Source organism: Acinetobacter sp. CIP 101934, assembly GCF_000369585.1.
GTDB classification, from domain to species: Bacteria; Pseudomonadota; Gammaproteobacteria; order Pseudomonadales; family Moraxellaceae; genus Acinetobacter; species Acinetobacter schindleri.
This window is the reverse complement of the sequence record NZ_KB850094.1, coordinates 57,672-141,249: the sequence shown is the minus strand read 5'-3', so window position 1 is coordinate 141,249 and position 83,578 is coordinate 57,672. Positions and strand designations below refer to the sequence as shown.

Below are 83,578 nucleotides of genomic sequence, written 5' to 3'. Positions count from 1 at the left end.
GGTGATAGGACTTGCTCCTTGAGCTGTTGGCAGCCTCAGAAACCAGGCCCCTGCAACTGTTTATTAAAAACATAGCACTCTGCAAACACGAAAGTGGACGTATAGGGTGTGATGCCTGCCCGGTGCTGGAAGGTTAATTGATGTGGTTAGCGCAAGCGAAGCTATTGATCGAAGCCCCAGTAAACGGCGGCCGTAACTATAACGGTCCTAAGGTAGCGAAATTCCTTGTCGGGTAAGTTCCGACCTGCACGAATGGCATAATGATGGGGGCGCTGTCTCCAGCAGAGGCTCAGTGAAATCGAAATCGCCGTGAAGATGCGGTGTACCCGCGGCTAGACGGAAAGACCCCGTGAACCTTTACTGCAGCTTGACATTGAACTTTGATCTTACTTGTGTAGGATAGGTGGGAGGCTTTGAAGTGGCGACGCTAGTTGCCATGGAGCCGTCCTTGAAATACCACCCTGGTAATATTGAGGTTCTAACTCTGTCCCGTTATCCGGGACGAGGACCATGTCTGGTGGGTAGTTTGACTGGGGCGGTCTCCTCCTAAAGAGTAACGGAGGAGTACGAAGGTGCGCTCAGCGTGGTCGGAAATCACGCGTAGAGTATAAAGGCAAAAGCGCGCTTAACTGCGAGACCCACAAGTCGAGCAGGTACGAAAGTAGGTCTTAGTGATCCGGTGGTTCTGTATGGAAGGGCCATCGCTCAACGGATAAAAGGTACTCTGGGGATAACAGGCTGATACCGCCCAAGAGTTCATATCGACGGCGGTGTTTGGCACCTCGATGTCGGCTCATCTCATCCTGGGGCTGAAGCAGGTCCCAAGGGTATGGCTGTTCGCCATTTAAAGAGGTACGCGAGCTGGGTTTAGAACGTCGTGAGACAGTTCGGTCCCTATCTACCGTGGGCGCTGGAAATTTGAGAGGATCTGCTCCTAGTACGAGAGGACCAGAGTGGACGAACCTCTGGTGTACCGGTTGTGACGCCAGTCGCATCGCCGGGTAGCTATGTTCGGAAGGGATAACCGCTGAAAGCATCTAAGCGGGAAGCCTACCTCAAGATAAGATTTCCCTGTGACTTTATGTCACCTAAAGAGCCGTTGAAGACTACGACGTTGATAGGTTGGATGTGGAAGCATAGCGATATGTGAAGCTGACCAATACTAATTGCTCGTGAGGCTTGACTATACAACACCCAAACAGTTGTTGTATAACGCTCAATTGATTTCATATTGATCTAATGATCAAACAAAAACTTGATTTAGTGAACGCTAATGATCAAAATACTGCAACTCAGATATTTCTGTTAATAACTCATTTGACCAAGCATTGGCATCTAAATAAGACCAAACGCAAAGTCATACCAGTTGTGCTGGCGACCATAGCAAGAGTGAACCACCTGATCCCTTCCCGAACTCAGAAGTGAAACCTCTTAGCGCTGATGGTAGTGTGGGATTACCCATGTGAGAGTAAGTCATCGCCAGCTCATTATTCTAAACACCCCCTTCAATAGAAGGGGGTGTTTTTTTATCCCTGAGATTTAAGAAAGTCTCCAAATATTAAATTTTATCTAAACCCATAGCAGAAAATCTGCAGGGCAGGCGTATACTGGAACAGGTTTCTGGAGCTTATATGTCCACAAATTCATCTTCCAGCCATATTAAATATGGATTTTTTATCCGTTGGAGCGTAAAACCTCGGGGTTCAGCCCATAGGTACCTAAAGATATGTAGATACCTATGGGTTCAGCCCGAGGATATAAGCGACTGGCGTAAGCCATTAATGCGGTGTTTGCTGTTGCTGAATATAGTGTTTAATAATTCCAATTGGCGCACCTCCGCATGACGCAGCGAAGTAACTTGGAGACCACAGGGCATTGCCCCATAATTTGCTCTTAATTTCAGGATGCTTAGTGCGTAAAATGCGACTAGACGCACCTTTTAAGCTATTCACTAAACTAGAAATGGCGACTTTAGGTGGATAATTGACCAGCAAATGCACATGATCATGCTCACCGTCAAATTCTATCAATTCAGCTTCAAAGTCTAAGCAGACACGTTCAAATACTTCACGCATCGTTTCAAGCATGGCATTGGTGAAAACATCTCTACGATATTTAGCCACAAATACCAAGTGAACGTGCATATTAAAAACACAGTGACGACCTGTTCTAATTTCTTGACTATTATTCATAGACTAAATATATTCTAATGATGAAAACACTTAAATTACGTATAAGAGACAAACATTGCAAGGTGCTAGACCAATTAGCATTTGAGGTGAATTTTGTTTGGAATTATGTGAATGATTTAGGATTTAAACATCTCAAGCGTAAGGGTGAATTTCTATCGGCATACGATATTGCAGAATACACCAAAGGTACTTCTAAGGAATGCAACCTGCATAGTCAAACTGTTCAAGCCATTACAGAAGAACTTATTACCCGAAGAAAGCAATTTAAAAAAGCAAAGCTGAAATGGCGTGTAAGCAACAAAAAATCAGCAAAACGATCTTTGGGTTGGATACCATTTAAAAAATCAGGATTCAAGTATGCCGATGGCTGGGTTGAGTACAGGAAAACTAAATTCAACTTATGGGACAGTTATGGTATAGGCAAATACAAGGTTAAAACTGGCTCATTTGTTGAAGATAGTCGTGGGCGCTGGTATGTGTGCCTCGTGGTTGAATCACCTAAACAAGAAAAACCAGTAGCAACCAAAGCCATAGGCATTGATTTAGGTTTAAAAGATATTGCCACCTGCTCTGATGGCACAGTGATCACAAACCCTAAATTCTATCGGAAGTACGAGCAGAAATTAGGGATTGCTCAACGATCAAGGAATAAAAAGCGTGTTCGTACCTTACACGCTAAGATTGCAAATTGTCGTAAAGATCATTTGCACAAAGCAAGCACCATGCTTGTAAAAAACAATGCACTAATTGTTGTGGGTGACTTAAGTGCCAGGAAACTAGTCAAAACTAAAATGGCAAAGTCTGTTTTAGATACAGGGTTTTCGGCACTAAAAACATTGCTCAAGTATAAATGCGAGAACGCAGGGGTATTGTTTGAGGAAGTCAATGAAGCCTATACCACCCAAATCTGTTCGTGCTGTGGTGAGATCACCTCAAGTAGTCCGAAAGGTAGGACGGGTCTTGGAATAAGAGAATGGGAGTGCGTGAGTTGCGGTACAGCTCACGATAGAGATAAGAACTCAGCTCTAAACATTCTTGCGCTCGGGCATGAGCGTCTAGCAGTAGGAATCACCCTCCTTTAGGTGGGTGAGGATGTCAAAGCTATGTGGCGCAATACTATCCATTAACTGTTCGTTCAACCGCTATTGGTTGGGCTTCAGCGGTAGAGCGTAGTGGGGCAATTGTCGGTCCAATCCTGATCGGAATGCTGCTGGGTATGGAATTACCACATCAGCTGAACTTCATGGCTGTTGGCCTACTAGTAGTGATTGTAGCCATTGCCGTATCACTGATTGTGCGTAAAGACCGCTTTGTAAATGCAGATCCAGTGGCAGAGCCGAAGCTTAAAACTGTCAAGGCTTAATGACCCACTGGTTCTTATATTCATTTTTAACCTTTAAATTCATAATTTTTAATAGAAATCAAAATATATTTCTTGCTTAGAAAAATTACTAAAAGACTCACTTAAAAATATATTTTAAATATATAAAACAAGCATTTAAATATTAATAATAACGTGAATAATCACATAAATGTATATCTCTAAAGCTTTAATTTACCTTAACTATGGTCTTATTGTAACGCGAAATCCACTTCAGTATATTCGCTCGAACTGACTGTTTTGTCGTAATAGTCAGCAGGATTTATGGACAAGTACTCATGGGAGATGAGAACGATGACAACGGAAAAAATAGACGTTAATTCTGTAGTCGATAATGCGAAATTTACGCCTTTTCACTTCAATGTAGTTGCTTGGTGTTTACTCATTATCTTATTTGATGGCTACGATTTAGCAATTAATGGTGTGACGCTGCCACTCTTAATGCAAGATTGGGGCTTAAGCGCAGTACAAGCAGGTATGCTGGCCAGTACAGCACTTGCAGGCATGATGTTTGGTGCCATGATTTTTGGTTCGCTGGCAGACAAGATTGGCCGTAAAAAAGTTATCATGATCTGTATCGTGCTGTTTAGTGGTTTAACTTTCGCGGGCGGCTTTGCGTCTAACCCGACTGAATTTGGTATTTTACGTTTCCTTGCTGGTTTAGGCATTGGTGGTGTAATGCCAAACCTGGTAGCACTGACTTCTGAATATGCGCCACAAAAGATGCGTAGTACCTTAGTAACCACAATGTTCAGTGGCTATGCCGTAGGGGGTGTCATGGCTGCTCTGCTTGGCTCATGGTTTACTCCAGATTTTGGTTGGCAGATCATGTTCTTTATCGCGGGAATTCCACTGTTTTTATTACCAATTATTTGGAAATTTTTACCTGAATCTATCTCATTTATGGTGAAACAAAACCGCCAAGCGGAAGCACGAGAGATTGTGCGTCGTATGGCACCAGATTTAAAAGTAACTGAAAATACAGTATTCACTTTACCTCAGGAAAATGTACCTGAAGCTGCGAACGTGGTTAGCCTGTTCCGCCGCGGTCGTGCAGTCAATACATTATTGTTCTGGGTAGCATTCTTCACTTGCTTGCTGACGATGTATGCACTTAGCAGCTGGTTGCCAAAATTGATGATGGCGGCGGGCTACTCAATGGATAACAGCCTGATGTTCATGATGGTCATGAACGTGGGTGCAGTAGTTGGTATTGTTGGCGGTGGTATTCTGGCTGACCGTTTCCACCTGAAACCGGTACTGATGTTCCTGGGTATTATGGGTGCGATTGTGATGAGCTCAATGGGCTTTGCGTCTAACCAGTTCTTACTTTATATCCTGGTGTTCCTGGCTGGTGCAGCGTCAATCGGTTCACAAATGTTGCTATACAGCTATGTAGCGCAGTATTACCCACTGGCAGTACGTTCTACAGGTATTGGCTGGTCTTCTGCGATTGGTCGTATGGGTGCGATTGTAGGCCCAATCCTGATTGGTGGCTTACTGGGTATGAACCTGCCTGCACACTTCAACTTTATGGCAGTCGGTTTACCGGTACTGATTACAGCAATTGCAGTTGCGCTGATCATGCATGAAAATGAAGCTAACAAGATTGGTTCAGCAGAGACAGTTGCTGCAAAAGCTTAAAACCAAGTTTGAAATAAGAAGCCTCCGAAATGGGGGCTTTTTTTATTTACTGATAATCTAAAGCAATTTAGATTAAAAAATCATGAGTTTAAGAGTTATAAAAAATGGATTATCGAGAACAATAGGAAAGCTTTTTAAACCCTGAAGTATTTAAAGATCGACTAATTAATATTTCGATGTATATAACTATCTATGAAATGTTGAAAGATTCGATTATCAATCGACTCAAAGATTTTTATATTATGACCTTAATTGGAGCTAGGGATTTAGAAGGAGAAGAAGAATATAGATTAAAAGTTTTATCAAGACGTAAAAATCATCTATACGCGTCAATTTCTTGGTTAATAGAACATGAAGTCATTAATGAAGTAGATAAAGAAAATATAGAGGCTTTAAAAAATTATAGAAATTATTTAGCACATGAAATGAGTGATATCGTTTTTAATGGTGAAATAAAAGACCTGATGAAAAACTTTCTATGTGCTTACCAATTAGTTCATAAAATTGAAAACTGGTGGATCATTAACTTTGAAATGGCAATCAATCCAGATTTCACTGATGCTAATTTGGAAGATATAGATATCGATAACATACAATCAGGGAAAAAATTAATGATTGATATGGCTTTGTCAGTATTATCAGGAAGTAAAGAACTATTAAAAAAATTCAAAAGCAATTAACCAAAGATTTATATATGATGAACTTTCTGATGTTGACTGGATAAAATCAACCATTTCATAATTAAAAAAATTTTAGGTAACACAATTATGACTATTAATTCATTCTCCCCAATCCCTGAAGATGATGAAGAACTGCATCTTCCTGAACTGGTGTACTGGGCATCCCTAGGTGATGTTGAACAGGTTGAGCAGGGCTTACAAGAAGGTCTAAACGTTAACTCCGCCGATGAAGAAGGCTATAGCGCATTACAAGCTGCTGCTGAAAATGATCATCTTGAAGTGGTGAAGTTACTGGTGAGTAAAGGCGCAGATGTCGATCATCGCAGTACCTATACTGCTTTAGAGCTGGCTGAAATGGCAGGCAATAAAGATGTCGTGGAATATTTAAAAAGCCTGAAAGGCAGTATTCCTAAATAAGAAAGAATAAAAAAGAAACCCCACAAGCTGGGGTTTCTTTTTGAGAACAGTTTAGGATTACGGAATAATATCCATGTCCGCTTCCAGTTCTTCCACAATTGCAGTATTAAAAGCCGGTAAATCATCCGGATTACGTGAAGTAATCAGTACCCAGCCATTGGTATTGCAACGGTGTACTTCTTCATCGACCCATTTTGCACCGGCATTCTCTAGATCCAGCTTGATACTCTTATAAGAAGTCAGGTTTTTATCTTTGACGCGACCCGCATCAATCAGTGCCCATGGACCATGACAGACTGCCGCAATCGGTTTCTGGTTATCAGCAAAGTACTGGATGATGCGTTGGGCATCTTCATTAATGCGTAATTTATCCGCATTCACTGTTCCACCAGGAATCACCAGCAGATCATAATCTTCTACACTGACTTCATGCATGGTTGTATCAGGTGTGTATTGTGCACTTGGCTTGCTGTCAGCTTCCATGGTGTGGACATCTTCATTTTTTTCTGCAGCATGAATCACCACAAAACCATGTGACTGCAAGAAATCCAGGGGCTGGACTAATTCATCGTGTTCAATGCCTTCGTTCGAGGTGATAATCAGAACTTTCTTGACCATGATTGTAAATCTCAATATCTGCAGGGGTCTTTAGCTTAGCAATAAGGCATTTTTAGAAATGTTGCTTTTTTAGCCGAGGACTGTAAGCGTTTATAGAAGAAAGACCTGAGAGAACAACAGAAAAAAACAATAGATGGAAAAAGCCCCGATATCCTATCGGGGCTTTTTCCGTATTTCGTGATTTAGGTATAACTCCTGTCGTACCTCACGTCCTGGTGCATCTGCTTATTTTTGTTTTTATGTTTCGGAGCATCCTGCTCTCTATGGGTTTAAGATACTGCAGCTTAATATAGCTTAAAAGACGCAGATAACAGCTTATGTTGTACGCCTGGGCTTACAAGATCTAAGTAGTATTCTGTAAGTCATTCTTTTCATTAAAAGTGCATGTCCAGACCGATATAAGGACCTTTAAATTCTAGTTGAAGATCTGGCACATTATTTTGCTCGGCATCAATTTTCATGATGCGATAACCCAGTTTGGCACCGAGGTCTACAGCCAGATTATCAATAAAGTCGTATTGAAGTTCAGCTTGTACATCGGTCTTTTTAGTGTCGCTGCCATGGCTGTAAACAGCTTCAGCTTTGGCGCTCATCCCGGTGAATGGCAGTTTGACACCTGCTGTTGCGTAGAGCAGAGGACTGTATTCGTCTAGATCGTACTGGGTTAGAGCACCGGCATTCAGGTTTTTCACCGTACCATCCAGATTGCTTAAGCCGATACCAACATCCGCATGCACAACTGTATCCAGCAATTCGTAATACAGAATATAGTCAATATTGTTCAGCTCGATATCTGAAGCATTAAGTACAGTGCTTTGCTCGCTGTTACTGTTGAGATTTACATATTTGATTTTCGCATTTGGCAACCACGGTACCGGATGTTCCAAAGCTACAGACAGCTGTGCCGTACCTTGACGGTCCAGATCATGTTTACTGGCATTGTCAGACTGGCTATATCCGTCAAAATTCCAGTAGCTGGCATCTGCTTTCAGACCAATGATATCGGCATGGCTGACGCTACTCAGTGCCAGTCCACATAATAAGGTATTGATGATTCTTGCATGCATAGGTTGAATTTCCTTGTGCTTGACTCAAATTGAGCAGTTTTATGACCTAAATCTATATTTTTAGTATTTCTGGCTAGCTGCATCATATAGGTAATTTTCAAAATGTATATGGCAGCAAGTAGGGAACCATCTAGCCAGATTAAGCTTAATTTTTCAGTTTTATTTTGCTAGATCTAGAACAATTGCAGAGCAGGCTTTTCAGCCATTTCAATCAAGGTCTACATTTTAAAAACGCATGTCACTGGATCTTGAGCATATAATCAAATATATCGAAATATTGCGTGAACCTGAAAGGACATAACATGACTAAACCCCGAGCAGTAATCGACTATCCGCTTTATGTTGCAGGTAAGCCAGTGGAAACCTCAGAGTGGCTGGAGGTTCAGGATAAATATACGCATAAGGTTTGCGCACGTGTGTCATTGGCAGATGCCAAAATTCTGGAAAAAGCCATTAAAGCAGCAGTCAAAGCCGAAGCGGAAATGGCGGCTCTGGAGCCTTATCAAAAACAGAAAATCCTGTTGCACTGTGTGAAGCGCTTTAATGAGATTCGCGGTCAGTTGACCGAGATTCTGATTGCTGAGGGGGGTAAGCCACGTAAAGCTGCAGCAGCTGAAGTGGAACGTCTGATCAATACTTTCCAGATTGCCGCCGATGCCGTGACTCAGGTTGATTCAGGCCGTATGATGCCATTGGCAGTTACAGCGGCTGCATCGGGCTATCAGGGTTTTGTGAAACAGGTTCCGATTGGCGCCGTCTCCCTGATCAGTCCTTTTAATTTTCCGCTGAATCTGACCGCTCACAAGATTGCGCCTGCAATTGCAGCGGGTTGTCCCTTTGTCTTAAAACCTGCCAGCCTGACACCGGTGTCAGCCTTAAAGATTGCTGAGATTCTGGCAGAGACTGATTTACCACCAAATGCGTTCTCGATACTGCCCTGTCCACGTGAACTGGCGGATGTACTGGTGACGGATGACCGTTTCAAAATGCTCAGCTTTACCGGTTCTGATGTGGTCGGTTGGGATATGAAAGCGCGGGCAGGGCGCAAGAAAGTCACGTTGGAACTGGGTGGTAATGCCGCGGTAATGATCGAGCCTGATACTGAAATCACGGATAGCTTTATTGATCGCCTGATCGGTGGTGCTTTTGGTCATGCCGGACAGGTCTGCATTAGCGTGCAGCGTATTTTGGTGCATCAAGATATCTACGCTGAGGTGAAGAAAAAACTGGTAACCAAACTGAAAAAGCTTAAACCAGCGGATCCAGATTTGGACACCACCCTGGTCGGCCCAATGATTAAGGAGGCTGAAGCCCAGCGTTTGAAAAAATGGCTGGATAAAGCCGTGAAGAAAGGCGCTAAAGTGCTCAGTGGCGGCAAGCTGGATGGCGTGATGTTTGAGCCAACCCTACTGGAAGATGTTGATCATGAACTAGAAGTGTATAAGGATGAAGTGTTTGGTCCGATGGCAATCTTGGAAAAATACAGCAATTTTGAGGCCGGGATTGAATGCATCAACAGCAGTCGTTTTGGTTTGCAGGCGGGTGTCTATACCCAGAACCTGAACAAGATGCTGTATGCCTGGAATCAGTTGCATGTCGGTGGCGTGATCATCAACGACATTCCATCCTTCCGTGTTGATAATATGCCGTATGGCGGTGTAAAGGATTCGGGATTAGGGCGTGAAGGCATCCAGTCTGCTATTCGTGACATGCAGGAAGAACGTATGCTGGTGATTAAAGCCTGAATAATGATTTAAATTTTAAGTGTTCAGATCATGCGCACATTTGCTCATGATCTGAGTTTTTAAAGTTCAGCTATTCAATAAGAAGAGAACAGGAATAATTTTTATCCACTGGAGCGTAAAATCTCGTGGTTCAGCACGAGGATATAAGCGACTGGAGTAAACCACATGAAAGACACGAAATGTCGTTTTAAATACTTGTACTATAGTCACTATTAAGAAAAATACTGTTAAAATAATTGGATGAAGACACTCAAATTACGCATAAAAGACAAACATTGCAAGGTGCTAAATCAGTTAGCATCCGAAGTAAATTTAGTTTGGAATTATGTCAATGATTTGTGTTTTAAACATCTTCAAAAAAAACAACAATTCTTTTCAGCATACGATATTGCAAAATACACGAAAGGCACATCGAAAGAATGCAACTTGCACAGTCAAACTATTCAGGCAGTGACAGAAGAATTGGTCACAAGACGCAAGCAGTTCAAAAAAGCAAAACTAAAATGGCGTGTCAGTAATAAAAAATCAGCTAGACGCTCACTGGGTTGGATACCGTTTAAAAAGGTTGCAATCAAATATGCTGATGGCTGTGTTCAATATGGTAAACACCAATTCAAGTTATGGGATAATTACGGTTTAAGTCAATACAGGGTTAAAACAGGCTCATTCGTTGAAGATAGCCGAGGCCGTTGGTATGTATGTCTTGTAGTTGACAATGCTAAAACAGAGAAAACCGCCGCTATAACCTCAATTGGCATAGATTTAGGTTTAAAAGATTTAGCCACTTGTTCAGATGGCGTAAAACTTAAAGCCCCTCAAATCTATCGGAAATATGAACAAAAACTTGGTATTGCTCAACGTGCAAAAAATAAAAAACGAGTGAAAGCAATTCACGCCAAGATTAAAAATGTAAGACAAAACATGCTGCATCAATTCAGCCATAAACTGGTAAAAGAACATGCAGCAATCTTCGTTGGCAATGTGAATGCCAAAGCATTAGCGCAAACTAAACTAGCCAAGTCTGTGTTAGATGCCAGTTGGACAACACTAAGAACCATGCTCAAGTATAAATGCGAGAACGCAGGGGTATGGTATGAAGAAGTCAATGAAGCCTATACCACCCAAACTTGTTCGTGCTGTGGCTCACGCTCCAGTAGTCCGAAAGGTAGAGCAGGTTTAGGAATAAGAGAGTGGCAGTGTGGTGAGTGTGGTAGCTCATGGGATCGGGATGTAAATTCCGCACTGAATATTCTTGCGCTCGGGCATGAGCGTCTAGCAGTAGGAATCCCCTTGCTTTAGCTGGGGGAGGATGTCAAAACTCATCAAGATATACTTAAAAAACAATATATTCCTAAAAGTTAATTCACTTATAACTTAATAAATCAAGCTAACCCTGGAGAAATACTGAACGGTTGAACAAGATATATTATAAAAAATTAATATTAGGAGCAGAATTTACACAAATCATACTTAAAACTCAGTATTGTTAAATCCATATACACGGACAGTGTGGGCAAGATGCTTTATCCAGGATTTGACATGCTAGACCGTTGGCTGATTTAGAAGCTGAAGCTCACAAAGCAATGCTCCAATTGAAGCACCCAGAATTATTTTTATTGGTACTTTTTTTGCTCGCGCGATAACCACAATAAGCAGCATCTAAAGAGACCTAAGGTTTAGGTGTTCTATGACAGATACTCGAGAGAATTGGTCGGCACGATCAGGATTTATTATTGCAGCGATTGGCTCTGCAGTAGGGTTAGGGAATATTTGGCGCTTTCCATACGTTGCCTATGAAAATGGCGGAGGCGCATTCCTGATTCCTTATCTGATTGCGATTTTCGCAGCAGGTTTGCCATTATTGTTTTTAGATTATGCAGTTGGACACAAGTTCCGCAAAGCACCACCGATGGCCTATAAAAAACTCATGAATGCAGAATCTCTGGGTTGGTGGCAGGTGATGGTGACCCTGATCATCGGGATTTATTATGCCAGCGTATTGTCCTGGGCTGGCAGTTATATGTTCTATTCCTTCGGACAACAGTGGGGAACCGATACTCAAGGCTTTTTCTTCAATACCTATCTGCAAAATGGTGAAGGCCTGACCTTCGGTTTTGTTCCGGTACTGTTTTTTGGTCTGGTAGTCGTTTGGGCAGCGGTGATGCTGATCCTTTACGGTGGAGTACGCCGTGGGGTGGAACTGGCGAATAAAATCTTTATGCCATTACTGGTGATTTTATTCACGATCCTGGTGATTCAGGCGGTACGTTTACCTGGTGCAGTCGATGGCTTAAATGCCTTCTTTACTCCAAACTGGGAAGCCATGACTAATTATAAAGTCTGGCTGGCAGCTTTTGGTCACATCTTCTTCTCACTTTCGGTGGGTTTCGGGATTATGTTGACTTATGCATCTTACTTGAAACGTAAAACCAACCTGACCGGTTCAGGTATCGTGGTGGCATTGGCGAACTCGTCTTTTGAAATTCTAGCGGGTATTGGTGTCTTTGCAGCACTTGGTTTCATGGCATTCAGCTCAGGTGCGAAAGTTGAAGATGTAGTATCTGGTGGTATCGGTCTGGCCTTTATTGCCTTCCCGAAAATCATTTCCAGTTTAGGTGCAGGTGGAGATCTGTTCGGCTTCCTATTCTTTGCGTCATTAACAGTGGCGGGTATTACCTCCATGGTCAGTATCCTGCAGGTGCCAATTGCGGCATTCCAGGACAAGCTGGGCTGGTCAAAGAACAAGTCCGTGACGATTATTGCCGGTGGTTCAGCAGTGGTATCGACTTTGATCTTCTCGACCCATAGTGCCATTACATTTGTCGACATTATTGACTACTTTGCCAATAACATCGGTATTGTCGGTGGTGGCCTGTTATCGATTATTTTATTGTCCTGGTTCCGCCGCCCAGTGATGAAACAGCTGGAAATGCATGTCAATGAATTTGCCAGTGTGAAACTTGGTGCCAGCTGGAAGTTCATGCTGACAGTGATCACGCCTTTGTCATTATTGCTGGCATTGGGTTTAACCCTGAAATCAATCATGGCTGAAGGCTATGGTGGTTATCCTGCAAGTACGTTATGGACGATTGGTGGGGGCACCCTTGCATTCTTTATTCTGGGCGCCATTCTGCTCAGTCTAGTTAAAGACCGTCATAGTTAGGAGAACCAATATGAATACATCTGCATTAATCATGATGATTTTCTCCATCGTTTTATTATGGGGGGGGCTAGTATTCTCTGTGATTCATCTGGCAAAAAATCCGGAAGAACCAGAAGACTAACAATCTTCACATAAACTGATTGTTGCTGTAAATGAAAGTCATTATCATCTTTGTTGATAATGACTTTTTTTAATGGCTGACTTATGGGTATTGCTTCCGTTACTGATGCACAAGTCTATACAGCCTTTGCCGTAACTCTATTTGCCGGCTTGGCCACCGTGGTGGGTGGGGGACTGGTGTTATTTTTAAAAAAACCCAACCTGCGTGTCATGTCCTTCGGTCTGGCCTTTGCTGCTGGAGCGATGATTTATGTATCTCTTACTGAGATTCTGACCAAATCTATTGATTCTTTTAGCGTGGCGTATGGCGCGAAAATAGGGTATGCCTGGGGAACCTTGACTTTATTACTGGGTGCAGTCTTGGTGCTGTTACTGGATCATTTGGTCCCCAATCCGCATGAGACCCTGGAAAAAAATAATACCCAGGACCTAGGGCAGGAACAGTTACTACGTACCGGCTTGCTCACTTTATTTGCCATCACTGCACATAATTTGCCGGAAGGCATGGCGACCTTTTTTGCAACCCTGGAAAGCCCGATGCTGGGTGCGCCGTTGGCGGTAGCGATTGCGATTCACAATATCCCGGAAGGTGTAGCGATTGCTTTACCGGTATATATGGCGACACATCGGCAATCCTATGCATTGCTCGCCAGTTTGGTTTCTGGTCTGGCGGAACCTTTGGGAGCCGCATTGGGCTACTTCATTCTGGCACCGTATCTGAATACCACCATCTATGGCATCATTTTCGGTCTGATCGGTGGCGTGATGGTCTATCTGGCCCTGGATGAAATGTTGCCAACCGCCAAGCGTTATTCCAAAGGTCACGAAACGGTTTATGGCCTGATTAGTGGGATGGCGGCCCTTGCCAGCAGTCTGGTAATTTTCAAATTTCTCCAATAAATTTAGAATAAAAAAAGGCAGCCGAAGCTACCTTTTTCTTCAAACAACTATTTAAGTTGTTTTTTCGATTCGGCAATAGAAGAAACCATCGCCTTGACCCGCTTTCGGTAACAGCTGACGACCATGAATCTGCTCAATACCCCAATTCGCTTCGATCTTGATTTCTTTGGCATCCGCATGGGTAGTAAAGAACTCGACCATCTGCTGTTCATTTTCTGCTTTTAGAATCGAACAGGTGATATAAAGCAAAGTACCGCCAACTTTCAGCTGCTGCCACATATTTTCCAGAATCAGTTTTTGCAGTTCCACCGTCTGGGCAATATCAGTGGATTGACGCAGCAGGCGAATATCTGGATGACGACGCATCACACCAATCGCTGAGCAGGGTGCATCCAGTACGATACAGTCCGGCTGCTCAGCTGCCTGCCAGCTGATCGCATCAGCAGTAACGATTTCTACATGCTCACCTTCAAGTAGCAGACGTTCCAGGTTTTCCTGGACGCGCAATAGACGTTTGGCATCCTGATCCAGTGCAATCAGCTTTTTAGGACTGTATTTTTCTAGTATATGTGCAGTCTTGCCGCCCGGTGCTGCGCAGGCATCGACGACATATTTATTATTCAGGTTGGGCAGTAAAGTGGCACAGAGTTGGGCATGCTCATCCTGTACCGAGAAACCACCGACATCGAAGCCGGGCAGGTGCGGTATATGGACACTCTCATCCAGCACGATACCCACTTCAGAAATACTGCAGGCATGCGCAGTAATATCATGCTCTTCCAGAATTTCTAAGTACTCATCACGGCTTACCTGACGTTCATTGACGCGTAAGGTCAGTGGGGCCACCTGCTTCAGTTCAGTGCTAAGTTCCAGTAGCTGTTCAGGCCAGTCTTTCTTTAAGCGTTTATATAACCAGCTTGGCGAACCATGCGCCTGTTTTAATACTGCCTGGAATTCAGGTGTTTCACGTGAAACACGACGCAAGATGGCATTCACTACACCACTTAAAGCCTGATAACCGAGCTGTTTAACCGCCGTTACGGTCTCAGAAATTGCGGCATGCGGCGCAATCCGGGTTTCCAGTAGCTGGTACAGACCAACATAGAGACAGGTTTCGACCGTATTATTGTTAATCGGTTTCACCAGTAATGGTAGGGTCACGCTTTTCAGCGCATACCACTGACGCAGTGTCCCAAGAACCAGTTCATGGAATAGAGCACGGTCACGCTCTGCCACTTTGCCAAGATGTTGTGGCAAAACACTGGCAAGCGATTGCCCTTGCTGTACCGCGAGCAGGGTGCGAATCACCTGGGCACGTAAGTTCAGGTGCGATGTGCCAGCTTCGTAATGACTCATGCCAGTATTTGTCCTACATGTAATTTTTGGGTTTGATTAATTTGAACCGGATTCAGCGCTTTACCGCCCGGCCACTGCAGTGAGGTCAGGCAAATAGCTTTTTGATCACCACAAGCCACATGTACGCCATTTTTATCTAGCGCGAGGATAGTTCCAGGTGCCTTGCCTTCCGCATTTTCATGAGATAACAAAGAACCCCAAACGCGCAGGTTATTTGTTTCATCAATAGGCGTAAATGCCACAGGCCATGGATTAAATGCACGGATATTGCGGTCAATCGTGACCGCATCCTGAGTCCAATCAATTTTAGCTTCTGCCTTGGACAATTTATGTGCATAAACCGTAAGCGCTTCATCCTGCACTTCGCGGTGATCAAGATAGTGCTGTAGAGATTCTTCTGATTCCAGCACTTTGACTGTTGCTTCAGCACCTTGCTGAGCCAGCTTGTCATGCAAAGAAGCAGAGGTGTCTTGTGGCTCAATCGGGCAGATGGTTTTATACATCATGTCGCCAGTATCCAGACCAGGCGCCATTTTCATAATGGTCACACCAGTCTCGGCATCACCCGTAGCGATGGCACGCTGGATCGGTGCGGCACCACGCCATCGCGGCAGTAATGAACCGTGAATATTCAGACAGCCATATTTCGGTGTATCTAATACCACTTGCGGCAGGATCAGACCATAAGCTGCCACTACCATGACATCCGCATTTAAGGCTTTTAACTCAGCTTGAGCTGCCAGACCTTCATCTGTTGAAGATTTAAAGTGTAGCGGTTGATAGACCGGAATATTGTGTTCCAGTGCCAGCTGTTTAACCGCAGATGCAGTGAGTTTTTGGCCACGACCCGCTTTACGGTCCGGCTGGGTATACACCGCCACAATCTCATGGTCGGTTTTTAGCAGCGCAGCCAATGCAGTGGCTGCAAATTCTGGTGTGCCTGCAAAAATGATTTTCACGGATGAAATTCCAAATAAACTTAAAGGCATTATAAGGCATAAGGCAATTCGCAGCCTAATTCAGTAAAAGCTTAAAGCTCAGCACTGCCCATTACCGTGATAAATCACTCAAATTTCATATAAAAAAAACTCATGCAAATTGTAAAAAATATTCATGAAAGTTTTGTATTTAAACTGGAACGATAGCGGTATAGTAGTTTTTAATAAAAGATTTTAATCGTGTACGTACTGAAACTGCTCTGAGCATATCCCATCCTGTCACATCGATAAGCGCCTGATCCGCCGTGTAACTTGGTGTATGATATGTTCAATTTTCGACTGATTTCATGCTCTCGATCAGACAGATTTCGCCAGAGTGAATGAACTCATTCATCTCAAGCACAACCTTTGTTGGAATAACACAATGCCTGACTATCGTTCAAAAACATCGACACACGGAAGAAACATGGCGGGTGCGCGTGGCTTATGGCGCGCCACTGGTATGAAGGATGAAGACTTCGGCAAGCCAATTATTGCAGTGGTCAACTCATTTACCCAGTTCGTTCCGGGCCACGTACATCTTAAAGACCTCGGTCAATTGGTGGCGCGTCAGATTGAACAAGCAGGCGGCGTAGCAAAAGAATTTAATACCATTGCTGTGGATGATGGTATCGCGATGGGTCATGATGGCATGTTGTATTCACTGCCTTCACGTGACCTGATCGCGGACTCGGTTGAGTACATGGTGAATGCACACTGTGCTGACGCGATGGTCTGTATCTCGAACTGTGACAAAATCACACCGGGGATGCTGATGGCGGCAATGCGCCTGAACATTCCAGTCGTATTCGTGTCAGGCGGCCCAATGGAAGCCGGTAAAGTGAAAATCCGTGGTAATGAACACGCGATTGACCTTGTTGATGCCATGGTGGTTGCAGCAGATGATAGCTTCACTGATGAAGAAGTTGCAGCATATGAACGTTCTGCATGTCCAACTTGTGGTTCATGTTCTGGTATGTTCACAGCGAACTCAATGAACTGCTTAACTGAAGCATTGGGTCTGTCTTTACCAGGTAATGGTTCAACACTTGCTACACATGCAAACCGTAAAAAGTTATTCGAAAAAGCAGGTCAACTCATCGTAGAGATCACCAAACGTCACTACGAGCAAAATGATTACAGCTTGCTGCCACGCAATATCGCAACCAAAGCATCGTATGAAAATGCTATGACTTTAGATATCGCGATGGGCGGTTCAACCAATACGGTACTTCACTTATTGGCAGCTGCTCATGAAGCTGGTGTTGATTTCACCATGAATGACATTGACCGTCTGTCTCGTAAAGTGCCAGTCCTGTGTAAAGTTGCACCTGCAAAGCAGGACGTACATATGGAAGATGTACACCGCGCTGGTGGCATCATGTCGATCTTGGGTGAACTGGATCGCGCAGGCTTGTTGGATACCTCTGTACCCACCGTCCATGAAGCAACTTTAAAAGATGCCTTGGATAAATGGGACATTATCCGTACTGAAGATGAAGAAGTGTATACCTTCTTTAAATCAGCACCGGGCGGTGTACCAACACAAACCGCATTCTCACAAGACCGCTACTACTCACGTTTAGATGGTGACCGTGAAAATGGTGTGATCCGCAATGCCGAACATGCCTTCTCTAAAGACGGCGGTCTGGCAGTACTTTATGGCAACATCGCACTGGATGGCTGTATTGTAAAAACGGCTGGTGTAGATGAGTCGATCTTGAAGTTCAACGGTACAGCACGTGTATTTGAAAGCCAGGATTCAGCAGTTGAAGCGATCTTGGGCGGTAAAATCACGGCCGGCGATGTGGTTGTAATTCGTTACGAAGGCCCACGTGGTGGCCCAGGTATGCAAGAAATGTTGTATCCAACCAGCTACCTGAAATCAAAAGGTTTAGGGAAAGACTGTGCACTTGTAACAGATGGTCGTTTCTCGGGTGGTTCATCAGGTCTTTCAATTGGTCACGTGTCACCAGAAGCTGCGGAAGGTGGTGCGATTGGTCTGGTTGAAGATGGCGACCGTATCGAAATCGATATTCCGAATCGTACGATTCATTTGGCTGTTGAGGATGCTGTAATGGCAGAACGTCGTGCAGCGCAAGAAGCCAAAGGTTGGAAGCCTGCGGAAGAGCGTCCACGCAAGATTTCTAAAGCCTTGAAAGCCTATGCAATGCACACCACGAGTGCTGCGAAAGGTGCAGTACGTGATATCTAAGCTGTAAATTTTTATAGCACAAAAAAGCATTCCAGATGGAGTGCTTTTTTTTATTTCTTAGATATTTAAGGTTGGGTAAATCACGTGAACTTTCATAAAATCAATCATGGCAGTACTTTAGATATTTAAAACCAATAAAGTCTTAATAAAAGTAGGTGTATAGTAAAAATACAGTATCAATGCAAAAGTGATTACACGCATGTCAATGAAATTTATTAGCCGCTTTGTCGTAATTTTAGTGCTCATTATGATTTTAGCCGCACTTAGTATTCAATTTTTCTTTGATCCACATTACACCGTCGTATTCTGGATTTTAGCTGTTCCTGTAATTTTGGGAGCTCCGATTCTTGGATCTGTGATCTTGGCATCCAATGAAGAACTTGATCTTCATCAGTTGAATTAAGCACATATATTAAAAATGCGCCAGGCAATGATTTGAATGACTATGTGAATGAATCTATCTCAGTTCTCTAACATTTGAACCATCGTCCAAGAAAAAGACTCAGCTTTAAAAGTCCGAGTCAGGTCATATTGCAACCCCCTGATATTGCACTGCAAATGCTAGTCTGATTGTTTGATAATTCACTGCCTCAAATCACTTTTAGGGTTCTAATAATTTTTGCATAGGCAGACTTTTACTTTTGATAGCGCAAAAGTAAAAAAATGCTTTTATTGCGCTGACTCTATTGCCTGAACAAGTTTAAAGCATTGCTTTAAGATGAGTGCAAAGCAGCGACATTGATATCGCTTTTATTCATTCGCCTATAGCAAGAGAAAAACAGACTTAGGTGATACACAGAGTCTTACTTTAATGTCGACACCGCTTTCTATACAATCGGATAAAACCTAGACAGCTTTCAGGCTTCACAAGAATTACATCCAGGACAAAATAAGATGAGTAAAGACAATATCCGAGAACATTCCGCGCCCGTTTATGAAGGTATTGAAAATGCACCCGCCCGTTCCATGATGCGTGCCACGGGTTTTCAGGATGAAGACTTTACTCGTCCTTTTATTGGCATTGCTTCGACCTGGGCCAATGTCACCCCGTGTAATATGCATATTGACGGTCTGGCCAGAACGGTAGAACAGGGCGTGAGCGCTGCGGGTGGCAAGGGCATCATCTTCAATACCATTACCATTTCCGACGGGATTTCTAATGGTACCGAAGGTATGAAATATTCCTTGCTGTCCCGTGAAATCATTGCGGATTCGATTGAAGCAGTGGTCGGCTGTCAGGCCTATGATGGCGTAATTGCCATTGGTGGCTGTGATAAAAATATGCCGGGCTGCATCATGGGATTGGCACGTCTAAACCGACCAGGTCTGTTTATTTATGGCGGTACCATCAAACCGGGTGAAGGTCATACCGACATGATTTCCGTATTTGAAGCAGTCGGACAGCATGCCAAAGGTGAAATCAATGCGATTCAGGTCAAGCATATTGAAGAAGTTGCTTTGCCGGGTCCGGGTTCTTGTGGCGGAATGTATACCGCGAATTCTATGGCTTCTGCGATTGAAGCACTCGGTATGAGCCTGCCGGGTTCTTCTGCACAGGAAGCCGTCTCTGAAGACAAGCAGATCGACTGTGCCCGTGCTGGTGAAGCCGTGATGAATCTGTTACGTCTGGATATCAAGCCATGTGACATTATGACCAAAGCGGCTTTTGAAAATTCAATTAAAGTGCTGATTGCTTTGGGTGGTTCGACCAATGGTGTACTCCATTTGCTGGCTATGGCGCATACCGCAGGTGTAGAGCTCAGTCTGGATGACTTTGTCCGGATTGGTAAAGACATTCCTGTAGTCGCTGATGTACGTCCATCGGGTAAATATCTGATGTCGGAGCTGATTGCGATTGGCGGGATTCAACCATTGATGAAACGTATGCTGGATGCCGGCATGCTGGATGGTTCCTGCCTGACTGTGACTGGTAAAACTCTGGCAGAAAACCTGGCGAATGTAAAAGATTATCCTGAAGGTCAGCAGATTATCCTGCCATTTGACCAGCCGGTGAAAAAAGATTCACATCTGATCATTATGAAAGGTAACCTTTCACCAAAAGGTGCCGTGGCCAAAATTACCGGTAAGGAAGGTCTTTACTTCAAAGGACCAGCACGGGTCTTTGAGGGTGAACAGGGCGCCATGCGCGGGATTCTGGATGGTGAAGTTCAGCCGGGTGAAGTGGTAGTAATTCGCGGTGTTGGTCCTAAAGGTGGACCAGGCATGCCAGAAATGCTGAAACCGACCTCAGCGATTATTGGTAAAGGCTTAGGGGATTCCGTAGCACTGATTACCGATGGTCGATTCTCCGGTGGTAGTCATGGGTTTGTGATTGGTCATGTCACCCCTGAAGCCTATGAAGGTGGACCGATCGGTCTGGTACAAAATGGTGATGAGATTTCGATAAATGCCGAAACCCGTGAAATGACCTGGCATGTCTCGGATGAGGAAATCGCTGCACGTCAGGCCGCCTGGATTAAACCAAAACCGAATTACACGCATGGAGCATTAGCCAAGTTTGCCAAACTGACCTCTGGTGCAGAAACTGGGGCAGTGACTGACCTAAATCTTGAGATCTAAAGGCTCTGCAAACATTGATCATTTTGTCTTGAATTGATATAAGTTTTTTCACATACAGCAGATCCAGGTGATCTGCTATTCTGGTGAAAAAGATAGTATCCTGTAGCAGTTAGACGCTGTCATCTGCTGCGTTGTTCTCTACTGAGGCTGATCTCATGTCCCTGTTACGCCGTTGGTTCGATCCAATCCGATCGAGTTGGTTTTATCAAAAGCCAACCCGCCAGGCGGTGCTATCTGCTGAAGATGGCCTAACGATTTATCTGCGGCTGGATGATGTGTATAGCTATCTGGCGGTGCAGCTGTTACCACAACTGGAAGAGATCCTGAGTCCGGAATTAAAACCGTTGAAGGTGGTAATTTCGAATCAACGTGGCGAAATACCGAATCAGATGTCTTTTGAAGAATGGCAAAATTACTGTATTAATGATGCCAAAATTCTCTCCAGACAGCATCGTTTCAGCTTTCATGAAATGCCAGAATTACCTACTGCAGAAGCTTTAAAACAGGCCGAAACTATTCTGCGCCGAACACCATTGCGTGGCCAGGATTTTCTTTATCTGCTGGAAGATATCTTTCATATGCTGTGGCAAAAGCAGTATGGCAAACTGCGTACCTTGCATACCATGGCCAGTCGCCATCATCAGCTACAGGATTTTTCTGAACGGGTCTTTGACACAACCCCGGTTTTGGCCAGCTATTTTGATTTCGGTGGCCGTCAGTATCATGCGGTAGATGATCTGCTGCGTTTAACCCGCCGTCTGAAACAGCAAAAATTACTGACGGGTAATCCAATCTTCCTGATCAATCATATTGAATGGCGTGAGCACCTGATCAGTGATGCTGAAGAACTGAATGAAATTCAGGGCTTAGATCCAGAACTGGATCTGTATATTGCCCTGGAAGATCCAATTTCCTGGCTGTTGCTGGCCTATATTAAGGAAGAACTGGCTGATTTTTATAATATCCATCTGAATGTCTATCCGCTGTCTTATCGTGGCCGTGATGGCTTTGACTGGGGACTGGCAACGCGTCTGTCAAAACGGACTGAAGTCGAATTTACCCCATTTTGCCGACCGACGGTACAAAGCATTTTGCCGATGGCACAGCTGTATTACAGCTGCCCGGAAGAAGGGCGGGTGGATGCGATGTACCGGATTTTGCACGCGGTCTGGACGCGTGGACGTGACTTGAGTTATACCCCACATTTCAATGCCTTACAGCAGGAACTGGGAGTTGGGCAACTGACCGAAGAAGATATTCAGGCTAAGCTTAGAGACAATGATATGCTCTGTGAAATGAAGTCTCAGCCCAACTTGCCGGTGCTGGAACTTCGGATTGATAATCAAAGTTTTGTATTTAATAGCTTATATCGTGTCTGGATGATTGAAAGTATTTTCAGTAATGTGTTAGAAGAAAAGTATAAGAGTGATAATCAAACTGAAAGTGAACTGAATAAACATGAACAAAGTAAAAGCTGAATCATTACAACATGCACGTGAGCAGATTGACGCGATTGATACAGCTTTGGTTGAGCTGATTGCTGCGCGCCAGTTTTATGTAGATCAAACCACCCGTTTCAAGAAAACTGAAACTGATCTGCAATCTCCGGAACGGATGGAGCAGGTTGTTGAAAATGTCAAAGCCCAAGCTCAAAAGCAGGGCATTGATCCAGTGTTTATCGAGCACCTGTATCGGGAAATGTTCCAGCATTTTATTCAGCGCGAACTGAAAGAATTTCGTCCTTAAGCGCTCTTTATTTAAAATCTGTGCTGGTCAATCGGATGCTTTCCAGCAAAGTACATCTTGAGCCTCAAGATTTGCTTGAGGCTGTATCCTTAAAACCCTGATTTTTCTTTGGTAGTAATTTTTATAGCATGGTCCTAAATAAATTTGGGATCATCAGATGATTGCTTTCGTTATTGCCATTTTTACCTTGGCAGGTCTAATTAAAGGTACGATTGGTTTAGGTTTACCCGCGGTTTCTATGGGTTTACTGACCATTTTCATGAGTCCTTTTCAAGCGGCAACTTTACTGATCATTCCCTCCATGCTGACCAATTTCTGGCAACTCTTTGCTGAAGGTCATGTGTTACAGCTGATACGCCGTTTTTGGCTGTTGTTGTTAGGCATCATCGTCGGTTCAGTGTGGAGTGTTTTCCCGACCCTGGGACATTCTGAATTTCACAGCGAAGCTCTGTTAGGCGGGATGTTGGCCTTATACGGGCTGTATGGCTTATGTGCGAAAAAGATGCCGGATTTAAGCCGGTATGAGTGCTGGCTGTCTCCAATTATGGGTTATCTCGGTGGTGCTTTAACCGTTGCCACAGGGGTCGTGGTGATTCCGGTTGTCCCTTATCTACAAACCTTACATTTAAAACGTGATGATCTGGTACAGGCTTTAGGCTTAGTCTTTACCACCTCGACTTTGTGTCTGGCGATCTTCCTGCATCAAAATCCTGTGGAAGACATTCCGATCGATTATGCGATGTCGGCAATTGCTTTAGTTCCTGCGCTCATCGGCATGTGGTTGGGTAAGAAAATTCGCTATCGCATTCCTGAGCAGAAATTCCGTACTGTATTTTTTATCGGTCTGATTGCTCTGGGCAGTTATATGATGCTACACCAGTTCGGCTGGATTTAATCCAAGACTTTCTGAATCTCGGCAGAAAGTAAAAACTGGCTAAAATGTTGATAGGCAGCACTCAGTTCATCAAAATTTTTCGCAGCTAATAGTAACTTGCGGTTAGCCCAATCTCCAGTCAACTGGATTTGCTTAAATGCATAGAGCTTGGCCAAACGTTGCGCAGCACGTTGCGGCATGATAGCAATGCCCACACCATTCGCAACCACCTGAGCAATGGCGGCAAAATTCGGTAAGCGTAAGCGGTATTGGATTTCGCAGTGGAGTAATCTTGCCTGAGCTTCAATAGACTGTTGTAAGGAGTGATATTGCATTAAACCCACAAAGGGATAATTCAGACAGTCCCCTAATTTCAATGCCTTGCCGGTACTTAGATCATGCTGTTCCGGACAGATTAGCACCAAAGGATCATCTGAAAATTCCAGGGTTTGCAACTGTGGAGCAGCAAAGAAGCTGGAAATTAAACCGAGTTTGGCAGTGCCATTGGTCAATGCTGCAATGATGTCATTGCTCTCTGCTTCTTTTAGATCAATCTGGATATTGGGGTTATTAACCAGATACTTGGGTAGCAACAGGGGAAGATATTCACTTTGTGCCGATGAGTTACACCACAAGCTGATATTAGAATGCTGTCCTTCACTAAAAACTGCCATAGCTCGTGACAGCTGTTGTCCCTGTTGCAGGATGGCTTGAGCATGTTCAGCGAAGACCTGTCCGGCAAAAGTGAGTTTTACTCCGCCAGAATGACGGATGAACAGGTTGACCTGATAGTGCTGTTCCAGTTTTTTAATCCTTTCACTGGCAGCTTGCAAGGAAATTGACGAGTATTCGGCACCCCTGGTCAGGCTGCCAGTTTCAACAATATTTAAAAACAGCTGTAAATCAAATAAATCCAGACGCATCTACAGGATGCTCATTGCAAAGAATCCACCTATCTTAAACAATTCTTCTGACATAAAAAAAGCAGCCTTGGCAGCTGCTATTAAATTAATTACTTGGAATCTATTTTTTATCGACCAGGCTGAAGAACCAGTTCAGGAATAAGGCTGCAAATGTTGCAGTACCAATTCCACCCAGGTTGAAATCACCAAAGGTCAGGGCAAAGTCACCCGTACCTAAAATAATGGTCACAGCCGCAACCATCAGGTTTTTGTTTTGTGAGAAGTCGACTTTATTTTCAATCCAGATTTTTGCACCGGCAATGGTGATCAAACCAAAGACTACAATCGAAGCACCAGTCAGAATTGCCGTTGGAATGGTATGAATAATTGCACCAAACTTCGGTGATAGGCCAAGGAAGACTGCAAATACACCGGCTACGGCAAAGATAATAGTTGAGTAGACACGGGTGACTGCCATCACACCGATATTTTCACCATACGTGGTCATCCCCGGAGCACCAACACCACCTGCTAACGTAGTCGCAACCCCATCCGCAACAAAGGCTTTACCGATATGCGGGTCCAGGTTCTCTCCAGTCATCGCGCCGACTGCTTTAATATGCCCAAGGTTTTCAGCGACCAGAATCAAGGCAATTGGTGCAATAATCAGCATGGCATTCAATTCGAAAGTCGGCGCATGGAAGGTCGGTAAGCCAAACCAGGCAGCCTGCTGAATTGGCAGGAAATTAATTGCAGTGCCATAACCCATGACATTGCTGAGCACGAAATAGATCAGATAAGCCAATAACAGGCCGACCAATAAAAGTAGACGCTGTAATAGACCACGGGTGAATACGGCAATTGAACCCATACACAATACTGTGACCAAAGACATCCACATATTAAAGGTATTGCCCATCACGCTTTTTACAGTTACAGGAGCCAGGTTCAAGCCAATGATCATGACCACCGCACCAGTGACGACTGGTGGCATCAGTTTCTCAATCCAGCGGGTTCCTGTTGCCATGACCAGAAAACCCATCAAGGCATAGAAGATACCACAGGCAATAATCCCGCCTGCTGCAACGCCAATATTCGGATTGAGGCCACCACCACCGGCATAACCAGTTGCCGCAATCACTACACCAATGAAGGCAAAGCTTGAACCTAAATAACTTGGAACTCGACCACCTGTCATTATAAAGAACAGAATGGTACAGATCCCTGACATTAAAATTGCCAGGTTTGGATCAAAGCCCATTAAAAACGGTGCCAGTACAGTGGCACCAAACATTGCAAAAGCGTGTTGTACACCCAGAATTACAGTTTGTGCGGGTGGTAAATACTCTGCGGTACCTACTGGTCGTGCATCGATACTGCCCTCATAAGGGCGCCATTTGGGAAACCAACTGGACATAAAATGAGCACTCAAAAGATAAATTGAGCACATCATACTCTTGTTCTTTCGAAGATTTAATTACCAAAACAAAATTTTTGTTCAAATTAATTCTATGACTTTATTTAATATTTTACCGTGTGGTAAAAGTAAAATGGTTTAAAAATAAAGTGAAATCAGTAGATTAATTCATCAGCTACTTCTTGGGATGATCTATAAATAAATCTAATGTGATATATAAAAGAAAGCTTTTTTTGGCTATTGACTGATCAATAAAAAAGCACATCATGGAGATGTGCTTCTTCATGATTAAAAATTACTTAGCCCGTATTACGTAAACCAGCGGCAATTCCGGCAATACTAACCATTAAGGCATGATCTACCGGGGTATGTTCAGCATTTTGCTCTGCCAGATACAGACGACGGCGTTTCATCAGTTCGGCCTGTAACAAGTGCAGCGGCAGTAAATAGGGCTTACGCACACGCATTGATTGATCCAGCACATCGTTACTGGTCAGCAGTTTGGATTCACCTTTTAAGGTCAGCAGCGTTTGTACCGCATCTTTCAGGCGTTGACGCAGTTCCTCACCCAATACTTTCAGGTCGGGATCATGAGTCAAGTGTGACTCATAATACAATGCCACATCACCATCTGCTTTGGATAGGACCATTTCCAGCATATCAATCAGGGTCTGGAAATATGGCCACTGCGCTAGCATTTCATCGAGTGTGGCACGTTGACCCTGATCCAGTACCTCATTTAATGCAGCACCGGTACCGAGCCAGGCAGGTAGCATCAAACGGATCTGGGTCCAGGCAAACACCCATGGAATTGCACGTAAAGATTCAATCCCGCCACTGACTTTACGTTTCGCTGGACGTGAACCTAAGGGCAGCATTTGCAGTTCCAGTTCTGGGGTGACGGTACGCAGGTATTTTACAAAGTGAGGATTTTCACGGACTGTCTGACGATAGACCTGTACCGATAAATCGGTCATCTGATGCATCAGGTCACGCCATTCTGTTTTCGGCACAGGGGGCGGCAATAGCGTTGCTTCCAGTGTTGCCGCGGTATAGATCTCCAGGTTTTGTAGCGCGATGCCTTCCAGACCGAACTTGAAGCGGATCATCTCACCCTGTTCAGTGACACGAATCGCCCCCGAGATCGAGCCGGGCGGTTGTGAGAACAGAGCCTGTTGTGTTGGAGCACCCCCCCGGCTGATTGAACCGCCACGGCCATGGAACAGCGTCAGCTGGATATCATGCTGTTTGGCAACAACCGTCAGTTCCTCTTGGGCACGGTATTGCGCCCAGTTGGCAGACATAAAACCGGCATCCTTGGCTGAATCTGAATAGCCAATCATGACTTCATGCTTGCCCTGAATATGCTGTTTATACCAGTGCATATTGAACAGGGTCGACATGGTACTGGCTGCGCCATCGAGATCTTTCAAAGTTTCAAAGAGAGGCACTACACGTAAAGCCTGCTTGATACCTGCTTCTTTTTGCAGCAATAAAACCGCCAGTACATCACTTGGATATTCCGCCATCGAAATGATATAGGCACCGAGTGATTCACTTGGCTGTTCTGCCAGCGTACGCATGGTCGCGAAGACTTCCTGCACATCCGGATGCTCAATCAGGCTGCCGGCCGGTTCATTGAGGTATTTTGGTAATAACGGACGCTTGCTTTGTAGTTCCTGTAATAAAAAATTTTGACGTGCCTGTTCAGTCCAGGTTTCAAAATTACCTAAGCCAAGATACTCCGTAATCGCAGAGATCGCTTGACGGTGACGGCCAGATTCCTGACGGATATCCAGTTTCAGCAATTCAATGCCGAAACTGTTCACACGGTAAATAAAGTCCAGCAGTTTGCCATTGGCAATTTCTGGCAGATTGCACGCTAGCAGCGAGCGATAGCACAGCAATAAAGGCTGTAATAACTCATCTTTGGTTTTAATTACCTGGCTGTCATCGGCATCATTGCCATGCAGTTTTTCTGCCAGCCAGTGACGTGTTGCTTTCAGGCGTTCACGGGTGTCACGGAGATATTCACGATAAGGTTCCGGATGTGAGCTGCCCAGCGCCTGTTGCAGTTCTTCACTGCATTGCTGGATCGACAGTTCCCAGCGCAGATCTTCAATATCACGTAAATACAGATCAGCAGCTTTCCAGCGTGACAGCCACAGTACTTCCTGAGTAATGTGATGAGTTACATTCGGGTTACCGTCACGGTCACCCCCCATCCAGGAGGCAAAACGTACTGGCGCCACACTGAGCGGTAATGACTGACCGCACTGTTCCTGTACCATGCCATCCAGTTCTCGGATGAATTTTGGTACTGCATTCCATAAGGTCTGTTCAATGGTAGTAAAGCCCCATTTGGCTTCATCGACTGGTGTCGGACGATGCTGACGGATTTCATCAGTCTGCCAGGCAGACGTGATTAGCTGTTTCAGTTCGGCCAAAACGGCTTGGCGTTCACGAGGGGTAAGTTTCTGCTGGTCGCATTTGGACAGACAGTCATTGATACCATCATATTTTTGAATCAGGGTACGGCGGCTGACTTCAGTCGGATGCGCAGTCAGTACCAGTTCAATTTTCAGTTCGCAGATCTGCTGATATAGGCTTTCAGCGGAAATTTCCTGCTGTTTAAATTTTTCAAATAGGGGAACCAGGGGATTTGGCGATTCGGCAGTTTCATCAAATTCGCTTTGACGGCGACGACGCACCACATGATATTGCTCGGCAATATTGGCAAAGTTCAGGAAGTGGGTAAAGGCACGGGTAAGCGGAAGAATTTCATCATCTTCCAGACTGAGAAATAGCTGTTCGAGTTGTTTTTCTGCTTCTAGCTGGCCGTCGCGAGCACCTTTGGAAAGCGCCCGAATCTGTTCCACCTGATTAAACAAATCCTGCCCCGCATGTAGCTTTAAGGTTTCACCGAGCAGATTGCCCAGTAAACGTACGTCTTCGCGTAGTGGTGCATCAATTTGTTGAGCCATTTTTATATTCCCTCTGTTGCATTTCCTGACTATACCGCACCTGGAAAGCATTCCAAGCCCGTTACAGACAAAAGTCGGACACGACCTGCCTATAAAATAGCAAGGTGAATGCCAATTTGTATGAATCTAATTACAAATTGGCAGTTTAGGCGGCATAGCGCAATAAGAAAATATGAATAGCGTCCTGAATAATTATTTGCTGTTGTTCTAAGGCAGGTACGGGAAACACGCCCAGCAGAACTTTCTGATGCCGGTTACCAAATAGCAGTGAGAGCATCAGTTCAGTTTGACGCAATGGATCATCTTGCTGAATAAAATGATAGCTCTGGGCCAGATGAAAGAACTCTTGCCAGAGCTGGCTTAATCGCAGATGCGAGGCATTAAAGAATTGTTGGGTTAAAGGACTTTGCTCGGAAGCCAGTTCCATTAGCAGTAAATCCAGTTTAATCGCTTCCGGCAGATTGACCATATTCATCGACAATATACAGGCTTCATGCAACGCATCACGAAAATTGCTCTCGGCATGCAGCAGTGTCGTTGGACTGGCTGGAATTAGGTGCTCACAGGTATCTTCAATTGCGCAGGTAAACAGTGTGGCTTTGTCCTGAAAATGGTTATACACCGTCAGCTTGGTCACGCCCGCAGTCTGCGCAATCTGGTTCATACTGGAACCATGATAGCCATGCTGCAAAAACAGGTGTTTGGCCGCATCCAGAATCCGCCGGCGCTTTTCGAGATCTTTAGGACGTCCTACGGGAATTTGCACATTTTTTTCCAAAAAAATAAAAATGGTCATTGTTTTATGGGGGTAATTCTAATTAGTGTACCGCATGGTATATTAATTAAAAAATAACCAGTTCACTATAGCGCAGTCTATCGACCAGAAAAATCATTATTTGATAAGAGCAGACAACATGAGCACGATTCAGTACGTCCTGACCGGCATGATTATAGCTTGCAGTGTGACCTTAGGGGGATGCAGCAAAAACAATGCGGCAACAGAACAGGAAGTTCCCTTTGTCATGGTAACTCAGCCGAATACCTCCTATTTAGAACAGAAAAGCTATGCCGGGGATGTACAGGCACGTCAGCAAACGCCACTGGCGTTTCGGGTCGCTGGTCAGATCACCCAGCGTTATGTCGATGTCGGGGATCAGGTTCGGGTAGGGCAAGTACTGGCAAGCTTAGATGTCAAGGATGCAGAACTGCAGTTAAACGCAGCACGTGCCCAACTGGAAAGTGCCCAGTCTGCAGCCAAAATTGCGGAAGATGAACTGAACCGTTTTAAACAGTTACTGCCGGCCAATGCGGTCAGCCGCTCGCAATATGATGCAGTCGAGAATCAATATAAGGCCGCTCTATCTAATCTGAAACAGGCCCAGTCCAATTATGATGTCAGCCGTAACCAGACGGGGTATAACCGCTTAATTGCCAATAAAAATGGCGTGGTTACTGCACGTCATATTGAAGTCGGTCAGGTCGTGGCAGCAGGACAGGCAGCCTTTGAAATTGCACTCTCTGGAGATCGTGAAGTGGTGATTGGGGTACCGGAACAGGCGGTGAGCGAAATTAAAGTGGGTCAGCCCGCTTGGGTTACCCTCTGGTCGAAAAAAGATGAAAAATTCAGTGCTTATGTGCGTGAGATTTCTCCGGCTGCAGATCAGTCCCGGACTTTTACGGTTCGGGTGGCATTACGTGAAGGCCAGAAGTCAATTCATCTCGGACAAAGTGCCCGTGTATTCTTTATCAAAACTCAGGACAATGCTCTGAGCGTACCCTTATCCAGTGTCTCTGCGACGGATGGTCAGGCCTATGTGATGGTCGTTAAGCCGGACGCTACCGTGCGTAAGATCCCGGTACAGATTGGTGCTTATGGCCGTGACTCTGTGCCTGTGCTGAGTGGCCTCAAAGCAGATGATTATGTAGTGATTGGAGGCATTCACCTGCTCCGGGATCAGCAAAAGATCCGTCCGATTGACCGTCAGAACCGTAGTGTAACTATACGGGCTGGAGGTTAAACATGAATTTTAACCTTTCCGAATGGGCCCTGAAAAATAAGGGTCTGGTGCTGTATTTCATGATTCTGCTCGGTCTGGTCGGCATCATGTCCTATTCCAAACTGTCACAGAGTGAAGATCCGCCTTTTACCTTTAAGGTGATGGTGGTACAGACCTACTGGCCGGGGGCCAGTGCACAGGAAGTTTCCTTGCAGGTCACGGACCGGATTGAAAAGGAACTGATGACCACGGGACAATATGACCGCATCATGGCTTATTCCCGTCCAGGTGAATCGCTGGTGACCTTTGTGGCCAAGGATTCGCTGCGATCCAGAGAAGTTCCTGATGTCTGGTATAACGTCCGTAAGAAAATTAATGATATCCGGCATGAACTGCCACAAGGCGTGCAAGGTCCGTTCTTTAACGATGAATTCGGCGATACTTTCGGCAATATCTATGTGCTGAAAGGCAAAGATTTCGACTATGCCACACTAAAAGAATATGCCGACCGTTTGCAACTGCAATTACAGCGTGTCAAAGATGTTGCCAAAGTTGAGCTGATTGGCCTGCAAGATCAGAAAATCTGGATTGAGATTTCTAATACCAAAGCTGCACAGCTGGGGATTCCAGTCACTGCCATTCAGCAATCGCTACAACAGCAAAATGCCATGAGCAATGCCGGTTTCTTTGAAACTGACACAGACCGGATTCAGGTTCGGGTCAGCGGTGCATTGCAGACTGTAGAAGAGCTACAGCAGATGCCACTCTATGTGAATGGTAAAACCATCCAGCTCGGCGATGTCGCAGAGGTCTATCGCGGCTTTACCGATCCCGCCCAGCCACGCATGCGTTTTATGGGGGAAAACGGCATTGGTATTGCGGTATCGATGCGTAAGGGTGGGGACATCATTGCCTTGGGTAAACATCTGGAACAGGAATTCGCCCGCTTGCAGAAGTCCCTGCCCCTCGGTATGGACCTGCAAAAAGTATCAGATCAGCCGGTTGCAGTGAAACGCAGTATCAACGAGTTTATGAAGGTGCTGGCGGAAGCGGTAATTATCGTGCTTCTGGTCAGTTTCTTCTCTCTCGGTTTCCGTCCTGGTCTGGTGGTGGCTTTTTCAATTCCTTTGGTACTGGCGATGACCTTTGCCGGGATGCAGCTATTTGATGTCGGTCTGCATAAGATTTCCTTAGGTGCCTTGATTCTGGCACTTGGCCTGCTGGTTGATGATGCCATTATTGCCATTGAGATGATGGCGATCAAAATGGAACAGGGCTATAGCCGGCTGGAAGCTGCCGGGCATGCCTGGCGTACCACGGCATTTCCGATGTTGACCGGAACCCTGATTACGGCAGCTGGCTTCCTGCCGATAGCCACTGCTGCATCTAGTACCGGGGAATATACCCGTTCCATCTTTCAGGTGGTGACCCTTGCCTTGCTGGTGTCCTGGATCGCTGCAGTGTTGTTCGTTCCTTATCTAGGGGATAAACTCCTGCCGGATTTTAATAGAGATCTGATCCAGAAAGCCCCCTGGTATCAGCGTTTATGGGCACGTCTGCGCAAGCAGCCTGAACCAGAGCCGATTGTGCATCATGCGGGGGAGCATCATGATCCTTATCAAACCCGGTTCTATCAGGGTTTTAGACGCTGGGTAAATACCTGTGTCACTTATCGCAAGACCGTGATTGCGTTGACTGTAGGAATTTTTGTCCTGTCGATCATCATGTTTAAATTCGTACCGCAACAGTTCTTTCCACCCTCCAATCGGGCGGAGATCCTGGTCGATCTGAAACTAGAAGAGGGTGCTTCACTGAAAGCCACCGAAGCTGCCGTGAAAAAAGTCGAAGCTTTCCTGTCTAAACAGGAGGGGATTGATAATTACGTAGTGTATGTTGGCACAGGCTCACCACGTTTTTACTTACCACTCGATCAGCAATTGCCTCAAACCAGCTTTGCCCAATTTGTGGTGCTGGCCTCTTCCCTAGAAGATCGCAATGAAATCCGTGAATCTTTAAGCAAGCAGATTCGTCTGCTGTTACCTGAAGTACGTACCCGTGTATCCTTGCTGGAAAATGGTCCACCGGTCGGCTATCCACTTCAATTCCGGGTGTCGGGTGAAGACTTGGCACTGGTACGCAGCTGGGCACAAAAAGTCGCTGCCAAGGTAGCCGAAAACCAGAACACCACCAATGTGCATCTGGACTGGGGCGAGCCAAGTAAAGTGATCAAATTAGACATTGATCAGGACCGTGCCCGTCAGATGGGCGTGAGCAGTAGTGATCTGGCCAATTTCCTGAACAGCTCCATTGCAGGCGCGGGACTGGATCAGTTCCGGGAAAAACGTGAGCTGATTGAAATCCGTCTGCGTGGTGAGCAGGCTGAACGTGTCGATGTGGCATCTTTAAGCAGTCTGGCGGTACCCACTGCACGTGGTAACTTTGTGCCCTTGGCGCAGATTGCCAATATTGAATACAGCTTTGAAGAGGGACTAATCTGGCATCGTAACCGTTTGCCGACGATTACCGTACGTGCGGATATCCGTAGTAATTTACAACCAGCCACCGTGGTCAATCAGCTTGCTCCTGTCTTGGAGAGCATTAAAGCTCAATTACCAAGTGGCTACTTGATTGAGGTAGGCGGAACCGTAGAGGAATCAGCACGTGGTCAGACATCTGTGAATGCTGGTATGCCATTGTTCCTGGCAGTGGTTCTGACCCTGCTGATGATCCAGCTAAGAAGTATGTCACGGACCTTTATTGTGTTCCTGACCGCGCCACTGGGCATCATTGGCGTGGTACTCTTTCTGTTATTGTTTAATAAACCGTTTGGTTTCGTCGCCATGCTGGGTACGATTGCACTCTCAGGCATGATCATGCGTAATTCCCTGATTCTGATTGATCAGATCGAACAGGATATTCAGGCTGGGGAATCACCATGGGATGCCATCATCAATGCCACGGTACGCCGTTGCCGTCCAATTGTATTGACTGCCCTGGCTGCTGTACTGGCCATGATTCCACTTTCACGTAGTATTTTCTTCGGCCCAATGGCAGTTGCCATCATGGGCGGACTGATTGTGGCGACACTGTTAACCCTGTTTTTCCTGCCGGCCTTGTATGCGCAATGGTTTAAGGTAAAGAAAACTTCGCAATCGGTCTAAAACTGTCTTAAAATCAGGTGCGAAATATTAAATTTTTTAATATAGTAGTGCCTGATAATTTTACAATTTTAAAAAATGCGAAGTTGCCGTTTTTCCAGTGTTGCAGAAACGGACAACGAGGTTGAAAGAGACATGAATCAAAAAAGTTTAACTCAAATGCGGCGCTCTGTAGCCATTGCATATGTGTTCATGTTTTTAGCCTCTTTTACCGTGATTTTTGGAATTTTTTCTTATTGGTTAGCACGCAAAGTCGCTCAGGTTGACTATGCAGAAGTCTGGCTACAGGCACAGGCGCTATGGATTATGCGTAATGTGGTGATTTATACCATGCTCGCTGTTTTTGCAGCCCTCTGGTTCATTCCACTCTTTTTCTATGCTTGGGACAGCATGTTATGGGTGAAAGCCTGCACTGTCGCTGGCGTCGTATTCAGCTTTATTGCGTTTATTTTCATGATTAATGCCTGGTTCAAGGGCGTGTCCAAATTCTATCAAAGCAAAGCTGTTTTCTAAGCTTTCGATTTTTTTTTCATATTCCCCCTTGTAAAAACTGGTTTGCCCCCCAATTTCAGACCACAGTTAAGTATTAAATAAAATTCCGTGAGGAGCATCGCCAGACATGGCTAAACGTGATTATTATGAGGTTTTGGGTGTTGCTAAAACCGCTAGTGATGATGAGATTAAAAAAGCCTACCGTAAGTTGGCGATGAAATATCATCCAGACCGCAACCCTGACAATCCAGAAGCTGAAGAAAAGTTCAAGGAAGCTTCAGAAGCTTATGAAGTACTGTCTGACAGCGAAAAGCGCAGCATGTACGACCGCATGGGCCATCAGGCCTTTGAAGGTGGTATGGGCGGCGGTGGCGGCTTCGGCGGTGGTTTTAGCGCAGAAGATATTTTCAGCCAGTTCGGTGACATCTTTGGTGGGGCATTTGGTGGCAGTCGTCAGCAACAACGTGCGCGCCGTGGTTCTGACTTACGTTATGTCATGGAACTGAGCCTGGAAGAAGCAGTCAAAGGCGTCAAGAAAACCATTACCTTCACTGCGCCTGCACCATGTGATGCCTGTGATGGTAAAGGTTCCAAAAATCCGAATGATGTGGAAACTTGTCCGACCTGTCATGGTGCAGGCCAGGTACGTATGCAGCAGGGCTTCTTCTCTGTACAGCAAACCTGTAGCACCTGTCGTGGTCAAGGCAAGATCATCAAGAATCCATGTAATAAATGTCATGGTTCGGGCGTATCTGATCGAAAGCAAACCCTGGAAGTTACCATTCCCGCTGGTGTGGACAATGGCGACCGCGTACGTTTAACTGGTAAGGGTGAAGCGATCCGTGATGGTCAATCAGGCGATCTATACGTAGAAGTGGTAGTGCGTGAGCACGAGATCTTCCAGCGTGATGGTGCTGACCTGTATATGGATGTGCCTGTTTCAATTGCTGATGCTGCATTGGGTAAAGAGATTGAAATCCCAACCCTGGATGGCCGTGTCAGCCTGAAAATCCCGGAAGGTACGCAAACCGGTAAATTATTCCGTTTACGTGGTAAGGGGGTAAAACCTGTTCGTACCAGCATGACTGGTGACCTGTTATGCCGTATTGTGGTTGAAACACCAGTAAACCTGACTTCACGTCAGCGCGAATTGCTGAAAGAGCTGCAAGCATCAATGGATGGGGAAGGTAGCCAATCTTCACCGAAGAAAAAATCATTCTTTGATCGTCTGTTTGACTAATTGAATGAAAATAAAAAAGGACGCTCAGGCGTCCTTTTTTTAGACCTCAGCTTTACAGTTCACCGATTTTTAAAGAGAAAAAAATTGGTATCTTCTTAAGGTTTGTGTATAAGTTTACTGCTTAGTAAAACCTCTGTCTTACTTTATATTCCTGTGGCTTGAACTTACTCTGTTATTTCAACAAAGCTAACATAAATGATACTGATCTCATCTTTTGCAATTTGCTGAAGTAGCTAAACTGATTATAAGAATAAAGAAGTTGATCACGCATAATTTTTTTAAAATTTAAGGTAACCGAGATGATAAAAGTAAATATTGGTATTTCAGCCGAAGACAGAGCGGAAATTGTAGAAGGTCTATCCAGACTACTTGCCGATAGCTACACCTTATATTTAATGACCCATAACTTTCACTGGAATGTCACCGGCCCGCAATTTAATACTTTACATAACATGTTCATGCAGCAGTATACCGAACAGTGGAATGCTTTAGACATTATTGCAGAACGGATCCGTTCTTTGGGCTTTCCGACACCAGGAACCTATCAGCAGTTTGCAAAGCTGACTTCTATTGAGGAAATTGAAGGTGTTCCTAAAGCGGAGGAAATGATTCGCTTACTGGTCAATGCCCATGAGACGGTTGCCCGTACCGCAAGAAGCATGTTTGACATTGTAGACAAGGCAAATGACCAGCCAACTGCAGATATCCTGACTCAACGTCTGAATGTACACGAGAAAACAGCCTGGATGTTAAGAAGTCTGTTAGAAGAGTAAATCTTTCAGATATTCAAAGCTGAATTTTTAGTTTTCTATTTTCAAGGTATTGCTCTCATACAACTGGCCCATGGTTATCCTATGGGCTTTTTATATTTTTAATCCTGAGCTCATCGTGTATACAGGAAAAACAGCTTGCCCAATATTCTATAGAAAGCCGACTCTTTAGAATTTAATTAAACATTTCCTGCATATCAAAAACGCTCATGACCTTCTTTAATTCTTTTCATTGATTTTTATGCGATCAATCTTAGTGTTAGGAGCGAGTTTTGCTATAGTAAGAACAATTTCGAATCAATATCAGGACTATGTTATGTCAGCGACACCACGCATTGGAATTTTAGGTGCAGGCGGCCGTATGGGGCGCATCCTTATTCAGGCGGTGAAAGAAGCCGGCTATCAATTGGGCGCAGCAGTTGAACGCCCAGAAAGTACTTTAATTGGTACAGATGCAGGTGAAATGGCAGGTATTGGTGCAGTTGGCGTAAAAGTTGTGGGTAGCCTTGAAGAAGTGGTGAAAGACTGTGATGTTGTCATTGACTTTACTGCACCTGCAGCCACTATACATCACCTTAAAGTGTGCCGTGAAAATGGCGTGGCCATCGTGATTGGTACCACGGGTCTCAACGACGAACAAAAAGCTTACCTCGATGAGTCTGCAACTGAAACCCCTGTGGTCTACGCTGCCAACTATTCAGTGGGTGTAAACGTGTCAATTAAACTACTAGAGCTCGCATCTAAAGTATTTGGTGATACCGTTGATATTGAAGTGATTGAAGCGCACCATCGTCATAAAGTGGATGCACCATCAGGTACAGCACTGATGTGGGGTGAGGCAATTGCCGGTGCACTTGGCCGTGATCTGAAAAAAGATGCAGTCTATCATCGTGAAGGCCATACAGGTCCACGTGAGCGCCAAAGTATCGGCTTCCAAACGATTCGTGGTGGTGATATTGTGGGTGAGCATACAGCGATGTTTATTGCCGATGGCGAACGCGTTGAAATTACCCATAAAGCCACTAACCGCATGAACTTCGCTTCAGGTGCAGTACGTGCCGCGGCTTGGGTAGTTGGTCGCGAAGCGCGCAAATATGACATGAAAGATGTACTTGGTTTTAACGATATTCAAGTTTAAATTTTCGTCAAAATCATTTATAAGTATAAGAATAACTAAAACTAAAATAAGACGACAATGGAATGAAAAAAGTCATACTCATGATCTGTGCTGTGGCATTTGCCGCCGCAGCACAGCCTAAATCTGTACCAAATGCCAAACTCAGTATTAATAAAAATAATATCAAGGTCTGGACCTATCAAGACAAGAACAATCCGGTTTTTCTGTATAAAGCTGAAACGACCTATGATGTACCGATCGAACAGGCGGTGCACCTGATTATTGATGTCGATAATGCAGTAAAATGGGTGCCTTATATGGGCAATGTGAAGGTACTCTCCCGGGATGACAAAAAGGGCGATTTCACCTTGTATATGGTGCTGGATTTCCCATTTCCGCTGAAAGACCGGGACTTAGTGGTACAAGGGAAAATGATCCGTGAAGCCAATGGCCAGATCACGATTAAGAACAAAGCTATTCAAAAGGGCTATCCACTGAATCCGGATTATGTACGCTTGACCCATTATGAAGGTGACTGGACTTTTAACCGTTTAGGCGAGAAAAAGGTCAAGGTCTCTACCTATGGTTATGCCAATCCTGAAGGCTCTATCCCGCTGACCTTTGTAAACATGTTTGTACAGCAGCAGCCTTATCAGATGTTGCAAAAAATGAAGCTGGAACTGAATAAATCCTCGACAGTTCCGGTATTGCCAGAAGCATTGCGTTAGCTGGATGGCGAATCTTTAATCGTGTGGCGCACAAGATTAAAGCTCTCAATAGAGAGACCATCCGTCAACTGGCTTTACAGGGGATCGGCATTACCTGTCTATCAAGTTTTCTGGTTAAAGACGATTAACAGCCAGGTGGTTTACAGGCCCTGTTTGAAGACCAGATTGAGCTGCATTATCAAAAAATTATGCGATCTATCACCGGCAGGAACATTTGCCTAAACGCGTACATCTGTTTATTGAATTTCTGGCCCAGAAACTGGCCAAATATTTATAAATATACCTATAAGAAAATCTACCCTATTCCTAGGAGAGGGTAGATTTATATTCAATCAGGAATAAAATCAAAAGTCTGCTTTCAGTACAATCCGGTAACGGGCCTGACCAGAATGCAGACGTTCAATTGCTGTATTGATTTCTGACATTGGAAATAATTCGATTTGGGGTGTAATATTTTTACGCGCAGCAAATTTCAGTAACTGACGTAAAGCTACTGGAGAACCTGTCGGTGAACCAGTCACGGATTTGGCTCCGCCAATTAATGAGCCAGCCGAAATCTGCATCGGCTCTAAAGGTAAGCCCAGCATATGCACGGTACCATTCGGTGCCAGTGTCGCCAGATAAGCCTGCCAGTCCAACGTAACATTCACGGTACTGAGCAGCAGATCGAATTTACCACGCAGTTTTTTAATTGCTGCCGGATCACGGCTGTTCACCACATGATCCGCGCCCATCGCTTTCAGCTCATCGGTTTTATCCAGGTTGGAGGTAAAAGCAGTAATCTCACAGCCCCAAGCTTTGAGCAATTTAATGGCGATATGCCCTAAACCGCCAATGCCAATAACCCCGACATGGTGAATGGCCTGAATCTGATGTTTCAGAATCGGATCAAATACGGTAATACCACCACAGAGCAGGGGACCGGCACTGGTCGGATCCAGATCTTCCGGTAGAGGAATTGCCCATTGCCAGCCAGCACGGACTTTATCGGCGAAACCACCGGCATGACCCACAATTGTGGCCACTTGACCCCCAGTACACATGACCTGTTGACCTGAAATACATGAGTCACAATGCTGGCAACTTTCTGCTGTCCAGCCAATGCCGACACGCTGACCGACCTTTAAACCTTTGGCTTCCGCACCCAGTTGTGTGATTGTGCCAATAATTTCATGGCCGGCTACAACAGGATAGACTGAAGATCCCCAGTCATTATTGAGTACTGAAATATCGGAATGGCATAGGCCACAATATTCAACTTTGACTTCGACCTGATGTGGCTGAAGTTCACCTGCATCAAATTGATAAGGCTCTAGTGCTGCACCTGCAGACATTGCGGCATAGGCTTGAATAGTATTATTAGACATGGGCTCAGCTCTTATTTGAATGAGAGGATCTTGTTTTAAAGTGACAGTGATTTTCATGGTCATCGACCATGCCCACTGCCTGCATAAAGGCATAACAAATCGTTGGACCAACAAATCTGAAACCGGCTTTTTTCAAGGCTTTGGACATGTGCTGACTTTCATTAGTCTGTGCCGGAGCCTGACGATAATTTACCACATCATTATTTAAACGCGGCTGCCGGGCAAAAGACCACAACCATTCGACCACATCATGATCTTGAGATTTCAGCTGTTGCCAGGCTCGGGCATTATCCCGAATTGCGGTCAGTTTACCGATATGCCGGATCAGACTAGCATCTTGCAGTTTTGCTGTGAGTTGCTCATCTGTAAAAGCAGCAATGGTTGCAATAGAATATTGAAAGAAATGTTCACGGTATGCTTCACGCTTTTTCAGGACTGTGATCCAGGCCAATCCTGCTTGCTGTCCTTCCAGACACAGCATTTCAAACAGACGCGGTTCATCCAGAACAACCTGACCCCATTCCTGGTCGTGATATTGAATATAAAGAGAATTATCGGAGCACCAGCCACAGCGTTGAATGGTCATGTGATGCTCCTTATGTTTAGAGTTTAAACATGGTCCATTGATCTTGCTGGTTATCCCAGTAAGACAGCTCTGCCTGCTCCAGATCACTAAACTGGATCCAGGCATCTTTACCGTTTTTATCGGCATAACCGGTACTGATCAGAAGTGCATCTTCGGTGATTTCCATAATCCAGCCCTGATAAGTCTGGTCATTGAACACGATTTTTTGTTGATTGCCTGATTCAGCAAATTCTACCAGACGGTTGATCAACGCTTCTGACATGTACATTTCCTAAAATTAACGTAAATATGGATAGGGATTTACTGCACCACGGCCTTTACCCTGCAGATAAAGCCCATAATGCAGGTGAGGCGCAGTATGCCGTGCATTACCGCTATTGCCAACATAGCCAATTACCTGACCTTTTTTGACATAGTCCCCGACACTCAAGCCGCGCTTATGCCCGTCGAGATGCGCATAATAATGCCAGGTTCCACCCGGGCCGAGTATCCAGATCACTTTACCACCCAAATTGTTATTGCGTAAGTCTGCAATCAGGCCCTCCGTCGCACTCAGGACTTTGGTTCCACGTGGAGCCATAATGTCGATACCTTCATGCAGGCGGCCACTGCTGCGGGAAGCGCCCCAGGTATCCTTGAGCTGGCGTGTCTTGATGTTATCTACCGGGATCGGTAGCCGGGAGGGCATTGTTGTATTCCTCAGTTGCTGCACCAGAATCGGATTTAGTACTGCAGAACCCGACTGTTTAGGAGTAGAGCTACATGCTGCCAATAGCAGCATTAAAACAGAAATAATGGCAAAACAAATATTGTGCTGCAAAGCATCCTTCCTTGTGCGCCCGTATCAAGTTCAAAATTATTAAGTTAAAAATCTCGTATTTCTAAATATGTCACAGTTGAGTTGCAGAGATCAATTTTTTCATTGCTGTGGGGATGCCGGCCTGAACTGCCGCGGTTGGCTCCAGCCAGATGCCATTCAGTTCAATGGCTAAATGTTCTTGCAGATCAGCATCAATGGCAAATACCAGACCTTCCAGCTGCCAGGTAAAATGGGTAAAACTGTGCGAAATTTCGGCTTTTTGTATGAACTGTTTTAAGCCTAGACTCTGTTTTAATACATCCATTTCATGTACTTCTTCGATAATCGGCAAGCACCACAGGCCACCCCAAAGTCCAGTATTGGGACGTTGCTGCCACAGCCATTGATCACCACATTGTAAGATCAGTACCTGGGCAGATTTCACCGGTACTGGTTTTTTAGCTTTCTTAAAAGGCAGCTCGTTTTCTAAGCCTTGTTGATGTGCCTGGCAATGCTGTTGCATCGGACAATACAGACACAGCGGTTTCTTGGGCGTACAAACTGTGGCTCCCAGATCCATAATTGCCTGGGTATAGTCATGATTACGCTCGTAAGGACACAGCTCTTCAGCCAGTTGCCATATGGCACGTTCATGAATGGGCTTAGACAGATCATCTTCAATGGCAAAGAAACGTGACAAAACCCGTTTGACATTACCATCCATAATCACGCCGTATTTACGTAACCCTAAAGACATCAATGCACCAGCCGTCGAGCGGCCAATACCTGGCAAAGAGATCCATTCTTCCAAAGTTTTTGGAAAATGACCTTGTGCTGCTACGATTCCGGCTGCTTTATGCAGATTACGCGCCCGGGCATAATAGCCGAGTCCAGCCCAGTAGGGTGCAACCTCATCCCAAGCTGCTGCCCCTAAATCCTGAACCGTAGGAAATCGCGTAATAAAACGGTCAAAGTATTGTAATACTGTTTTGACCTGAGTCTGTTGCAGCATGATTTCAGATACCCAGACTTTGTAGGGATCATCTGCCACTTGCCACGGCAAATCATGCCGGCCATGAACATCAAACCATTCTAAAAGCGCATCTGAAAATACAAACATGAATACTGGATAGTAAAGGGAAACAGGAAGGCATTATAGCTGATTCAGCTGAAAGGATTTGTGAAAAGTGTATCAAGGGAAATGATAGTAACAGACAATAAAAAAGTGAATGAACCGTAGCTCATTCACTTTATAAAACTTAAATTAAGAGTCTACTTTAGTCTTCAATTCCCCAACGAGTATCGAGTTTCAGCACTTTTCCTTCATAACGTGGAATGAGGTGAATATGCAGATGTTCAGACTTTTCTTCAAAAACCTCACCATCATTAAAACCTACATGAAAACCAGCCGGTTGATAACGTAAATTCAGTTCATTACGTGCCTGTTCCAGTAAAGACATCAGACTTTTACGTTCTTTATCCGTGATATCAAAAAAGGAAGCCACATGACGGAGTGGAACGATCACGCTATGTCCTTTGGACAATGAATTCGGTTCAGGCAACACCACACCAAAGTCATTTTTGGCAATGACATCATATTCGTCATAGTTGCAGTATGGACAGTTATTCTCAGCCATTTCATTTTCCTTATTTCTTCTTTAATAATCTTTTTGTACTATTCCACTTACCCTCAAATGGAAATAGCCAAATATCTTTACGCTAAGCGACGTGCCAGCAGGGCATACATTGCTTCAAGGCTTTGTTTTTCTGCCTCAGCATTGTAACCAAGATCTACACCATTGGCTTTGGCCCGTTCATCAGCAAGCGGGTTGCTAAAGCCATGTTTGGCATCTTTGAAGATGATCACGTCGTGTTTCACATTTGCGGCCTGCATTTCCTTCCGGAAACTTTCGACATCATCCAGTGAAACCATACTGTCTTGTTCACCATGCAGGACTAAAATTTCAGCTTGAACCTGACCTTCTTGAGCAGGTGCTTTGGGTGACAGATTGGCATGGAAAGTAGCTACAGCTTGCAATGGGGCATTTGAACGTGCCAGATCGAGTGCCACTTTACCACCATAACAGAAACCGATTGCTGCCAGTTTATTTGCTTCCACTTCATCTTGTGCAGCTAAAGTATTCAGGGCTGCAGTGGCACGGTTTACGATCGTATCGGGATCTTCAAAGGTCTGCATCATCCATTCATAGGCCTGATTCGATGCAGTCGTTACCTTTTTATCGCCGTACATATCAATTGCCAGGGCAGCATAGCCATGTTCTGCAAGTTCACGGGCACGCTGTTCAGTATAATCATTACGACCCCACCATTCAGGTGCCACAATCACGCCTGGAACTGGGGTATCAGATTCAGGTGCTGCAAAATAACCGATCAGCTGGCTGCCATCCTGCGCCGTATATTGAATCTCACGTGTCTTTATTGCTGCCATGGGAGTTCCTCTATTGTTGTTCACTATTTTGATGAAAGTATAAACATAGCAAAAGCCAAACAAATGTCACAGGATTACAGCAGATTAATTTGTTCTTTTTAGTCAAAAAAAGAGATATACGCTGATATCTCCTTTTTAATTATTTCATCACTTCAATCAGTTCAATATCGAAGATTAAGGTGCTATTCGGTTCAATCACATCACCTGAACCAATTTGCCCATAAGCAAGTTCTGCAGGTATAAAGAAACGATATTTGGCACCAGGTTTCATCAGTTGCAGACCTTCGGTCCAGCCCATAATCACCTGACTGGTCTTGAATACGACCGGCTGATTACGTGCAATTGAACTGTCAAATACAGTACCATCAATCAGACGACCTTCATAATGTACTTTGACATTGCTGTTCGCATTTGGCGATTTTCCTTTGCCATCTTGCAGGATCTGATATTGAAGTCCTGATTTAGTTGTTTTAATCCCTGGTTTTTTAGCATTTTCAGCCAGGAATTCACGGCCAATTTTAGCATTTTCTTCAGCTGTTTTCTTGAGTTCAATTAACTCGCGAGCATCTGCCTGACGCTTGTATTGCATCAGTACCTTGGCCATTTCTTCTTCAGTCAAGCTGGCTTTTTGCCCTGCTGCTGCGGCTTTCAGTCCAGCACTAAATGCATCCAGATTGATGCCTTTTAATGAATCGGCATTATTGCGACCCATAAGATAGCCAAAGCTGTAACCCACCTGTTCTGCTTCTGTACTTTTGGTGGTGATATCCTTGGCGTATAGGCTACCGGAACATAACAGCAGGGCAGCAAGGCTAATTTGTATTTTCATTCTAATTTCTCAAAAACAAGGGAGAGCATATTGCTCTCCCTAAACCGTATTATTTTACTTCGATGAGTTCAACATCAAAAATCAAGGTGCTGTTCGGCGGGATGGTACCTGGAACACCTTGCTGACCATAACCGAGTTGAGAAGGGATATATAAGGTAGCTTTGCCGCCTTCTTTCATTAGCTGTAAACCTTCAGTCCAGCCTGGAATAACCTGATTCAGTGGGAATTCGATCGGTTCACCACGTTCTACTGAACTGTCAAATACTGTACCGTCAACCAGCTTGCCAGTATAGTGAACTTTGACCATAGAATCTGCAGCAGGTGATTTTCCTGTGCCCTCTTTGGTTACCAGGTATTGCAGGCCTGAAGCGGTGGTCTTGACGCCAGGTTTTTTCCCATTTTCAGTCAGGAAAGAATCACTTGAAGCTTGGGCCTTTTTAGCATCATCAAGCTGCTTTTGCTGCATATCCTTCTGGAACTGCTCATAAGCTGCCTGTAGCTCTTCTTCATTATAGGCTGCCTCATTACGGGCATGGCCATCACGAACACCAGTAATGAAGCTATTGATATCCAGCTCTGGTGGAGTTTGATGTGCGACTTCATAACCGAGAGCATAGCTGATTTTAGAAACTGCAGATGCATCTTTAGATGCCTTAGAAGTTTGATTTACCGGATGTTGAGTTGCATAGTAAACAGGAACGAGCGCAGCACCGCCTAGAAGAACAGCGACAGCAATCGGTAAGGCCTTACTCATGTATTATTCCAATATGATGTTATCGTTAATGTTCGTTCCATCTTAGCAGAAATTTTTAAGAAATCTTGCAGAATGGGTGGTTTTTTAGCAAGCAAACATCGCCGTTTGGTAGAGTTTTATAAAATAAAAAACCAGCTATTGCTGGTTTTTTATTTTAGCTTTTAATCATTGTTCGAGAATGTCTAGCAACAATGATTGTCACAACTAAAAGTATCTTTTGCAAAGAACTTAGTAGGAAAATAAGCCTTTTTCTAAAGGAAATTCAATTCCAATCGATGCACCGCCATCATTACCATATAGGTCTGAATTACTGATCCAGCCATTTAATTTTAGTGGAATATCGGGACGTAGATAATGGGTCCAGCTCACATCAACAGCTTTTAAATTATCTTGCGCTGGAAAAGCTAAATTAGTAGTTCGGGTGGATTCATTCAACTTGGCAAACAGTACTCGTGCATTAACACGATTCAGGCGATCGAAACGAATATCACCACCCACAGAAATCATTTGCCCATCACCACCCATCGCATGCGCTAATGGATAACCATGCTGGTAAAAACCATCGGTATATACACTGTGATTATAAGAAATACCTTGGGCCTTGCCATTGGTGCGGGTGTCTGCCCATTCGGTATATAGCTGAAAAGGCATATTATTATAGCTAGAGGAATAATCGACTCCAGCCAAATACATTTTTTTGGCCGGTAAGCCGCCGGCTTCATCTTCACCAACATATTGTGCATACATTCCCATTGGGACTTGTAGCAATGGTCGTAGATTTAAGCGTGCATCAAAACCCGCAATTTGATTTGATGGATCAGGTTCACCTGTGCCGCCATTGTCTTTATTCCCGACAAAAGCATCCCAAAGTGAGCTCAGGCTTTCAGGTCTTCCTTCTCCCCCCCATTGAATAGCTCGCGAAGCACCCAGCTCCAGATAAGGTAAAGGTTGCGCGGTGACACGTAAACCAATCAACTTAGCATCAGGTACAGCATCGTAGTTATCTAGTTGTCCGGCAAAGGCTTGATATTGCCAAGGTCCGATCCAGGATAGCCATTTATTTGCAAAAGCATGCTGTTCGGCACGCTGCATGGTCACACCATACACAGGACGGCTGGCATCACCCCGAATTAAGCTGCCATCATGGCCGGGTCCCCAGTAGGTTGGGATTTGCCCAGCAATTAGCCATTGATTCCATAGTTTACCTGCGAGGTAAGACCCTTCAACATTCACATCTTGATCATGATCAATCTGGGGATCTTTTTCTGCATTCACACGAAGTCTGGCATCCCAATTCTGATTACCTGTATTCAACTCTATACCTGCTTGATATTGAGCTTTTTGCTGGTCACCAAAGGCTTGAGGAATATTTTTTTGATCTGTCTCTGCAAACAAGGATGCTTTGAGTAACTGGTTATTGGTATTTAAATGAGCCATGACAGAATCAATGACTTTTTGTTGATTACTATTGCTAACTTTTGCCTGAGAAAGGGCACGTTGAATTTCATCACCACTCATTGGCCAGGTCGAAGTACTGATTTGAATCACACCTTGCTGATTTAACCAGTTTAAATCGGTACGCAGGTTTTGCTCATTTAAAACGATGCCTTGAGCAAAGGTTAGTGAGGAGCTTAATGCCAAGCTGGCGAGCAGTGTTTTCGATTTAAACATTCTTGTAGATTCTCAGGAGTTTTAAACTGTAACCACGATAGGTTTTTTAGTTGATTTTTTCAACAATGATCATTTGGGATAAATGTAATAGAGGGTGATTTCACACCCTGCTTAAGGCAGGATGTGAAATCAAAGCTTACAATGAATTAGTCATTGTCTTTATTTGCAGTATATGCATAAGCATAATTATAACCATAGCTACCTGCCGCCCCTTTTTGTACATCATTCAGAATCACGCCATTCACTTTGACTTTCGCCTGCTCAAAACGGTTGATAGTCAATTCAAGTTCTTTCATCTGAGTTTTGGCATGACGTACTACCAGCAGGTTCACACCAGCAGACTGTGCAATGATCACACCATCTGTAACTGCCAGGGCAGGTGGCGTATCAATCAGAATATGATCAAACTGGGCACATAACTCACTTAAAAGTGCCTGGAACTTTTGTGAACCTAACAGCTCTGCAGGATTCGACGGGTTTTTACCCCGTGAAATAAAGTACAGGCCTTCATAGCTGTCTGCCTTGATGACCTGCTCCAAAGTGTGTGTACCCAGCAGTAGCTCAGACAGTCCCGGGGCCGTATCCTGATTAAAGTATTTGTGTAAATAGCCGCGGCGCATATCACCATCCATCACCAGGACTTTTTTACCGCCCTGCGCCAGAATGGCACCCAGATTTGCGGCAATAAAAGATTTACCTACTTCTGGGGCCAGGCCAGAGATGGCAATAATATTATTTTTCGCTTCCGTCAGCGAGAAATGAATAGTCGTCCGGATACTGCGAATGCTTTCTACCGCAATATCGTCGCTATCTTTAACTGCAAGAATAGGAATTGTTTTTTTCTTTTTCAGCAGTTTTACCCGGCTTTCTTGAACTGCTGAGCGCGGTACTGTGGCATAAACAGGAATATCCAGTTCATTCTCAATCTGTGCTGCATCTTTAATACCACTGCGCATCATATTACGTAACAGTGCGATTAAGGTACCGAGGAAACCACCGAGGAAAATTGACAGAATCAGAATCTGCAGTTTTTTTGGTGCAATTGGCTGAAGTGGTTCAACAGCGGTATCGACAATACGCACATTTCCAATTTCACCAGCTTTGGCAATTCTTAACTGCTGATAAGAATTGAGCAGGGCTGTATACAGCTGCTGTTTCACTTCAACTTCGCGATACAGCTGTAAGTAACGGCGCTGTAAATCTGGTAGCTGTTTTAAGGTTCCATTCAACTCGGCAATTCTGCTATTGATCGCAGCCAGTTGGGCTTCCATCTGCTGCATGACCGGATGTTCGCTGGTGTACTTCGCTGACGCCTCAGCAACCGACTGTTCCAGCTGGGCTTTTTGGGTTTCCAGCGCAATACTTTGAGTTAAATACAACTCGGATTCTTTGGTTACATCCACAGTATTAGACTGCTGACGGAACTGGTTAAATTCACGTTCTGCCACATCCAGCTGCTGACGTAGTTCAGGTAGCTGATCTTCTAAAAACTTGAGCGTTTGAGCCGTTTCTGCTGAACGACGTTCCACGTTCTGCTGACTGTATGCTTGCAGAATGGCATTCAGTACCTGGGTAATATGTGCTTTATCTTGGCCTTCATAATTTAAGCCCAGAATCCCGGTCATTTTACCTTTTTCTGCGACAGAGTAATTGGCCAGTAAACGATTTGCAGCAGCAGGCAGAGACTGTTTACTGATGAGATAACGGTCCTGGAACTGGTCCTGGCTAAAAATCGCCACCTTCCAGGTCCCATTCGCATGAGTCGCCTGATTATTGCGGTTTAACAGGCCAGAAAAAACCACTTGGCCTGTTCTTGGATCGATCAGACTAAACTGTTGTTTTTTAAATTGTAGTTCTAAAGTCTTGTCATAATAGGCCTGTGGAATATCGAACTGACGGATATCAAATGCTTGATCACCATCTCTGAATAAAACCGATCGGGTTGAATATTCAGTCCGGTAATCATGTGGATTCAGCAGGCGGTCAAACAGGGAGTTTTCTGTTCCTGCAACTTGAATGTCTAGATTTAAGCGATCAATCACGTCACCCAAGACCAGACGTGATTTCAGAATTTCGATTTCCGCCTGTGCTGGCTGTTTTTGCTCGATCATATTCGACAGATCGCCAAGCAAAGCAGCAGACGTCCCTTTACTTTCTTCGACCTGAACCAGTGCATCCACACGATAGGTGTCTGGTGTAACACGTAAATACAGTAAAGCCGCCACAATACTTAAAATGACGCAAAGGGCAATGAGTTTCCATTGAGCAATCAATGAGAAAAAGAGTTCTTTTAAGTCAATGGTATCTTCAGTGTTGGTGGTTTGGCTCATAGTTTATTGTCATTCAATTATTTAAAGATGGGATGTCCAGTCATTTACACACTGTTGAATCTGCTCAAAGGTGTGGTCAAAAAAGAGTTGATCCTGCTGGTAGGGGTCAGCAATATTTTTTGATTGCCAGTGCCCCAGGCGAAAAGTTTTTCCTTTGGCAAAAGGCCAGTGCTGCTCCAGATGCTGTTGCTGATTTTTACTCATGACCAGCACCAGATCGGCTTGTTTAATCATGTTCCCAGTCAGTTTTTTGGCACGATGAGCCTGCATATTCAGTCCGATACTTTGCATACAGCGTTGGGCTTTCTCATCTGCCGGATAACCGACCATGGCTGCAATACCGGCCGAATGGATCTGCCGTTCAGGTAGAGCCTGCTTGAGTAAGTATTCAGCCATGGGACTGCGGCAGATATTGCCGACACAGACCACCAGAATATGCTTAAACTGCATTATTGTCCCAGCCGATCCAGATTATACAAGGTGTTCGAGAATGGAATTATCTGGTTCAACACACGTTGCCAGCGTGCCAGACCCGAAGCATCGACATAGACAATATCATTACTGCGCATTTTAAACTGATTGGCCAGGCCAAAGTCAGCAATACTGGTGAGGTCCATCTGGTAAACCTCAGTATGGACAGTATTTACCTGACTGCGTACAACATAAATCTTGCTGCGACTGGCAGAGAGTGGATTTAGCCCCAAACTTTCACCTAATACATCACTTAAACTCATGCCCTGGTCCCGCAACGGCAAGGACTGATTTTTGCCAGATTCACCCATGACATAAATTTTTTGATTTTCGCGATTGTTCACATATAAAGTGTCATTGGGCTGGATCAATAAATTATGCAAAGAAAGTCCAGCTTTTTCTAATTCTACGGTATTTAGCTGGTATGTACGTCCCTGACGGACTAAAGTCATAGAAGTATTGTCCCCCTGTTGTGCATTGACACCACCCGCCATACCCAAGGCGGTATATACACTGACAGGCTGATCACTTAAGTAAAATTGTCCGCCTTTCATGACATTGCCCTGAACCGAATAGCGCTGGCCCTGATAGGACAGAACCCGCACAATGACATCCGGGGTTTTTAAATAACGTGACAATTGGCTGCGTAATTCACGGTTGACCTGAGTCAGGGACTTACCTGAAGCCTTGTAACGGCCAATAATCGGAAACTGGATATAGCCCTGCGAGTCAATTTGATAACCGTTAGCCTGAGCAGACTGTTCACTGCTAATGGTTGTGCTCGGTGGGGTCATTTCCGGATAGGCCCATAAATAGATGGACAGGATATCACCCGGACTCAGACTGTAGCTACGATGGGGGGTGCTAAACAAATGTGCATAATCTTGTTGAATGTTCTGTACAGCAGGCTGAACAGCCAGTATAGAGTCCTGGGTGAGTTTAATCACGTTGACTGAAGTACCAAGTTCGGTTTGATAAACACCTTCTGCTGGTAGATCATAGGTTTGCAGACCAGAGGTAACGGCGCAACCGGTCAAAGTCAGACCGCAAGTCAGTAAAAAAGCCAGTTGAATTTGTCGCACATGAAATCCCGTTTTTAATATTTAATTCGTTAAATTTGCGATATTCTACCTGAGAAGTCTGTACTTTCTATAACAAAATGTATCTCATTATAATTGAATAGTGAGTGAAAAGGAGACGGGCTTAGCTTAGCCTTATGACATTTTTAGGAAAAATATTTTGAAATAAAATGAGTAAAATATTTAACAGATATTGGCTTTTTGGTACTAAATCATAACTTAAATTTCATGTTTTTCTGCTAGTATTCCTGCCGAAAGATTTAAGCTTCGTAAGTTCAGTATGAGTATAAGGATAGAAATAAGGTGTTAATTCAAAAGCTATTGTCTATTATTATAGAATAACTTATTCATGTTCTATTTTTTGCGTAATCATATAAAGACCTTTAGACAAAGTAAATTTGTAAGAAATGTGTTTGCAGTCGCAACAGGGATTGCAGCTGCACAAGCGATTTCAATGGCATTCATGCCATTTCTAACACGATTATATAGTCCTGAGGCCTTTGGTGCATTGGCAGCATTTACCGCTATTCTTAACATCATTACGCCATTAGCGACATTAGGCTATGCTAATGCTATCGTCATGCCAAAAACAGAGGAAGAAGCGAATGTTGTAGCACGTTTGTCTTTAGTTTCTGCCGCAATAGTTTCGCCTATAGCTTTAATTATTGTTTATGTTTTCCAATCGCAGCTAGCCACTCTTGTTGGTTTAGAATCTGAGCCTAATTTACTTTATTTAATCCCAATTTCTTTAGTATTTGTTGCCTTATTATCTGTTGCTAACCAAGTGGCTATACGTGACGGTTTATTTAAGGTGAAATCGGGCTCGTATGTCCTCAGTAATTTTATAATAAATCTAGGGAAGCTAGGAGCAGGATATATTTCTGCTAGTGGGATTACGTTAATTATATTATCAATTTTTGCTAACCTGATTAATTACATTATATTGATGGCCCGAGTTCCAAAAGTTGGTTCATTTGATTTTCGTCAGTGGTTTGGTATAACTGGTATACGAAAAGCAGCTTTTGAGCATAAAGATTTTGCAATTTACCGTTTACCTCAGAGTATGCTTAATGCTGCTGCTGTTGGGCTACCGGTTATTTTACTAACAAATTATTATGGCTCTAGTGCTGCGGGATACTATTCACTTACTACTCTTATATTAGGTGCCCCTGTTCTACTATTAGGACAATCTGTGGGTGAAGTATTTTATCCTAAAATTACTAATGCAATTCGACAACAGGCTTCTAACTCACTGCAATTAGTCATTAAGGCAACATTAGCATTAGGCGGAGTTGCAATGATTCCTTTTGGTACAGTAATACTGTTTGGACCGGATTTATTCGCATTTGCTTTTGGTGAGCAATGGAAAACAGCTGGTGAATATGCTCAATGGATCGCCCCATGGCTTGCTTGCGTCTTAGCAACACGAGGTATATTGGCGGCTTTTCCTATATTAAACTTACAGTCCTATTTATTGGTTCAGGAAGTTTTTTCGATTATTTTGCGTTCTTTGGCACTTATTGTTGGGCTTAAATATTATCAGTCTGATCTTATAGCAATTGCTCTATTTTCAGTAGTGGGAATTATACTAATGTTAGGCTTAGCAATAGTAGGGGTGAAAAAGCTTATAAAAGAATCTCGGCTTTGGTAAAAAATCAAAATTTAAATTTAGTCACTGGTATAAAGATGATAAATGTTCAAAAACCCTATATAGAAACTCAAGATAACCACACTAGAATCTGTTGTGATTTTCGACTAAACGATGGGGTAGAAACGCTCTGGTATGAAATAGATAAAGATTATACTGAATATTTATCACTAGATAGCTGTGACGCTTTTTTTACTATTTTAACACTATTAGCATCTCTTAAAGGACATGATATCTCTTTTGAAGCACCTGTATCTAAAAGATTATATTATGGTTTTTTAGATATTTTATTGCCAGCATTAAGAATAGTTAATCCAGATTTAATGTATATAAAAGTAAATGCTCATACAAAAGAGTTTGACTTTAAACCTAAGGCAGTAGGCACAGCTTTGTCCTTGGGGGTTGATTCTTTTCATGCATTAGTAAGTAGTATGAATACCGATTATCCAGTCACACATTTAGCTTTATTTAATAGTGGGGCGTTTGGGCACGAAGAGCATACAGTAGCAAGAGAATTATTTAAAAAAACGATTCAACGTGTGGCTTTAGCGGCACAAGAAATGGATTTACCGTTGATAGCTGTTGATTCAAATATGAGTGAAATATTAGATATCTCCTTTGTCCAAACACATTCCATTCGTAATCTTTCTTTTACCCTTTTATTCCCAAAATTATTTAAAAAATTCTTTTATGCTTCTGGTTATCCTGTTAATAAATTTAAAATCAATCCTGAAGTTGTTGAGGCGACACATTACGATTTATTGGTAGCAAAGGCTTTATGTACAGAAAATCTAGAAATTATGATTGCAGGCTTGTATGACAATAGAATTGATAAAATATTGACTATTTCTTCTTTTATTCCTTCAACTCATCATCTGAATGTTTGTATTCTTGCTGATTCAAATCAATTTCTAGATAGCTCAGAATCACTCGTTAAAAATTGCTCCCGATGTTTTAAATGTGTAAAAACTATGACTGCACTCGATGCACTTGGTACGCTCGATGCATATTCAGAAGTATTTGATCTTAAGCTTTATAAGTCAAAAAAACACCAATATTTAGGGCAGATCATTTATGATGCGAAGAAACTTAAAAGTACTCATGCTGTTGAAATACTTCAAGCAGGAAAAAATAAAGATCATTTTCTATCATGGCAGTCATACTACTATGCAATATATCAAGGTCTAAGTAACTTAAAGAAAAAAATATATAAAAATACAAAAAAAAATAACCTTTATGTATCTAATAATTTAAAAGCTTTAAATGAGGGTAAACATAAGTGATTTATTTAGTTTTACTTCTAATAATATTTTTTCAAATATTATTAATTGGATACCCTTTAATAAAAAGGAAATTTGGCAAACGTATACAAATGTTAAAAGTACAGGAAGTTAATGTAATTAATGAAAAAGTACTGCAGCAGGCTTATCAAATGCTTGTTTCAAAAAATATAAATATGTCTTTTAATGATGATGAAGATCTTTATACATTATTAGCAACTTGGAAAAATCGTTTTTTAGGTAACAAATCACATCATATTTATACATATTTTAATTTTCCTTTGGCATTTCTTCTTTTAGGCCTGCTTGATCAATATGAAAGTGCAAATAAAAAAGATGCTCTAGCAAAAGTAGAAAGAAAAGTAATTGATTTAGTAACGAATGAAGGGCAGCTTAAATTTAAAGTAGATAAAGTTGATCAAGCAATGTTTGGTCTGGTGTTTTTGCGACTTTATCAAATAACAAATAAAGAGCACTACTTTGAAGCTGCAAAAAATATATATAAATATATCAGTTTATTTAGAAAGGATGATGGAATTTACCTATACAGGAAAGAACATAATATTTTCTTTATTGATACGGTTGGATTACTTTGTCCTTTCCTAATGCTCTATGCAGAGATTACCTCGGATAAAAGTATAAAAGCAGATGCAGAGCGGCAAGTTCAGTTTGCGCTTCAATATTGTGTAGGACTGAACCAAGGTTTGGCTATCCATGCGTATGATTTAACTCATAATCATCCATTGGGGTCAGTAAATTGGGCTAGAGGTATGGGGTGGTTATTGCTTGGCTTATCTTCGGTCGCAACAAAAAGTTATAATGAGCAATTCAGAAATGTTACAGAGCATTATTTAAAACTTTTAAATAACCTAAAAGAAGATTATGGGTTTTGGGCTCAATTCCTTGGACATACAAATGATAAAACAATAGATTCATCAGGTAGCTTAATGTTTTTATATTCATTTATGAAATGCGATTTAATTAATATTGATGAGTCTCTGATAAAATCCCTGGCTGCTCTTTGTGTTGATGTTAAGGGTAAGGTACAAATGGTTTCAGGTGATACAATTTATATTAACAAGTATTCTAGGGTAAAGAGTGTATCTGAGTTAGGTCAAGGTATATTACTTTCAATTCTTGCGGAGAGTAAAAAGTGAAGGTTGGTGTTTTAACATTGCCATTATGGAATAATTATGGTGGTATTTTACAAGCATATGCATTAACTCTTATCATAAAACGTTTAGGCCATCAGGTAATATTTCTTGATGTGAAAAGAGATGAATTATCAAAGTCACAACAATTTATTCAAAATTTAAAACGTTGGATAAAAAATAAGGTGTTAAACAAAGCTAGGCCTTATTATGCAAATCAAACAGAATTAAAATTTATTTGTAATAAAACAAGAAATTTTGTTGAAAAGAGGATACAGCCTTCAAGTGGTTGGATACAATTGTCAAAATTACCAGAATTTTCTCATAATCTAGATGCAATTATTGTGGGAAGTGACCAGGTTTGGCGACCAGAATATTGCCCTAATATTAACTTCTATTTTCTAGGTTTTTCTTCAGATAATGTTCGAAAAATAAGTTATGCAGCATCGTTAGGTACTGATGATTGGCGGTTCAATGAACAAAGTACATTAAGTGCTAAAAAACTATTACAGAAGTTTGACTTTGTATCAGTAAGAGAAAAGAGTGCGGTTGATTTAATTCATGACAATATGCAGGTTAATTCAGTGCAATGTTGTGATCCAACTTTATTACTCAATGCTAATGATTATTTAAAAGTGGCAGATATTTCGCATCTGCCATCTGGTGGAAAGGGGATTTTTTGTTATGTTCTTGATCCAGAAGAACCACGAATGCAAGGATTAGAAAAAATTGGTTCTGCTTTGGGTTATTCATTATTTTATAATATGCCAAAAATTTTTGATAAGTATTTCGTTAATGATCCGGACTCTTATATATTTCCAGCTGTAGAGTCTTGGATAGAATGTTTTCAAAAGAGTGATTTTGTGATTACTGATTCTTTTCATGGTTGTGTATTCTCTATTATATTTAATAAGCCATTTGTCGCGATTGCTAATGTTGATAGAGGTTATACACGATTTCAGTCACTATTAGAGATATTTAATTTAGAAAATCGTCTATTTGAAAATGTATCTGATGTTAAGCTCGATATATTTGAACAAAAAATTGATTGGGATTCTATTAATGAAATTAAAGCTCAGCAAAAAAAATATGGAATTGATTTTCTGAAAAAAGCTCTGACAGAGGCTTGATAATGAATTTAAATTCAAAAATATCAGTTATTATTCCTGTATATAATGCACAAGACACTATAGAACAGACGGTTCATAGTGTTACTTCACAGTCATATCAAAATTTAGAAGTTATATTAGTAAATGATGGATCTACTGATAGGTCATATGAAATTTGCAAAAAGCTACAACTGGAAGATAGTCGGATAAAGATTTTTGATAAAGGAAATGGTGGGGTTGCATCTGCTAGGAATATTGGTATTGCTCATGCTACAGGCCAATATATAATCCATGCAGATTCTGATGATATTGTACTCCCTAATGCTTATTTGAATTTAATTAATGAAGCAAATAGAAGCAATGCTGCTATTGTAGTGGGAGGGTATTATTCTGGTTTTGAAAATAATTATGTAGAAAATATTCCTGGCATAGAAATTAAAGATCCAGTGGTATTTTCAAAAAAAATACTACAGGATGAAATCCATGCTGGCTTGTGGAATAAATTAGTTGAAAATAAGTTATATAAAAATTTCAAGTTTATAGATGGTTTAGATTATAAGGAAGACCTAATTTTTTTTGTAACTCAACTTATGGGAACTAAACCTAAAATTTCAATTATTCAAGATCCTGTATATTTTTATTATACAAGAAATAGCTCAATTACCAACCAGAATTTTGACAAAAATGTTGAAAAAAACTTTACTGTAATTAAGAATATTGAGAAATTAAAATATAAAGAATTGGAGTATTCTATACGTGTTCAAAAAGCTTATGCAAATATTGGCTATATATTAAATAAAAAAAATAGTAAATATATTTATAGTGATTTTTTTCCTCACCTTAAGTTTTTAGATTTAAATATTCCTATTAAATACAAAATATTATTATTTTTTGAGAAATATTCTATAAATTTATTTAGCAATATTTATTTGAAAATTAAGGATTTGAGAAAGTGATTAGAGTATTACACATAATTGGAAAAATGGATCGAGCAGGTGCTGAAACTATGCTCATGAATCTTTATCATAATATTGATCGTTCAAAGGTGCAGTTTGACTTTGTCACTTTTACCAATGATAAAGGTGATTATGATGATGAAATACTGGCATTAGGTGGCAAAATCATTCCGATTATTGCGAGTAACTCATTAGGTAGAATGATCAAGTTATATCATTTTTTGAAATCCCACCCAGAGTACCAAACGATCCATAGCCATGTACTTCTGAACAATGCATTTCATTTAACGGCAGCATCCTTGGCAGGTGTGAATACAAGAATTTCACATTCACACAATACTAGCAATGGTGGCTCAAACACTTTTACGAGAACCTATGAAATTTTAGCTAAATTAGCTATTAACAAATTAGCTACCCATAAGATTGCTTGTGGTGATGAGGCTGGAAAATATCTATATAAAGATGATCAAAATATATTGATATTACCCAATGCTGTTGATGTTAGAGAAATCCACCATATCGTGGAGGAAAGCCATAAATCACCTAATGAGCAATTTGATAAGGATAAGTTAAATATTATCCATGTGGCTCGATTCATGCCGGTAAAAAATCATGCATTTATCTTAGATATTGCGGAAGAACTTATTAAGGAGCAAGTAAAATTTGTCATTCATCTAGTAGGTGATGGCCCACTGCGTGCACATATTGAACAACAAATTCAAGCGAGAAACCTTAGTGAATATATCAAGTTATTAGGTTTACGTTCTAATGTAGTTGAGCTAATGGCAAATGCAGATGTCATGATTTTACCATCACTCCATGAGGGATTTCCCGTTGTCTTAGTAGAAAGTCAGGCAGTAGGATTACCAACCTTAGTAGCAGACACTGTTGCTGAAGAAGTAGATTTGGGTCTTGATCTTGTTAATTTTATACCATTAGATAATGCTCGCGATTGGGCTTTAAAGTTACTCAGTCGTGATAAGAAAATAGTATCTAATGAAAAAATTTTGGAAAAGTTATCTAATTTGGGGTTTGATGTATCCCAGAACGCTCGATTACTTGAAAAAATTTATATTGCGTAAATAAGAGAAAATTTACTATGAGCCTAATTTCTAATAACCAAAAAAATCTTATTTTTGGTAATGCCGTAGCTAGAAAATGTAAGCTTCCTAATATTTTTATAGATAATCAATTATTTGCAAATATTTTATACAGTGTATATCAAGCCTATAGATACTCTAAATATCACTTACATAATATAACATATACCAAAAATAATAATAAGATTAAGCCTGTTAATTTTAAACCTTACGATTTTAAACCGTCACAATTTTTAGGATTTGATTATGAGTCAAGTGTTAAATTAAGTATTATTGTGCCTGCATATAATGTTGAAAACTATATCACTCAATGCTTAGATTCGATTGTCAATGCCCTTACGGGCTTTAATGATTATGAAATTATTGTTGTAGAAGATTGTTCAACGGATAATACATTAGCATTATTAAAGGAAATTAGTTCGAATTATAAGAATCTAAAATTATTAATAAATCAAAAAAATCTTGGTTTGTCCGGGGCTCGTAATAAGGCATTGAAGTATAGCTCGGGTCATTATATTACTTTTGTTGATTCTGATGATATGCTTTCGTACGGAATATTAACTGCAGTTGCTAAAAAAATTGATGAACATAATAATATTGATATTTTTGAATTTGATTTTCAGCATTATGCTTCGGAAGCAGATGTTTGTATTTTATTAAAAAATAGAATTCCTTTAATTAAAAAAATAACTTTATTAAGCAATATTAATGATGTTTATAAATTTGCTAAAGGTTTTGCTTGTGGGAAAATATACAAACGAGATCTGTTTGAGCTGGTTAGATTTCCAGAAGGTTTGTATTGGGAAGATGCTATTATTAGTAATGTCATCCTACGCAAGGCTAAAACTTACATGCATTTAGATACTATTGGTTATTTATACCGTATAAATCCCAATGGTATCTCTAATTCAGTAAAAGCTAGGAATTTAGGGTATGACCAGTTTTATGTTACCAAATACTGTTTGAATGCTGCTAAACAATCTAATCTAATTATTGATGGTGATTTTTATAAAAGATTGTTTGTAGAAGCATCAATTTTTTTGAACAATCGTACTTTTTATCTTGATGATGCGGATATTTTGTATATGTTTAATGAACTAGATACTATATTTAATGATGTCAATTTAGAAACTAATTTAAATGCTAGACAAAAACTTATGCTTAAAGCCATGCGCGATAAGAATGTTGCCGCATGGCGTTCAATTGCTTTCTAAGAATAGAGTATTAGAAAGTTTAATTTTAATATCACTATATAGAATTAAGTAACTATATGTTTGACTGGGTTCCACTTAAAAATTATGAGCATGCGTATTATCTAGTACTGGCATATTTTCTAATTGCACTACTAACTTTTAGTATCAAGTATGCTGTTCTACCGAATAAAACGGTTTATCATTACTCAGCAAAAGTGATAAGTAATATATTACTTATATTTTCTATATTTTATATAGGACTTCGTCCAATAAGTGGTCAATTTATTGATATGACTACTTATGTAGGCTTTTTCGATTATCTGAGATTTTCATCAAGTTTTCCAAGTGATCTTACTAGTGATCGTCTATTTTGGTACTATATGTATAGTATTTCACGAGTATTCGAAGCCAAAACATTTTTCTTTATTACTGCTTTCCTTTATATTTTACCGATGTATTGGGTCTCAAAATATAATTTTAAAAAGCTCTGGTTTTTTAGTTTTTTTTCTTTTATTACGGCATTTTCTTTCTTTACTTATGGTACTAATGGTATTCGTAATGGTTTAGCTACCTCTATATTTCTATTGGCATTTTCAACTAATAAAAAATTATTTCAAGGTATATGGTTACTAATAGCTTATTTTATTCATGGGTCAATGCTTATTCCTATCGCTGCATTTTTATTATCAAATTACTATCGTAATACAAATCGGTTAGTTGCTTTTTGGTTAATATGTATTCCTATATCTTTGGTATTTGGTAGTAGTATTCAGACGCTTTTTGCATCATTTATTACTGATGACAGAGCAAGTTATCTTGCATCTAATAATAATGATGAAAATGCTTATATTTCTGGCTTTCGATGGGATTTCATTGCCTATAGTGCTAGCGCTATTATAATAGGTTGGTATAGCAAAAAACGCTTAAATCTTATTGATAGACGTTATGATTTAATCTTTGGGACCTATTTGATTAGTAATGCTATTTGGATTTTAGTCATTAATGCTAGTTTTTCTAACAGATTTGCATACTTATCATGGTTTTTAATGCCGTTAGTAGTGATATACCCAGCGCTTAAACAATATCAGACCACACTTAATGATAAAATGGTAATTTATATTACACTATTTTATTTTTCATTTACTTTATTGATGTCGTTAATCTATTCATTATAGGCGAGTTATGGAAACCCTCTTATCAATCATAGTACCAATGTACAATGTTGAGAATTATCTCATTGACTGTATTAGTAATATAAAAATCGAAGATATAGATTATGAAATTGTTATGGTCAATGATGGCTCGCCAGATAATTCATTTGAAGTAGCTAAGTCTTTAGCACTAACTAACTCTAGAATTAAAGTTATTAGTCAAGAAAATAAAGGCCTAGGAGGAGCGCGAAACTTAGGTATTAATGCTGCGATTGGAAAATATATTTTATTTTTAGATGCTGATGACGTTTTAATTAAACAAAATTTTATATTCTTGAAAGATACTAAAGATGATATAATTGAGTTTTCCTGTAAGAATATAAAAAGCATGGAAGAAACTTTATCAACTTTTAAGGCTGTGAATATTTCTAATAGAAGAGGTGTGGATTACTGTTTGAATTTTCCTACTATGTTTTCTGCTTGTAATAAATTATATAAAAGAAAATATTTAATAGATAATGATTTATTATTTAGAGAGAACATATATATAGAAGATTTTGAATTTAATACTAGAGCATTCTTTCTAGCTAATAGTGTAAGCTCAAAGGATGAATACATACAATATTTTTTTCAATCACCTAACTCTATTACTCGTAATAATAATTTTTTCAAGAAAAAAAAACTTGTCTCTGATATGGTGATAATAGTAGAACATATATATAATTTTAAACAACAATATGAACTATCTTTAGAAACAAATAGGTATTTTAATGTGAGATTAACGTATTTGTGTACAGATATTATTTACCATACTATAAAGAACAAATTACCTTCTGAATTTTTAAAAGAGAATATTAATTTTTTACACAGTAAAAACTTCTTTTACTTGCAAGAACACTTAAGTAACCGCAGGAAGGAGTTTTTTAGAAAGTTAATAAAGCATCCTGTAATATTGTCTTCTTTAGTTCAACTCTATAATTTTTTTTATTGAAATTGACATATATGAAAAATAATAAGTTTTTTTTAATTACGACCGTACCTATGTCTTTAAATTTTTTTAAGGGGCAGATAGGAGAGCTGAGCAAAGACTTTGATATTACATTAATTAGTTCACCTGATAAGGAACTTGAACAAATAGCATGCTCAGAAAACGTAAAATATAGTGCTATTCAAATGAAACGAGATATTGCTATTAAAAATGATATTATCAGCTTATTAAAATTTTTATGGCTATTCATTAAGCAAAGACCTGATATTATCCACTGCAATACACCTAAAGGCTCTTTACTTGGGCTTATTGCAGGATATATTACTAGAGTACCAATACGTATTTACTATGTGCATGGATTAAGGTATGAGGGTGCGACTGGAAAAAAAAGACAATTATTGATGGTCTTAGAAAAACTAAATTGCTTCTGTGCAACTCATATTATCGCAGTAAGCCAAGGTGTCAAACAAAAAGTACAGGATAAATTAACTAGAAAGAAAGTTTCTGTTATTCATCATGGTAGTGCCAATGGTATGCCAGTAGAGGAATTTTTAACAGAAAATTATGATGGCGCTGCTATTCGAGAATCCTATGGTATTACCAAACAGGATTTTGTCTTTGGTTTTGTAGGTAGGTTAGTAGCTGATAAGGGTATTAATGAGTTAGTTCATGCTTTTAATATGCTCGAACAGAAAAATATCAAATTAATATTAGTTGGTATGTATGAGCAGGAGTTAGATCCGCTTAGTCAAGAAACACAAAATATTATTAAGACAAATCCAAATATCATTGAGGTAGGTTTCCAAAAAGATGTTAAAAAGTTTTTAACTATAATGGATTTATTCGTATCACCTTCCTATCGCGAAGGATTTGGTTTATCGGTACTTGAAGCTAATTTAATGAAAGTACCTGTACTTGTAACATCTATCACTGGGTACTCGGAAATTGTTCAAGAGGGGAAAAATGGCTTTTTTGTCGATCCTAAAGACACCTTGGCATTATTTAATAAAATGAAAAAAATTTCGCAGTCTCGAGACTCTTTATTGGCAATGAAACCACAATGTTATGATGAAGTTGCTAGCAAATATAATCATAAAGAAGTTCTTGAAAAGGCGTTAGAGTATTATGCACAATTTAAATAACTTATGATCCCCAAATTCCATAGCACTTTTATTTTTTAAGTGTTGAGATAGTTATGCTAAAACGCTTCCTCGATATTATCATCGCCTCTATTGCCCTGATCCTGCTTTCACCACTTTATGCATTTGTTGCTTACAAAGTGAAAAAAAATCTGGGCTCACCGGTCTTGTTTCGCCAGGTTCGTCCGGGTTTACATGGCAAGCCCTTTGAAATGATCAAATTCCGCACCATGAAAGATGCTGTGGACAGGCAGGGGAACCCATTGCCAGACAGTGAACGTTTAACGCCTTTTGGTCAAATGCTACGTTCTACCAGTCTGGATGAAATGCCGGAACTGTGGAACGTGATTAAAGGCGATATGAGTATTGTCGGCCCACGTCCACTGTTGATGGAATACCTGCCACTTTACAGCCCTGAACAGGCCAAACGCCATGATGTAAGACCGGGCATGACGGGTCACGCGCAGGTCAATGGCCGCAATGCCATTGGCTGGGAAGAAAAATTCAAGCTGGATACCTGGTACGTCGAAAATCAGTCGATTTGGCTCGACTTCAAAATCATGTTTAAAACGGTACATAAAGTTTTAGCAAAAGATGATATCAGTGCCGAGGGTGAAGCCACCATGACCAAATTTACCGGTACAAAAACGGACAATCTCCATGACTGAAATCTATGCCGTCTATGGCGCTTCCGGTTGTGGCCGAAGCTTGATGCCTGTGGCTCGCCAGCAATTACAGCGTCAGAATATAAATGCCGAAATCTATTTTATAGATGACAGTCTAATCGAAGAAACGACGGTTAATGGACATAGTGCGTTAAATTATGCAGCATTTAAAAATCTAAAGGCTGATAGAAAGTCAGTTGTCATTGCGATTGCCAATAGTCAGATCCGTGAAAAAATTGCGATAAAACTTGAACAAGAAGCAATTGAGCTATGGACGGTTCAGGCGGATAATGTCGTGCGCATGGATGCAATAGAAATTGCCCCAGGTGCTGCTTTAAGCCCGTTTGTGACCCTGACTTCCAATATCAAGATTGGCAAATGTTTTCATGCCAATTTATATAGTTATGTTGAGCATGATTGTATCATTGGCGATTACGTCACCTTTGCTCCCGGGGTGAAATGCAATGGCAATATTCATATCGAAGATCACGCCTATATTGGTACAGGTGCCGTGATTAAACAGGGTACACCTGACCAACCTTTAGTGATTGGCAAGGGGGCTGTGGTCGGTATGGGCGCTGTGGTCACCAAAAGCGTTCCACCGGGTGTAACAGTTGTGGGTAATCCGGCACGGATTCTAGAGAAAAAATAAGTTTTTAAATTTTAAAAATTCAGGAAACATCATGTTAAACACTGCATTTGAACCATGGCCAAGTTTTACCCAGGAAGAAGCGGATGCGGTTTCCCGGGTTTTATTGTCGAATAAAGTCAACTACTGGACTGGACAAGAATGCCGTGAATTTGAAAAAGAATTTGCCCAGTTTGCAGACACCCGGTATGCAGTGGCATTGGCCAATGGAACCGTGGCGCTCGATGTGGCTTTAAAAGCACTGGGTATCGGGGCAGGGGATGATGTCATTGTCACCTCACGTACCTTTCTGGCTTCAGCCAGTTCCATTGTGACCGCGGGAGCAAATCCAATTTTTGCCGATGTTGAACTGGATTCACAGAATATTTCTGCTCAAACTATCGAAGCAGCACTTACACCAAATACCAAAGCGATTATCTGTGTGCATCTGGCAGGCTGGATGTGTGACATGGACCCGATCATGCAACTGGCTGCCGATAAAGGCCTGTATGTGATCGAAGACTGTGCACAGGCGCATGGAGCAAAATATAAAGGTAAATCTGCCGGTTCAATCGGTCATGTCGCGGCATGGTCCTTCTGTCAGGACAAGATTATGACCACCGGCGGTGAAGGCGGTATGGTCACTACCAATGACGAAACCCTGTGGAAAAAAATGTGGTCCTATAAAGACCATGGCAAGAACTTTGACAGCATCTATAACAAGCAGCATCCACCGGGTTTCCGCTGGTTGCATGACTCCTTTGGCACCAACTGGCGCATGATGGAAATGCAGGCTGTGATCGGCCGTATCCAGCTGAAAAAAATGCCGGAATGGACCACAAAACGCCTAGCCAATATGGAAAAAATTTATGCGGCATTTGCAGACAGTCCATATTTTAGCGTTTATCGTCCATCCGATGATTATGTGCATGCTGCCTATAAATGTTATGTGCAGGTTAATATCGAGGCTTTGCCTGAAGGCTGGTCACGTGACCGGATCATGCAGGAAATCAGTGCGCAGAATATACCCTGTTTTAGCGGTTCCTGTTCAGAAGTTTATCTCGAGCATGCCTTTGATGGCACGCCATGGCGTCCAGCACAGCGATTGAAAAATGCGCAGCAATTGGGGGAAACCAGTCTGATGTTTTTAGTTCATCCGACTTTAAGTGATGAAAGTATTAACAAAACTGTGATGGCAATTCAACAGGTCATTAATAGAATAGTTGCTTAAACTTTTGCAAGATAACTGCACCGAATTCGGTGCATTTCTCTATGAGATATCACTTTAAATTACCAATAAAATCGTGATGCATTAAAAATTTATTAGAATTGAGACAAGGTACCCAGTGAAATCGATCATTACGCCTTTCGTAGAATCACCACGAGCTGCCAAACTTGCATTTTTAATTATTCTGGATTTCTGTGCTTTTCCAGTCTTGATCTGGCTATGTTATGCCATTCGCCTTTTTGATTTAGGCGCGGAGGTCGTGCCTAATCTGCCGTTTGGTACGCTCTGGGTCAGTATGATTGCAGTTGCATCGCTTTTTGTCTGTGGGGTCTACCGCTTCATTGTCCGTACTTATAATGAAGTGTTTATGATCAAAATGGGACTGGCGACTGCCTTGACTGTCGCTGGCCTGTATGCGCTGGCTTATTTTACTCCAGCCTTTATTCCGACCTCTATTCCGCTGATGTTCGGCTTTATGATGTTTGCCTGGATCTGGTTTAGCCGTGGCATCATCCGCTTTATTATCCGTTCCTATTTGCAGGCCGACGTACAGAAAAAACGCATTGCAATTTATGGCGCGGGTCATGCAGGCCAACAGGTTGCTGCTGCACTGTATCGTTCCAATGCGCATTTGCCGGTCATGTTTATTGATGATAAACGCTCATTGACTGGACAGCAGCTGGGTCGACTCAAAGTCTATGACGCTCAGACCGCCCTCAAGCTCATGCGCAAGCAAAATATTGATGAAATCCTGATTGCCTTACCCTCGGTCGGGCGGGTCCGCAAAAGTGAAATCATTAAATTCTTGGAACCGGCACATTTAAAAATTACCGAAATTCCGGGGCTGACTAAACTGGTCGATGGTGAAATCCGTATTTCTGATATTCAGGAAGTCGATATTATTGACTTGCTGGGGCGTGATCCGGTGCCCCCAGTGCCGGAGCTTTTGGCCAGAAATATTCAAGATAAAGTGGTGATGGTCACCGGTGCAGGCGGCTCGATTGGTTCGGAGCTGTGCCGGCAGATTGTGAAAAACCAGCCGGCAAAAATCGTTATTTTTGAATTAACCGAGTTTGCCCTGTATAACATTGATAAAGAGCTGCGCTTAATGTCTCAGTGTGAGATTATTCCGATTCTGGGCTCGGTGCTGGATCAGCAGAAACTGGAACGTGTGATTGAGCAGTATGCGGTACAAACCGTCTATCATGCGGCAGCGTATAAGCATGTACCGCTGGTCGAGTGTAATCCGCTAGCGGGCCTGAAAAACAATGCAGTAGGAACGGCCTTCAGCGTGAATGCTGCGGTGAAAAAGGGTGTAGAAACCTTTGTACTGATCTCAACCGATAAAGCGGTACGTCCGACCAATGTCATGGGTGCCAGTAAACGTATGGCAGAACTTTACTGTCAGGCGATGGCAGAGGCACAACAGCAGACCCAGATCAGTATCGTCCGTTTCGGTAATGTGCTCGGTTCTTCGGGTTCGGTGGTACCGCTGTTTAAACAGCAGATTCTCAAGGGTGGTCCGATTACCGTGACCCATCCGGATGTTACCCGCTACTTTATGACCATTCCGGAGGCATCACAGCTGGTGATTCAGGCCGGTGCCTTGGGCGTGGGCGGCGATGTGTTCCTGCTGGATATGGGGGAACCGGTACGTATTCAGGATCTGGCCCGTCAAATGATTGCCTTGAGTGGGTTGAAAGTTCGTGATGAGCAGCATCCTGAGGGGGATATTGCAATTCAATATGCCGGCTTGCGGCCAGGTGAAAAGCTGTATGAAGAATTGTTAATCGATCAGGAAAATACTGAGCTTACGTCACACAGTCGTATTCTAAGATCATTTGAAAAACACGTTCCGTTACAGGAAATTACACAAGTGTTTGATAAAATGCAGGAACTTTCTGCCATGCAGGCAGATATTGACTGGGCCTTGTCACAGCTTGAGTATTATGTTGATGGCTATCAACGTGGTAAAGAAATTAAAGTTAATTAAGTGAAGTTTATTTATGATTAAGAAAGCCATTTTGCCAGTCGCAGGTTTGGGTACCCGGTTTCTCCCAGCCAGCAAATCTATTCCTAAGGAAATGGTGACTGTCGTTGACCGTCCAGCGATTGAATATGTGGTGAAAGAAGCGGTCGCTGCGGGAATTGAGCAGATTATCCTGGTCACCCATAGCTCCAAAGCCTCAATTGAAAACTATTTTGATCGTAGTTTTGAGCTGGAAACGACGCTTGAAAACAAAAAGAAATTTGATTTGCTGAAAGAAATTACCGAGATTCTCCCTTCACATGTCAGCGTGATTAGTGTACGTCAACCTCAGCCCCTAGGTTTAGGACACGCTGTTTTGTGTGCAAAAGCAGTGATTGGAGAAGATGACTTTGCCGTTTTACTGCCTGATGTATTGGTGAAAGATTCTGATCCGGTCAATGACCTAAGCTTGATGATTCAACATTTTAATGCATCTCAAGCTGCACAGATTATGGTGGAAGCTGTGCCGGATCATCTGGTCGATCAATACGGCATTGTAGATGTCGCAGAATCACCTGCTGAAGGACAAAGCATCGTGATGCAAGGCATTGTAGAAAAGCCGGCGGTGGGAACGGCGCCTTCAAATTTATCGGTAGTGGGCCGTTATATCCTGCCGGCAAAAATCATGCAGTTACTGGAACAGACCCCACGTGGTGCAGGCAATGAAATCCAGCTGACCGATGCGATTGCCATGTTACAGCAGACTGATACGGTAGAGGCCTATCGCATGAAAGGCCAGACCTTTGACTGTGGCAGTAAACTGGGTTATCTCAAAGCTGTATTGCACTATGGTGTGGATCATCCGGTACTGGGTGAGTCCTTTAAAGCCCTGATTCAAGAACTGAAGCTCTAAATATAGACTTTAACAATAATAAGGATCCTTATGAACATAGCAGTATTTGGTCAGACCTTATATGCCGGTGTCATGGCAGCCCTACTGGCAGAATGTGGTCATCAGGTCTACTGGTGTGATTTGCTGAAAAAACCGTCTTCCGAGCAGGTTTATGCACAGGATGAAGCCGTACAGCAGTTACTGAACAAGCAGCATGCCAAGGGCTTTTTACAATACTGCAAGTTCGAGGCGATTCCTTTAGATATTGATGTCTATCTGTTTAGCTTAAGTCCGACTGAAGAAAGTCAGGGTCTGGAAATCCTGCGTGAGCTCAAGCAGCGTCCAATTATTCATCCAAAACTGATGATCAATGCTTCTACCTTGGGCCTTCACGGTACCGAAAAATTCCAGCAAATTCTTTCAGAAGATTACTGGATCTATTTGCCAGATGTGATTCAGGAAGGTAATGCCTTACGCAGCCTGACCGAAGCCAGCCAGCTCATTGTCGGCTATAGCAATGAAACGGCGAAAACACTTTTGAAGGAATTGCTCAGGCCGTTATTTCCGCGTGAACAGCAATACCTGTTTATGCCGGTTCTGGATGCCGAATTTACCAAACTGAGCGTGTCCGGCATGCTGGCCACGCGCATCAGCTATATCAATGATCTGGCTCTGGTGGCTGAAAAACTTGGTATTGATATTGAGCATGTACGCCAGGGGCTGGCAGCGGATAGCCGAATTGGTTCATCTTATCTGTATCCGGGGGCTGGGTTCGGCGGCGAAAACTTCTCGCATGATATTCAGATCCTGGCCAGTACTGTGTCAGGCACCGGCGCGAAAAGCCAGCTAATGGCTCAGGTCTGGGAAATTAATGAGCAGCAAAAAGAACTGCTATTTCGCAAGCTGTGGAATTATTACCATGGTGATCTGGCCGGGAAAACTGTAGCGATCTGGGGAGCATCCTTTAAGGAAAATACCTCGCGTATCCAGCAATCCCCGATTCATGCCATGTTGACCGCACTCTGGGCTCAAGGGGTGACCGTCAAGCTGCATGATCCTCAAGCCTTGGCGGAAATTGAAAAAGTCTACGGACAACGCGATGATCTGGTGTATTGCACAGATCAGTACGAGGCTGTAAATGGAGCACATGCCCTATGCGTACTCACAGCCTGGAAACAATACTGGAGTCCCAATTACCGCAGCCTGTTGAATCAAATGCAGCATCCACTGATCCTGGATGGACGTAATATTTATAATCCGGAGTATATGAAAGCACAAGGTTTTGCCTATAAGGGAGTAGGACGTTAATGAGTGTAATTCAGCAACCTTATCCCCTCGAAGAGAAAGAGGCTGTTTTAAGCCGATTAAATATTTTAAAACAGCAGTTTGAACACAAGCATCTGCAAGAGCTGTTTCAGCAAGATCCTCAGCGTTTTCAGCACTTCTCGGTGAATCTGGAGCCGGTAACCTTTGATTTTAGTAAACATCGAATAGATCAGGATGTGCTGCAGGCTTTAGTGCAACTGGCACAGGTACAAGATCTGAAACAGTGGATCAAACGGCTGTTTTCCCAAGAGCAGGTTAACTATACCGAGCAGCGTGCTGCAATGCATTGGGCCTTACGTTTGCCTGAGCAGAATGAACAGCATCCTGAACTGGCTGCCGAGGTGCATACCCAGTTACAGCGCATGTTCACCTTGGTAGAAAAAATCCATGCTGGACAGTACCGCGGTGCTACCGGTGAAGTGATTCAGGATGTAGTCAATATCGGGGTAGGCGGTTCGGATTTAGGCCCGCTGATGGTCAGTCAAGCCCTGTCTGACTTTAAACAGCCGACTCAGCGTCCCTTAAATGTACATTTCGTATCGACCATGGATGGCAGCCAGCTGTCTGATCTGCTGCATAAGCTGCGCCCTGAAACGACACTGTTTATTATCTCCTCCAAATCTTTCGGTACCATTGACACCCTCTCTAATGCGCAAACGGTACGCCTGTGGCTGGAAAAAACCCTGGGACAAGACCTGCGCACGATCCAGCATCATTTTATTGGGGTCTCGACCAAGCCGGAGAAAATGACTGCTTGGGGAATTGCACCAGAAAACCAGTTCCTGCTCTGGGATTGGGTTGGCGGCCGTTATTCGCTCTGGTCCTGTATTGGCTTGCCTATTGCATTGACGATCGGAGTACAGGGTTTTCAGCACTTTTTAGCGGGTGCCCATGCAGTAGATGAGCATTTCCAGACTGCGCCATTTGAACAGAACATTCCGGTGCTAATGGGGCTGTTAGGGGTCTGGAACAATAACTTCCTGGATATACAAACCCATGCCGTATTGCCTTATGATGGCCGGTTAAAATATTTTGCTTCTTATTTGCAACAGCTGGAAATGGAATCCAATGGTAAATCCATTCAGCGTAATAGCGAGAAAGTAGAGTGGGATACCTGCCCGATTATCTGGGGAGAAGTTGGACCGAATGCCCAGCATGCCTTCTATCAGTTATTGCATCAGGGTACCCAATCGGTGAGCAGTGATTTTATTGCACCGGTTCAGCGTTATAATGCGAACCAGTTTACCTATGCCGATAATGCCGATGCGCTGATTGAACAGCATCATTTGGCCCTGTCCAACTGTCTGGCACAGTCGCGGCTACTGGCCTTTGGTAATCAGGCGCTCGATGCCAGTGAACTGACCGACCTACCGACCTATAAGCAGTATGCAGGGAACCAGCCGAGTTCAACTATTTTAATGCAAGAGCTCAATCCTTATAGTCTGGGGATGCTGATCGCCATGTATGAACATAAGGTGTTTGTGCAGTCAGTACTGTGGAATATCAATCCTTTTGACCAGTGGGGCGTCGAAAAAGGCAAGGAAATTGCTAACCAGCTCTTGCCGATTTTAAATGGAGAACAGGCGGATGTGTCCGCGCTGGATGCCTCGACACAAGGTTTAATTGCAATATTAATGGGGAAACAGCGTGGCTAAAGTACTGGTAACAGGTGGTGCTGGTTATATCGGCTCACATACCTGTCTGGAATTATTAAATGCCGGACATGAAGTCGTGGTATTAGATAATCTTTCTAATAGTTCTAAAGAATCTCTGAATCGTGTGCAGGCTTTGGCTTCGAAATCTTTGGATTTTATTCAGGGTGATATTCTAGATCAAAATATTTTGAATCAGATTTTTAGTACCTATCAAATTGATGCCGTGATTCATTTCGCTGGTCTAAAAGCCGTAGGGGAAAGCCAGCAAATTCCGCTGACGTATTTTGAAAATAATATTTCAGGTTCCATCAGCCTGGTACAGGCCATGCAGCGCGCTGGTATATTCCGTCTGGTCTTCAGTTCCTCGGCTACAGTCTATGATGAAGCCAATATCTCGCCTTTAAATGAAGATATGCCGACCGGTATGCCGAGCAATAACTATGGTTATACCAAGCTGATTGTAGAGCAGCTATTACAAAAGCTATCGGCATCTGATGATCGCTGGTCAATTGCCTTGTTGCGTTATTTTAATCCGGTTGGTGCGCATAAAAGTGGGCAGATTGGTGAAGACCCGCAAGGGATTCCCAATAACCTGATGCCGTATGTGACCCAGGTGGCTGTGGGCCGTCGTGAAAAACTGTCTATTTTTGGGGATGATTACGATACGGTAGATGGGACAGGCGTACGGGATTATATTCATGTGGTGGATCTGGCCAATGCGCATTTATGTGCATTGACTAACCGTTTGCAAGCACAAGGTTGCCGTGCCTGGAACATTGGTACGGGACAAGGCTGTTCAGTCTTGCAAATCAAAAATACCTTTGAGCAGGTCAACGAGGTGCAGATTCCATTTGAAATCGCTCCGCGTCGTGAAGGTGATGTGGCAACGTCTTTTGCCGATAATACCCGTGCAATAAAAGAGCTGGGTTGGCAACCAAAATATGGCCTGGAAGATATGCTGGCAGATAGCTGGAACTGGCAGAAGCAGAATCCACAAGGTTATCGAGATTAATTTGTTCAGATAAGTAGCAAGCATAAAAAAGAGCCATTTTGATCTGGCTCTTTTTTTTCTGACTTCAGCTGCCTTGAATCAGCTGGGTCAGCTCATTCACATAGTCTTGCATTGGTCGTGGATTCTGGTCACGACGGCTTTCAATATTCAAACGCAATAATGGTTCGGTATTAGATGCGCGCACATTAAAACGCCAGCTACCAAAATTCAGGCTGACGCCATCAGTCTGATCAATTTCAGGTTTCTGATCGGTATAATGATCGAAAAGTTTTTGGATGGTGGCCTGGGTATCGGCCACTTTAAAATTAATTTCACCTGAACATGGGAACTTGGCAATCATTTCTTCCACGAGAGAAGATAAGGATTTGCCTGTTTCAGATAGTACAGCCATAGCCAGCAACCATGGAATCATGCCGCTGTCACAGTAAGCAAAGTCACGGAAATAGTGATGGGCACTCATTTCTCCACCATAAGCCGCATTATGTTCACGCATCACATCTTTAATAAAGGCATGGCCTGACTTGGACTGCACCGTGATCCCTTGGTATTGTTCCACGATATCCAGCGTATTCCAGACTAGACGCGGGTCATGTACGATCTTTTCGCCAGATTGTTTTAGCAGGAAAGCCTGTGCCAGCAGACCGACAATATAATAACCTTCAATAAACTGGCCTTTTTCATCGAACAGGAAACAGCGGTCAAAGTCACCATCCCAGGCAATGCCCATATCTGCTTGATGCTCAATCACGGCATTACGGGTACTGTCACGGTTTTCAACCAGAATTGGATTCGGAATACCATTCGGGAAGTTGCCATCGGCTTCATGGTGAATTTTGATGAATTCGACGGGAACATTGAGTTCTTTAAATTTTACTTCGATCGCATCAATGACATGACCTGCTGCGCCATTACCGGCATTCACCACCAGTTTCATCGGGCAAATTTTTGCAGGGTCAATATAGGTCATTAGATGATCGACAAATTCAGGCAGGATATTATATTTTTTGGTTGTGCCTTTTTCTACAACCTCATTAAAAGTACCTGTTTCAGCCAGCGCTTGAATTTCTTTTAAACCTGTATCGGCACTGATCGGACGGGCATTTTCACGCACCAGTTTCATGCCATTATAATCCATCGGGTTATGACTGGCAGTGACTTCAATACCACCTTGCACATCTAAATGGAAGGCACCAAAATAAACTTCTTCAGTCCCGGTCATACCTAAATCTAGAACATTAACGCCCGCATCATTTAAACCGCGGATAGTGGCCTGTTTTAAACCTTCACTGCTAAGGCGCACATCACAACCGACCACAATGGTTTCGGGCTGGTAAATTTGTCCATAGGCGCGACCTATTTTATAGGCAATCTCTTCATTGAGTTCGCTACCCAATTTTCCGCGAATGTCATAGGCTTTGAAGCACGTCAGTCTTGTCATTTAGAGGCTCTCTATTCAGAAGGAAAAGGCCAGTTCCCCAGCCTTGATTCAATTCTAATTATTCTACAGTGACCGATTTTGCCAAGTTACGCGGCTGATCGACATCCGTACCACGCAGCACTGCAACATGATAGGACAATAACTGCACCGGAATGCTATACACAATTGGTGCCAAGATTGGATCGACGCCTGGTACAAAGACCACATGCTGACGGTCTTTGGCTTTAATACCACTATTTTCATCAGCAAAGACGAATAGCTCACCACCACGTGCCTGCACTTCTTCCATATTGGATTTGAGTTTATCCAGCATGTCATCCTGTGGCGCCAGAATCACCACTGGCATGTCGTTGTCGACCAAGGCTAATGGACCATGCTTCAGTTCACCTGCCGCATAACCTTCAGCATGAATATAGGAAATTTCCTTCAGCTTCAAGGCACCTTCTAGCGCAATCGGAAAATGTGTACCGCGGCCCAGGAACAGACAGTGCTGCTTTTCTACAAACAGTTCAGAAAGGCGTAAAATTTCATCGTTATGATGCAAGGTATCCAGAATCACTTTTGGCATATGCCATAAGTCGGTGCTAATAGCTGTGACCTGTTCTGCTGAAATTGTATTTTTGACTGTACCCAGTTTCAGTACCAACAGCATCAGTGCAGCTAGCTGTGTGGTAAAGGCTTTAGTCGATGCAACACCAATCTCAGGGCCTGCCAAAGTCAGCAGGTTGTGATTGGTTTCACGTACCATCGAGGAGGTTGCCACGTTACAGATCGTCATGGTGGTGATGTCTAGTCCTTTGGTAGCCGCACGTTTCTGTGTATCACGTAATGCAGCCAAGGTATCGGCAGTTTCACCAGATTGGGAAATACAAATATACAGCGTGTGATTTACAATCACTGGCGTACGATAACGGAATTCGCTGGCAATCTCGATCTGGCAAGGCAGATCGATCAGCTGTTCAAACCAGTATTTGGCGATCATGCCAGCATGATAGCTGGTACCACAGGCAATAATCTGGATTTGCTGAATTTTGGTAAAATCCTCAACGGCATTCGCGAGGAAATCTTCGCGCAGATCATTACCATTCAAGGCTTGGGAAATCGTCTGTTTGATCGCTTCAGGCTGCTCATAAATTTCTTTGAGCATGTAATGCTTGTATTCACCTTTAGATGCATTGCTGACCGCAGCATCCAGTTCTTTGACTGGGCGATTCACCAGTTGACCGTCGACAAAGACTTCAATGGTGGTGCGGGTCAAACGGGCAATATCACCTTCTTCCAGGTAGATAAAACGGTTGGTAATCGGGAGCAGCGCCAGCTGGTCAGAACTGATAAAGTTTTCACCAATGCCGACACCAATCACCAGTGGAGAGCCTTCACGCACGGTAATCAGTTCATCTGGATGATCCGTATGTACGATACCCAGTGCATAAGCACCTTTTAGTTGCGGCACCACCTGACGTACAGCTTCTAACAGGCTTGGGGTAGATTTCAGCGCATCATTGATCAGATGGGCAACCACTTCAGTATCGGTCTGTGAAGTAAAGACATAGCCCAAAGCTTCAAGATCATCTTTAAGCTCTTGATAGTTCTCAATAATACCATTATGAACCACTGCCACATTTTCAGAAATATGCGGATGGGCATTTTCTTCAGTCGGTTTGCCATGGGTTGCCCAGCGTGTATGTGCAATACCGAGTGAACCACTAATCTGTGATTCATTCACCGCCTGTTCAAGGTTGGAAACCTTGCCGACACGGCGTTCACGCAGAACCTGATGATTGTTAATCAGGGCTAAACCTGCTGAATCATAGCCACGGTATTCCAGGCGTTTTAAGCCTTCAATTAAAATATTGGTAATGCTGCGTTCCGCAATGCCACCGACGATACCACACATATTTGTTCCCCTTATTTCTTGATTTTTTGCGGACGTGGATAGTTTTCTTTGGCAAATTGCTTAGAGCGCTCTACTGCCAAACTGTTGTCTTCCACATCACGGGTAATCGTCGAGCCTGCACCGACTGTAGCACCGTTACCAATTCTCACAGGTGCCACTAATGAACTGTTCGAGCCAATAAAGGCTTGATCACCAATAATTGTTTTAAATTTGTTGGCACCATCATAATTACAGGTAATGGTCCCTGCACCGATGTTTGAGCCTGCACCAACTTCAGCATCACCCAGGTAGGTAAAGTGGTTGGCTTTAGAGCCTAGACCAATCGTGGTATTTTTAACTTCAACAAAGTTACCAATGTGAACTTCATTGGCAAGTTTTGCCCCTGGACGTAAACGTGCAAAAGGTCCAATTTGGGTATCTTCCCCAACGATGGCGCTATCGAAAATGCTATATGGCTGCACCTTGGTACCCGCTGCAATCTTGGTGTTCTTGATGATACAGCCAGCGCCAATTTCAACATTGTTACCTAACTCGCAATCACCTTCGATAATCACGTTGATATCAATGCGGACATCCTGACCGACGGTTAAATTGCCACGCAAGTCAAAACGGCTTGGATCAATCAGATGTACGCCTTGCTGCATGAGCTGTTTGGCCTGAAATGCCTGGAACTGACGCTCTAAAGCAGCCAGCTGCACCCGGTCATTTACCCCTTCAACTTCAAAAGCCTGCTCAGGTTCTACAGATGCAACTTGCATACCATCTGCCAAAGCCATCGCCACAATATCAGTCAGGTAATATTCACCTTGCGCATTGTCATTGCTTAAACGTGGTAGCCATTGATGCAACTTGGCATTGCTGACGGCATAAATACCGGTATTGATTTCCTTGATTTGACGTTGTTCTTCAGAAGCATCCTTGTGCTCAACAATGGCCTGGATCTGACCTTGTTCACGTACGATACGGCCATAACCATTGGCATCCGGCAGGGTAAGCGTCACCAGACCAATACCGGTTTCTGCAGTAGCATCGAGTAATTTTTGCAAGGTTACAGGATTAATGCACGGCACATCGCCGGAAAGAATCAGCGAAACGCCATCTTGTGGCAGGACAGGCAAGGTCATTTGCACTGCATGGCCGGTACCCAGCTGTTCAGCCTGTTCTACCCATTTAATCTCTTGCTCTGCAAAAGCAGCCTGAACCCGGTCACCACCGTGACCATAAATCGTAATAATATTATCTGCGTTTAATTTTTTTGCCGTTTCAATGACATGACCCAGTAAAGGACGTCCTGCAAGGGGTTGTAATACTTTCGGTAAGCTGGAACGCATACGGGTTCCTTTACCTGCAGCAAGAATAATCACAGTCGTTGACATGTTCTAATCCTAAATATGGCTTATGCCACAGTGAAGTAAAAATAAAGCAAAATACAAAGGGCCGCCCACAGGCCAGCAATAATGTCATCCAGCATGATGCCGAAACCGCCGTCAATTTGACGGTCAATGACACGAATCGGCCAGGGCTTCCAGACATCGAATAAACGGAACAGAGCAAAACCGACCAATGCCCACATCCAGCTCATTTCATTTAGATAGAGCAAAGGCAAAAAGGTAATGGATTGACCTGCAAATTCATCCCAGACAATGCGACCATCATCATGTACACCCATGACTTTAGCCGTATGCCCGCAAATATAGATGCCAATGAGCGACATTAGAATAATGGCTAATATGGTGCTCGATAGACCAATTGCAAGCCATAGCGGAATAAACAATAAGGCAAAAGCTGAACCAAACGTACCCGGCGCTTTCGGTAATAAGCCAGAACCAAAACCAACACCACAGAACACAATAAAACGGTCGGTCCATGACATGGCTTTAAAATTGATTGAAGGTTTATGCAAAATGTTGATACCCATTAAATTGAAGCAAATGATCTACGCCATCTTTTTCAAAAGTTAAGCCGCGCTGTTGCTGAATTGTGCCGATTATACTAATCGAATCATCAAGTTGTTTTTGCAATAATTTTTCATAATTTTGCGGGCTTATTGTAAAACATAATTCATAATCGTCGCCACCCGCCAATGCATACTGCCATTTTTGTTCATCATTTAAGGCGTGCAGGGCAGTACTTAGTGGTAAGTTTTCAAGTTGCAGCTTTGCGCCGACATTTGATGCTTTAAGGATGTGTCCCAAATCTTGTGCAAGACCATCTGAGACATCAATCATGCTATTGGCCAGGCCTTTAAGCGCAGCACCTAAAGCACAACGTGGCGTTGGATAATCCAGACGTTTTTGTAGATCATGACCTAAATGCTTTAAGCCAAATGCCGCATCGCCAACCGTACCTGAAACACAAATCAGATCACCGATTTGGGCACCTGAACGTGGTACAGCAAGGCCTGTATCGACCCAGCCCAGTGCTGTGACAGATAGAGTCAGATGTGGACTTTGCGTGGTATCACCACCAATTAAACGTACACCAAATTGATCGCAGCAGTCGTATAGCCCTTGGCTAAAGCCTTTGAGCCAAGCATGATCAATTTGGGGTAAGCTCAATGCCAATAAAATACTATGCGGTGTGGCGCCCATCGCGGCAATATCAGATAAATTGACTGCAACAGATTTCCAGCCAATGGCATGTGGGTTTGTATCTAAAGGAAAATGTCGACCCGCAACTAAGGTGTCGGCACAAATCACCAATTGCTGGTGAGGAGGGGGGGTGAGCAAGGCTGAGTCGTCACCGACCCCTAAATCGACAGAATCTTGATTCTTACGATTGAAATAGGTGTCGATAATCGAAAACTCAGCCATACAACAAATCTACTTAAAACTTAGTTTGCTTGTTGTTTTTCTGCTGCACGTAAAGTTGTCGCTAAACGATCTAATACACCATTGATGTATTTATGGCTGTCTGCACCGCCAAAATGTTTAGCTAACTCAATTGCTTCGTCTAAAACGACACGATATGGAATCTCAAGATGTTCTTTGAGCTCATACGCACCTAAACGAAGTGTTGCGAGTTCTACACCGTCAAGTGCAGAAAGTTCGCGATCCAGCACAGGGATAAGCAAAGCATCCAATGCTTCATGATTGGCAACCACTTGAGTCAACAATTCATGATAATAGCCAAGATCCACTTTGTGCATGGCATTGTCCACACGTGTACGTGCTTCAATCTCATGCACAGGGTTGTGGCTCATTTGCCATTCATAAATTCCTTGTACGGCAAAACGACGTGCTTTACGTTTTGCAGCATAAGTTGCTTGAAGTGTTTGCGACATAGCCTTAAATAGCCTTTAACAAGTTAACCATTTCAATCGCAGTCAAGGCAGCTTCACTACCTTTATTGCCTGCTTTTGTTCCAGAGCGTTCAATCGCTTGTTCAATACTATCCGTAGTGAGTACGCCATTAATGACAGGAAGACCAGCGTCCAGACCAACTACGCCTAAACCTTTGGCACATTCACCTGCCACGAAATCGAAGTGCGGTGTGCTACCACGAATCACAGCGCCCAAGGCAATGATGGCATCGAACTTGCCAGTCGCTGCTAATTTTTTTGCAACGATTGGAAGTTCCCAGGCACCAGGTGCATGAACGACCGTGATATTATCCTCTGATACACCATGGCGTTTCAATGTATCAACGGCACCTTCTAACAGATGTTCAACAACAAAGCTGTTAAAACGACCAACTAAAATCGCATAACGGTCTTCGTTCGCGAGATGTAACATACCTTCAATACGGCGAACAGCCATAATAACCTCGATTCTTATCTTAAGATGTGTGTTGTGCAGTGATGTATTCCACCACTTCTAAATTAAAACCTGACAATGCATTAAAGCGTAATGGTGAACTCAGCAGCTTCATTTTTTCTACGCCTAGATCACGCAAAATTTGTGCACCGACACCAATCGTTTGATACTGCTGCGACAGTGCAGCATTGGATTTCACATTTTTGGGTGCTTTTAAAGTATCAAGCGCAGGACCTAGATCTTGTAAATGACGTTGACCAATCCAGACCAAAACACCACGATCACTGCTTGCAATTTCTTTAAGTGCCTTGTCTAAATTCCAAGCCGGTTCGCCGTCCTGTTTATTCAGTTTTAAGAGGTCCCGTGTCGGGTTAAAGCCGTGGACACGTACAGTCGTTACGCCTTCTTTCGGCTCGCCTTTGACTAGTGCCACATGAATATCCGGGTTACCTAATTCACGGTAACGATACAGATCAAAGGTACCGTATTCGGTATCAATTGTTTGCTGATCTAAACGTTCAACCGTCTGCTCATTGGTCATGCGATAATGAATCAGGTCAGCAATCGTACCAATTTTCAAGCCATGCTTTTCGGCAAAGACTTCAAGGTCTGGACGACGTGCCATGGTGCCATCTTCATTGATGATTTCACAAATGACCGATGCTGGCTCTAAACCTGCAAGACGCGATAAGTCACAGCCTGCTTCGGTATGACCTGCACGGTGCAGGACACCACCTGGCTGTGCCATCAATGGGAAGATATGACCAGGCTGTACGATGTCCGTAGGTTTAGCATGAGCCGCCACAGCGGTTTGAATGGTATGCGCACGCTCTGCAGGTGAAATACCGGTAGAAATACCTTCAGCTGCTTCAATCGATAACGTGAAGTTGGTCCCGTGTTGAGCACCATTAGCATCTACCATCAATGGAAGATTCAACTGTTGGCAACGTTCTTTACTTAAAGTCAGACACACTAAACCACGAGCATGGGTGATCATAAAGTTGATGTCTTCAGGACGCACGTGCGTGGCAGCAATGACTAAATCGCCTTCATTTTCACGATCTTCATCATCCATCAGGATGACCATTTTTCCTGCACGGATATCTGCTACAAGCTCTTCAACTGTATTGAGCGGCATCAACCTTCACCTTCTTTTTTGATCTTGTTCAGACCGAATCATGACATTATTGGTTGCATAGTCTAACGCTTTTTGAGCAATTTTGCCTATGCTTATTGATTTCCCTAAACTGAACATTGTTATACACAGTCTTTTTCGGCAAAGAAAGCCGACTTTATATGGAAGTTTTTAATTTTTGTATTTTTTTTATCCAATTGAAAATATTAAAAAAATCAATACTTATCATAGAGGGATATATACTTGTTTTGGATAGCTTTATGATTTTATTGGGATAGAGGGACGGTTATTTTTTTGTTTAAGATAAAATTACCAAGCCAATAAAAAAGCGAACTGAAGTTCGCTTTTGCTTAGACAGGAATTAGAAGAAACCTGCGGGTTTGGTCGAGTAGCTGACAAGCAAGTTTTTGGTTTGTTGATAATGATCGAGCATCATTTTGTGGTTCTCGCGTCCAATCCCTGATTTTTTATAACCACCAAATGCCGCATGGGCAGGGTAAATGTGATAACAGTTGGTCCAGACGCGACCTGCCTGAATCGCACGGCCGGCACGATAAGAGGTATGGGCTGAACGCGACCAGACACCAGCACCTAAGCCATAAATGGTGTCATTGGCAATTTTAATAGCATCATCAAAGTCCTTAAAGGTGGTGACAGCCAGCACCGGTCCAAAAATTTCTTCCTGGAAGGTTTTCATGTCATTGGTGCCTTTAAAAATGGTCGGTTCAATATAGAAGCCTTGACCTACTTCATGGCGTGCTTCACCACCTGTTAAGACCTGAGCACCTTCTTCACGACCTGTGGCGATACAACCCAAAATCTTATCTTGCTGTTCTTGCGATGCCTGTGCGCCAATCATGGTGTCGGTATCCAGCGGATGACCGGTCTTAATGCGCTTGACACGCTCAACTGCACGTTCCAAGAATTTGTCTGCAATACTTTCCTGTACCAGTGCACGTGAAGGGCAGGTACAGATTTCTCCTTGGTTGAGGGCAAACATGGTAAAACCTTCCAGGGCTTTATCTAGGTATTCATCCTCTTGATCCATCACATCTGCAAAGAACAGGTTTGGTGATTTACCGCCCAGCTCCAAGGTCACAGGAATAATATTCTCGGTCGCATACTGCATGATCATTTGGCCGACTGCGGTTGAACCGGTAAAAGCAATTTTTGCGATACGAGGGTTGGTTGCCAGTGGGCGACCGACCTCAACGCCATAGCCATTAACAATATTCAGTACACCGGGTGGTAAAAGATCCTGAATCAGTTCAACCAGCACTAAAATACTTACAGGGGTTTGTTCTGCTGGTTTCAGCACAATACAGTTACCGGCAGCTAAAGCCGGAGCCAGTTTCCATGCGGCCATTAAGATAGGGAAATTCCACGGAATGATTTGACCGACAACGCCGAGGGGTTCATGGAAATGATAGGCGATGGTGTCTTCGTCAATTTCTGAAATGCCGCCTTCTTGCGCGCGAATACAACCAGCAAAATAACGGAAGTGGTCGATACATAATGGAATATCTGCATTCAGGGTTTCACGAATCGGTTTACCGTTGTCCCAGGTTTCTGCCACTGCAAGCAATTCCAGGTTTTCCTCTAGACGATCGGCAATCTTGAGCAGGATATTTGAACGTGTGGTCGGTGATGAACTATTCCACTGGGCTTTGGCGGCATGGGCGGCATCGAGTGCGAGTTCAATATCTTCTACACTGGAGCGTGGTGCTCTGGTAAAAACTTTGCCATCGACTGGGGAAATATTATCAAAGTATTCACCTTTGACCGGCGGCACCCATTTACCGCCAATAAAGTTTTCGTATTGTGCTTTAAATTGAATTTTTGAACCGTCAGTATTTGGATCTGCATAGCGCATATTTTTGTCCTTTCATTGATTGTTATAGCTGTGAGAGAAATAAAGCTGAGAGACGAAGACTCATCTTGGAATGAATAGTTATAGCTAATATAAAGAGCAAATCTGACGCTATGTCGAGGGTTTACAAGCGTGCTACAAAAGGTAACAAAGCGAGGGCAAGGAGATTTTATTATTTTTAATAAAAATCAATTTACTAGGTTGGATAGATTAAATTTTTAAGGCGTTAAAACATGATGTTTCGCACATATAGGCTTGCCAAAAAATAACAATTAATACCTGCTTGATGAAAAATCTTTGAGCAAATTTTGGGGAAGGTGATTTATCATTTTCCTTCCCGCTATCTTGCCAATAATGAGGGTTATGAACTGTTCAAAGTCCTTTAGTTTGTAACCATTCAAACAGCTGTTGATAGACCTGCTCCCGTACCGCTTTTTCTGACAGGACTAGGTCATGCAAGCCATTATGAATTTCGCATAAGGTGACATCGCCCGATATTTTGCTGGCATGCTGAATCATATCCTGCACTTCCAGGATCACATCGCTGCTTTGTGCATGACGATTAAACTTTCGTGGATAAGTCGTCTGATGCGAATGCATGATCAGAACAGGAATGCTTAACTGAACACCTTGATGCAGTTCTTTTTGAGCCTCATGAATGGCATGTACAAAGCTCAAACGCACCATAGGATAACGGACTTTTTTCCATTCGAGGTTAAAGTTCCATTCACCATGATGGCTGGCGTGCAAACTCGGGACATACCACTTATTAAGACGACTTGGGAACAGCAAGTTTGGAAAACGTTTGCCCATTGCTGCCATTCGAGGAATGGCAAATTTCTTTTCCAGACGACTCATATTGAAATCATAAAAGGGACTGTTTGCCCAGAGCGCTTTAATCAGGGGATGATCAGGATGATGTGCAGCATACAAGGTTGTGGTTAAGCCCCCCGTTGAATGTCCGCAAAGCAGCACGGCGTCATGACTTTCCTGACCGATAATATCCAGTGCCTGAGTAATTTCTGCATCATATTCTGACAGGCTATGAACGTTATAGTACTTCTGATGCGGCAAATAGGAGCGGCCATATTTACGTAGGTCCAGCGCATAAAAGTCAAAACCCTGCTCATTGAAACGCTCTGCCATTTCAGTCTGGAAAAAATAGTCGATAAAACCGTGGATATATAGCACCGCCTTTTTAGTCGGTTTAGCGGCTTTCTTGCGAACGAGGGTCGCCACCACCTGACCTTCATAATCATTCGGAAGATCTAAGGTGACCTGTTCATAGCCAGCCCCTAAAATATCGGGTTGATAATTTACCTCTATCTTTGTTGTCATTATTTTCTCTTAAATTTTTGTTCGGATTCTATATTTAGATATTTCTACACTAGCGTCAAATAAAAAACAGTATTTTCTAATGAGGAGCTGATCACCTGAAATTAAAGATAAACAGCTCATCAGGATAGAATAAATGCGAGACAAGGTTTCTCTATAATGAAAAAGATGTTTATAAGCTGTTTGTTTATTATTTTGCTGGTAAATATAAGGCTAGAAATACAGAAAAAGACTATGATCCAA

71 protein-coding genes, 1 rRNA gene, 3 pseudogenes and 2 other annotated features are annotated in these 83,578 nt (G+C 42.8%); of the genes and pseudogenes, 43 read left to right on the top strand and 32 right to left on the bottom strand.

Annotation, left to right across the window (positions count from 1 at the left end; translation table 11 throughout):
* Positions 1–39: 39 nt before the first annotated feature.
* Positions 40–271 (top strand) — a sequence feature (23S ribosomal RNA rRNA prediction is too short).
* Positions 272–301: 30 nt separating this feature from the next.
* Positions 302–1,174, top strand: a sequence feature (23S ribosomal RNA rRNA prediction is too short).
* Between the two features lie 196 nt (positions 1,175–1,370).
* A 5S ribosomal RNA gene (gene rrf / locus F899_RS01210) occupies positions 1,371–1,485 on the top strand.
* A 293-nt stretch (positions 1,486–1,778) separates the two neighbouring features.
* Here rrf and tnpA read toward each other — a convergent pair.
* Positions 1,779–2,192, bottom strand: coding sequence for an IS200/IS605 family transposase (tnpA, locus tag F899_RS01205; protein ID WP_004782114.1), 414 nt, complete (start codon positions 2,190–2,192; stop codon positions 1,779–1,781).
* Between the two features lie 20 nt (positions 2,193–2,212).
* Here tnpA and F899_RS01200 point away from each other — a divergent pair, with 20 nt between their 5' ends.
* From F899_RS01200 to F899_RS01180, 5 genes and pseudogenes are all read left to right on the top strand, one after another.
* Positions 2,213–3,274 (top strand): RNA-guided endonuclease InsQ/TnpB family protein, encoded by a 1,062-nt coding sequence (locus F899_RS01200; RefSeq protein WP_034429798.1) that lies wholly within the window; start codon positions 2,213–2,215, stop codon positions 3,272–3,274.
* Positions 3,275–3,291: 17 nt separating this feature from the next.
* A pseudogene (locus F899_RS01195) lies at positions 3,292–3,555 on the top strand (aromatic acid/H+ symport family MFS transporter); the annotation flags it as partial.
* Positions 3,556–3,867: 312 nt separating this feature from the next.
* The gene (locus F899_RS01190; RefSeq protein ID WP_004895925.1) at positions 3,868–5,217 is read left to right on the top strand and encodes an aromatic acid/H+ symport family MFS transporter; all 1,350 of its coding nucleotides are present in this window, start codon (positions 3,868–3,870) and stop codon (positions 5,215–5,217) included.
* 242 nt (positions 5,218–5,459) lie between these two features.
* Complete coding sequence (locus tag F899_RS01185; protein ID WP_227591035.1) at positions 5,460–5,897, top strand: DUF4145 domain-containing protein; 438 nt, start codon at positions 5,460–5,462, stop codon at positions 5,895–5,897.
* A gap of 87 nt (positions 5,898–5,984) precedes the next feature.
* Positions 5,985–6,314, top strand: coding sequence for an ankyrin repeat domain-containing protein (locus F899_RS01180; protein WP_004895922.1), 330 nt, complete (start codon positions 5,985–5,987; stop codon positions 6,312–6,314).
* A 57-nt stretch (positions 6,315–6,371) separates the two neighbouring features.
* Here F899_RS01180 and F899_RS01175 read toward each other — a convergent pair whose 3' ends face one another.
* Both F899_RS01175 and F899_RS01170 read right to left on the bottom strand, forming a co-directional pair.
* Positions 6,372–6,932, bottom strand: coding sequence for a type 1 glutamine amidotransferase domain-containing protein (locus F899_RS01175; RefSeq protein WP_004895920.1), 561 nt, complete (start codon positions 6,930–6,932; stop codon positions 6,372–6,374).
* A 374-nt stretch (positions 6,933–7,306) separates the two neighbouring features.
* Positions 7,307–7,999 (bottom strand): TIGR04219 family outer membrane beta-barrel protein, encoded by a 693-nt coding sequence (locus F899_RS01170; protein ID WP_004814060.1) that lies wholly within the window; start codon positions 7,997–7,999, stop codon positions 7,307–7,309.
* Between the two features lie 302 nt (positions 8,000–8,301).
* On the opposite strand from F899_RS01170, the gene F899_RS01165 reads away from it, so the two are divergent.
* The 5 genes from F899_RS01165 to zupT all read left to right on the top strand — a co-directional run bounded on the left by F899_RS01165 (position 8,302) and on the right by zupT (position 13,927).
* Positions 8,302–9,744, top strand: coding sequence for an aldehyde dehydrogenase family protein (locus tag F899_RS01165; RefSeq protein WP_004814061.1), 1,443 nt, complete (start codon positions 8,302–8,304; stop codon positions 9,742–9,744).
* A 240-nt stretch (positions 9,745–9,984) separates the two neighbouring features.
* A complete protein-coding gene (locus tag F899_RS01160; protein WP_004814062.1) occupies positions 9,985–11,043 on the top strand; it encodes an RNA-guided endonuclease InsQ/TnpB family protein in 1,059 nt (352 codons plus the stop codon).
* 388 nt (positions 11,044–11,431) lie between these two features.
* Positions 11,432–12,907 (top strand): sodium-dependent transporter, encoded by a 1,476-nt coding sequence (locus tag F899_RS01155; RefSeq protein ID WP_005220442.1) that lies wholly within the window; start codon positions 11,432–11,434, stop codon positions 12,905–12,907.
* Between the two features lie 10 nt (positions 12,908–12,917).
* Positions 12,918–13,028 (top strand): methionine/alanine import family NSS transporter small subunit, encoded by a 111-nt coding sequence (locus tag F899_RS15285; RefSeq protein WP_005220441.1) that lies wholly within the window; start codon positions 12,918–12,920, stop codon positions 13,026–13,028.
* Positions 13,029–13,111: 83 nt separating this feature from the next.
* A complete protein-coding gene (gene zupT, locus F899_RS01150; protein WP_005220439.1) occupies positions 13,112–13,927 on the top strand; it encodes a zinc transporter ZupT in 816 nt (271 codons plus the stop codon).
* A 51-nt stretch (positions 13,928–13,978) separates the two neighbouring features.
* On the opposite strand, the gene rsmB is transcribed toward zupT, so the two are convergent.
* A complete protein-coding gene (gene rsmB, locus F899_RS01145) occupies positions 13,979–15,283 on the bottom strand; it encodes a 16S rRNA (cytosine(967)-C(5))-methyltransferase RsmB (RefSeq protein WP_005220438.1) in 1,305 nt (434 codons plus the stop codon).
* Entirely contained in the window at positions 15,280–16,242 is a 963-nt protein-coding gene (gene fmt, locus F899_RS01140) for a methionyl-tRNA formyltransferase (RefSeq protein ID WP_005220436.1), read from the bottom strand. Before fmt ends, rsmB begins: the two co-directional genes overlap by 4 nt.
* Positions 16,243–16,645: 403 nt before the next feature.
* Between fmt and ilvD (F899_RS01135) the strand changes: the two genes are divergently transcribed.
* From ilvD (F899_RS01135) to F899_RS01110, 6 genes are all read left to right on the top strand, one after another.
* Complete coding sequence (gene ilvD, locus F899_RS01135; protein ID WP_008306966.1) at positions 16,646–18,475, top strand: dihydroxy-acid dehydratase; 1,830 nt, start codon at positions 16,646–16,648, stop codon at positions 18,473–18,475.
* A gap of 199 nt (positions 18,476–18,674) precedes the next feature.
* On the top strand, positions 18,675–18,878 hold the full coding sequence (locus F899_RS01130) for a hypothetical protein (RefSeq protein WP_004814075.1): 204 nt from the start codon (positions 18,675–18,677) through the stop codon (positions 18,876–18,878).
* 491 nt (positions 18,879–19,369) lie between these two features.
* On the top strand, positions 19,370–21,055 hold the full coding sequence (ilvD, locus tag F899_RS01125) for a dihydroxy-acid dehydratase (protein ID WP_005220434.1): 1,686 nt from the start codon (positions 19,370–19,372) through the stop codon (positions 21,053–21,055).
* A 155-nt stretch (positions 21,056–21,210) separates the two neighbouring features.
* Complete coding sequence (locus tag F899_RS01120) at positions 21,211–22,533, top strand: hypothetical protein (RefSeq protein WP_005220432.1); 1,323 nt, start codon at positions 21,211–21,213, stop codon at positions 22,531–22,533.
* A complete protein-coding gene (locus F899_RS01115) occupies positions 22,514–22,801 on the top strand; it encodes a chorismate mutase (RefSeq protein WP_004814081.1) in 288 nt (95 codons plus the stop codon). The genes F899_RS01120 and F899_RS01115 overlap by 20 nt, the downstream gene beginning before the upstream one ends.
* Positions 22,802–22,958: 157 nt before the next feature.
* Positions 22,959–23,696: a sulfite exporter TauE/SafE family protein gene (locus F899_RS01110; protein WP_005220429.1), complete on the top strand. Its 738-nt coding sequence runs from the start codon at positions 22,959–22,961 to the stop codon at positions 23,694–23,696.
* On the opposite strand, the gene F899_RS01105 is transcribed toward F899_RS01110, so the two are convergent.
* From F899_RS01105 to F899_RS01090, 4 genes are all read right to left on the bottom strand, one after another.
* Positions 23,693–24,598: a LysR family transcriptional regulator gene (locus F899_RS01105; protein ID WP_005220427.1), complete on the bottom strand. Its 906-nt coding sequence runs from the start codon at positions 24,596–24,598 to the stop codon at positions 23,693–23,695. The genes F899_RS01110 and F899_RS01105 overlap by 4 nt on opposite strands.
* Positions 24,599–24,698: 100 nt before the next feature.
* Positions 24,699–25,994 (bottom strand): solute carrier family 23 protein, encoded by a 1,296-nt coding sequence (locus tag F899_RS01100; protein WP_005220425.1) that lies wholly within the window; start codon positions 25,992–25,994, stop codon positions 24,699–24,701.
* 299 nt (positions 25,995–26,293) lie between these two features.
* Complete coding sequence (ppc, locus tag F899_RS01095; protein ID WP_005220423.1) at positions 26,294–28,978, bottom strand: phosphoenolpyruvate carboxylase; 2,685 nt, start codon at positions 28,976–28,978, stop codon at positions 26,294–26,296.
* 145 nt (positions 28,979–29,123) lie between these two features.
* On the bottom strand, positions 29,124–29,744 hold the full coding sequence (locus F899_RS01090; RefSeq protein WP_034434152.1) for a TetR/AcrR family transcriptional regulator: 621 nt from the start codon (positions 29,742–29,744) through the stop codon (positions 29,124–29,126).
* 148 nt (positions 29,745–29,892) lie between these two features.
* Between F899_RS01090 and F899_RS01085 the strand changes: the two genes are divergently transcribed.
* The 8 genes and pseudogenes from F899_RS01085 to F899_RS15765 form a co-directional block, all read left to right on the top strand.
* Entirely contained in the window at positions 29,893–30,996 is a 1,104-nt protein-coding gene (locus F899_RS01085) for an efflux RND transporter periplasmic adaptor subunit (RefSeq protein WP_005220419.1), read from the top strand.
* 2 nt (positions 30,997–30,998) lie between these two features.
* Positions 30,999–34,136: an efflux RND transporter permease subunit gene (locus F899_RS01080; RefSeq protein ID WP_005220418.1), complete on the top strand. Its 3,138-nt coding sequence runs from the start codon at positions 30,999–31,001 to the stop codon at positions 34,134–34,136.
* Between the two features lie 132 nt (positions 34,137–34,268).
* A complete protein-coding gene (locus F899_RS01075) occupies positions 34,269–34,646 on the top strand; it encodes a hypothetical protein (RefSeq protein WP_005220415.1) in 378 nt (125 codons plus the stop codon).
* Between the two features lie 106 nt (positions 34,647–34,752).
* On the top strand, positions 34,753–35,865 hold the full coding sequence (gene dnaJ, locus F899_RS01070; RefSeq protein ID WP_005220414.1) for a molecular chaperone DnaJ: 1,113 nt from the start codon (positions 34,753–34,755) through the stop codon (positions 35,863–35,865).
* A gap of 299 nt (positions 35,866–36,164) precedes the next feature.
* The gene (locus tag F899_RS01065) at positions 36,165–36,638 is read left to right on the top strand and encodes a Dps family protein (RefSeq protein ID WP_004814100.1); all 474 of its coding nucleotides are present in this window, start codon (positions 36,165–36,167) and stop codon (positions 36,636–36,638) included.
* Between the two features lie 313 nt (positions 36,639–36,951).
* Positions 36,952–37,773: a 4-hydroxy-tetrahydrodipicolinate reductase gene (gene dapB, locus F899_RS01060; protein ID WP_005220412.1), complete on the top strand. Its 822-nt coding sequence runs from the start codon at positions 36,952–36,954 to the stop codon at positions 37,771–37,773.
* Positions 37,774–37,835: 62 nt separating this feature from the next.
* On the top strand, positions 37,836–38,480 hold the full coding sequence (locus F899_RS01055) for an SRPBCC family protein (RefSeq protein WP_004895885.1): 645 nt from the start codon (positions 37,836–37,838) through the stop codon (positions 38,478–38,480).
* Between the two features lie 23 nt (positions 38,481–38,503).
* Positions 38,504–38,757: pseudogene (locus tag F899_RS15765) on the top strand (LysR substrate-binding domain-containing protein); the annotation flags it as partial.
* A gap of 67 nt (positions 38,758–38,824) precedes the next feature.
* On the opposite strand, the gene ahr reads toward F899_RS15765, so the two are convergent.
* The 13 genes and pseudogenes from ahr to F899_RS00990 form a co-directional block, all read right to left on the bottom strand.
* The gene (gene ahr, locus F899_RS01050) at positions 38,825–39,847 is read right to left on the bottom strand and encodes an NADPH-dependent aldehyde reductase Ahr (RefSeq protein ID WP_005220410.1); all 1,023 of its coding nucleotides are present in this window, start codon (positions 39,845–39,847) and stop codon (positions 38,825–38,827) included.
* Positions 39,848–39,851: 4 nt separating this feature from the next.
* Positions 39,852–40,433, bottom strand: a complete 582-nt coding sequence (locus F899_RS01045; RefSeq protein WP_005220408.1) for a DNA-3-methyladenine glycosylase I — start codon at positions 40,431–40,433, stop codon at positions 39,852–39,854.
* 16 nt (positions 40,434–40,449) lie between these two features.
* A complete protein-coding gene (locus F899_RS01040) occupies positions 40,450–40,695 on the bottom strand; it encodes a hypothetical protein (protein WP_005220406.1) in 246 nt (81 codons plus the stop codon).
* A gap of 15 nt (positions 40,696–40,710) precedes the next feature.
* Positions 40,711–41,214, bottom strand: coding sequence for a M23 family metallopeptidase (locus F899_RS01035; RefSeq protein ID WP_372510642.1), 504 nt, complete (start codon positions 41,212–41,214; stop codon positions 40,711–40,713).
* 109 nt (positions 41,215–41,323) lie between these two features.
* Positions 41,324–42,352, bottom strand: a complete 1,029-nt coding sequence (gene mutY / locus F899_RS01030) for an A/G-specific adenine glycosylase (protein WP_005220401.1) — start codon at positions 42,350–42,352, stop codon at positions 41,324–41,326.
* A 157-nt stretch (positions 42,353–42,509) separates the two neighbouring features.
* Positions 42,510–42,875 (bottom strand): annotated as a pseudogene (locus F899_RS01025) (HIT family protein); the annotation flags it as partial.
* A 71-nt stretch (positions 42,876–42,946) separates the two neighbouring features.
* A complete protein-coding gene (locus F899_RS01020; protein ID WP_005220398.1) occupies positions 42,947–43,681 on the bottom strand; it encodes a dienelactone hydrolase family protein in 735 nt (244 codons plus the stop codon).
* Between the two features lie 139 nt (positions 43,682–43,820).
* Positions 43,821–44,510: a BamJ family beta-barrel-assembly machinery protein gene (locus F899_RS01015; protein ID WP_004814128.1), complete on the bottom strand. Its 690-nt coding sequence runs from the start codon at positions 44,508–44,510 to the stop codon at positions 43,821–43,823.
* A gap of 49 nt (positions 44,511–44,559) precedes the next feature.
* On the bottom strand, positions 44,560–45,264 hold the full coding sequence (locus F899_RS01010; protein WP_005220396.1) for a BamJ family beta-barrel-assembly machinery protein: 705 nt from the start codon (positions 45,262–45,264) through the stop codon (positions 44,560–44,562).
* Positions 45,265–45,492: 228 nt separating this feature from the next.
* Positions 45,493–46,935 carry a capsule assembly Wzi family protein gene (locus F899_RS01005; protein ID WP_005220394.1) on the bottom strand — a complete coding sequence of 481 codons (1,443 nt, stop codon included), beginning with the start codon at positions 46,933–46,935 and terminating at the stop codon, positions 45,493–45,495.
* A 146-nt stretch (positions 46,936–47,081) separates the two neighbouring features.
* The gene (locus F899_RS01000) at positions 47,082–49,265 is read right to left on the bottom strand and encodes a polysaccharide biosynthesis tyrosine autokinase (protein WP_005220391.1); all 2,184 of its coding nucleotides are present in this window, start codon (positions 49,263–49,265) and stop codon (positions 47,082–47,084) included.
* 21 nt (positions 49,266–49,286) lie between these two features.
* Positions 49,287–49,715: a low molecular weight protein-tyrosine-phosphatase gene (locus tag F899_RS00995; protein WP_005220389.1), complete on the bottom strand. Its 429-nt coding sequence runs from the start codon at positions 49,713–49,715 to the stop codon at positions 49,287–49,289.
* On the bottom strand, positions 49,715–50,818 hold the full coding sequence (locus F899_RS00990) for a polysaccharide biosynthesis/export family protein (protein ID WP_005220387.1): 1,104 nt from the start codon (positions 50,816–50,818) through the stop codon (positions 49,715–49,717). The genes F899_RS00995 and F899_RS00990 overlap by 1 nt, the downstream gene beginning before the upstream one ends.
* Before the next feature lie 358 nt (positions 50,819–51,176).
* Between F899_RS00990 and F899_RS00985 the strand changes: the two genes are divergently transcribed.
* From F899_RS00985 to galE, 18 genes are all read left to right on the top strand, one after another.
* Positions 51,177–52,466, top strand: a complete 1,290-nt coding sequence (locus F899_RS00985) for a lipopolysaccharide biosynthesis protein (protein ID WP_171063853.1) — start codon at positions 51,177–51,179, stop codon at positions 52,464–52,466.
* On the top strand, positions 52,460–53,746 hold the full coding sequence (locus F899_RS00980) for a hypothetical protein (RefSeq protein WP_034433823.1): 1,287 nt from the start codon (positions 52,460–52,462) through the stop codon (positions 53,744–53,746). Before F899_RS00985 ends, F899_RS00980 begins: the two co-directional genes overlap by 7 nt.
* 89 nt (positions 53,747–53,835) lie before the next feature.
* Positions 53,836–54,900, top strand: a complete 1,065-nt coding sequence (locus F899_RS00975) for a glycoside hydrolase family 88 protein (RefSeq protein WP_155757023.1) — start codon at positions 53,836–53,838, stop codon at positions 54,898–54,900.
* Entirely contained in the window at positions 54,897–56,024 is a 1,128-nt protein-coding gene (locus F899_RS00970) for a polysaccharide pyruvyl transferase family protein (protein ID WP_005220380.1), read from the top strand. Before F899_RS00975 ends, F899_RS00970 begins: the two co-directional genes overlap by 4 nt.
* 2 nt (positions 56,025–56,026) lie before the next feature.
* Positions 56,027–56,959, top strand: a complete 933-nt coding sequence (locus F899_RS00965) for a glycosyltransferase family 2 protein (RefSeq protein WP_005220379.1) — start codon at positions 56,027–56,029, stop codon at positions 56,957–56,959.
* On the top strand, positions 56,956–58,041 hold the full coding sequence (locus F899_RS00960) for a glycosyltransferase (protein WP_005220377.1): 1,086 nt from the start codon (positions 56,956–56,958) through the stop codon (positions 58,039–58,041). Before F899_RS00965 ends, F899_RS00960 begins: the two co-directional genes overlap by 4 nt.
* Before the next feature lie 17 nt (positions 58,042–58,058).
* The gene (locus F899_RS00955; protein ID WP_005220374.1) at positions 58,059–59,273 is read left to right on the top strand and encodes a glycosyltransferase family 2 protein; all 1,215 of its coding nucleotides are present in this window, start codon (positions 58,059–58,061) and stop codon (positions 59,271–59,273) included.
* A 56-nt stretch (positions 59,274–59,329) separates the two neighbouring features.
* Complete coding sequence (locus F899_RS00950; protein ID WP_005220372.1) at positions 59,330–60,427, top strand: EpsG family protein; 1,098 nt, start codon at positions 59,330–59,332, stop codon at positions 60,425–60,427.
* Between the two features lie 7 nt (positions 60,428–60,434).
* Positions 60,435–61,394, top strand: coding sequence for a glycosyltransferase family 2 protein (locus F899_RS00945; RefSeq protein ID WP_005220370.1), 960 nt, complete (start codon positions 60,435–60,437; stop codon positions 61,392–61,394).
* Between the two features lie 11 nt (positions 61,395–61,405).
* The gene (locus F899_RS00940; RefSeq protein WP_005220368.1) at positions 61,406–62,533 is read left to right on the top strand and encodes a glycosyltransferase family 4 protein; all 1,128 of its coding nucleotides are present in this window, start codon (positions 61,406–61,408) and stop codon (positions 62,531–62,533) included.
* Positions 62,534–62,586: 53 nt separating this feature from the next.
* Positions 62,587–63,198 (top strand): sugar transferase, encoded by a 612-nt coding sequence (locus F899_RS00935; RefSeq protein ID WP_005220366.1) that lies wholly within the window; start codon positions 62,587–62,589, stop codon positions 63,196–63,198.
* Positions 63,191–63,847, top strand: a complete 657-nt coding sequence (locus F899_RS00930; RefSeq protein WP_005220364.1) for a NeuD/PglB/VioB family sugar acetyltransferase — start codon at positions 63,191–63,193, stop codon at positions 63,845–63,847. The genes F899_RS00935 and F899_RS00930 overlap by 8 nt, the downstream gene beginning before the upstream one ends.
* A 31-nt stretch (positions 63,848–63,878) precedes the next feature.
* Complete coding sequence (locus tag F899_RS00925; RefSeq protein WP_005220363.1) at positions 63,879–65,054, top strand: DegT/DnrJ/EryC1/StrS family aminotransferase; 1,176 nt, start codon at positions 63,879–63,881, stop codon at positions 65,052–65,054.
* A 115-nt stretch (positions 65,055–65,169) separates the two neighbouring features.
* The gene (locus F899_RS00920) at positions 65,170–67,044 is read left to right on the top strand and encodes a nucleoside-diphosphate sugar epimerase/dehydratase (protein ID WP_005220362.1); all 1,875 of its coding nucleotides are present in this window, start codon (positions 65,170–65,172) and stop codon (positions 67,042–67,044) included.
* A gap of 13 nt (positions 67,045–67,057) precedes the next feature.
* Entirely contained in the window at positions 67,058–67,933 is an 876-nt protein-coding gene (gene galU, locus F899_RS00915) for a UTP--glucose-1-phosphate uridylyltransferase GalU (RefSeq protein ID WP_005220361.1), read from the top strand.
* Between the two features lie 30 nt (positions 67,934–67,963).
* Complete coding sequence (locus tag F899_RS00910) at positions 67,964–69,220, top strand: nucleotide sugar dehydrogenase (RefSeq protein ID WP_005220360.1); 1,257 nt, start codon at positions 67,964–67,966, stop codon at positions 69,218–69,220.
* Positions 69,220–70,893, top strand: coding sequence for a glucose-6-phosphate isomerase (gene pgi, locus F899_RS00905; protein ID WP_005220346.1), 1,674 nt, complete (start codon positions 69,220–69,222; stop codon positions 70,891–70,893). Before F899_RS00910 ends, pgi begins: the two co-directional genes overlap by 1 nt.
* Complete coding sequence (galE, locus tag F899_RS00900; protein ID WP_005220344.1) at positions 70,886–71,905, top strand: UDP-glucose 4-epimerase GalE; 1,020 nt, start codon at positions 70,886–70,888, stop codon at positions 71,903–71,905. Before pgi ends, galE begins: the two co-directional genes overlap by 8 nt.
* Positions 71,906–71,969: 64 nt before the next feature.
* Here galE and F899_RS00895 read toward each other — a convergent pair whose 3' ends face one another.
* The 10 genes from F899_RS00895 to F899_RS00850 all read right to left on the bottom strand — a co-directional run bounded on the left by F899_RS00895 (position 71,970) and on the right by F899_RS00850 (position 83,338).
* Entirely contained in the window at positions 71,970–73,343 is a 1,374-nt protein-coding gene (locus tag F899_RS00895; protein WP_005220343.1) for a phosphohexomutase domain-containing protein, read from the bottom strand.
* Positions 73,344–73,401: 58 nt separating this feature from the next.
* Complete coding sequence (gene glmS / locus F899_RS00890; RefSeq protein WP_005220341.1) at positions 73,402–75,240, bottom strand: glutamine--fructose-6-phosphate transaminase (isomerizing); 1,839 nt, start codon at positions 75,238–75,240, stop codon at positions 73,402–73,404.
* 11 nt (positions 75,241–75,251) lie between these two features.
* Positions 75,252–76,616 carry a bifunctional UDP-N-acetylglucosamine diphosphorylase/glucosamine-1-phosphate N-acetyltransferase GlmU gene (glmU, locus tag F899_RS00885; protein ID WP_005220339.1) on the bottom strand — a complete coding sequence of 455 codons (1,365 nt, stop codon included), beginning with the start codon at positions 76,614–76,616 and terminating at the stop codon, positions 75,252–75,254.
* A 20-nt stretch (positions 76,617–76,636) separates the two neighbouring features.
* The gene (locus F899_RS00880; protein WP_005220337.1) at positions 76,637–77,158 is read right to left on the bottom strand and encodes a phosphatidylglycerophosphatase A family protein; all 522 of its coding nucleotides are present in this window, start codon (positions 77,156–77,158) and stop codon (positions 76,637–76,639) included.
* The gene (gene thiL, locus F899_RS00875) at positions 77,136–78,053 is read right to left on the bottom strand and encodes a thiamine-phosphate kinase (protein WP_005220336.1); all 918 of its coding nucleotides are present in this window, start codon (positions 78,051–78,053) and stop codon (positions 77,136–77,138) included. Before thiL ends, F899_RS00880 begins: the two co-directional genes overlap by 23 nt.
* A gap of 20 nt (positions 78,054–78,073) precedes the next feature.
* The gene (nusB, locus tag F899_RS00870; protein WP_004814175.1) at positions 78,074–78,523 is read right to left on the bottom strand and encodes a transcription antitermination factor NusB; all 450 of its coding nucleotides are present in this window, start codon (positions 78,521–78,523) and stop codon (positions 78,074–78,076) included.
* Between the two features lie 4 nt (positions 78,524–78,527).
* Entirely contained in the window at positions 78,528–78,998 is a 471-nt protein-coding gene (gene ribE, locus F899_RS00865; protein ID WP_004814177.1) for a 6,7-dimethyl-8-ribityllumazine synthase, read from the bottom strand.
* A 19-nt stretch (positions 78,999–79,017) separates the two neighbouring features.
* Positions 79,018–80,133, bottom strand: a complete 1,116-nt coding sequence (ribBA, locus tag F899_RS00860; protein ID WP_004895820.1) for a bifunctional 3,4-dihydroxy-2-butanone-4-phosphate synthase/GTP cyclohydrolase II — start codon at positions 80,131–80,133, stop codon at positions 79,018–79,020.
* Between the two features lie 358 nt (positions 80,134–80,491).
* Positions 80,492–82,003, bottom strand: a complete 1,512-nt coding sequence (locus F899_RS00855) for an acetaldehyde dehydrogenase ExaC (protein WP_005220331.1) — start codon at positions 82,001–82,003, stop codon at positions 80,492–80,494.
* Between the two features lie 369 nt (positions 82,004–82,372).
* Complete coding sequence (locus F899_RS00850; RefSeq protein ID WP_005220329.1) at positions 82,373–83,338, bottom strand: alpha/beta hydrolase; 966 nt, start codon at positions 83,336–83,338, stop codon at positions 82,373–82,375.
* Positions 83,339–83,578: the final 240 nt, after the last annotated feature.

Excerpts from the sequence above, each read along its gene's own strand:
- tnpA (WP_004782114.1), bottom strand. The coding sequence starts at position 2,192 with ATGAATAATAGTCAAGAAATTAGAACAGGTCGTCACTGTGTTTTTAAT.
- F899_RS01200 (WP_034429798.1), top strand. The coding sequence starts at position 2,213 with ATGAAAACACTTAAATTACGTATAAGAGACAAACATTGCAAGGTGCTA.
- F899_RS01190 (WP_004895925.1), top strand. The coding sequence starts at position 3,868 with ATGACAACGGAAAAAATAGACGTTAATTCTGTAGTCGATAATGCGAAA.
- F899_RS01185 (WP_227591035.1), top strand. The coding sequence starts at position 5,460 with ATGACCTTAATTGGAGCTAGGGATTTAGAAGGAGAAGAAGAATATAGA.
- F899_RS01180 (WP_004895922.1), top strand. The coding sequence starts at position 5,985 with ATGACTATTAATTCATTCTCCCCAATCCCTGAAGATGATGAAGAACTG.
- F899_RS01175 (WP_004895920.1), bottom strand. The coding sequence starts at position 6,932 with ATGGTCAAGAAAGTTCTGATTATCACCTCGAACGAAGGCATTGAACAC.
- F899_RS01170 (WP_004814060.1), bottom strand. The coding sequence starts at position 7,999 with ATGCATGCAAGAATCATCAATACCTTATTATGTGGACTGGCACTGAGT.
- F899_RS01165 (WP_004814061.1), top strand. The coding sequence starts at position 8,302 with ATGACTAAACCCCGAGCAGTAATCGACTATCCGCTTTATGTTGCAGGT.
- F899_RS01160 (WP_004814062.1), top strand. The coding sequence starts at position 9,985 with ATGAAGACACTCAAATTACGCATAAAAGACAAACATTGCAAGGTGCTA.
- F899_RS01155 (WP_005220442.1), top strand. The coding sequence starts at position 11,432 with ATGACAGATACTCGAGAGAATTGGTCGGCACGATCAGGATTTATTATT.
- F899_RS15285 (WP_005220441.1), top strand. The coding sequence starts at position 12,918 with ATGAATACATCTGCATTAATCATGATGATTTTCTCCATCGTTTTATTA.
- zupT (WP_005220439.1), top strand. The coding sequence starts at position 13,112 with ATGGGTATTGCTTCCGTTACTGATGCACAAGTCTATACAGCCTTTGCC.
- rsmB (WP_005220438.1), bottom strand. The coding sequence starts at position 15,283 with ATGAGTCATTACGAAGCTGGCACATCGCACCTGAACTTACGTGCCCAG.
- ilvD (WP_008306966.1), top strand. The coding sequence starts at position 16,646 with ATGCCTGACTATCGTTCAAAAACATCGACACACGGAAGAAACATGGCG.
- F899_RS01130 (WP_004814075.1), top strand. The coding sequence starts at position 18,675 with ATGTCAATGAAATTTATTAGCCGCTTTGTCGTAATTTTAGTGCTCATT.
- ilvD (WP_005220434.1), top strand. The coding sequence starts at position 19,370 with ATGAGTAAAGACAATATCCGAGAACATTCCGCGCCCGTTTATGAAGGT.
- F899_RS01120 (WP_005220432.1), top strand. The coding sequence starts at position 21,211 with ATGTCCCTGTTACGCCGTTGGTTCGATCCAATCCGATCGAGTTGGTTT.
- F899_RS01115 (WP_004814081.1), top strand. The coding sequence starts at position 22,514 with ATGAACAAAGTAAAAGCTGAATCATTACAACATGCACGTGAGCAGATT.
- F899_RS01110 (WP_005220429.1), top strand. The coding sequence starts at position 22,959 with ATGATTGCTTTCGTTATTGCCATTTTTACCTTGGCAGGTCTAATTAAA.
- F899_RS01105 (WP_005220427.1), bottom strand. The coding sequence starts at position 24,598 with ATGCGTCTGGATTTATTTGATTTACAGCTGTTTTTAAATATTGTTGAA.
- F899_RS01100 (WP_005220425.1), bottom strand. The coding sequence starts at position 25,994 with ATGTCCAGTTGGTTTCCCAAATGGCGCCCTTATGAGGGCAGTATCGAT.
- ppc (WP_005220423.1), bottom strand. The coding sequence starts at position 28,978 with ATGGCTCAACAAATTGATGCACCACTACGCGAAGACGTACGTTTACTG.
- F899_RS01085 (WP_005220419.1), top strand. The coding sequence starts at position 29,893 with ATGAGCACGATTCAGTACGTCCTGACCGGCATGATTATAGCTTGCAGT.
- F899_RS01080 (WP_005220418.1), top strand. The coding sequence starts at position 30,999 with ATGAATTTTAACCTTTCCGAATGGGCCCTGAAAAATAAGGGTCTGGTG.
- F899_RS01075 (WP_005220415.1), top strand. The coding sequence starts at position 34,269 with ATGAATCAAAAAAGTTTAACTCAAATGCGGCGCTCTGTAGCCATTGCA.
- dnaJ (WP_005220414.1), top strand. The coding sequence starts at position 34,753 with ATGGCTAAACGTGATTATTATGAGGTTTTGGGTGTTGCTAAAACCGCT.
- F899_RS01065 (WP_004814100.1), top strand. The coding sequence starts at position 36,165 with ATGATAAAAGTAAATATTGGTATTTCAGCCGAAGACAGAGCGGAAATT.
- dapB (WP_005220412.1), top strand. The coding sequence starts at position 36,952 with ATGTCAGCGACACCACGCATTGGAATTTTAGGTGCAGGCGGCCGTATG.
- F899_RS01055 (WP_004895885.1), top strand. The coding sequence starts at position 37,836 with ATGAAAAAAGTCATACTCATGATCTGTGCTGTGGCATTTGCCGCCGCA.
- ahr (WP_005220410.1), bottom strand. The coding sequence starts at position 39,847 with ATGTCTAATAATACTATTCAAGCCTATGCCGCAATGTCTGCAGGTGCA.
- F899_RS01045 (WP_005220408.1), bottom strand. The coding sequence starts at position 40,433 with ATGACCATTCAACGCTGTGGCTGGTGCTCCGATAATTCTCTTTATATT.
- F899_RS01040 (WP_005220406.1), bottom strand. The coding sequence starts at position 40,695 with ATGTCAGAAGCGTTGATCAACCGTCTGGTAGAATTTGCTGAATCAGGC.
- F899_RS01035 (WP_372510642.1), bottom strand. The coding sequence starts at position 41,214 with ATGCTGCTATTGGCAGCATGTAGCTCTACTCCTAAACAGTCGGGTTCT.
- mutY (WP_005220401.1), bottom strand. The coding sequence starts at position 42,352 with ATGTTTGTATTTTCAGATGCGCTTTTAGAATGGTTTGATGTTCATGGC.
- F899_RS01020 (WP_005220398.1), bottom strand. The coding sequence starts at position 43,681 with ATGGCAGCAATAAAGACACGTGAGATTCAATATACGGCGCAGGATGGC.
- F899_RS01015 (WP_004814128.1), bottom strand. The coding sequence starts at position 44,510 with ATGAAAATACAAATTAGCCTTGCTGCCCTGCTGTTATGTTCCGGTAGC.
- F899_RS01010 (WP_005220396.1), bottom strand. The coding sequence starts at position 45,264 with ATGAGTAAGGCCTTACCGATTGCTGTCGCTGTTCTTCTAGGCGGTGCT.
- F899_RS01005 (WP_005220394.1), bottom strand. The coding sequence starts at position 46,935 with ATGTTTAAATCGAAAACACTGCTCGCCAGCTTGGCATTAAGCTCCTCA.
- F899_RS01000 (WP_005220391.1), bottom strand. The coding sequence starts at position 49,265 with ATGAGCCAAACCACCAACACTGAAGATACCATTGACTTAAAAGAACTC.
- F899_RS00995 (WP_005220389.1), bottom strand. The coding sequence starts at position 49,715 with ATGCAGTTTAAGCATATTCTGGTGGTCTGTGTCGGCAATATCTGCCGC.
- F899_RS00975 (WP_155757023.1), top strand. The coding sequence starts at position 53,836 with ATGTTAAAAGTACAGGAAGTTAATGTAATTAATGAAAAAGTACTGCAG.
- F899_RS00965 (WP_005220379.1), top strand. The coding sequence starts at position 56,027 with ATGAATTTAAATTCAAAAATATCAGTTATTATTCCTGTATATAATGCA.
- F899_RS00955 (WP_005220374.1), top strand. The coding sequence starts at position 58,059 with ATGAGCCTAATTTCTAATAACCAAAAAAATCTTATTTTTGGTAATGCC.
- F899_RS00950 (WP_005220372.1), top strand. The coding sequence starts at position 59,330 with ATGTTTGACTGGGTTCCACTTAAAAATTATGAGCATGCGTATTATCTA.
- F899_RS00945 (WP_005220370.1), top strand. The coding sequence starts at position 60,435 with ATGGAAACCCTCTTATCAATCATAGTACCAATGTACAATGTTGAGAAT.
- F899_RS00940 (WP_005220368.1), top strand. The coding sequence starts at position 61,406 with ATGAAAAATAATAAGTTTTTTTTAATTACGACCGTACCTATGTCTTTA.
- F899_RS00935 (WP_005220366.1), top strand. The coding sequence starts at position 62,587 with ATGCTAAAACGCTTCCTCGATATTATCATCGCCTCTATTGCCCTGATC.
- F899_RS00930 (WP_005220364.1), top strand. The coding sequence starts at position 63,191 with ATGACTGAAATCTATGCCGTCTATGGCGCTTCCGGTTGTGGCCGAAGC.
- F899_RS00925 (WP_005220363.1), top strand. The coding sequence starts at position 63,879 with ATGTTAAACACTGCATTTGAACCATGGCCAAGTTTTACCCAGGAAGAA.
- galU (WP_005220361.1), top strand. The coding sequence starts at position 67,058 with ATGATTAAGAAAGCCATTTTGCCAGTCGCAGGTTTGGGTACCCGGTTT.
- F899_RS00910 (WP_005220360.1), top strand. The coding sequence starts at position 67,964 with ATGAACATAGCAGTATTTGGTCAGACCTTATATGCCGGTGTCATGGCA.
- pgi (WP_005220346.1), top strand. The coding sequence starts at position 69,220 with ATGAGTGTAATTCAGCAACCTTATCCCCTCGAAGAGAAAGAGGCTGTT.
- F899_RS00895 (WP_005220343.1), bottom strand. The coding sequence starts at position 73,343 with ATGACAAGACTGACGTGCTTCAAAGCCTATGACATTCGCGGAAAATTG.
- glmS (WP_005220341.1), bottom strand. The coding sequence starts at position 75,240 with ATGTGTGGTATCGTCGGTGGCATTGCGGAACGCAGCATTACCAATATT.
- glmU (WP_005220339.1), bottom strand. The coding sequence starts at position 76,616 with ATGTCAACGACTGTGATTATTCTTGCTGCAGGTAAAGGAACCCGTATG.
- F899_RS00880 (WP_005220337.1), bottom strand. The coding sequence starts at position 77,158 with ATGGGTATCAACATTTTGCATAAACCTTCAATCAATTTTAAAGCCATG.
- thiL (WP_005220336.1), bottom strand. The coding sequence starts at position 78,053 with ATGGCTGAGTTTTCGATTATCGACACCTATTTCAATCGTAAGAATCAA.
- nusB (WP_004814175.1), bottom strand. The coding sequence starts at position 78,523 with ATGTCGCAAACACTTCAAGCAACTTATGCTGCAAAACGTAAAGCACGT.
- ribE (WP_004814177.1), bottom strand. The coding sequence starts at position 78,998 with ATGGCTGTTCGCCGTATTGAAGGTATGTTACATCTCGCGAACGAAGAC.
- ribBA (WP_004895820.1), bottom strand. The coding sequence starts at position 80,133 with ATGCCGCTCAATACAGTTGAAGAGCTTGTAGCAGATATCCGTGCAGGA.
- F899_RS00855 (WP_005220331.1), bottom strand. The coding sequence starts at position 82,003 with ATGCGCTATGCAGATCCAAATACTGACGGTTCAAAAATTCAATTTAAA.
- F899_RS00850 (WP_005220329.1), bottom strand. The coding sequence starts at position 83,338 with ATGACAACAAAGATAGAGGTAAATTATCAACCCGATATTTTAGGGGCT.